Annotated in this window: 76 protein-coding genes and 4 pseudogenes (1 of these 80 running past the window's edge); 35 read left to right on the top strand and 45 right to left on the bottom strand. The window is 73.0% G+C overall.

What is annotated here, in order from left to right; all coding sequences use genetic code 11:
• Positions 1–164: 164 nt before the first annotated feature.
• Positions 165–500 carry a hypothetical protein gene (locus IO29_RS39940; protein WP_234316409.1) on the bottom strand — a complete coding sequence of 112 codons (336 nt, stop codon included), beginning with the start codon at positions 498–500 and terminating at the stop codon, positions 165–167.
• Positions 501–512: 12 nt separating this feature from the next.
• On the opposite strand from IO29_RS39940, the gene IO29_RS34830 reads away from it, so the two are divergent.
• Positions 513–7802, top strand: a complete 7290-nt coding sequence (locus IO29_RS34830) for a hypothetical protein (RefSeq protein WP_234316408.1) — start codon at positions 513–515, stop codon at positions 7800–7802.
• Positions 7803–7854: 52 nt separating this feature from the next.
• A complete protein-coding gene (locus tag IO29_RS34825; protein ID WP_030378558.1) occupies positions 7855–8946 on the top strand; it encodes an RICIN domain-containing protein in 1092 nt (363 codons plus the stop codon).
• Positions 8947–9022: 76 nt separating this feature from the next.
• Here IO29_RS34825 and IO29_RS34820 read toward each other — a convergent pair whose 3' ends face one another.
• From IO29_RS34820 to IO29_RS34805, 4 genes are all read right to left on the bottom strand, one after another.
• A complete protein-coding gene (locus IO29_RS34820) occupies positions 9023–9949 on the bottom strand; it encodes a glycoside hydrolase family 16 protein (RefSeq protein WP_030378557.1) in 927 nt (308 codons plus the stop codon).
• A 75-nt stretch (positions 9950–10024) separates the two neighbouring features.
• Positions 10025–10993 (bottom strand): threo-3-hydroxy-L-aspartate ammonia-lyase, encoded by a 969-nt coding sequence (locus tag IO29_RS34815; RefSeq protein WP_030378556.1) that lies wholly within the window; start codon positions 10991–10993, stop codon positions 10025–10027.
• 59 nt (positions 10994–11052) lie between these two features.
• Complete coding sequence (locus IO29_RS34810; protein ID WP_030378555.1) at positions 11053–12303, bottom strand: alanine racemase; 1251 nt, start codon at positions 12301–12303, stop codon at positions 11053–11055.
• On the bottom strand, positions 12300–12989 hold the full coding sequence (locus IO29_RS34805) for a helix-turn-helix transcriptional regulator (RefSeq protein ID WP_078618139.1): 690 nt from the start codon (positions 12987–12989) through the stop codon (positions 12300–12302). The genes IO29_RS34810 and IO29_RS34805 overlap by 4 nt, the downstream gene beginning before the upstream one ends.
• A gap of 224 nt (positions 12990–13213) precedes the next feature.
• Between IO29_RS34805 and IO29_RS34800 the strand changes: the two genes are divergently transcribed.
• The 3 genes from IO29_RS34800 to IO29_RS34790 all read left to right on the top strand — a co-directional run bounded on the left by IO29_RS34800 (position 13214) and on the right by IO29_RS34790 (position 17706).
• Positions 13214–16483: a LamG-like jellyroll fold domain-containing protein gene (locus tag IO29_RS34800; RefSeq protein ID WP_030378553.1), complete on the top strand. Its 3270-nt coding sequence runs from the start codon at positions 13214–13216 to the stop codon at positions 16481–16483.
• A gap of 168 nt (positions 16484–16651) precedes the next feature.
• Positions 16652–17284 (top strand): carboxymuconolactone decarboxylase family protein, encoded by a 633-nt coding sequence (locus IO29_RS34795; RefSeq protein WP_051707457.1) that lies wholly within the window; start codon positions 16652–16654, stop codon positions 17282–17284.
• Entirely contained in the window at positions 17275–17706 is a 432-nt protein-coding gene (locus IO29_RS34790; protein WP_030378551.1) for a tautomerase family protein, read from the top strand. Before IO29_RS34795 ends, IO29_RS34790 begins: the two co-directional genes overlap by 10 nt.
• A gap of 85 nt (positions 17707–17791) precedes the next feature.
• Here IO29_RS34790 and IO29_RS34785 read toward each other — a convergent pair whose 3' ends face one another.
• From IO29_RS34785 to IO29_RS34755, 7 genes are all read right to left on the bottom strand, one after another.
• Positions 17792–18829 (bottom strand): ABC transporter permease, encoded by a 1038-nt coding sequence (locus IO29_RS34785; protein WP_030378550.1) that lies wholly within the window; start codon positions 18827–18829, stop codon positions 17792–17794.
• A complete protein-coding gene (locus IO29_RS34780; protein WP_030378549.1) occupies positions 18826–19791 on the bottom strand; it encodes an ABC transporter permease in 966 nt (321 codons plus the stop codon). Before IO29_RS34780 ends, IO29_RS34785 begins: the two co-directional genes overlap by 4 nt.
• Positions 19784–21343 (bottom strand): sugar ABC transporter ATP-binding protein, encoded by a 1560-nt coding sequence (locus tag IO29_RS34775; protein ID WP_030378548.1) that lies wholly within the window; start codon positions 21341–21343, stop codon positions 19784–19786. Before IO29_RS34775 ends, IO29_RS34780 begins: the two co-directional genes overlap by 8 nt.
• A gap of 56 nt (positions 21344–21399) precedes the next feature.
• Entirely contained in the window at positions 21400–22494 is a 1095-nt protein-coding gene (locus IO29_RS34770; RefSeq protein ID WP_030378547.1) for an ABC transporter substrate-binding protein, read from the bottom strand.
• Positions 22495–23127: 633 nt separating this feature from the next.
• Complete coding sequence (locus tag IO29_RS34765; RefSeq protein ID WP_030378546.1) at positions 23128–24141, bottom strand: LacI family DNA-binding transcriptional regulator; 1014 nt, start codon at positions 24139–24141, stop codon at positions 23128–23130.
• A gap of 356 nt (positions 24142–24497) precedes the next feature.
• Positions 24498–25487, bottom strand: a complete 990-nt coding sequence (locus IO29_RS34760) for a serine/threonine dehydratase (protein WP_030378545.1) — start codon at positions 25485–25487, stop codon at positions 24498–24500.
• Between the two features lie 169 nt (positions 25488–25656).
• The gene (locus tag IO29_RS34755) at positions 25657–26130 is read right to left on the bottom strand and encodes a rhodanese-like domain-containing protein (protein ID WP_030378544.1); all 474 of its coding nucleotides are present in this window, start codon (positions 26128–26130) and stop codon (positions 25657–25659) included.
• Between the two features lie 93 nt (positions 26131–26223).
• On the opposite strand from IO29_RS34755, the gene IO29_RS34750 reads away from it, so the two are divergent.
• Positions 26224–26691 carry an Lrp/AsnC family transcriptional regulator gene (locus IO29_RS34750; RefSeq protein WP_030378543.1) on the top strand — a complete coding sequence of 156 codons (468 nt, stop codon included), beginning with the start codon at positions 26224–26226 and terminating at the stop codon, positions 26689–26691.
• Here IO29_RS34750 and IO29_RS34745 read toward each other — a convergent pair.
• Positions 26660–27631 carry an alpha/beta fold hydrolase gene (locus IO29_RS34745; RefSeq protein ID WP_051707455.1) on the bottom strand — a complete coding sequence of 324 codons (972 nt, stop codon included), beginning with the start codon at positions 27629–27631 and terminating at the stop codon, positions 26660–26662. The two genes, IO29_RS34750 and IO29_RS34745, sit on opposite strands and share 32 nt — an antisense overlap.
• Positions 27632–27777: 146 nt before the next feature.
• Between IO29_RS34745 and IO29_RS34740 the strand changes: the two genes are divergently transcribed.
• The 3 genes from IO29_RS34740 (at position 27778) to IO29_RS34730 (ending at position 31173) form a co-directional block, all read left to right on the top strand.
• Complete coding sequence (locus IO29_RS34740; RefSeq protein WP_030378541.1) at positions 27778–28368, top strand: TetR/AcrR family transcriptional regulator; 591 nt, start codon at positions 27778–27780, stop codon at positions 28366–28368.
• 238 nt (positions 28369–28606) lie between these two features.
• Complete coding sequence (locus tag IO29_RS34735; RefSeq protein WP_030378540.1) at positions 28607–29353, top strand: ABC transporter ATP-binding protein; 747 nt, start codon at positions 28607–28609, stop codon at positions 29351–29353.
• Positions 29353–31173, top strand: a complete 1821-nt coding sequence (locus tag IO29_RS34730) for an FtsX-like permease family protein (protein ID WP_030378539.1) — start codon at positions 29353–29355, stop codon at positions 31171–31173. The genes IO29_RS34735 and IO29_RS34730 overlap by 1 nt, the downstream gene beginning before the upstream one ends.
• 220 nt (positions 31174–31393) lie before the next feature.
• Here the strand turns inward: IO29_RS34730 and IO29_RS34725 are convergent, their stop codons facing one another.
• Together IO29_RS34725 and IO29_RS34720 are read right to left on the bottom strand one after the other, a co-directional pair.
• A complete protein-coding gene (locus IO29_RS34725; RefSeq protein WP_030378538.1) occupies positions 31394–31855 on the bottom strand; it encodes a cupin domain-containing protein in 462 nt (153 codons plus the stop codon).
• Positions 31843–32823, bottom strand: a complete 981-nt coding sequence (locus tag IO29_RS34720; RefSeq protein WP_030378537.1) for a helix-turn-helix domain-containing protein — start codon at positions 32821–32823, stop codon at positions 31843–31845. The genes IO29_RS34725 and IO29_RS34720 overlap by 13 nt, the downstream gene beginning before the upstream one ends.
• A gap of 80 nt (positions 32824–32903) precedes the next feature.
• On the opposite strand from IO29_RS34720, the gene IO29_RS40505 reads away from it, so the two are divergent.
• The gene (locus IO29_RS40505; protein WP_078618138.1) at positions 32904–33128 is read left to right on the top strand and encodes a transposase family protein; all 225 of its coding nucleotides are present in this window, start codon (positions 32904–32906) and stop codon (positions 33126–33128) included.
• 458 nt (positions 33129–33586) lie between these two features.
• Here the strand turns inward: IO29_RS40505 and IO29_RS34710 are convergent, their stop codons facing one another.
• On the bottom strand, positions 33587–34012 hold the full coding sequence (locus tag IO29_RS34710) for a nuclear transport factor 2 family protein (protein ID WP_030378536.1): 426 nt from the start codon (positions 34010–34012) through the stop codon (positions 33587–33589).
• A gap of 491 nt (positions 34013–34503) precedes the next feature.
• Here IO29_RS34710 and IO29_RS38770 point away from each other — a divergent pair, with 491 nt between their 5' ends.
• The 8 genes and pseudogenes from IO29_RS38770 to IO29_RS34675 all read left to right on the top strand — a co-directional run bounded on the left by IO29_RS38770 (position 34504) and on the right by IO29_RS34675 (position 41273).
• Complete coding sequence (locus tag IO29_RS38770; RefSeq protein ID WP_158709302.1) at positions 34504–34668, top strand: hypothetical protein; 165 nt, start codon at positions 34504–34506, stop codon at positions 34666–34668.
• Positions 34669–34686: 18 nt separating this feature from the next.
• Positions 34687–35847 (top strand): MAB_1171c family putative transporter, encoded by a 1161-nt coding sequence (locus IO29_RS34705; RefSeq protein ID WP_030378535.1) that lies wholly within the window; start codon positions 34687–34689, stop codon positions 35845–35847.
• Positions 35848–35868: 21 nt separating this feature from the next.
• Positions 35869–36744 (top strand): hypothetical protein, encoded by an 876-nt coding sequence (locus tag IO29_RS34700; RefSeq protein ID WP_234307442.1) that lies wholly within the window; start codon positions 35869–35871, stop codon positions 36742–36744.
• Positions 36745–37021: 277 nt separating this feature from the next.
• Positions 37022–37192, top strand: coding sequence for a 50S ribosomal protein L32 (gene rpmF, locus IO29_RS34695; protein ID WP_007387878.1), 171 nt, complete (start codon positions 37022–37024; stop codon positions 37190–37192).
• A 7-nt stretch (positions 37193–37199) separates the two neighbouring features.
• Positions 37200–38389: pseudogene (locus IO29_RS40145) on the top strand (GTP-binding protein).
• 74 nt (positions 38390–38463) lie between these two features.
• Complete coding sequence (locus IO29_RS34685; protein WP_078618142.1) at positions 38464–39321, top strand: class I SAM-dependent methyltransferase; 858 nt, start codon at positions 38464–38466, stop codon at positions 39319–39321.
• A pseudogene (locus IO29_RS34680) lies at positions 39261–39946 on the top strand (cation transporter); the annotation flags it as partial. The gene IO29_RS34685 and the pseudogene IO29_RS34680, both read left to right, overlap by 61 nt.
• 112 nt (positions 39947–40058) lie before the next feature.
• Entirely contained in the window at positions 40059–41273 is a 1215-nt protein-coding gene (locus tag IO29_RS34675; protein ID WP_030378533.1) for an IS110 family RNA-guided transposase, read from the top strand.
• Here IO29_RS34675 and IO29_RS34670 read toward each other — a convergent pair.
• From IO29_RS34670 to IO29_RS34620, 11 genes are all read right to left on the bottom strand, one after another.
• Positions 41270–41692: a hypothetical protein gene (locus tag IO29_RS34670; protein WP_030378532.1), complete on the bottom strand. Its 423-nt coding sequence runs from the start codon at positions 41690–41692 to the stop codon at positions 41270–41272. The genes IO29_RS34675 and IO29_RS34670 overlap by 4 nt on opposite strands.
• Before the next feature lie 298 nt (positions 41693–41990).
• Entirely contained in the window at positions 41991–43397 is a 1407-nt protein-coding gene (locus tag IO29_RS34665) for a salicylate synthase (RefSeq protein WP_030378531.1), read from the bottom strand.
• A 68-nt stretch (positions 43398–43465) separates the two neighbouring features.
• Positions 43466–45214 carry an ABC transporter ATP-binding protein gene (locus tag IO29_RS34660; RefSeq protein ID WP_030378530.1) on the bottom strand — a complete coding sequence of 583 codons (1749 nt, stop codon included), beginning with the start codon at positions 45212–45214 and terminating at the stop codon, positions 43466–43468.
• Positions 45211–47082 (bottom strand): ABC transporter ATP-binding protein, encoded by a 1872-nt coding sequence (locus IO29_RS34655; protein WP_030378529.1) that lies wholly within the window; start codon positions 47080–47082, stop codon positions 45211–45213. Before IO29_RS34655 ends, IO29_RS34660 begins: the two co-directional genes overlap by 4 nt.
• Positions 47079–47807: a class I SAM-dependent methyltransferase gene (locus tag IO29_RS34650; RefSeq protein ID WP_030378528.1), complete on the bottom strand. Its 729-nt coding sequence runs from the start codon at positions 47805–47807 to the stop codon at positions 47079–47081. Before IO29_RS34650 ends, IO29_RS34655 begins: the two co-directional genes overlap by 4 nt.
• 70 nt (positions 47808–47877) lie before the next feature.
• Positions 47878–48747 carry a thioesterase II family protein gene (locus IO29_RS34645; protein ID WP_030378527.1) on the bottom strand — a complete coding sequence of 290 codons (870 nt, stop codon included), beginning with the start codon at positions 48745–48747 and terminating at the stop codon, positions 47878–47880.
• Positions 48744–50015 (bottom strand): cytochrome P450, encoded by a 1272-nt coding sequence (locus tag IO29_RS34640; protein ID WP_030378526.1) that lies wholly within the window; start codon positions 50013–50015, stop codon positions 48744–48746. The genes IO29_RS34645 and IO29_RS34640 overlap by 4 nt, the downstream gene beginning before the upstream one ends.
• Before the next feature lie 7 nt (positions 50016–50022).
• Positions 50023–52071, bottom strand: coding sequence for a Gfo/Idh/MocA family oxidoreductase (locus IO29_RS34635; protein ID WP_030378525.1), 2049 nt, complete (start codon positions 52069–52071; stop codon positions 50023–50025).
• Complete coding sequence (locus IO29_RS34630) at positions 52068–53240, bottom strand: saccharopine dehydrogenase NADP-binding domain-containing protein (RefSeq protein WP_030378524.1); 1173 nt, start codon at positions 53238–53240, stop codon at positions 52068–52070. Before IO29_RS34630 ends, IO29_RS34635 begins: the two co-directional genes overlap by 4 nt.
• On the bottom strand, positions 53237–58792 hold the full coding sequence (locus tag IO29_RS34625) for a non-ribosomal peptide synthetase (protein WP_030378523.1): 5556 nt from the start codon (positions 58790–58792) through the stop codon (positions 53237–53239). Before IO29_RS34625 ends, IO29_RS34630 begins: the two co-directional genes overlap by 4 nt.
• Positions 58789–65514, bottom strand: coding sequence for a non-ribosomal peptide synthetase (locus tag IO29_RS34620; protein ID WP_030378522.1), 6726 nt, complete (start codon positions 65512–65514; stop codon positions 58789–58791). Before IO29_RS34620 ends, IO29_RS34625 begins: the two co-directional genes overlap by 4 nt.
• A gap of 175 nt (positions 65515–65689) precedes the next feature.
• Here IO29_RS34620 and IO29_RS34615 point away from each other — a divergent pair, with 175 nt between their 5' ends.
• Positions 65690–67354, top strand: a complete 1665-nt coding sequence (locus IO29_RS34615; RefSeq protein ID WP_030378521.1) for a (2,3-dihydroxybenzoyl)adenylate synthase — start codon at positions 65690–65692, stop codon at positions 67352–67354.
• Positions 67355–67429: 75 nt separating this feature from the next.
• Here IO29_RS34615 and IO29_RS34610 read toward each other — a convergent pair whose 3' ends face one another.
• The 5 genes from IO29_RS34610 to IO29_RS34590 all read right to left on the bottom strand — a co-directional run bounded on the left by IO29_RS34610 (position 67430) and on the right by IO29_RS34590 (position 72804).
• A complete protein-coding gene (locus tag IO29_RS34610; protein WP_030378520.1) occupies positions 67430–69013 on the bottom strand; it encodes an ABC transporter ATP-binding protein in 1584 nt (527 codons plus the stop codon).
• Positions 69010–69870 carry an ABC transporter permease gene (locus IO29_RS34605; RefSeq protein WP_030378519.1) on the bottom strand — a complete coding sequence of 287 codons (861 nt, stop codon included), beginning with the start codon at positions 69868–69870 and terminating at the stop codon, positions 69010–69012. Before IO29_RS34605 ends, IO29_RS34610 begins: the two co-directional genes overlap by 4 nt.
• The gene (locus IO29_RS34600; protein ID WP_030378518.1) at positions 69867–70817 is read right to left on the bottom strand and encodes an ABC transporter permease; all 951 of its coding nucleotides are present in this window, start codon (positions 70815–70817) and stop codon (positions 69867–69869) included. The genes IO29_RS34605 and IO29_RS34600 overlap by 4 nt, the downstream gene beginning before the upstream one ends.
• Complete coding sequence (locus IO29_RS34595) at positions 70814–72400, bottom strand: ABC transporter substrate-binding protein (protein ID WP_030378517.1); 1587 nt, start codon at positions 72398–72400, stop codon at positions 70814–70816. The genes IO29_RS34600 and IO29_RS34595 overlap by 4 nt, the downstream gene beginning before the upstream one ends.
• Before the next feature lie 182 nt (positions 72401–72582).
• Positions 72583–72804: a ferredoxin gene (locus IO29_RS34590; protein ID WP_030378516.1), complete on the bottom strand. Its 222-nt coding sequence runs from the start codon at positions 72802–72804 to the stop codon at positions 72583–72585.
• Between the two features lie 133 nt (positions 72805–72937).
• Between IO29_RS34590 and IO29_RS34585 the strand changes: the two are divergent.
• Positions 72938–73707 (top strand): annotated as a pseudogene (locus IO29_RS34585) (MFS transporter); the annotation flags it as partial.
• A gap of 692 nt (positions 73708–74399) precedes the next feature.
• Here IO29_RS34585 and IO29_RS34580 read toward each other — a convergent pair.
• Complete coding sequence (locus IO29_RS34580; protein ID WP_030378515.1) at positions 74400–75365, bottom strand: pirin family protein; 966 nt, start codon at positions 75363–75365, stop codon at positions 74400–74402.
• Positions 75366–75466: 101 nt separating this feature from the next.
• On the opposite strand from IO29_RS34580, the gene IO29_RS34575 reads away from it, so the two are divergent.
• Together IO29_RS34575 and IO29_RS34570 are read left to right on the top strand one after the other, a co-directional pair.
• Positions 75467–75820, top strand: coding sequence for a tetratricopeptide repeat protein (locus tag IO29_RS34575; RefSeq protein ID WP_030378514.1), 354 nt, complete (start codon positions 75467–75469; stop codon positions 75818–75820).
• Positions 75821–75932: 112 nt separating this feature from the next.
• A complete protein-coding gene (locus IO29_RS34570) occupies positions 75933–76586 on the top strand; it encodes a peptide deformylase (protein ID WP_030378513.1) in 654 nt (217 codons plus the stop codon).
• A gap of 148 nt (positions 76587–76734) precedes the next feature.
• Here the strand turns inward: IO29_RS34570 and IO29_RS34565 are convergent, their stop codons facing one another.
• Positions 76735–78213 (bottom strand): dihydrolipoyl dehydrogenase family protein, encoded by a 1479-nt coding sequence (locus tag IO29_RS34565; RefSeq protein WP_030378512.1) that lies wholly within the window; start codon positions 78211–78213, stop codon positions 76735–76737.
• A 154-nt stretch (positions 78214–78367) separates the two neighbouring features.
• On the opposite strand from IO29_RS34565, the gene trxA reads away from it, so the two are divergent.
• Positions 78368–78754, top strand: a complete 387-nt coding sequence (trxA, locus tag IO29_RS34560) for a thioredoxin (protein WP_030378511.1) — start codon at positions 78368–78370, stop codon at positions 78752–78754.
• Positions 78755–78945: 191 nt separating this feature from the next.
• On the opposite strand, the gene IO29_RS34555 is transcribed toward trxA, so the two are convergent.
• On the bottom strand, positions 78946–79995 hold the full coding sequence (locus tag IO29_RS34555) for a LacI family DNA-binding transcriptional regulator (RefSeq protein ID WP_030378510.1): 1050 nt from the start codon (positions 79993–79995) through the stop codon (positions 78946–78948).
• A gap of 131 nt (positions 79996–80126) precedes the next feature.
• Here IO29_RS34555 and IO29_RS34550 point away from each other — a divergent pair, with 131 nt between their 5' ends.
• Entirely contained in the window at positions 80127–80579 is a 453-nt protein-coding gene (locus tag IO29_RS34550; RefSeq protein ID WP_030378509.1) for a type II toxin-antitoxin system PemK/MazF family toxin, read from the top strand.
• A 9-nt stretch (positions 80580–80588) separates the two neighbouring features.
• Here IO29_RS34550 and IO29_RS34545 read toward each other — a convergent pair whose 3' ends face one another.
• Entirely contained in the window at positions 80589–81452 is an 864-nt protein-coding gene (locus tag IO29_RS34545; RefSeq protein ID WP_033225024.1) for a TIGR02452 family protein, read from the bottom strand.
• A 284-nt stretch (positions 81453–81736) separates the two neighbouring features.
• Between IO29_RS34545 and egtA the strand changes: the two genes are divergently transcribed.
• The 7 genes from egtA (at position 81737) to IO29_RS34510 (ending at position 88817) form a co-directional block, all read left to right on the top strand.
• A complete protein-coding gene (gene egtA, locus IO29_RS34540; RefSeq protein WP_030378507.1) occupies positions 81737–83020 on the top strand; it encodes an ergothioneine biosynthesis glutamate--cysteine ligase EgtA in 1284 nt (427 codons plus the stop codon).
• Positions 83017–84366 carry an ergothioneine biosynthesis protein EgtB gene (gene egtB, locus IO29_RS34535; RefSeq protein WP_030378506.1) on the top strand — a complete coding sequence of 450 codons (1350 nt, stop codon included), beginning with the start codon at positions 83017–83019 and terminating at the stop codon, positions 84364–84366. Before egtA ends, egtB begins: the two co-directional genes overlap by 4 nt.
• Complete coding sequence (gene egtC, locus IO29_RS34530; protein WP_030378505.1) at positions 84366–85172, top strand: ergothioneine biosynthesis protein EgtC; 807 nt, start codon at positions 84366–84368, stop codon at positions 85170–85172. The genes egtB and egtC overlap by 1 nt, the downstream gene beginning before the upstream one ends.
• Positions 85169–86131, top strand: a complete 963-nt coding sequence (egtD, locus tag IO29_RS34525) for an L-histidine N(alpha)-methyltransferase (RefSeq protein WP_030378504.1) — start codon at positions 85169–85171, stop codon at positions 86129–86131. The genes egtC and egtD overlap by 4 nt, the downstream gene beginning before the upstream one ends.
• A 95-nt stretch (positions 86132–86226) precedes the next feature.
• On the top strand, positions 86227–86439 hold the full coding sequence (locus tag IO29_RS34520) for a dodecin (RefSeq protein ID WP_030378503.1): 213 nt from the start codon (positions 86227–86229) through the stop codon (positions 86437–86439).
• A gap of 93 nt (positions 86440–86532) precedes the next feature.
• Complete coding sequence (locus tag IO29_RS34515; RefSeq protein ID WP_030378502.1) at positions 86533–87231, top strand: response regulator transcription factor; 699 nt, start codon at positions 86533–86535, stop codon at positions 87229–87231.
• Positions 87228–88817 (top strand): sensor histidine kinase, encoded by a 1590-nt coding sequence (locus IO29_RS34510; protein ID WP_234307441.1) that lies wholly within the window; start codon positions 87228–87230, stop codon positions 88815–88817. The genes IO29_RS34515 and IO29_RS34510 overlap by 4 nt, the downstream gene beginning before the upstream one ends.
• On the opposite strand, the gene IO29_RS34505 is transcribed toward IO29_RS34510, so the two are convergent.
• Positions 88795–89034, bottom strand: a complete 240-nt coding sequence (locus IO29_RS34505) for a hypothetical protein (RefSeq protein ID WP_158709301.1) — start codon at positions 89032–89034, stop codon at positions 88795–88797. The two genes, IO29_RS34510 and IO29_RS34505, sit on opposite strands and share 23 nt — an antisense overlap.
• Positions 89035–89374: 340 nt before the next feature.
• Here IO29_RS34505 and IO29_RS34500 point away from each other — a divergent pair, with 340 nt between their 5' ends.
• Positions 89375–90748: a carbohydrate-binding protein gene (locus IO29_RS34500; protein ID WP_030378499.1), complete on the top strand. Its 1374-nt coding sequence runs from the start codon at positions 89375–89377 to the stop codon at positions 90746–90748.
• Positions 90749–90859: 111 nt separating this feature from the next.
• Here IO29_RS34500 and IO29_RS34495 read toward each other — a convergent pair whose 3' ends face one another.
• Positions 90860–91648 carry a helix-turn-helix transcriptional regulator gene (locus IO29_RS34495; protein ID WP_051707451.1) on the bottom strand — a complete coding sequence of 263 codons (789 nt, stop codon included), beginning with the start codon at positions 91646–91648 and terminating at the stop codon, positions 90860–90862.
• Between the two features lie 120 nt (positions 91649–91768).
• On the opposite strand from IO29_RS34495, the gene IO29_RS34490 reads away from it, so the two are divergent.
• On the top strand, positions 91769–92296 hold the full coding sequence (locus IO29_RS34490) for a DUF2231 domain-containing protein (RefSeq protein WP_030378497.1): 528 nt from the start codon (positions 91769–91771) through the stop codon (positions 92294–92296).
• Between the two features lies 1 nt (position 92297).
• On the top strand, positions 92298–92954 hold the full coding sequence (gene folE / locus IO29_RS34485; RefSeq protein ID WP_078618136.1) for a GTP cyclohydrolase I FolE: 657 nt from the start codon (positions 92298–92300) through the stop codon (positions 92952–92954).
• Positions 92955–92964: 10 nt separating this feature from the next.
• Here folE and IO29_RS34480 read toward each other — a convergent pair whose 3' ends face one another.
• The 6 genes from IO29_RS34480 to fusA all read right to left on the bottom strand — a co-directional run bounded on the left by IO29_RS34480 (position 92965) and on the right by fusA (position 99156).
• On the bottom strand, positions 92965–94044 hold the full coding sequence (locus IO29_RS34480; RefSeq protein WP_051707450.1) for a serine hydrolase domain-containing protein: 1080 nt from the start codon (positions 94042–94044) through the stop codon (positions 92965–92967).
• A complete protein-coding gene (locus IO29_RS34475) occupies positions 94041–94961 on the bottom strand; it encodes a DUF6895 family protein (RefSeq protein ID WP_030378494.1) in 921 nt (306 codons plus the stop codon). The genes IO29_RS34480 and IO29_RS34475 overlap by 4 nt, the downstream gene beginning before the upstream one ends.
• Complete coding sequence (locus IO29_RS34470; protein ID WP_030378493.1) at positions 94958–95977, bottom strand: DUF6895 family protein; 1020 nt, start codon at positions 95975–95977, stop codon at positions 94958–94960. Before IO29_RS34470 ends, IO29_RS34475 begins: the two co-directional genes overlap by 4 nt.
• Entirely contained in the window at positions 95974–96663 is a 690-nt protein-coding gene (locus IO29_RS34465) for a hypothetical protein (protein WP_030378492.1), read from the bottom strand. The genes IO29_RS34470 and IO29_RS34465 overlap by 4 nt, the downstream gene beginning before the upstream one ends.
• 12 nt (positions 96664–96675) lie before the next feature.
• The gene (locus IO29_RS34460) at positions 96676–96864 is read right to left on the bottom strand and encodes a hypothetical protein (protein WP_030378491.1); all 189 of its coding nucleotides are present in this window, start codon (positions 96862–96864) and stop codon (positions 96676–96678) included.
• A gap of 135 nt (positions 96865–96999) precedes the next feature.
• On the bottom strand, positions 97000–99156 hold the full coding sequence (gene fusA, locus IO29_RS34455) for an elongation factor G (RefSeq protein ID WP_051707449.1): 2157 nt from the start codon (positions 99154–99156) through the stop codon (positions 97000–97002).
• A 482-nt stretch (positions 99157–99638) separates the two neighbouring features.
• On the opposite strand from fusA, the gene IO29_RS34450 reads away from it, so the two are divergent.
• Positions 99639–100658 carry an MsnO8 family LLM class oxidoreductase gene (locus IO29_RS34450; protein ID WP_030378489.1) on the top strand — a complete coding sequence of 340 codons (1020 nt, stop codon included), beginning with the start codon at positions 99639–99641 and terminating at the stop codon, positions 100656–100658.
• Between the two features lie 114 nt (positions 100659–100772).
• Here IO29_RS34450 and IO29_RS34445 read toward each other — a convergent pair.
• Positions 100773–100876, bottom strand: a pseudogene (locus IO29_RS34445) (lysophospholipid acyltransferase family protein); it runs 693 nt beyond the window's last position.

Genomic DNA, 100876 nt, shown 5'->3' with positions numbered 1-100876 from the left:
CACCTCCGCCCCCACGCACCCCACGCCACCCTCCACACCGAACGCTTCGACCCCCACGCCGACCCCACCGCCAACCCACCCGGACCCGGCAAACTCTCCGGCGCGACCACACTCATCCGCGCCGACGTCCGCCGCATCCAGGTCGGCAACACATGGATCCGCGACTACACCCTCAACCTCCCCACCACCGGACTCACCAAAGAACAACGCGACACCCTCAACACACGCCTCACCCACCTCGCCGACACCCACCTCAACCACGGCCTCGCCCTGCCCACCTCACACGACCAGTTCCACCTCACCGTCACCCTCCACAACGCCCCCCACCACCCCGAAACCATCAACCTCACCCACACCACCGCGCCAACCAACGCCACTTCGACCTCAACCACAGCGACGCCGACCTCCTCCACGAACTCCTCCACTACCTCGGCCTGCCCGACGAACAACGCGACAACGACTTCCTCTTCCGCAACCACCCCCACAGCACCGCCGTCCACACCACCGGCCTCATGGCCACCACCGACAACGACCACCCCTTCCACATCCCCCACCGCTACCTCGAAACCATCGAAAACGTCACCCACGCCACCAACACCCCCCTCCACGACCACACCGGACAGAACACCGACACCCCCGCCCTCAACCCCGACAAAGCCCCCCACCCCGCCACCGAACCCCCCATCTGGCCCACCTCACAGGCACCCGTCGCCGCGCCGTCCTCCACGTACGTGCTCGCGTACGGCGCCCAACTGGACGGCAATGTGGGCCTGGTGTACCTGGAGCCGTTGCCGCCGGCCGTGGTGGAGGGGCTGCACGAGCAGATCCTGGGGGCGCTGGGGCTCGCGGGGGCCGCGGCCGACCATCCGGTGCGGGAGCAGTTGCGGACGGTGGCGAGCGGTGCGGAGCTGGTGCTGAACCTGCCGTATCTGCGCGGGAGTCTGGGGCACCGGATCACGGTGCGGGTGAACGGCAGGGACCGGACCGTCGACGTACGGATGCGGCTGGACAACCCGGTGGCGGCGGCCCGGTACGGGCAGTACGAGGGCGGCGAGCGGGACGTGCGCGTGGAGCGGCGGGGCATCGGCACCCAGGAGTCGGTGGCCTCGGAGGCGTCGGGCACGATCCGTACGCTGCTGCTGCCGTGGACCGGGCTGTTCCCGGTGACCCGGGCGATCCCGGTGCGCGGGGTGGATGCCGCGCTGTCGCTGGCGATGACGCTGAACCAGTTGTCGTCGACGGCGTCGGTGACGACGGTGGTGCAGGCGACGTCGGCGCAGCGCAGCAACGAGCCGTCGGAGCCGTACGACTTCACTGCCCGGTTCGAGGTGCGGACCGACACCCCGAGGCTGGCGCCGCCGGTGACGTGGGGGGCGCCGCAGGCGCACGGGCAGGTGACGTTCTGGTTCCCGCAGCATCTGGCGTTCGACGAGGAGGGGGAGCTGCCGGAGGCGGCCGATCTGGACGACTCTCCGGTGTGGGGCGTGGACACGGTGGCGGAGCCGCACCGGCTGCTCGCGGAGGCGCTCGGTCACTTCGCGGCGGAGCTGGGGTCGCTGGACGAGGACTCGGTGGCGCAGTTCGAGACGTTCCTGTCGGAGCCGCTGCTGGCCGGCACCCTGCCGATGCAGCGGGACCGGGGGGTGTTCTCGCCGGTGCTGCTCGACTCGTCGGGGCGCGCGGTCGGCATGTTCCAGTTGCTGACCCGGACGGTCGTGGGCGAACCGCTGCGGCGGAGCGTGCCGGGGAAGATCAACCTGGAGAGTCATCTGACGCAGGTGGTGAAGCTGGACGCGCAGTCGGCGTTCACCAGCGGGGTGACGCTGTCCGGGAGTGTCGGTCCGGCGCTCACCGGTGACCACGCGGAGGGGCATCCGGACGCGATGCGCCGGATCGGCGGCAACGTGCTGGGGCGGGCGGCGGTCCAGGCGAACGCGCACCAGTCGCTGGCGCAGAGCGGCAGTGCGGCGCTGATGCACGCGGTGCGCAGCAACCGCGGCCATCTGCTGGCGCCGGTGGAGGTCCGGCACACGCTGGTGCTGCATCTGCCGGGCGGCGGGCGGAAGGAGTTCGCGCCGGGCCGCTGGCCGCGGGGGATGCATCTGCGGCTGCTCACCGCCGAGGACGCCCTGGGGCACGTCCCCTCGGCGGAGGAACTGCGGCGGCTGCCCGCGGAGCTGGAGCATCTGAAGTCGATCGGGACGACCGCGACGCCGCTGGGTGTGGAGGGCGCCGATCCGCTGTTCGGTCATGCCGAGGCGTGGCTGCGCCGCGAGGGCTTCCTGCCGCCCGAGACGCACGCGCGCAACCGGGTGCTGCCCGACGAGGCTTTGGTGCAGGCGCAGTTGAACAATCTGCGGCTGTTCGAGCAGGCCCGGTCCGAGGTGGGCACGCGGGCGGCGACGGACGCGATGGTGGACGGCGGGCACTCGCTGTTCCTGGAGCTGCCGACGGCGACCGGGACCCGCCGGGTGCGGCTGGTGCTCAGCGCGGTGCGGGGCACGGGTCCGAGCGTGCACACGCGGGTGCTGCCGGACGTGCAGGGCATGGGCGTGGCGTCGCTGTCGCTCGGGGCCAACGACCACAAGGGGTCCACGGTCGGCGGGTCGTACGGCGCGGGCGGCACGTTCGGGGTGCCGGTGCGCGAGGGCGCGTGGACGGTGGGCGGCAGCGGCGACTGGGTGGGCGGTCACCAGGAGCGGCACGACCACAGCGTGCAACTGTCGGTGGGGCACGACCAGTTGTTCATCGGCAACGGGGCCGGCCAGCGCAGCGAGGTGTTCGAGGTGCCGGCCGAGCTGGCGCTCGACCTGTACGAGGGCCCCGGGGACGATCCGGTGGTGCGGTTCGCGCACCACACGGTGCCCGCGCCGTACGTGCCGCCCGGCGCGCCGCCGGCCGTCCCGGCGGGACCGCCGCCGGACCGGGTGCCGGGCACGGTGCGGCTGTCGGTGCCGACGCACCGTACGCTGCCCGCGTCGGCGCCCGTCCCGGCCGCGCCCGCGCCGCACACCGTGCGGGCGGCCACGGCGGCCGACGAGGACCTGCGGAAGCTGACCGACGACGCCGGCCGCCCGCTGCCGGGCACGGTGCTGCTGCCGGACGACGCGATGGTGGAGGTGTTCGGTGCGTCGGCCGCCCTGGACGACGCCTTCCGCGCGGTCCTCGGCAACACCTACCCGGGCCATCCGGCGCGCGGTCTGCTGGACGACGTCCGGGACGCGGCGGCGGAGTACACCCCGGCGGTGGTGGCCCGGGCCGGGCGGGCCGTGGGCGAGTCGCTGGCCGGTGCGTCGGCCACCGATCCGACCACCGTGGCCGCGCAGTTGCTGACCGCCGCGCGCAGCCCCGTCGTCCTGCCGGCCCGTGCTCACCAGGTGTTCAAGGGCGCCTATGTGGTGGAGGGCCTGGCGCTGCCGGGGCTCGCGGCGGACGAGGTGATCTCCGTGGAGATCCGGGGCGTGCTGCGCAGGCCGCGCGGGGACGGGGCGGTGCCGCAGTACTACGAGACCGGGCTCAACGCCGCCGACGGGGCCGCGCAGCAGCGGGGCACGGTGCGCAGCGGGCAGTTCGCGGGCGGTTTCCAGGCGGTCCACAACACCTCGTCCTCGCGCACCCCGGCGGCCGACCAGGCGGCGGGCAACGACTTCGACGGCGTACTCGCCGCCCGCTCCGACACCCCGGGCCAGGAGCCCGGTGAGGATACGGCGGAGTCCGTGTCCCGGCCGCGGGTCCTCAACCCGTCGGCGCGGACGACCCGCACCGGGCGGCGCGAGAAGTCCCGGGCGCTCGCCTCCTCGACGGCCGTGTACCGCACCGCCACGGAGAGCGGCGACCAGCACCGGATCACGGCCGACGCGACGCTCCTGGTGACGTTCCGGCGGGGCCGCCGCAACGCCGTCGGCAACGCGGTGGGGATGGGCGAGGGCCGTGCGGTGACGGTGGCGGTGGACGTGCCGGACGGGGTGCGGTTCCTCGCGACCCCGGCGCAGATCCGGCGCCATGCGGCCTTCTTCGCGTCGGTGGCGGGGTTGACGGTGCCGCCGCCCGTGGTGGGTTCGGTGCCACTGCCGCGCCGCTACCTGGCGAGCCGTGAGGTGGGGCTCGGCAGCGTGCAGGCGATGAGCGAGTTCACCGACGCCACGCGCACGGTGCAGCGGCCCGATGTGCTGCGCCGGCGGTTGCTCGGTCTGGTGGAGCAGGTGGCCCCGGGCACCACCCGGCCCGGGCACGCCTCGCATCTGCCGGGCGTGGCCGCCCGGATCGCCGACCTCACCTCCACGGCGGGGCTGCGCACCCTGGCCGGGCGCGGTCCCGGCCACAGCCAGCGGTTCCATTACCGGCACGTCGGGTACGGCGGCGCCCGGCTGGTCGAGGTGGTGCTGCGGGCCGAGCCGGACGCCGACGACCACGCGCTGCGGGCGCTGCGCGGGCATCCGTCGGCGTCGGGGGCCGGGATCGAGCAGTTCCTCGCCCACACCCCGTCGTCCGTGACCGACGCCACCGCCCGCAACGTCCGGCACGCGGGCTTCGTGCAGTGGCAGGGGCGGTTCCCGCGGGTCTCCGGCGGCCCCCGCACCGACCGGGCCGGCGCGCTGCTGACCGGCGAGACGGTGCGCGGCAACGCGGCGCGGACGACCCGTGCCGCCGAGAACCGCTACTGGCTGCGCACGGACAACGCCGCCGACTTCGACGGCGTGCCGTACCGGATCGTCGCCGAGGTGCGCTCCACGGCCATGACGGGCCCCCTGGACCTGCCCGGCAGCATGTTCCAGCACGGCATCCTGAGCCTGACCGACGCGGACACGGCGCTCGCCGAGCGGATCGCGCACGTCTTCCGGGGCCGCCCGGCCCGGAGCACCACCGTGTACACCGCCGCCGCGCTGCGTTTCACCGGCAGCGAGACCGGCGAACCCGCCCCCGCGGAGCCGCCGTTGGCGGTCGGCCTGCACACGGCGCGCCCGGCGGGGGTGGGCGGCCGGCGGTTCACGCCCGGCGGCCCCGCGCCGGTGTTCGCCTTCGACGGCGGCACCGAACTCGCCACCGCGCTCACGCAGGTGGCCCCGGAGCTGACGCGGTCCTGGCAGTCGCTGGCCGCCTCGGACTCGGCGGACGCCACCGCCGTGCGGGTCGGCGAGCTGATCCAGGCGGGCACGCTCTCCCTCGACCGGCCGCGCGGGCCGGCCGGCCTGACCACCAGGATGCCGGGCGCGTACCCGTTCCAGGGCCCGCCCGGCACCCCGCCCCGGCTCACCGTGGAGCTGTTCCGGCCGCGCCCGGTCACCGACACCGGGGACGTCACGCTGGACCGGCTGCGGCTGCCCACGGTGAGCGCGGGCTCCTCCTCGTACGCGGGGCTGACCGGCGGTCTGGCGTTGCAGGGCGGCTTCGCGGCCACCGACGACAACCGGCACGTGGTCGGGTTCACGCTGCCGCTGCTGGCCCGTCAGCCGCAGGCCCCGGGCGCGGGCGCCGCCGTCAGCGGGACCCGGCGCAACTGGCTCAAGCAGGGCATCACCGCCGCCGCCGAGGGCAGCCGCGGCAGCCGCAGCCACGAGGTCCTCGTCGACGCGCTGATCACCGTGCACGGCCCGGACGGCGACCGGTACGTGACCGGCACCGTGCGGATGCGGCCCCGGGAGCGCGACGTGCTCGGGTTCGGGGTCACCGCCGGGCGCACCGACCCCGGCGTGTTCGACGGCGCCTCGCTGGTCCGCGAGGCCGCCGACGCACAGGCCCGCGCGGCCGACGGCCGGGACGACGCGCGCGCCGACGAGGTGCTGCGGGACTGGCGGACGGTGCCGCTGCGCGAACTGCCGGGGCTGCTGGCGGAGGGCGTCCGGGCGGGCGCGGGCCGGGACGACACCACCGTGCAGCTGTGGCTGGCCACCGACGGCGGCGCGCAGCAGACGGCGCGCGCCCTGTACGCCGCCTCGGGCCTGGCCGCGCGCCTCGGCCGGCCGGTCGAACTGGCGCTGCGGGACGGGGACGGACTGCGTTTCCGGCGGTTCGACGCGGACGGGGAGCCGGAGGAGGTCCCGGCTCCGGCTGCGGCTCCCGCCGCCGACGCCGACGCGGACGCCGACGGCTGGGCGGGCGTACGGGAGCAGGTGCGCGCCCTGGAGGAGGCCGGCCGTGCGGAGGACGAGGCGCGGGCGCTGGAGGCGGGGCTGCACACCCGGATGCCCGGCCTCGTACGCACCCGCGACGACGCCCTGGCGCCGGTGACCCACGCGGCGGCGGAGCTGGCCGGCGCCCGCACCGCCGCCGACACCGCCCGCGACGCCCGCACCGCCGCCGAGCGGGCGCTCACGGCCGCCGAGCGCGCCGACGGCGAACGGCGGCGCCGGGTCACGGAGTTGACGGCCGACGTGGCCGACAGCGACGCCCGGGTGACGACGGCGGACGGCACCGCGCGGGCGGCGCACGAGGCGGTGACGGCGGCCGAAGCCGCGCTCGACGCGGCGGAACGCGCCCTGCGCGAGGCCGCCGCCGCGGCCTCCTCCGCGCGGGGCGGCAGCTCCCGGCGCAGTACGAGCAGTTCCTCGTCGGGCGGCTCCGTCACCCGGCGTACCGCACGCCGGGACGATGCCCGCACCGCGCTGGCCGCCGCCCGGACGGCGGCCCAGGACGCCGACCGCGCCCTCGACGCCGCCCGGCACGTCGCCGAGGACGCCGCGCGCCGGCTCGGCCTGGCCCGCGACGCGGCCCGCGCCGCCGCCGCCGACCTGGAGCGCGCCCGGCGGCATGCCACGGCCGCACTCGCGGACGACCGGGCGGCCCGGAGCGCGCTCACCGCGGCGACCGGCCGCCACGACGCGGCCGTCGCGGCGCGGGACGCCGCGCAGCGGGCGGTGGACACGCTCCAACACGAGATCGCGGACGCCCTCACCGAGCAGACCCACCAGGCGAACCTCCAGCGGACCGCCCAGCGCACCCTGACGGACCGGGTCGCCCTCCTGGAGACGGACCGGGCGGCGGCCGGCGACGGCACCGTCCCGCTGCCGACCGACTCTTTCGCCTCCACCCCGGCCGCCTGGCCCCACCGCGCCCCCCACCCGGCACCGGCCCGGCTCGCCCCGGGGACGGGGGGCGAGGTGGCGGAGTCGTCGGACTCGGAGGACGAGGCCGAGGACGCCGAAGAAGTCGAGGACGCCGAAGAAGTCGAGGACGCCGAAGAAGTCGAGGACGCCGAGGAGGCAGAGGACGTCGAGGAGGCCGACGAGGACGGTGAGGACAGCGACGACGGTGAGGACAGCGACGACGGTGACGGCGGCGAGGGGGCCGGCCCCGTCGTCCCCCGTGGCGAGCGCCCCGACTCCTTCGTCCGCTCGCTCTCCCAGCTGCTCACCGCGTCCGGCACCGCCCCCGCCTGGACCCGCGCCCGCGACCCGCACGGCGCGCTCCGCGACTGGGCCCGCGCCGACGTGGCCGCGCACGGCGCCCCCGGGGACGCGCCGCTCCCCGGCCCCGGCACCGAGGTGAGCAACGAGCGCCTGGAGAGCATCAACGCCCTCACCGACGCGCTGCGCGCCCAGTCGATACTCCAGGGCACGCTGACCGTCGCGGACGCGGGGCTGGACGAGGCCGCACGCCTCGCCCTGGTGCTGGCCCGCCCCGACTCCCCCGCTTACATCTCCACCCTGGCCGCTCTGGCGGCACGGGAGACCGAACGGCCGGTACGCCTGATCCTCCCCGGAGGCGACGTCCGCGCCTTCGGTCCCGAGGAGGGCGCCCCCCTCACCCTGTATTTCGACGGCGAGAGCTTCTCGACCACTCCCCCCGCCCCGGACGGCGACTGACCGTCCGACGGCACCTCCCCCCACGCACCCGTCCCCGGAAGGAACCCCACCCATGTCCGGCACCAACGACCCCCGGCACCAGGCCGCGACGGGCGAGGCGGCGCCCGCCCCGGCCCCGGACACCACCGCGGAACCCGCCGTCACTGCGGAACCCGCCGCCGCGACGGCCCCCGCACCGACGGAACCGGCTCCGGCTCCGAGCACGCCAACGGGGCCCGAACCGGCGGCTGTCGCACAGGCCGCGACACCCCCGGCGCCGGTCGCCGAGGCAGAGACGGACGCCGCCGGCGCGGCCGCCACCGACACCCCCGGCACCCTCACCGCCGGCACCGACGAGGACGCCGGCGCCCGCCCCTCCGGACGTCCGTCCCGGGGCGTACTCGCCGGCGCGGCGGTCGCCGGGGCGCTGCTGGTCGGCGTGCCGTTCCTGGTGTCCGGGATGCTCGACACGTCGGACTCCAAGGGTTCGCCGTCGGACCGTGCCGCCAACGCCGGTACGGTCCTGGACGATCCGGCGGCGGACGGCGGCGCCTACGGTTCGGCCTCCCCGACCGCGTCCCCGTCACCGTCGGACAGCGAGGACGACGGGAAGACCGGCAGGAAGGACGGCAAGAAGGAGGCGAAGGCCGGCGCGGCGGCCGGTGCCGGTGCCGGCGTGGTCGCGGAGAGCTCCGGGAAGGCGGCCGAGAAGGGCTCCTCCGGCGGGAGTCCGAAGAAGAGGGCGGGCGGTGCCGTCGCCACCGAAACGGTCATCAGCGCCCCCGGCACCACCCTCTACAGCCACGCCTCCCACCGCTGCATCGAGATGGTGGGCCACAGGGGCGCCGACGGTTCACCGCTGGAGATCTGGGACTGCGGCAAGGCCGACTGGCAGAAGTGGGACTTCCGTTCGGACGGCACGATCCGCTCGATGGGCCTGTGCATGGACGTGGCCTGGGGCTCACGGGAGAACGGCGCGGTGATCCAGCTCGCGGTGTGCAGCGGCAACCCGGCCCAGCAGTTCCGTCTCAACTCCAGCAACGACCTGGTCAATCCGCAGGCGGACAAGTGCGTGGACGTCAAGGACCAGGCGACCGGCAACGGCACCCGGCTCCAGCTCTGGGACTGCAACGGCCAGGACAACCAGAAGTGGAGCACCCGCTGAACCGGGCCGGGCCACGCCCGGGGGGCGTCCGGGTCAGGACCGCTCGTGCCCGGGCCCCGCTCGGTGCGGCGTCCGGTCAGGACCGCTCGTAGACCCGTACCCAGTCGACCGTCATCCGGGCCGGCAGCGGCGTGCTCGACGTCACCGGGCCGGGCCAGGTGCCGCCGACGGCCAGGTTGAGCAGCAGGTAGAAGGGGTGGTCGAAGACCCAGGGGTGCTTGCCGTCGTGCCGCGCACGCCGGTCGCTGTGGTACGCCGTGCCGTCGACGGTCCAGGTGATCCGGTCCTTCGTCCACTCGACGCCGTAGGTGTGGAAGCCGTCCGCGTAGCGCTCGCCGTCGGGCAGTTCGTGGCTGCCGCCGAGGCCCTCCTCGGCGTAACCGGGGCCGTGCACGGTCCCGTAGACCAGGCCGGGTTCGCCGCCGACGACCTCCATGGCGTCGATCTCCCCGTTGCCGGGCCAGGACTTCTCCTCGTCGTTGTCGCCCATCATCCAGAACGCCGGCAGGGTCGCCTTGCCCTCGGGTACCCGGATGCGGGCCTCGAACTTCCCGTACGCCTGGGTGAACCTGCCCTTTGTGGTGAGCCTCCCGGACGTGATGTCGCAGCTGCCGTAGGGGCAGTCCGCCATGCCGGGGAGCTGTTCGCGGCGGGCGGTGAGGACGAGGCGGCCCTTTCCGTCGAGGGCGGCGTTGGCGGTGCGGTCGGTGTAGTACTGCCACTCCTCGTTGCCCCACTGGGGCTCGCCGCCGGTGTCGTGGACCCACTTGTGGGGGTCGGGCGGCGTGCCCCGCGCGCCCTTGAACTCGTCCGACCAGGTCAGCTGCCAGCCGTCCCCGTCCTTGCCGCCCGCTCTCGCGCCCCCGTCGCCACCACCGTCGTCGCCCCCACCGCAGGCCGCGCAGGCGGCGAGCAGGGCGAGTACGGCGGCCCAGACGGCCGGCCGGAGGGCCGACGGGCGCGGGCGGAACGGGCGGAACGGAAGGCGGCGCGTGCGGTGCATGACGGAACTCTATGGGGACGCATGTCCGTTCGGTGACCGGACATCCGCCGCGCACACGGGGCCGGCGGTGTCCCGTCAGCCTCCGATCAGCTCGGTGAAGCGCCGTACGTCGATGTTGCCGCCGGAGGCGATGAGGCCGACGCGGCGCGGTGTCCGCTCCAGGCGTCCGGCCAGCAGGGCGGCCAGGGGGGTCGCTCCGCTCGGTTCCAGGACGATCTTCAGGCGTTCGAAGGCGAAGCGCATGGCGTGGACGATCTCCTCGTCGCTGACGAGCGCGATCCCGTCGACCAGTCGCTGGTTGAGGGGGAACGTGAGCGCGCCGGGGGTGGGCAGGGCCTGGCCGTCGGCGATGGTGCGGGGCACCGGGACGGTGACGCGTTCGCCGCGGTCCAGGGAGCGCCTGGTGTCGTCGCCCGCCTCGGGCTCGACACCGAAGACCTCGGTGCCCGGGTGCAGCGCCTTGGCGGCGAGGGCGCTGCCCGCGATGAGCCCGCCGCCGCCGACGGGCACCACGAGGGCGTCCAGCTCCCCTGTCTCCTCCAGGAGTTCGAGGGCGGCGGTGCCCTGTCCGGCGATGACGTGCGGGTGGTCGTAGGGCGGGATGAGGGTGAGTCCCCGGTCGGCGGCGAGGGCCTCGCCGAGCGCGGTGCGGTCCTGGGAGTAGCGGTCGTAGGTGACGACCTCCGCCCCGTACCCCGCGGTGGCCTCCCGCTTGGAGCGCGGGGCGTCCTCGGGCATGAGGATGACGGCGGTGGTGCCGAGCTCCCGGGCGGCCAGCGCGGTGGCCTGGGCGTGGTTGCCGGAGGAGTAGGCGGCGACACCCTTGGCGAGCTGTTCGGCGGAGAGCCGGGCCACCGCGTTGTAGGCGCCGCGGAACTTGAAGGCGCCGACGCGCTGGAAGTTCTCGCACTTGATGAACACCTCGGCGCCGACGAGGGCGTCGAGGGTGCGGGAGGTGAGGACGGGGGTGCGGTGGGCGATGCCGGCGAGGCGCCCGGCGGCGGCGCGCACGTCGTCGAAGGAGACGGGTGAGGGGTCGGTCATGGCGGGCACCTCGCGGGGGTGGGTGGACGGCGGGACGGGAGGGGCGGGGGCGGTGGTCGTCACCAGCCGGTGACGCGCGGCCAGTACGCGACGGCCGCGGGCGCGCCCGGGCCGGGCCTGCTGCTGTCGACGACGTGGTAGCCGTGGTGCTGGGCGGCGGTGGCGCAGGCATGGTTGGGCAGGATCCGCAGCCGGGTGCCGAGCGGCAGGTCGGGCAGGGCGGCGCCGTCGCGGGCGGTGAGCGTGCCGTGCTCCTGGCTGGCGTCGGTCATGACGAGGCCGGGGACGGGGGTGCCGTCGAGGTCGGTGACGAGTCCGTAGCCCTGGTCCTGGGCCTGGCGTGCGGTGCCGCGGTCGCGGGACATGGCCATCCAGCCGCCGTCGGTGAGGATCCGGCCCAGCTCGGGACGGTGGCCGATGACGGTGACGACGACGGACAGGGCGAGGTCGTCGAGCCGGCAGACGCCGAGCCCGGCCATGACCAGGTCGAAGAACACGTAGTTCCCGGCCCGGAGTTCGGTGACACCGGTGAGGTCCTCGGCGGCGTGCGCGGTGGGCGTGGAGCCGACGCTGACGACGGCCACGGGCAGTCCGGCGGCGCGCAGCCGCCCGGCGGCGGTGACGGCGGCGTCGCGTTCCCGCTCCGCCGCCCGGCGCCGCGCTTCGGGGGTGGTGGCGAAGTAGGACTCGCCCGCGTGGGTCAGCACACCGCCCAGGCAGCCGGCCTCGTGCAGTACGCGGCCGATGCCGAGGAGGGCGGGGTCGTCGGCGCGCAGACCGCCCCGGTGGCCGTCGCAGTCGATCTCGATCTGCGCGGGGATCGCGAGCCCGGCCCGGCGGGCGGCGTCGGCGACGGCCTCGGCCTGCGCGCGGCTGTCGAGCAGCACCCGCAGCCGCACTCCGCGCCGCAGCAGGGCGAGGACGCGCGGGAGTTTGTGCGGGGCGATGCCGACGGCGTAGGTGAGGTCGGTGTACCCGCCGTCGGCGAACGCCTCGGCCTCGGCGAGCGTGGAGACGGTGACGGGGCAGGGGGCGCCGTCGCCGTCCCGCAGCAGGGCGGCGACGTCGAGACTCTTGGCCGTCTTGACATGCGGGCGCAGGACGACGCCGAGCCGCTCCGCGCGCCGGGCGAGGCGTTCGACGTTGCGCAGCACCTTGTGCACGTCGACGACGGCGAAGGGGGTGTCGGGTTCGGCGAGGGTGTGGGCGGTGGCGGGGGTGTGTGCGTCAACGGGGACGGGTGCGGAGGTGCGGGCGTGCGCGGGGACGGGTGCGGAGGTGTTCACAGGAGCAATGTCCGGATTCTTCATTTGGTGTAGTTGTAGACGGTCGCCCGGGAGACCCCGAGCAGATCGGCGATGGCCTGCGCGGCGTCCCGGGAGTCGAAGAAGCCGTCCCGGTGCAGTTGGCGCACCAGTTCCCTCTTGTCCTGGCGGCTCAGCGAGCGCGGGGTGCCGGCGCGTTCCGCGGCGAGCGCCTCGACGGTCTCGCGCAGTTCGCGCGCGTTGCGGTCGCGCAGGCTCTCCAGCGGCCGGTCGCGGTGTTCGGCATCGGTGGCGACGAGGTTGGACAGGGCGAGGGTGACCGGCGAGAGCACGGAGACGTCGAGGTTGAGGCAGAGCGCGGCGATGTACTCCCCGGCGGCGTTCTTGACGCCGATGGAGGTGCTCTTGACCGGGCGGCCGTCGGGGAACCGGTTGGGGTAGTTCTGGATGACGCTCGGGTACTCGGGGTCGGCGATGCGGGCGAGCCCCAGCTCGGTCGCGGAGTCCCCGACCCGGCGCCCGGAGAGGTTGTTCTCGATCACCCGGATCGCGTGGCGCGGGTCGCGCAGATCGTGCAGCACCACCTCGCACAGCCCGGGGAACATCCGCCCCAGCGCGACGGCGATCTTCTCGACCTCCCCGATGACGTGCTCGTCGGGGGCCACGGGTACGCCCTCGTCCAGCACCCCCGGCGCGCCCCCACTGCCGTCCGGGCCCGTGTCCTGGTCCATGTGCCCTTCCCCTCCGACGGATCCTTCACCGCCCCCGACGGTACCCACTACTGGGCATTGAGTCCAGCTCTGGACTATTAATCCAGTGAAGGGCGTCCTCGGGGCCGAGCTGTGCGCGAGGTATGGACAGGCGCCGAAGGGCCGTGTTGTCATTCCGCTGAACTCAATTTCCAACGTTGGAAGATGCGGTTTGCCCCGTTGAACTCCGTTGAGGAAAGGTTTCGATGACAAGAGCACACGCCCGTCCACGCGCCAGAGCGTGGGCGCTGCTGGCAGCGACCGCACTGGTCCTGCCGACGTCCGGCCTGGTGTCCACCGCGTCGGCCGCCGAGGCGCCGGCCGGTGCCTCGGCCCACTCGTCCGGACAGGACGCCGTCGCGGTGCACGGCCTGAAGGGCGAGTACTTCAGCATGTCGGCGCCGGGCGCGCGGGACTTCGCGCACCTCGGCGGCACCCTGCTCGACCCGCAGATCAACTTCTCCGGTCTGACCGACACCTTCAAGGAACTGACCGGGCAGACGGAGAACACCACCGCCCGCTGGACGGGGCAGATCGAGGCGCCGGCCACCGGCGACTACACGTTCTACGCCATCGGCGACAACGGCTTCCGGCTCTTCATCGACGGCAAGGCGGTGATCGACCACTGGGAGGGCGACTGGGACAAGGAGCAGACCAGCGCGGCGGTGCATCTGAAGGCCGGTGAGAAGCACGACTTCCGGCTGGAGATGTTCCAGGACACCGGCGGCGCCAACATGTACCTGCGCTGGTCGACCCCGACCCTGGCCAAGCAGGTGGTGCCGATGTCGGCGTTCACGCCGCCGGCCGACTTCGAGGTCTACCCGGTCGAGCTGACGGTGGGCGAGGACGGCAAGAAGGTGCGCGCCCGGTTCGAGGGCAAGGTCGGTGATCTCTCCGCGCTCAAGGACCACCTCGAGGTCCAGGCGGACACCACCCCCATGCCGATCGGCTCGGTCAAAACCGTGGGCGGCAACTCGCTCCAGATCGACCTCACCGAGCCGATCCAGAAGAACCAGCAGGTCAGGTTCTCCTACGACGGCAAGGCGGCCCTCAGCGTCGGCGGCGAGGCCGTACCGCAGATCATCCGGTACGCGCAGAACGACTCCACCCACCGCCTCACCACCACGTGGGGCGACAAGGTCGACACCAGGCATCCGCTGCCGGAGTACCCGCGCCCGCAGCAGGTGCGCTCGAAGTGGAAGAACCTCAACGGGCCCTGGCAGTTCGCCGGCGCGAAGAAGGACGAGCAGCCGGCCTTCGGCAAGGACCTCGGCGAGAAGATCATCGTGCCGTTCCCGGTGGAGTCGCAGCTCTCCGGTCTGGAGCGGCACGAGGACCACATGTTCTACCGCAAGCTCGTCGACGTGCCCAAGAGCTGGAAGGTCGGCAAGTCCGGCAAGGGCGACCGGCTGAAGCTGAACTTCGGGGCCGTGGACTACCGGGCGACCGTCTGGGTCAACGGCAGGAAGGTCGCCGAACACACCGGCGGCTACACGGCGTTCACCGCCGACATCACCGACGCGCTCAAGGCCAGGGGCCCGCAGGAGATCGTGGTCGGGGTCACCGACACCGGCGGCGCCGACCAGCCGATGGGCAAGCAGTCCACCAACCCCGGCGGCATCTTCTACACCCAGTCGTCCGGCATCTGGCAGACGGTGTGGATGGAGCCCGTCGCCCCGGCCTCGATCGACGACGTGGTCACCACGCCCGACATCGACACCGGCACCCTCGCGGTGACGGCGAAGTCCGACGACGCCTCCAGCAGGGCGCGCGTGGAGGCCGTCGCCCGCGACAAGCACGGCAAGGTCGTCGGCCGGGTCAGCGGTCCGGCCAACAAGAAGCTGACGCTGCCCGTGGCGAAGCAGCATCTGTGGAGCCCGGACGACCCCTATCTGTACGACCTCGACGTCAAGCTCGTCGACGGCAGGTCGACGGACCGGATCTCCGGCTACTTCGGGATGCGCGAGATAGCCGTCAAGAAGGTCGGCGGCTACCAGAAGCTGGTGCTCAACAACAAGCCGATCTTCTCGCTCGCCACCCTGGACCAGGGCTTCTGGCCCGACGGTCTGTACACGGCGCCGAGCGACGAGGCCCTCGCCTTCGACCTGAAGGCGCACAAGAAGCTGGGCTTCAACGCCGTCCGCAAGCACATCAAGGTGGAGCCGGCCCGCTGGTTCTACCACGCGGACAAGCTGGGTCTGCTGGTGTGGCAGGACTTCGTCTCCGGGAACATCACCGATGAGACCGGTCAGAAGGCCTTCGTCGACCAGGGCATGGAGGCGATGCGCCAGCACCACGACTCGCCGGCCGTCATCGGCAACATCGTCTTCAACGAGGGCTGGGGCGAGTGGAACCGCGAGGAGACCGGGCGGATCGCCGAGGCCGTCAAGGCCGCCGACCCCTCGCGCGTCGTCAACACCCACAGCGGCGTCAACTGCTGCAACTCCAAGGGTGACTCGGGCACCGGCGACATCATCGACCACCACGACTACAACAACACCGACCCGGCCTTCCCGGACGAGAAGCGGGCGGCCATGGACGGTGAGCACGGCGGCTTCACCCTGCGCACCCCCGGGCACATGTGGCCGGGCGCCCCGACCGTGATCTACAGCGGCGTGGCGGACAAGGAGGCGCTGACCGACAAGTACGTCGAGAACACCGAGAAGTTCTACCTCGACCAGGCGGGCGCCGAGCTGTCGGGATCGGTCTACACGCAGATCACCGACCTGGAGAACGAGCTCAACGGCCTTTACACGTACGACCGCCGCGAGCTGAAGGTCGACGCGGACCGGGTCCGTGAGATCAACCGCAAGGTGATCGCCGCGGGTGCCGCCGCCGGTGACCGCAAGGCGCTGAAGGGCGGCGGCAGCTGGTCGCTCGACGAGGGTTCCGGCACCACCGCCGCGGACTCGGGGCCGAACAAGAACCCCCTGACGCTCTCCGAGGGCACCTCCTGGACGCCCGGTGTCAGCGGCAACGCCCTGAAGTTCGACGGCAAGAGCCAGTACGCCGAGACCAAGGCGCCGGTGCTCGACACCACCGGGAGCTACTCAATCTCCGCGTGGGTCAGGCTCGACGCGCTCCCGGGCAACTACGCCACCGCCGTCAGCCAGGACGGCAAGCGCCAGGCGAGCCCGTTCTACCTCCAGTACGGCCAGGGCGCCTTCGCCTTCAGCATGCCCGGCGAGAAGCGGGCCCGGCTGGCGACCACGCCGGAGCTCGGCCGCTGGTACCACCTCGTCGGCGTCCGTGACGCCGCGACCGACGAGATCACCCTCTACGTCGACGGAAAGCGGGCGGCGACCTCGGCCTCCGGTCCGAACTACGTCGGCTCCGGCCCCCTCGCGGTGGGCCGCGCCAAGTGGAACGGCGAGAACACCGACTTCTGGAACGGCGCGGTCGACGAGGTCCACGCGTACGACAAGGCGCTCACCGCGGAGGAGGTGAGCACCCTCTACGCGGCGCGGAAGCCGTAAGCCCGTACGACACACGGCGGTCCCGGTGAGCGTGGCTCACCGGGACCGCCGTGCGTGTGCGCGGGGTCCCGAGCCGGCCCCACGGCCGAACCGGCATGAGCGTTCGGCATACCCCGCATGCCGAACATTCGCTGGTGGAATGCCCTCCGCCTTCCTAGCGTGGAGGTCATGCACGAGCACCCCACCGACGGAAGTCGCGGACCGGGCGGCCGGTTGCCCCTCCTCGCCCCCGACGCCCTCGACGAATCCCAGCGCGCACTGCACGACCGTCTGCGTGCCACGCGGGCGCGCGCCGCGGAGGAGGCGGGCTACACGGACGCCCTGCCCGACGGGCGGTTCATCGGCCCGTTCAACGCCCTGCTGCACTCTCCGGGCATCGCCCGGCCCCTGCTGGAGTGGGCCCAGGCGCTCACCCGGGCCGGCATTCCGGCGGACGTGCGGGAGGTGGTCGTCCTCACCGTGGCCGCTCACTGGCGGGCCGACTACGCGCTGTACGCCCACACCGCGGCCGCCGGGAAGGCCGGCCTGCCCGGCCCGGCCGTCGCGGCCCTGCTCCACGGCGGGACTCCGCGCGGGCTGCGCCCCGATGCCGCTCTCGCCCACCGTCTGACCACCGCGCTGGTCCGCGACCACCGGGTGCCGGACGACCTCTACGACGAGGCGGTGGCGGCGTTCGGCACGCACACGCTCATCGCCCTGGTCGGTCTCGTCGGCCAGTACCTCACCACCTCGGCCCTGCTGGCCTGCTTCCAGGTACCGGCACCCACCGAAGAGAAGGAAGACACCACCTCATGCCTCTGATCAACGTCTATCTGCGCCAGGGGACCACCCCCGAGCACCGCCGGAACGTGTCCCTGGGCCTGCACAAGGCGATGGTCGACGTGCTGAAGATCCCCCAGGACGACCAGTTCCACGTCTTCCACGAGGTCTCGCCCGACAACTTCCACATGCAGCCGGTCGTGTTCGGTCTGCGCCGCGGCGAACGCACCATGCTCATCCAGCTGTCCTTCAACCACCGCACCGCCGAGCAGAAGGCCGAACTGTTCCGGGCGATCGTCGACAACCTCCGGCTGTTCGCCGACGTCCCCGAGGAGGATCTCCTGATGACGATCAACGAGACGGCCCGGGAGAACTGGTGGGCCGCCGGCCGCGTCGTCGACCCCACCACCGGCTACGACGCGCGCATGAACGGCGTCCTCACCGGCGACGGGGCCGCGAGCTGAGCCCGGCCCCTCCCGAAGGCGGACGCACACGGCAGCCGGTCGCGATGACCGGCTGCCGTGTGCGTCCGTGTGGGAAGGTGGGTCTCTACACCAGTTGTCGTCTGCGGCCCAGCCACGTCTGGGCGATGACGACGACCGCCAGGAACGCGCCGCTGACGACCTGCTGGTAGGAGGAGTCCAGCGAGCCGATCTGGTTGATGACGTTCTGGATCACCTTCAGCAGCAGCACACCGACGAGCGAGCCGCTGACGAAGCCGAGGCCGCCGGTGAGCAGGGTGCCGCCGATGACGACGGCGGAGATGGCCTCCAGCTCCATGCCGTTGCCGAGGATGGTGACGCCGGAGGCGAGCCAGGCCGCGTTGAGCGCGCCGGCCAGTCCGGCCAGGAGTCCGGACAGGGTGTAGACGAGGATCTTGGTGCGGGCCACCGGGGCGCCCATGAGGGCCGCGGCGTCCTCGTTGCCGCCGACCGCGTACACATGCTGTCCGAAGCGGGTGCGGCGCAGCACGACGGCGCCCGCGACGAACAGCGCCAGCGTGATCCACACCGGGTTGCCGAGGCCGAGGGTGCTGCCCTGGCCGAGTTCGGCGAGGAAGGAACCCTTGCCGATCAGATAGGTGTTGGCGCCCTCGTCGGTGAGGGAGAGCATGAGTCCGCGCGCGCCCAGCATGGCGGCGAGGGTGACGATGAAGGGCGCGAGCCGGGAGCGGGCGACGAGCAGTCCGTTGACGACGCCGATCAGTCCGCAGACCGCGAGCGGCAGCAGCAGCGCCACCAGCGTGCCGTGCCGTGAGCCCCAGGCCGCCAGCACCCCGCCGAGCGCGAACAGGGAGCCGACGGAGAGGTCGATGCCGCCGGTGATGATGACGAAGGTCATGCCGAGCGCGACGATCGCGAGGAACGCCGAACTGGTCGCCATGTTGGAGAGGTTGTCGCCGGTGGCGAACGAGTCGAAGCTGAACGAGGCGATGAGTGAGACGAGCACCAGCACCGCGAGGGCGCCGTGCTGCTGGACCAGGGCGCTGAGCCGCTCCGCGCGCGAGGAGCCGACCGGCTCGGTCTCGTCCGCGGCGGTGTCGCTCGCGGTCGTCACCGCTGTGGTGTCCGTCTTGGTGACGGTCATCGCTTCCCCCGTCCCCGTGCGGCGTAGACCGCGCACACGATCACTATGGCCTGGGCGATCTGCGTCCAGGAGGGCGGCAGATCGTGCTTGATGAGGGTGGCGGTGAGCAGCTGGATGAGGACGGCGCCGGCCACCGTGCCGCCGATGCTGATACGGCCGCCCGTCAGCGGGGTGCCGCCGACGACGACGGCGGTGATGGCGGACAGCTCCATGAGGTTGCCGAGCGAGGTCGGGTCGCTGGCCTGGAGCCGGGCGGTGGCGAGCACACCGGCCACGGCGGCGAGCAGCGCGCACACGACGTAGACGATCACGAGGACGCGGCGCACCGGGAGACCGGCGAGCTGGGCCGCGGGGCGGCTGTCGCCGATGGCCAGGAGCTGGCGTCCGAAGGTGGTGCGCCGGACGACGAAGGCGAGCAGCACGGCCAGCGCGGCGGCGATCAGGATGAGGTACGGGATGCCCACGAGGTCGCCGGAGCCGAGGGAGGCGAGCGCGGGATTGTGCAGGTCCTCCAGCTGGGGCAGCATCACGAGCGCGATGCCGCGGCCGCCGACCATCAACGCCAGCGTGGCGACGATGGGCTGCACTCCGACGAAGGCGACCAGTGCCCCGTTGGCGAGACCGGCGACGGCGGCGAACAGGGCCACCGCCAGCAGGGCGGGCAGCAGTCCGTAGCCGAGGTAGAGGGCCATGACGGAGGCCGCGAGGGCCATCACGGCACCGACCGAGAGGTCGACTCCCTCGGTGCCGATGACCAGCGCCATGCCGAGCGCGACGATGATGACCGGCGCGACCTGGACGGCCTGGGTGCGGAAGTTCTCGGTGGACAGGAAGTGCGGGGTGATGACGATGTTGACGATCAGGAGCAGCGCGACGCCGGCGTAGACGCCGTAGACCTGTAGCCATTGCAGGACGCGGGTCTTGTCGAACGGGGCGGCGGTGCGCACGGCGGCTTCAGCCATCGGTGGCGGCCTCCTTCACCGCGGTCCGCGCGGGGATGTCCCCGGCGATGGTCCGCATCAGCTTGTCCTCGGTGACGTCCTCGCCGGTCAGTTCGCCGACGACCGCACCGTCCTTCAGTACGACCACGCGGTCGGACCCTTCGATCAGTTCCTCCAGGTCGGAGGAGATGAGCAGGACGCCCAGGCCGTCCTCGGCCAGTTCGTCCACGAGTTTCTGCACCTCGGCCTTGGCGCCGACGTCGATGCCTCGGGTGGGTTCGTCCAGGAGCAGCACCTTGGGGTTCATGGCCAGCCACCGGGCGAGCAGCACCTTCTGCTGGTTGCCGCCGGAGAGTTCGCCGACCTTCTGGTGCGGCGAGGAGGCCTTGATGCGCAGCCGTTCGATGAAGGTGTCGACGATGGCGTCGACGCGGGCCTCGGAGACCATGCCGAAGCGGGAGAGGCGGGGCAGGGCGGCGAGCGCGATGTTCTCGCGGACCGAGAGGCCCGGCACGATGCCCTCGCTCTTGCGGTCCTCGGGCAGCAGGCTGATGCCGGCGCGGATGGCGCCGGGGGTGGAGCCGCCGCGCAGCGAGGTGCCGGCGACCACGACCTTGCCCGAACGGACGGGCAGTGCGCCGGAGATGGCCTTCGCGGTCTCGGTGCGTCCCGAGCCGAGCAGTCCGCCGAGTCCGACGACCTCGCCGGGCCGGATGCTGACCGAGACGCCGTGCAGTTTGTGCGGCACGGTGAGGTCGGTCGCCTCCAGGACGGGCCGGGCGTCGGCGGCGTGGTGGTCGCCGGTGAACTTGGTCAGCCCCTCCGAGCGGACCTCGCCCAGCTCGCGGCCGAGCATGGTGGAGACCAGGTCGAGGCGGCTGAGTTCGGCCAGCCGGCCGTGGTGGACCCGGCGTCCGTCGCGGAGCACGGTGACCGTCTCGCACACGGCGTACAGCTCGTCGAGGCGGTGGCTGACGTAGACGACGGCGATGCCCGCGTCGCGCAGGCGCCGGATGACGGAGAAGAGGGTCTCGACCTCGCGGGGTTCGAGGGACGAGGTCGGCTCGTCCATGATGACGACGCGCGCGTCGGTGGCCACCGCGCGGGCGAGGGCCACCATCTGCTGGGCGCCGACGCCGAGGGTGCGCAGTGGCTGGCGCACGTCCACGCGGACGCCGTAGGTCCGCAGGGTCTCCTCGGCCTCCCGGTTCATGCGCGCGAAGTCCAGCAGCCCGAGCCGGGTGCGCGGTTCGCGCCCGAGGAAGAGGTTGCGGGCCACGCTCAGCAGCGGGATGAGGTTGACCTCTTGGTAGATGGTGGAGATGCCGGCCTTCTGGGCCTCCAGCGGGGTGGCGAAGGAGACCTGTCGGCCCTGGAACTCGACGGTGCCGGCGTCCGGCCGGTACACGCCGGTGAGCACCTTGATGAGCGTGGACTTGCCGGCGCCGTTCTCTCCGATGAGGGCGTGCACCTCACCGGGGTGCAGGACGAGGTCCACACCGTCCAGGGCCCGGACTCCGGGGAAGGTCTTGCTGAGTCCGCGGATGGCGAGGACCTCGGCGGGTGGTGCCACCTGTGCCTCCAGGTAGTGCGGGTGGTGCGGGGACAGTACGGGCGGGCGGGAGGGGATCAGAAGGCCTTGCCGGCGTCCTGCTTGGCGTTGTCGGAGGTGTAGGCGCCGTCCTGGATGATGATGTCCTGGGCGACCTCCTTGCCCTGGGTGAAGGTGTCCAGGGTCTGGAAGGCCAGGGGGCCGAACCGGGGGTTGGACTCGACGACGCCGCTGATCCAGCCGTCGACGATGGCGTTGACGGCGTTGCGGGTGCCGTCCACCGTGACGATCTTGACGGCGCCGGCCTTCTTGCCGGCGCCCTTGAGGCCGGCCACGGCGCCGAGGCCCATCTCGTCGTTCTCGGCGTAGATGCCCTTGATGCCGGGCTTGGACTGGATGAGCTGCTCGGTGACCTGCTGGCCCTTCTCGCGGGAGAAGTCACCGGTCTGCTCGAAGACGACCTTCAGGTCGGGGGCCTTCTCGGCGATCCGCTCCTTGAAGCCCTTGGTGCGCTCGGTGGTGACGTTGTTCCCGGCCGACCCGAGCAGGATGGCGACCTCGCCCTTGCCGCCCGTCGCCTCGATCATCTGGTCGGCGGCGCGCCTGCCCTGCTCCACGAAGTCCGAGGCGATGAAGGAGACGTAGTCCTTGCAGGGCGTCGCGTTTATCTTGCGGTCGATCGTGACGATCGGGACCTTCTTGGCGGCGGCGGCCTGGAGCACCGGCTCCCAGCCGTCGGAGTTGAGGGGGGCGATGACGAGGAGGTCGGCGCCCTTGGCGAGCAGGTCCTGGACGTCGCTGATCTGCTTGGAGAACTGCGACTGGGCGTTGGCGGTCAGCAGCTTGACGCCGCGCTTCTTGGCCTCGTCCTTGATGGACTGCGTCTCCGCGATGCGGAAGGGGTTGGCTTCCTTCTCGGACTGGGAGAAGCCGACGGTGGCGTTCTTCAGGTCGATCTTCTTCGCGCCGTAGGCGTCGATGGTGCAGGTCTTGCTGCCGGCCTTCGGCGTGGCGACCTTCTGCTGCGTGTCGGCGGCGGCCGAGGACTTCTGCGTGTCCGACCCGTCGTCCTCCGACTTGGTACAGGCACTCGCTGTCAGGGCCACCGCTGCGGCCAGGGCCACGACCACGGGACGGGCGAGGAGGTGAGGACGGTGAATGGTGCGCTGCATGGTGACCCCGATCCGGGCGACGCTGAAAAGGGAACGGGGGAGCCGAAAGCAAGCGCCAACAGCGCGTCTCCCCCACGCCGGACCCTGTCAGGTCCGCCGCAATGAGGTTTTTACATCGTTGGAAGGGGGTTGTAAACCCCTCGCGCACGGTGCGGATACGGCGCGTGAAGCCCGCCCCGGGGCGGCGCGAAGCCGGGGGTGCACCCCGGGCGGGGTTCGCCCCGGGCGGTGCGCGCTCCACGTGGAGGGGGCGCCGCGGGCGGGGCCCCACGCGAGGGGCGGTCCGCGCGAGCAGGCGCTCCGCGCGGGGGGTTCGCCCCGGGCGAGGGCACTCCACGCGGGGCGGGGCGCCTACGGGGCTGCCTCGAAGTGCGGATGCGCGAGTGCGGCTCGCTCATGGCTGAGCGCGCAGTTCCCCGCGCCCCTCACGGGGCGCGCCACTGCTCGTTCGTCCCGTCCCTCACTCCCCCGACACAGTCCAGGCGCACCCCCCAGGGGCGCGGGGAACTGCGCGACAAGCCACAACCCACCCGCACACGCCCAACCCGCAAACCGGGGCAACCCGGTGGGCGCACCGCACGTCGGTGGGCGCGCGACCGGGACGGGGCGCAAAGACGCGCCCCCGGGGCGCGCTCAGCCCCGCGCCCCCCTCCCCAACGTGCTCTCCCTCTCCACCAGCCGATAATCCGCCGACACCCGCAACGGCGGACGCGTGTCGCCGCCCAGCCGGGCGAGGACCGACTCGACCGCGAGCCGGCCGATCGCCTCCTTGTCCGGAGACACCGACGTGAGGGTCACCGCTCCGAACCGCCCCTCGATCACGTCGTCGAACCCGACGACCGCGACGTCCTCGGGCACCCGCAGCCCCCGCTCGTGCAGCACCCGCATCGCCCCGATGGCCATCGGGTCGTTGTACGCGAACACGGCATCCGGCCGGCGCCCCGTCTCCAGGATGCGGGCCATGGCGGCCGCCCCGTCCGCGTGGCCCCAGCCGTCCGTCGCGGCGACCAGCCCGTCGTCGGCGGGCAGCCCGGCCGTCTCCAGCTCCTCGCGCCAGCCGCGCACCCGGAGCTGCGCGGGCTCGCTGCGCCCGCTCCGCGCCCCGATGAACGCCACGTTCCGGCGCCCGAGGGAGACCAGGTGCCGGACCGCGTCCCGCGCGGCGGCGACGTTGTCGATGGCGATGTGGTCGTAGGGCAGGTCGTAGTCCCGCTCACCGAGCAGGACCAGCGGCACGTTCTCCCGGTCGCGCAGGTCCTCCGCCTCCAGCTCGATGGGGCTGAGGATCAGCCCGTCGATGACACGCGCCCGGAACCCCTGGCTGACCAGGATCTCCTGCTCACGACGGCCACCGGTGTGGTCGAGCAGCACGATGTAGTCGTGCTCGGCGGCCGTGTCGACGACCGCCGCGGCCAGCTCGGCGAAGTAGGGGTTGCCCAGCTCCGGCAGGGCGAGCGCGATGACACCCGTACGCCCCTTGCGCAGATGCCGGGCGGCCAGGTTCGGCCGGTAGCCGAGTGTGTCGATGGACCTCTGGACGCGCTCGCGCATGGCCGGGGTGACGTGCTGGTAGTTGTTCACCACGTTGGACACGGTTTTGATGGAGACCCCCGCGTGCGCGGCGACGTCCTTGAGGCTGACCCGCACGTCCATCCCTTTCTGAGCCGCCCGAACGGGCTGACGGGGCGGCACCCGGCGCAGTCACCGCCGGCCCTGTTCCGCCCACACCCCTGATTTTACAACGTTATACATTCGTTTTCGTTCCGCTACAAGGTGACGGGCGGGCCCTCCCGTTCACGTTCCGCCGAGCCGCGCCCCGACGCGGCACGGCGTGGAAGCCGCCCACGCGCGCACGGGGCCGGGCCGGTACATCGCGGGCCCGTCGCGTGCGCCCGGCCCGCGCAACGTCCCCCTCCCCGGATACGGCCGTGCCCACCGGCGACGGGCGGACGTACCGGCCGGCCCCGACCCGCCACGCGGGGATGCCGGGACGGCCCGAAGGCTCAGCCGCGGCCGGGCCGCCGGACCAGATCCCCCGGATCGGTATTGGCCCCGCACAGCACGACGGCGATCCGCTCGCCGTCGACGAGCGGGCGACCGGTGTCCGGCGAGCCGAGGACCGCGGCGAAGGCCGCGCCGGCGGCGTGCTCGACCGCCAGCCGGTGGTGGTCCCACAGTTCCTGGCGGGCCCGGACGATCTCGTCGTCCGGCACGAGCACGGAGCGTACGCCGTCCTCCTGTGCGGCGTGCAGGGCCATGGCGGAGGCCCGGCGGGCGCCGAGGGAATCGGCGGCGACGGAGTCCACGGCGACGTCCACGGGGTGCCCCGCCTCGACGGCGGCGTCCAGCGCACGGCAGTTCCGCGGTTCGACCGGAACCGTACGGATCCCGTGGTGCCGGGCGGCGGTCGCGACACCGGCGAACAGCCCTCCCCCGCCGACGGCGACCACCACGGTGTCCAGGCCGGGGATCCGGGCGCGGAGCTCCTCCAGCAGGGTGCCCGCCCCGGCGGCGATCAGCGGGTGGTCGTAGGCGTGCGAGGTGAGCGCACCGGTGGCGGCGGCGAACTCCGCGCACGCCGCCAGCGCCTCCGCGTACTCACTGCCGACGAGGCGTACGTCGGCCCCGTACGAGCGGAGCTTGGCCACCTTCACCGCGGGGGCGGTGGCCGGCAGGAACACCGTGGCCGGCACGCCCTGCTGCCGGGCCGCCCACGCACACGCCAGCCCCGCGTTGCCGCCGGAGGCGATGGTCACACCGATGTCCGGGAGGGTGCCGGCGTCGCGGTGGGCCTGGAGGAAGTTCTGCGCGCCCCGGGCCTTGAAACTGCCCGTGTACTGCATGAACTCCAGTGCGAGATGGACCTGTTGACCCTGCGGCATGCGCTCGCCCCCGGCCACCGGAGGACCCGGCGGCGCGACGCTCACGGGACGGACGCGCCCCGCGATCCGGTGGGTCGCGGCCTCGATGTCACCGTAGGCGAGTGAGTGCACGTCATCGCTCCGATCGGACAGGAGGACGACCCCGTCATGGCCGTCCGGCAGCGACGACGGTAACCGCCGGCGAGCGGGCCGGCGTCACAAGGCCGGCCGATGAGCGGGCCGTCGCCACAAGGGCCGGCCGACGGGCACGCCGACGCCGCGGAGATCCGTCAGAAGGACCCTAACAAGCGCAGCCGGGCGAGCCCGTAGGAGCGGTCAGCGGATCCGCCGGGTGGTGCTCGATGCCGGCCGACGACTCGACGGGGAAGCCCTCGCGGGTCCAGTACTCGATGCCGCCGATCATCTCCTTGACCCGGTAACCGAGTTGGGCGAGGGCGAGGGCCGCGCGGGTGGCGCCGTCGCAGCCGGGCCCCCAGCAGTAGGTGATGACCGGCACCCGCGGGTCGAGCACATGCGCGGCCCGGGCGGGAATGTCGGCGGTGGGCAGGTGGACCGCGCCCGGCACATGTCCCTGCTCCCACCCGGCGCTCCCGCGCGAGTCGACCAGGACGAAGCCCGGGTCGCCGGAGTCGAGCGAGGCACGGACGTCGGAGACGTCCGCCTGGAAGGTGAGACGGGCGGCGAAGAACGCGGCGGCCTCGGCGGGGGCCGCGGACGGTACGTGCGGCGCGGGACGCGCGACGGTGTGAGTCATGGGAAAAACCCTATGAAGCACAGCCGCCCCCGGGAACGGACGCTCAACGGCCGTATCTGGCTTCCACCGGGGAAACCGTGGTACTTCTCCCTCATGACCGCCGATTCCCTGGACGAGACCGACATGCGCATCCTGGAGGCCCTCCAGCGGGACGGCCGGGCCAGTTACGCCGAGCTGGCCCGGACGGTGTCCATGTCGGCCAGTGTCGTCACCGAACGGGTGCGGCGGCTGGAGGAGAGCGGGGTGATCCGCGGCTACTCGGCCGTGGTGGACCCGGAACGGCTGGGCCTCGGCATCATGGCGTTCGTCCGTCTCCGCTACCCCACGGGCAACTACAAACCGTTCCAGGACCTGGTCGCGACCACCCCCGAGATCATGGAAGCCCACCATGTCACCGGTGAGGACTGCTTCGTCCTCAAGGTCCTCGCGCGCTCGATGCGCCACCTGGAGACGACGACGGGCCGCATCGCCGGCCTCGGCTCCGTCACCACGAGCATCGTCTACTCCAGCCCCCTCCCGGACCGCGCGCTCACGTCCCTGGCCGCGAGTCCCGGGGCCTGAGCACCGCGGACGCCTCTTCGGTGACGAAGCCGGTCAGCGCGGCGGCGACGGCGCCGGGCTGCTCGTCGGGAAGGAAGTGTCCCGCCTCCGGCACGACGCACCCGGTGACATGCTCGGCCCACGGCCCGAGGGAGGCCGCCATGTCGGGGATGGATCCGTGACTGCCGGAGATCCCCAGCACCGGGACGGTCAGGCGCTGTTGTGCCAGCGCTTCGTGGTTCTTCCGCGCCGACTCGGCGGCGTCCCGGTAGTAGGCCAGACACGCACGGAGCCCGCCGCCGGCGGCCACGGAGGCGGCGTAGTGCTCGATGTCGGCGTCGCCGAAGGTGACGTCGGACAGAGCCTTGGTCTTCAGGAACCAGCCGACGTACTCGCGTTCGCGGCCGGTGAGCAGTGTCTCGGGCAACCCGGGCACGAGGTGGAAGGCGAAGTGCCAGGTCTTGTACGCCCGTTCGGGATCGGTCGGGACGGACTCGGGGAGGGTGATGCCCGGGATGCCGGCGTCGAGCAGTGCCAGGCCACGCAGTCGGCCCGGGTACTTCAGGGCGAGGGAGAAGGCGACCCACGCGCCGATGTCGTGGGCGGCCAGCCAGTACGCCGGAACGCCGAGCGCCTCGACCGCGGCGTGCACATGCGCGGCGACCGTGTGCGTGTCGTAGCTGATGTCCGGGCGCTCGGAGTGGCCCTGGCCGGGCAGGTCGATCGCGATGACACGGAAGCGGTCGGCCAGGTGGGGCATCACCGCACGCCATGCCCACCACGTCTGCGGAAACCCGGCGAGCAGCACGACCGCCGGGCCGTCCGCCCGGCCGCCCTCGACCGCGTGCAGCCGGACGCCACCCGTGTCGACCCAACGGTGACCGAACCCGGCCAGGTCGGGCAACGGCAGCTCACCGACCGGATCGCCGGAGACAGGGGGGACGCTCGCGGGACAGCTCATGGTTCTCCTCCACTCTTCTTCCACCGGCGCACGAGGGTGCCGCCCGGTGTGCCCTCACCTTACCCCATCTTGAACCATTCAGTTCAAGATGGAAGAATGGCTGCCACCGGGAGGCGAAGGACAAGGAAAGAGGAAGGCGGGGCCGAGTGGCAGGCAGGAAGCAGTTCGACGTCGACACGGCGCTCGACGCCGCGATGATCCAGTTCTGGCGGTCCGGCTACGCGGACACGTCGGTGGACGACCTGTCCAAGGCGACCGGGCTGAACCGCAGCTCCATCTACTCCTCGCTCGGCGACAAGGACACGCTGTTCCTGCGCTGCCTGGAGCGCTACACCACGCGCTACGGAGACAAGTACGACGCCGCGTTGTCCCGCGCCGCCGGCCAACCCCTGGCAGCCGCCCGGGCGTTCTTCGACGTCACCCTGGAACGCATCGCGGACCCCGGTCTGCCCGACGGATGTCTGGTGGCCCAGACCGTCATGGCGACCCCGGCACTGAGCGCGAAGGTCGCGTCCCGCGCACGCGAGGCGATCGGCTTCCAGCACACCCGACTACGCGCCGCCCTGAAGGCCGGCCGACTCCACGACGAGGCGGCCGACTCCCACGCCACCCACCTCGCAGCCGTGAACCAGTCCCTCGCCCTCATGAGCCGCGCCGGCACCACCACGGACCAACTGCGCACCATCGTCGACGTGACCCTCGACGCACTGGCCCGGACTCTCGCCGCGCGCGACTGACACCTGTCCGGCACAGCCGAGTTCACCGTCCGCACGCACACGTCGGGGCCGACGTGTGCGTGCGGACCGCTGTCAGGCAGCCTTCCGCCCGCGGCCCGCGCGATCCGGCTCGTGAACCCTCCTGCCCGAGCCCGTCCCCCGTGCGAGCTACGGGACATTGTCCACCGCGGGGTGACGTGCGGGAGCGGTCTTGTCCGTAGTTTCTCCACTACCGACGAGAGATGAGCGAACACACACGATGACCCTCCTTCAGAAGCACACGGACACGGCCGTCTCGCTCCGTGGCGTGGTCCGGGAGTACGGCGGCAAGCAGGCACGCGTCCGCGCCCTCGACGGAGTCGACATCGGCTTCGCGCGCGGTACGTGGACCGCCGTGATGGGACCGTCCGGATCCGGCAAGTCCACCCTCCTGCACTGCGCGGCCGGCCTCGAGCGCCCCACCGACGGGCAGGTCCTCCTCGGCGAGCGCGATCTCGCCACCGCTTCCGAACAGGAGCTCACCCAGCTGCGGCGCGGGGAGATCGGCTTCGTGTTCCAGAGCTTCAACCTGGTCGGCTCCCTCACCGCCGAGCAGAACGTCGCCCTGCCGCTGCGGCTGGCCGGCCGCAAGGTGTCCGTCAAGGACGTCCGTGCCGTCCTCACCGACGTCGGGCTCGGCGAACGGCTTCGCCATCGGCCCCGGGAACTCTCCGGGGGTCAGCAGCAACGCGTCGCGCTCGCGCGCGCCATGATCACGCACCCCGCGGTCCTGTTCGCGGACGAACCGACCGGCGCGCTCGACTCCCGGTCCGCACGGGTCGTGCTCGCGCTCCTGCGCTCGATGGTCGATGTCTCGGAGCAGACGATCGTCATGGTCACCCACGACCCGGCCGCCGCGGCCGCCGCCGACTCCGTCGTCTTCCTCTGCGACGGGCGCATCGTCGACCGTGTTGTCCGTCCCTCGGTACGCGAGGTCGCCGACCGGCTCGCCGCACTGGAGGTCTGATGCTCACCCTGTCCTTCGCCACCTTCCGGGAACGCTGGCGCCTGTTCGTCGGCGCCGTCATCACCGTCGCACTCGGCGTCGCGATCGTGCAGTCGTCGCTGCTGATCGTCGCCTCCGCCGGAAAGTACGGGGAGGCGATCGCGATCCTCGGGATGTCGCTGGGGGTGTCGTCGTTCCTCGCGGTCTTCATCGTCAGCTCGACGTTCGCCTTCACCATCGCCCAGCGCCGCCGCGACCTCGCGCTGCTGCGCCTCGTCGGCGGCAGCCGCGGCCAGATCCGGCGGCTGCTGCTGTCCGAGGCGCTCCTGCTCGGCGTCGTCGGCACCGTGCTCGGGATACCGGCCGGAGCGGTCGTGATGAGCGCGCAGACGTCGCTGCTCACGAACCTCGGTTTCCTGCCCGGTTCGTTCAGCGCCGCCTGGCACGGCTGGGTCCTGTGGGTCTCCGCGGGAATCGGCATCGGCGTCGCGCAGGCCGGGGTGCTCGCCGCGTCGCGCCGGGCCTCTCGCGTGCGCCCGCTGGAGGCGCTGCGGGAGACCGGCGCCGCCGCGAAGGTGATGACCGGCTCCCGCTGGTTCCTCGGCATCTCGCTGCTCGTCGTGGGGGTCGTCCTCATGTCGGTCGCGACGGCCGTCGACAGCCCCAACGGGGCCATCCCGCTGGCGGTCAACTCCACGGTCGCCCTCGCGCTCGCCCTCAGCGCACTCAGCCCGGTCGTCGTGCCGCTGGTCGGACGGCTCACCGCCGGCCTCGCCGGCCGTACCCCGCTCGGCTCGCTCGCGCGGGCCAATCTGCGCGACGGCGTCCGCCGCAGCGCGTCCACCGCCGCACCGCTGCTCGTCCTGGTGGCGCTCGCGATCGGGCTGGCCGGCACGTTCGACACGCTCTCCGCGGGCGCACGGCGCCAACTGGCCGACGACCTGCACGCCGACCTCGTCGCCACCGGACCGGTCGCGCCCGGCACACCGGGTGTCGCGGCCGTGTCGAACGAGTACTCCCTGTCCGTCGAGGCCACCACCGTCACGCACTACGGAGGCGACACCGACACCGAGACCGACGAGGTGGAGGCGCTCGCCGTCGACCCGGCCGCATACCAGCGGGTGCACCGGCTGCCTCTGGTCGCGGGCTCGTACGCCGACCTGCACGGCGCCACGGTCGCGGCGGCGGGCGGAACACTCGGCTCGACCGTGGGCATCCGGGCGGGCGGGAAGACGCTCACCGTGCGCGTGGTGGCCGTGCTCCCGCCGAAACTCAACGGGGGCCCGGAATACCTGCTGCCGCACGACCTGGTCCCGTCGTCCGCGCTCGGCCGCGCGCAGTCCCTCGTGCGGCTCCGGCCGGACGCCGATCGGGCCACCGTCGCGTCCACCCTGCCGCAGCCGGTCTCGACCGTCGACGCGTACATCGCGCGGAGCGACCACGCACAGGACACCCTCAACGCCGGAGTCATGAAGGCGATCATGGGCCTGAGCTCGCTCTACGCCGTCATCGCCCTGGTCAACGCGGTCGTCATCGCCGCCGGGGAACGCCGCCGCGAGTTCGCCGTGGCACGGCTCACGGGCTTCAGCCGCGGGCAGGTCGTCGGCAGCGCGTTGCTCGAAGCGGCCGTCGTCGCCGTCACCGGCATACTGCTGGGCTGGCTGGCGGCACTGGCCTCACTGATCGGTGTCAGCGGGATCTCCGGCACGCTGGTGATGCCGTGGGGCATCACCTGGCTCACCGTCCTGGGCGGGTTCCTCGTCGTCGGCGCGGCGAGCGTGTGGACCAGCCTCACCGCCACCCGCCCCGCGCCGATCTCGCTGGCGGCGGCACACGAATAGCTCGCGGGCGTACGGGCCCGTCGCCCACGGCGCTCACGGCGTCGGCACCCGCCGCGGTTGCCGTCCCCGGGCGAACACGCCCCGGGACGGCAGGAGTCCGGCCTCCATCCGGCCGGTCAACCCCACCGGAGCCGGCGGCAGCGTCATCGGGGCGGGCAGAAGCGGCGGGCGTACTTGCCCGCGCCCGGCCGGCCGCCGTAGCGGTCGTGTCGAAGGCGCTTCACGAGGCGTACTCGTCCGAGATCTCGGTGGCGTAGTTCTTCCAGAGGGGTTGCATGGTCTCGGCGTTGACCGGCTGTCCGGAATCGATCATGGCCTTGAAGTCGCGGAAGTACTGCACATACAGGTCGGGCGTGAAGGTGTTCAGCATGACCGCGTTCTCGTCGCCGACGTTGGCGAACGTGTGCGGCGCCCCGGTCGGCACGATGACCCAGGTGCCCGGCCCGGCGTCGTACTGGTCCTCGCCGACGGTGAACCGGAAGGTTCCGGCCAGCACGTAGAAGCCCTCGTCATGCTGGGCGTGGCGATGCTGCAACGGGCTCGGGGTGCCCGGCGGAATGGTGACCTCGGCGAACCCCAACCGGTGGTCGGTGTGCTCGCCGTTCTCCAGGATGCGGATCTGCTGTGCCCCGCTGCCGAGGATCTCGCCCTCACCGGGGCGGACGATGTTTACCTTCGCCACGACTTCTCCTCTTGTTCTCGCGTGCCTTGGTCACCACCATCCTTTCCCGGGCCGGTCGTGCGCGTCCTGGTCGTCTGTGCACGGTTGCTGGTCACCAGTGCACGGGCGTTGTAGCCGTACGTCGCCTTGAAGAGCTTGCTGAAATGGGTGGGATCGGAGAATCCCCACCGGGCGGCCACGGCGGTCACCGTACGTCCGCCTCCGGTCAGCTCGGCTCGGCAGCGCTCCAGGCGGCGACGGCGGATCAGGGCCGCGACGGTGAGCGGCTGGTCCTCGAACAGCTTGTGCAGCCGGCGTACCGAGATGTGATGGGCGGCGGCGATACCGGGCGGGCAGAGACCGGGATCGGCCAGCCGCGCCTCGATGTAGCCGGTGATGCGGTCCCGCAGCCACTCGTCCGGGGCCGGTTGCTCGTCGCCGAGCCGGGCCTCCAAAGCCACCGCGATCAGCTCGACGACGGCCGCCGCCGACCGCAGCGCCTCCGCCTCACGGAACCCGGTCGCCGACCGCGCCGACTCCCGGGCCAACGCGGAGACGAGAGCGCCCGGGCCGTGGCTGCCGTCGATGCGTACGCCGACGAGCCGGTCGATCTGCGCGGGCCGGATCCGAAGCTCCCGGCGCGGAACCAGGATGGTGACGTGCGCCGCGGCGGTGCTCTCGAACCGGAGCGTACGTGTGGGATCGAGCAGCACCAGGTCGGCCGGCCCGAGTTCGGCGTCGCCGCGCCCCTGCTCGATCCGCGTCCGGCCCCAGGTCATCACCTTGACCGCCAGGTTCTCACCGTCGCAGGCGTCGCGCTCCCGCCCGATGCAGGCGCTCTCTGGCGTGTCGAGGGAGACCAGCCGCAGCGGCCCGAGGTCGCGGGTGGCGATCCGGCCCCGGAAGCCGGCCCCGGCCAGCTTGTTGACCAGCGGCGGAAACCCACTGGCGGCCAGCTCGTCCTGGAACGTCTCAAGGTCGCCGATCACCGCTCAACGATAACGGCGACACCTCTGCTCGGGCACAGGGTTCGGTGGGTGTCGAGTCCGTATGGGCACCGAGCGAGTCCATGCCTGTGTACCCGTCTTCCCGCATGCCGTCATGTCTTCGGCAGCTGGGGGACGCCTCCGGCCCAGCCTCGCTGGAGACGGCCACTGACCTGCGGAGTTATCTGGGCGCGGTGCCTGACCCGCGGGCTCGTCGCGGCATCCGTCACCCGTGGACGGCTCCGCTCACCGCGGCGGCCGCCGCTGTTCTGGCCGGGGCCGCCTCGATCACGGCGATCGGCGAGTGAGTCGTCGACGCGCCGCAGAGTGTCCCTGGCCCTGCTCGGTTTCCGGCCCGATCCGCTGACCGGCCGGATCCGCCCGCCCCATGCCACGACAATCCGTCTCGTCCTGGCCGCCGTGGACGGCGGCGCCCTCGACCGCGCCCTCGGCGACTTCCTTCAGGGACGCAAGGCCCCGGCCCCGGGACGCAAGGTCATCGCCGTCGACGGCAAGACACTCCGCGGCTCCCGCGCCACCAGACGCGAACTGAGTGCCCGACAGGACTCCCTCGCAGGACAGTCGGACTTGGTCGATCTCCTGTCCTGCTGGGAGCCCTGTGGCCCCGTCCCGCGATCACCCGGCGCCGCACTGGATCGTGGCGGGCCGCCCGTGCATCCCAGGGTCCTGCTCACGATGAACAGTCGCCGTCACGCGCTCCGCCTGCACTCATGCACGGAGTAACCGGTATTGCCGGCAGGGCGTACTATTTGGCCGGCTGATGGCTCTCCAGCATGCGGGCCCTGACGACTTGGAGATCGATTCCCTCGCACCTGCCGATGTATTCGACGTACCGGCTGATGCGGCCGTCGCGGAATGTCAGGACGATGCAGTTCTCCAACTCCACCCGCTCGCCGACCGGTGCCATACCCGGACCGCCCCTGCTGATGGCGTGCCACAGCATCTCGATGACGACCGCATCGCCAGAGGCAGTGATCCGTCGGACTTCGATGATGCGGTCATCGACCAGACGTGCCGAGTTCGAGCCCGTCTGTTCCCAGGCTGCTCCCTGAGCGATGTTGATGTAGGGAATCAGGACTTCGCCGTCCGCGGTCATTAATGCGGCCTGCTGCTCGAAGTCGTGCGCGTTGTATGCGGCGATCCACTTCTGCGCGAGCTCTACGTTGTCCACTTTTTTACTCCTTTGTGGAAATTGCCTTTGGTCTCATCGATGTGGCTGTCGTGCGGGTCGAGTCCTCGCACCCGGGCGCGATGCTTCAACGCGCCGTGCGTCCAGGCCTGTTCGCCACGCACCGTGCGGAACGTCCCGTGGAGCGCTGGTGTGTTCTGTCTCTTCTCGGTCGGGGCAGGCGTGCCGAGCGGGGCGGCCAGGTGTCGAGGTCGTTGCACATCGGATCATAGAGGTTTCTTATCTGAGAAGACAATATCACTTACGGGGTCGGTCTGTGGCGGTGTGTCATTGCCGTCGACTGCGGGCGGCTCGCCAGGGTCGGCGGATTTCGTCCTGCGGAGTGCATAGCCGTCCGGGTTGCCGGCCGGTGACGGGTCGGCTGTGCTGACGGGCGAAGCGGAGCCTCCTTCTTATGTGAGACATATTTCTCACATAAGAGAGGCTCCCAGCTCCGGACCCCCTTCCCGGAAGCGCGCCGGGCCCTGACGGCGGTGACAGCGATCCTGGGACGAACCGGCTACGGCACCGAGGACGAGCGGGACGCCGAACTTCTCGCCGGCCTCATCGCCCACCGCGCCGGGCTCCTCGACAACACCACCAAGCCCATGCCCAGCGGAGTGCTGCAGCGCCTGGATGACGCGCTGAGCGACTCCTGATCTCGACGAGACGGATGCATGACTGCCTTCCTCATCCCTGTCCTGTTATGGTCGGTCGCCGCCTGGCGTACGCCCGCCGCCTGGCGCGACCCGCGAAAACGACCGCTGTGGGCGGCATTCGCAGCTCTGGCCCTGGCCATGACGCTGCGCACCGACGAAGTAGCGCGGAATTTCGACGCATCCGCGCACGTCAACAATCTGACGACGCTCATCAAACACACCTGCGGCCTCATCGCGGCGCACGCGGTCCTCGCCTTGGTGCACGCCGTGGCGCCGGAGTCGGCTCGCGGACGCTCGCTTCGTATCAACGGAGTTGTGCCGACGGTGTGCGCAGTGGCCATGACCGGCTCGTTCGCCGCAGCGCCCCGCCCCGAGGAAGTCGCCGACCCACTCACCGAGTACGCCGGGTCATGGCAGATCACCGCCTACGGCATCGTGTTCCTGCTGTACCTCACCATGGCCCTCGTAAGCGGCTGTCGCCTCTGCTGGAAGTGGGGACGCCAACCCGGGAGCGGCCGGACCGGACTCGGTCTCAAAATCGTCTGCGCGGGTCTGCTCCTCGGAATCGTCTACGCGGTCCATCGAGCGGCGGCCCTGCTCCTACGAGCGGCCGACGCGGATCCGCTCAGCCCCCACGCTGACGAGACGTTGAGCAACCTCTTCCTGTACGGGTCCCTCGTTCTCCTGGTCATCGGAACCTCGTTGCCTGCCTCGCGCCGGCTGCACGGCTGGATCACCGCCCACTACGACCTCCTCCTGCTCTACCCGCTGTGGCACGACCTCACCGAGGCGGCACCGGCTGTGCGACTGCATGCCCCGCACAGCCGTCTCGCCGAGGCCCTCGACCCGCGGCGAACCCGGGACCGCCTGTACCGGCGCACGATCGAAATCCGCGATGCCGCAATGGTGTTGAGCGACCACGCCTCCGCCGACGTGCGCGCGGAAGCCGAGCGCCACGTCGCCGCCCACGGGCTGGTGGGCGCGCAGGCGACCGTGACAGCGGAGGCCTGCTGGCTACGGCGGGCCCAGATCGCCCGGCTGCGCGGCGAGCCCCCAGAGGGAACCCATCTGCCTCCGGCGAGCGGCGGCCGTGACCTGACCAGCGAGATCCAGGCACTGACCCAACTCGCCCGCGCCTACCACTCCGAGCCCGCCACCACATTCGCGACCCACCCGTAAGACTCGCTTCTGGGAGACACCGTGAGTTCCCCGCGCACCGCACGCCTGGTCACCGACACCCTCGCCCCCGCCAACCTCGTCATGACCATCCTCCTGATCATCGGATGGCACAGCACCAGCAGCCTGGCCGGACTCGGCTGGGGCGTCCTGGCAGCCCTGTTCTGCGGCGGCATACCCTTCGCCGTCATCCTGGCCGGCGTCAGGGCCGGCTGGTGGACCGACAAACACGTCAAGGTACGCAGTCAACGACCGGCCGTCTTCCTGGCCACCGCCCTGTCCGTCGTCGTCGCCATCGTGCTCCTCGTCCTCTGCGACGCACCGCGTGAGGTCTTCGCCCTCGTCGTCGCCATGCTTTTCGGCCTCCTGTCCGTCATGCTCGTCAACCACTGGTGGAAGATCAGCGTCCACACCGCGGTCGCCAGCGGCGTCGCCACCATCCTGGCCCTCAGCTACGGCCCGGAACTTCTGCTCCTGTACGCCGCGGTCGCCGTCATCGGCTGGTCCCGCGTGGCCCTACGGGACCACACGGTCGCCCAGACGATCGTGGGGGCAGCTGTTGGGGGGGGTGGTTGCGGCGGTTGTCTTCACGTTGCTGCGGTAGGTGCAGCGTCCTGCTCCGGAGTGGCTTGCGCCGGTAGGAAGGACACCCGCAGCATCGTCGACTTGCCCGCCGGGACGGAACACCCCCACCGGGGCGACGGTGTTCCGTCCCGGCGGGCAAGACGCCAGCACTGGGCCGAGGAGGTCGGCGACCTGCGGAGGATCCCCGCGCCAGCGGATAGGACCGCGGAGCGGTCGACGATTCTTCGTTGGACTACGGAACACCCCCGCGTCGGCGGGGAGGACGCGCCCAGGGAGTCAACGACGTTCTGTGTCATCGGAAAGATGTCGGCCTGAGCGAGGCCCGCAAAGGGCCAGGTCAGGCGCTATTTCCGGCCTCGCGGTCCCGCGCATCCCCGCCCGGAGCGTCAAACGAGCGTCACGGTGCGAGCGGCTGGCGCACCCCTCTTCCGACCCGTCCGGCGGTCCGCGCCGACCGGGACAGAGGCGCGGGGTCACCGCGGGAGGCCGCCGAGAGAGAGCGACGCGAAGGGGGTGCGACGACACCAATCATAATGACATCCATTTTCATGTATCGTCTGCCTCGCTCACCGATCGCACCCCGGAGGTCCTCATGGCCGTACCCAAACGCAAGATGTCGCGCAGCAACACCCGGCACCGTCGCGCGCAGTGGAAAGCCACGACGCCGCAGCTGGTGACCGTCACGGTGGACGGCGTGCCGTACCTCGTTCCGCAGCGGCTGGCCAAGGCGTACGAGCGCGGTCTCCTCCGTCCGGAAGGCTGAACCCGCCATGGCCCGCGACCCCTCGCCGCTCCTTCCCGTCACCGTCCTGTCGGGGTTCCTCGGCGCCGGCAAGACCACCCTGCTCAACCACGTTCTCACCAACCGCGAGGGCTTGCGCGTCGCCGTTATCGTCAATGACATGAGCGAGGTCAACATCGACGCCGCCCTGGTGCGCGGCGGCGAGGCCGCGCTGTCCCGCACCGAGGAACGGCTGGTCGAGATGACCAACGGGTGCATCTGCTGCACCCTGCGCGACGACCTGCTCGAAGAGGTGGACCGGTTGGCGCGCGCGGGGCGTTTCGACTACCTCCTCATCGAGTCCTCCGGCATCTCCGAGCCCATGCCGGTGGCGCCACCTTCGCCTTCGCCTGCGACGACGGCGCCACCCTCGGCGATCTGGCCCGCCTGGACACCATGGTCACGGTCGTGGACGCCGCCAACTTCCTGCCGGAACTGGCCGGCGGCGACGAACTGGCCGAACGGGGCCTGGACCAGTACGAGGACGACGAACGCACGGTCAGCGACCTGCTGATGGACCAGATCGAATTCGCCGACGTCATCGTCCTCAACAAGCTCGACCTCGTCGACACCGCGTCCGCCGACCGGCTCCGGGCCACACTCGCCCGGCTCAACCCCGCCGCCCGCGTCGTACCGGCCGTACGGGGCCGCATACCGGTCGGCGAGGTAGTGGGCACCGCCCGCTTCGACCTGGAACGCGCGCAGCAGGCCCCGGGGTGGGTCAGGGAACTCAACGGCGACCACGTCCCCGAGACGGAGGAGTACGGCATCTCGTCTACCGTCTTCCGCTCCGGAAAGCCCTTCCACCCCGGGCGGTTGTGGACGTTCGTGACGGAGGCACTGGACAGCGGAGCCTATGGGCAGGTCCTCCGGTCGAAGGGCTTCTTCACCCTCGCCAGCCGACCCCTTGTGACGGGACTGTGGTCGCAGGCCGGTTCGGTGGCCCGCTTCGAGCCCTCCTCCGCACGTGACGCCGACAGCCCCTACGCCCAGGAACTCGTCTTCATCGGAACCCAGTTGGACGCGGAGCCGCTGCGAGCGGCCCTGACCGACTGCCTCATCCGGGCGGGCGAAGCAGCCCCGCCCGTTTCCGACCCCTTCCCGGCCTGGGACACCTACGGCTTCGACGAGAGCTGCGCGCACGAGCACGACCCCCTCACCACCGTGCCGGGGCGCTGAAACTCCGGGCCGGACGGTGGTCGCAGCCACGGCACCGTCCGGCCCGGTACACACCTGTGTCAGAGAGGCCGCTCATGGACGACAGGAAGAAGCCGCGCCTGGGGACGGTGCAGGAGACCCTCCTCATACCGCTGTATGCCCACGCCGTGGAGAACCGCAAGGAACACGCGCTACTGAGGGACCCACTGGCCGAAGAGATCGTCGCCTCGATCGATTACGACTTCGGACGCTTCGACGATCTGCCGAGCTTCACCGGTGCGTTACTGCGCACCCGTCTGTTCGACCGATGGGTGGACGACTTCCTGTCCGCGCACCCCGACGCCACCGTGGTCGAGATCGGTACCGGGCTTAACACCCGCCACGAACGCGTCGACAACGGCCGCGCCCGTTGGTACGAACTCGACCTGCCCGACGTGAACGACCTGCGCCGGAACTTCTTCACGGACAGCCCCCGACGGACGATGATCGCGGCCTCGGTGACGGACCGGGCGTGGGCCGCGGAGGTGGCCTCGCACGCCACCGGGCCGTACCTGTTCGTCGCGGAGGCCGTACTGCCCTACCTCCACGAACCCGACGTGCGCGGGGTCATCGACCTCCTCGCCGACCACTTCCCGGGCGCCCTGCTGGCCCTGGACACCGCCGGCCCCGGCTTCTTCGACACTCAGGAACAGCATGACGCCCTGAGCAAGGTCGAGGCCCGTATGCGCTGGTACTGCCCTGGCCCGGCCCAATTGGCCAACTGGCGGCCGGGGGCACGTGTGCTGGCATCACACACCCTCACCAGCCTGCCCGAGGATCTGGTGGCCCAGTTGCCTACCACATCGCCTCCGTCGACGAGGTCGGCGGCGACTTCTACGATCTGTTCCCCCTCAACGTCATCGAGGCGATCGTCGCGATCACCGCCGGGACGATCGCCTCCTCCACGGCCCTGATCGGCTTCGGCCTCGACTCAGTGATCGAGGTGTCCTCCGCCGCCCCCGTCGCCTGGCAGTTCTCCGCCCCCGACCACACGGTCCGCGAGTCCCGCGAGCAGCGCACCCTGCGCATCATCGCCGTCTCCTTCTTCGCGCTCGCCGCCTACGCCACCTTCGACGCCGTCCGCGCCCTGAGCGGCACTGGAGAAGCCGAACGCTCCGTCCTCGGTATCGTCATCGCCGCCCTGTCCCTGGCGGTCATGCCGTTCCTGCCGCCCAGCGCGCAGCGGGACGCGAACTGGGCTCCGCCTCCGCCGTCGCGGGCTCCCAGCAGACCCTGCTGTGCACCTACCTGTCCGCGGTGCTCGTGGTGGGCCTGGTCCTCAACGCCACCCTCGACTGGTCCTGGGCCGACCCGATTGCCGCCCCCGCCATCGCCGGCATCGCCGTCAAGGAGGGCCGCGACGCCGGGCAGGGCAAGGGCTGCTGCGCACCCACCACCGCGGCCACCCCCCTCCCGTTACCGTCTTCGTGGCTCCGCAATGGGGCCTCCGGCCTTCGGGTCCGGCATGACTTCCCCCTCCTGTTGTTGATGATCCGGGGGGTGGTGTCACCGGGTCCGGAGGCATCGACGGACCGCTGATGAGGGGCTTGAGCACCGGCTTCACCCAGGCCGGAAGAGCTCTCCGTAACGTGGATGTGGCAGCTCGGTGCCGAGGCAAGGCCGGACGAAAGCGTGATGGAGGGGCCTGCACGTGATCGACACCGGCGACATCGACGTCTTCCTCGGCCTGGACGTCGGCAAGAGCGAACACCACGCCACCGCCGTCACCCCGGCCAGCAAGAAGGCCTTCGACAAGCGCCTGCCCAACACCGAGCCCAAGCTCCGCGAGCTCTTCACGAAGCTCCAGGCCAAGCACGGAACGGTGCTGGTCGTGGTCGACCAGCCAGCCTCGATCGGCGCGCTGCCGCCGGCGGTCGCCCGGGACATGGGCTGCCCGGTCGCCTACCTGCCCGGACTGACAATGCGGCGGATTGCCGACCTCTACCCGGGCGAGGCGAAGACGGACGCGAGGGACGCGTTCATCATCGCGGATGCGGCCCGCGCGATGCCCCACACGCTGCGGGCGATCGACGGCGAGGACGAGACGATCGCCGAGCTGGAGATGATCGTGGGGTTCGACGACGATCTGGCCGGCGAGGCGACCAGGGTCGCGAACCGCCTGCACGGCCTGCTGACTCAGATCCATCCGTCTCTGGAACGGGTGCTGGGGCCACGGTTGCAGCACCCTGCTGTCCTCACGCTGCTGGAGCGGTTCGGGTCACCGGCACAGATACGCAAGGCGGGCCGAAGGCGGCTGGTCACGCTGCTGCGGCCGAAGGCGCCGCGGATGGCCGAACGTCTGGTCGAGGACATCTTCACCGCGCTGGACGAACAGACCGTGGTGGTGCCCGGCACCGACGCGGCCGCTCTGATCGTCCCGAGCCTCGCCGGATCCCTGGCCGCCATCCTTGACCAGCGCAAACTCCTGGCCGGGCGGATCGAGGAACTCCTGGAGGCCCACCCTCTTTCGAAGGTCCTGACGTCGATGCCGGGCATCGGCGTCAGGACCGGCGCACGAATCCTGATCGAGGTCGGCGACGGCAGCACCTTCCCTACCGCCGGCCACCTCGCCGCCTACGCCGGCCTCGCCCCCGCGACCCGCAGTTCAGGGTCGTCGATCCGCGGAGAACAGCCCTCCCGGAGAGGAAACAAGCAGCTCAAACGGGCCTTCTTCCTCTCTGCGTTCGCCGCCCTGGGAGACCTGGCATCGCGGGCCTACTACGACAAAAAGATCGCCCAAGGGAAGCACCACACGCAGGCTCTGCTCTGCCTCGCCCGACGCCGGGCCGACGTCCTCTTCGCGATGCTCCGCGACGGAACCTTCTACGAACCGCAGCCGGTCCGGGCCGTCGCTCCGCAGACCTAGACCATGGTCAGGAGGTGGTCCGTGGGGCCGTAGTCGATCTTCCAGTCGGCATAGACCCCTGAGGCGCCGTCCTTCTGGCACCGCAGCCCAACGGTCACCCAGCGGACCAATCCGTCGTCGGCGAGGGAGAACGCGACCGCGGTTTCAAACTCCTCGCTCCCGCACGGGCAGCAGGCCTCGCCGGGATCCGCGTCCTCCCAGAACTCCTCGCTATCCGCGATGAACGCGCGGCCGCCGCAACCAACGCACACCCGCTCGGCTCCACCCTCGACATCGTCAACGAGCACGAAGAAGACGCGCCCGCCACACCCGCCACAGACGGAAGGAACGATCTTCACCCGACGGCCGTCGCCTGCGTTCCGCAGAAACACCGCGAGGTCCGCAGAGACACCCTCGCCAACCTGATCATCAGCATGCACAGCCACATCGTTCCAGACACCCGAACCAGCACCCATCCACCTTGACCAAAGAGATAGGGGCACCCCCCCACCAAGGCCGACGACGGATGCGGCGACTGCCCGCCCGGCTGCGGCTGCTGCGGCCAGCGTCCACCGTGCGCCGATAACCGTCAGCAGCGGTCCTCGGCCGCGGAGTCCACGCAGGTGCGACGGTCTCGCGCCCGCTCCGGCAGGAGCGGCAGGAGACGGCGCGGATCGGTCGGCGACTGCGCGGCCGAAGCCGCACCGGGCCGAGGTGGACGCAGTCGCACCACACCCGTCAGTCCGTGGTGAACCGCAGGTGCGGGGCGACGCTGCGCAGTTTCTCGCAGGTCTCCTCGATCTCCCGGTCCGGGCTGGACTGCGCGGTGACTCCCGCGCCCGCGCGCAGCCAGCTCTCCTCGCCGTCACCGATGAGGGTGCGAAGGACGAGGGCCGCGTCCAGGGCTCCGGCGGTGCTGCCCCGGAAGACCGCGCCGCCGTACAGGCCCCTGGGTCCGTCCTCGTGGCGGGCCAGGGCGTGGAGGGCGTCGCGCTTGGAGACACCGGTGGCGGTGATCGCGGGGAAGAGGGAGGCGAAGGCGTCCCACGGCCCGGCGTTCTCGCCGAGTCGGCCCGTCACCCGTGACGCCAGGTGCTGCACCGAACCCCGCGGCCGGACCGCCATGAACTCCTCGACCACGACCGAGCCGGGCCGGCACACCGCGGCCATCTCCTCCCAGGCCAGGCGTACGGACACGGCGTGCTCGTGTATCTCCTTGGGGTCGCTGAGCAGTTCCGCGCGCCGACGGTCGTTCTCCGCCGGGTCGGGGCCGTGCGCGCGGGTGCCGGCGAGGGGCTGGGTGCTGACCCGGCCGTTCTCCGCGACCTCCAAAACGGTTTCCGGGCTGAACCCGGCCGCCCGGTAGCCGCCGAGGTCCAGCAGGTAGGAGCGGGCCGGGGTGTTGGACCGGCGACCCGCGAGATAGGTCGCGGCGAAGTCGACGGCCGGCGCGGCGGGCAGTGGCACCTTCCGGGAGACCACGGCCTTCTCCAGGAGCCCGGCGCGGATGTCCTCGATCGTGCGGGCGACCGCGCCGCCGTAGGCGGCGGTGCCCGCGGCGATGACGCGTTCGGCTGCCTCCGCCGTCGTTGTGTCCGGCGTCGGTTGCCGGGGGGTCCGTTCGGCCAGCAGGTCCGCGGCCTTGCGCAGCCATGCCTCGTCCACCGCTCGCACCACGGTCTCCGCCTCGGTGAAGGTCACCTCGACGGCCGGGACGAGGGCGTGCAGCAGCGGGCGGTCCCCGGCGGCTTCGGCGTCGGCGTGCAGGAGGTGGGCGAGTTCGAAGGCCGCCCAGCCGTAGAAGTGACGTCCCCCGTCGGACGCCCCGTGTGTCGTGGACAGGGCGCTGAGCGCGGCGGCGAACGCGGTCACCGGCCGGCCCTCGGTGCGGGAGGTCCAGGTCCGCCCGGCGGCCCGTGCGGTGACGGTGTCCGTGTACGCGGTGAGGCTGACGGCGGAACCCGCCGCGAAGTGCCAGACGCCGCCTTCCGCCTCGTACACCACGTACTGGTCGGACAGGCGTGCCTGCGCGAGACGGGTGGCGGTGGCCGCGGGGGCGGGGGTGGGTTCCAGGGTGCTCGCACGCGCGAGAGGCGTCACGGAGCGCGCCCATGAGTCCCAGGTGTTCCGGGGGCCGGTGCTCATCCTGTCGTGTCCTTCCTCTGCCGCCGGGTCCGCCGGATCCGGGTGAATCGGTGCCTCCGGGTGTGGCGTCATGACCGTGCTCCCTCCAGCCGCCAGCCGTGGGCGCGGGCCCGGCGCTGCCAGAAGGAGGCGTAGGTGCCGCCCGCCGTGACCAGGTCCTCGTGCGTGCCGCGCTCGGTGATCCGGCCGTCCTCCAGGACCAGGATCTGGTCGGCGTGCACGACGGTGCTGAGCCGGTGTGCGATGACCAGCAGCGTCTTGCGTTCGGCGAGGGTGCGCACGGCCTCGGCGAACAGCGCCTCGTTCTCCTGGTCGAGCGCTGCGGTGGCCTCGTCGAGGACGAGGATCGGCGCGTCCTTCAGCAGGGCGCGGGCGATGGACACGCGCTGGCGCTGCCCGCCGGACAGGCGTGCGCCGCCCTCGCCCACCTTGGTGTCCCAGCCGTCGGGCAGTTCCCCGATCACCCGGTCCAGGCCGGACAGGGCGGCGGCCTCGGCCAGTTCGGCGGGGCCGGCGTCCGGGGCGGCGATCCTGACGTTCTCCTCGATCGTGCCGTCGAAGAGGTAGACGTCCTGGAAGACGAGCGAGACGTGGGCGGCCAGGTCGTCGGCAGTGATGTCGCGGACGTCGACGCCACCAATACGGACGGTGCCCTCCGTGGTGTCCCGGAAGCGTGCGATCAGCGAGGCGACCGTGGTCTTGCCGGCGCCGGAGGACCCCACCAGCGCCGTCATGCCGCGCTCGGGCAGGCGGAAGGTCACGTCGTCGAGGACGGCACGCCCGCCGGTCTCACCGCCGTCGTAGCGGAAGGTCACACCGGTGAACTCCACGCTCGCGTCACGGGGAGACCGCGGCTCGGCGGGCTGGGGGAAGTGCGGCTCGTCGAGGACCGCGCCGAGTCGTTCCAGGGTGTTGCGGGCGATGCGCAGGCCGGCCCCGGCCTCGGCGGCGGACGACACGCTGTCGATCAGGCGGACCAGGAGCACCAGGAGCGCCAGCAGCGTGGGCACGGTGAGCGACCCGTCGAGCTGCCAGGACACGCCGAGGGCCAGCAGCAGGGCGAAGACGAGCCGGGTGGCGAAGGTGAAGGAGACCAGGCCGGGCAGGCCGCGCGCGATGAGGCGACGGTCGGCGCGCGACTCCGCCACCAGGGCGTCATCCAGGGCGCCGTAGCCCTCCGCGGTCCGGCCGAAAGCCCGCAGGACCGGCTGGTTGCGGGTGTACTCCAGCACCCGGTCGGCCGACTCGCCGATCGCGGCGTCACGGCCGAGGTCGAGGCGGCGCATCAGTGACGTGCTCCCCTGCTGGACGGCGTACAGCACGGGTGCGCAGACCAGGAGCACCAGGGCGGTGCGGACGTCGAAGAAGAAGGTGGCCACGATCAGGGTCACCGGGGTCAGCACGGAGTTGATGAACGGGCGCAGCAGGTGTGCCGGTGTGCTCATCACCTGGATGACGTTCTGCCCGGCGAGTCGGCTGAACTCGGCGGTGCGGCCGGCGGTGAACCAGCCCAGCGGCAGGCGCAGCGCCTGGTCGGCCAGCCGGCGGTGCAGCACCCGGGAGAGCTGGGAGCCGACCGTGAACCCGCCGCTGAGGGCGGCGCCCTGGAGTACGGCGTAGGCGGCCACGCAGCCGGCGAACGCCGCCAGCCACGGCCATACGTCGGCAGGGTCGGACCCGAGCAGGGCTTTGAGGACGGGTACCAGGAGGGCGAAGGCGACGCCCTGGAGTACGGCCGCCCCGGACTGGAGGAGCAGCAGCCGGTTCAGGGGCCGGAAGCCCTCCGGTCCCAGTACGCGGTAGAGCTGACGGATCATCGTGCGCTTCCCTCTCGGATGTCGGCCTCCGCGCGGACGGCCCGCTGGTGTGGAACCTCGTCGGTCTCGTCGGGGCCCGCGGTGCGCTGGGCCTCCCACAGCGCGGCGTAGCGGCCACCGCCGGCCAGCAGGTCGTCGTGGCGGCCCTGTTCGGTGACGCGTCCGTCCTCCAGCACCACGATGCGGTCGGCGGAGCGGATGGTCGCCAGCCGGTGGGCGATGACGAGCAGGGTGCGGCTGGCCGCGAGCGCGGACAGGCCGTCCTGGATCAGGGCCTCGGAGTGCGGGTCGGCGTAGGCGGTGGCCTCGTCGAGCACGAGGACGGGGGCGTCGGCGAGCAACGCCCTGGCGATGGACAGCCGTTGCGCCTCTCCGCCGGAGAGGGTGACGGCCGTGCCGAGTTCGGTGGCGTAGCCGTCGGGCAGTTCCGTGATGCGGTCGTGGATGCGGGCGGCGCGGGCGCACCGTTCGACATCCTCGTCGGTGGCCTCGGGGCGGCCCAGCCGGATGTTGTCGGCGACGCTCGCCCGCAGCAGCCGTACGTCCTGGAGGACGAAGCCCACCCGTCGGTACAGCTCGGTGGCGGGGATGTCCCGCAGGTCGGCGCCGCCGAGGGTCACCGTACCGGCCGTGACATCGTGGAAGCGGGGCAGCAAGGAGGCCAGGGTGGACTTGCCCGAGCCGGAGGGGCCGACGAGTGCGGTGACGGTGCCGGGGGCGAGGTCGAGGTCGACGCCGCTGAGGACGTCGGTGGTGCCGTCGTAGGAGAAGGACACGCCGCGCAGACGTACGTGGTGGCCGTCGGGGAGGGCGGGTGTCGTGGGCTCGGGGAGGGTGGGGGCGTCCAGGAGTTGGGTGACGCGTACGGCGGCGGCCTGGCCGGCCCGGATCTGCTGGATGCGGGGGCCGACCACGCCCATGGGGGCGGCGACCGCGGGGCCGAGCAGGAGGAAGGGGACGAGTTCGGCGCCGGTCGTCCAGCCCTGGGTGACGAACACCGCGCCGGGTGCGGCCAGGAGCAGGAGGACCACGGCCGGGGTGACCACCAGGATTGCGGCGGTGGAGGTGGCGAGGGTGGACCGGACCCAGCTGGAGAAGAAGTCGGCGAAGCCCTCGGTGGCGCGGACGAAGCGCTCGTGGGCCTTGCGGCCGCGCCCGAAGCTCTTGAAGACGGCGATGCCGGAGGCGAACTCCACGGCGGCGGCGGAGATTCGGCCCACCGCGGCGCCGAACTCGGCCATCTGCGCCGCCGCGCCCGCCATGGCCCGGCTGAACAGGAACACGCCCAGCAGCAGGGGCACCACGCTGATCAGGGCGAGCCGCCAGTCGACGGTGAACAGGTAGACCAGGACGAGCACCGGGGCGGTGAGCACGGAGACGATGTCGAGGAGGGTGTGGGCGAACAGGGTGTGCAGTGCGCTCACGTCGTCCTGCACGGCCTGTTTGACCTCACCGGTGCCCCGGTGGGTGAGCCGGCCGAGCGGCAGCCGTCCGATGTGCCGGGCGAGGCGGCGGCGGAGGGTGAGCTGGAGGTCGTTGTCGGCGAGGTGGGCGAGGGCTCCGGCCGCGGTGCCGCAGACCAGGGCGACGAAGCCCGCCGAGCAGGCCAGGGCCACCAGCGGCCAGAGGGCGTCGCCGTCGGCCGGAGACCCTGCGGTGAGGCGCTCGGCGATGCGGGAGACCGCGATGAACGGGACCACTCCGGCGAGGGCGGCGACGGCCTGGAGGCCGACGGCGAGGGTCAGACGGCCACGGACGGGTTCGGCGAGCCTGCGCAGCGGGGGCGGCGGGGTCGCGGAGGCGCCCGCGCCGGAGGTGGCGTCCTCGGCTGCCGGGGCCGGGCCGGGCTCGGGCGGTTGTGACTTCACTTGACGAGTACTCCGATTTCGGGGATGGGCCTGCCGCCCGCCTCGGTGATGCGGCGGCTGGTCATGCCGGCCTCGCGGGCCAGCCGGGCGACGTCGAAGGTGTGCCATTCGTAGCTGTCGGCGACCTCGCGGACGGTGCGGCCGTCGCGCAGGACCTTCCAGGTGGTGGTGAAGCGCATGCCGTCGCCCTCGGTGGGTTCGCCGCCGATCCACCACTCGTAGGTCTGGCTGCCGATGGTCTCCCTGAGGGACATCACCGGGGGGATGACGCGGGGTGAGGAGACTCCCATCAGTTCGACGACGATGGGCGCCCCGTCGGGCAGGCGGTCCGCGAGCCGCTTCCACAGCGTCACGCGTTCGGGGACGGTGAGATGGCCGGCGACGCCGAAGATGACGACCGCGGAAAGGCGTTCGGGCAGGACGAGGTCCTGGGCCGACCCGTCGACGACGGTCACGCGGCGGCGCAGGTCCGGGTCGCGGGCGACCCGGGAGGTGAGCATGGCGCGCATCGTGGCCGACGGCTCGGCCGCCAGGATCTCCGCGTCCGGCAGCGCGGCGGCGATGACCTCGGTGACGCGGCCGGTACCGGCTCCGATCTCCAGGACGGGTCCGTGGGACACGTCCAGCCTGGTCAGGACGCCGGTGAGCGGGGGGCCGCTACTGGCGGTGTGCCGGGTGGCGACCAGTTCGTAGAACTCGGCCGAGGTCGAGTAGTAGTCGATCACGTTGGTCTCCGGGCGTGGATGGCCGGGTGGGTGTGAGTGGCCTGGTGTGCGGGTGCGGCGGTGCGGCGGCTCACGGGGTGCTCGGCCAGGTGTGGGCGCCGCCCGTGGTCAGGGAGGGGTCCAGCCTGCGCAGGACGGTGGCGACGACCTCGCGGCGGCGCGGGGTGAGATAGAAGTGGTCGCCGGGGAAGATGCGTACCTCGGTGCGGGCGGTGGTGAGGTCCGCCCAGCCGCCCGCCCGTTCACGGGCGCGTTCCGATCCGAGTTCCGGGTCCGTGCTGCCGGTCAGGACGTGCAGGGGGCAGGACAGCGGTGGCCGCTCCGGCGGGCGGTAGGTCTCGATGATCCGGTAGTCGTGGCGCACGGCCGTGAGGATCAGGGAGCGCAGTCCGGGATCGTCGAGGACCTCCCGGCTGGTGCCGCCCAGCCGGGCCAGTTCGGCGCCCAGGGTGTCGTCGTCCTGGCGGTGCAGTTGCCCGGTGACGGCGGTGCCGGGGGCGGCCCGGCCGGAGGCGAACAGGCGCCGCGGTCCGGGGATGTGGCGCCGTTGCAGCTCGTGGGCGAGTTCCCAGGCCACGGCGGAGCCCATGCTGTGCCCGAAGAGGGCGTACGGCCGGTCGAGCAGCGGCGCGACGGCGTCCGCCACCGCACCCACCAGTTCGGCCATGTCGGCCGCCTCGGGGTCCTCGAAGCGGTCCTCGCGGCCCGGGTACTGGATGGCGAGGAGTTCGACCTCGGGGGGTGTCAGGGCGGCCCAGGGCCGGTAGAAGCCCGCGCTACCGCCCGCGTGCGGCAGGCAGACCAGGGTGTACCGGGGTGCGGAGGCGCCGCTCCACCGCCGGATCCACGGGCTGTCGGCGCGCGCGGCGCGTGCCGAGGGCCGTGCCGGGGGCTGCGCCGGGTGCCGGAGGGGCGTGTTGGGCGCGGAGGGCGCGGTCACCAGGTGACCTTCAGTTCTTCGAGGCCGAAGGTGGCCGAGTCGTGCTTGACGGCGACGTCGTCCCGGTCTCCCGCGAGGCGGAGGGTGGGCACGCGGCGGATCAGGGTCTCCAGGGCGACCTCCAGTTCCAGCCGGGCCAGGTGCTGCCCGACGCACTGGTGGACGCCGTAGCCGAAGGCGACGTGGTGGTTGTCGGTGCGGTGGAAGTCGACCCGCTCCGGGTCGTCGAACTGCTCGGGGTCGTGGTTGGCGCCGGCCAGAAGGGCGATGACGCCGTCGTCGGCGGGGATCGTCCGGCCGGACAGGTCGATGTCCTCGGCGGCCACCCGCAGCGGGATGGAGTCGGCGACGGACAGGACGCGCAGGAGTTCGTCGACGGCGGCGGGCAGCAGGGAGGGGTCGCTGCGCAGTTCCTCCATCAGCTCCGGCCGGTCCAGGAGGAGCAGGGTACTCAGGGCGATCATGCTGGTGGTGGTCTCGCGGCCGGCGTTGATGGTGATGCCGAGCGTGGACAGCAACTGGTCCATGGTCACGTGGCCGGGGACGAGCTGCTCGGTGACGAGCTTGGAGATCAGGTCGTCGCGGGGTTCCTCGCGCCGCTTGCCGACCAGTTCGGCGAGCAGTCCGAAGAGGCCGCCGAGGGCTTCGGAGACCTGTTCGGCGGTGCTGGTGCGGGAGCCGGAGACGCGGGTGACGTCCCGGAAGAACTCCAGGTTCTCGCGGGGGATGCCGAGCAGTTCGCAGATCACCGAGGTGGAGACCGCGTTGGCGTACACGGAGACGAAGTCCACGGGTCCGCCGCCGGCGAGCATGCCGTCCAGGATCTCGTCGACGCGGGCCTGCACTGCGGGCCGCATCGCCCGCACCTGGCGCACGGTGAACACCGGCAGGAGCATCCGCCGGTACTTGGTGTGTTCGGGGGCGTCGGTGCGGATGAAGGGGCGGAACCTCGCCCCGGCCTCCTGTTCGCCCTCGCCGAGAGCCGGGAAGCCCGGACGGCGGATGTCGGCGCTGACCCGGGGGTCGGAGAGCAGTTCGCGTACGTCGTCGTAGCGGGTGACCACCCACGCCTCCTTCTTCGTCGGCAGGGTCACGCGGGCGACGGGGTCGTGGGTGCGCAGCGCGTCGTACTCCGCGGGCGCGGCGAAGGGGCAGCCGCGTTGCATGGGGAAGTCCCGGGGCGGGGCTGCGGGGTCCGACCCGGCGTCCGTGCCGGGCCGGTCGGAGGTGGAGGTCGTCTCGGGGGCGAAGGTCTCGGTGGGTCTCATGGTGGTCCTAGGCGTCGGTGGAGGAGGAGACGAGCGGGGTGTCGGTGCGCGGGCGGTCCGGGGAGGCCGGGCCGGCGGGGGTGTCCGGGGCGTCGGGTGCGGTCCGCGCGTGCGGGAGGTGCGCTCCGGCGGCCTCGTCGGTCGGATCTGGGGTCCGGGTGAGGACGGCCAGCGGGGGTGCCCCGGGACGGGTGGGCAGGGTGCGCGCGGTCATGCCCGACTCGGCGATCACGTCCTTCAGTCCGAAGGGCTCCCAGCGGTACGAGTCGCGCACCTCGCGTTCCGCCTGCGGGGCTCCGTCCCGGTAGACCCGCCATGTGGAGTGCAGGCGCATCACGCCGTCCTCCGCCTCGTCGGGTGCGCCGCCGAACGACCACTCGTAGCGGTGGCGTCCGGCGGTGGCGGTGGCGAGCCGGGTCTCGGGAAGGGTCGTCGGTTCCTCGAACTGCATGAGCTCGACGATCACGAGGCCGCCGGGCGCCAGCCGCCGGGTCACCCGCCGCCACAGCCTGGCCCTCCCCTCGGCGTCGAGGTGGCCCAGGACTCCGCAGAGCAGCACCACGCTGATCCGGTCGGGCAGGTCGAGGTCCGGCGCGGCGTCCGCGGTGACGGTCACCCGGGGCCGCAGGTCCTCGTCGCTGAACACCCGGCTGGTGAGTACGGCGCGCATGCCGACGGACGGTTCGCAGGCGATGATCTCCGCGTCCGGCCGTGCCCGGGCGACGGCCTCGGTCAGCAGACCGGTGCCGGCGCCGATGTCCACCACGGGGCCGGTGCCCAGGTCTGCGTCGGCGAGGAGAGCGGCGACGGCCGGGGCGCTCGCGGTCGCGGTGTGCTCGGCGGCTACCAGGTCGAAGAACTCGGCGGACGGGGAGTACGCGGCGGTGTCCGCTGGGCGGACCGGTGGCCTTTCCACGGGGACGGCCGGCGGGGTGGGTTCGGGGCGGGAGGTACTGGTGTCGTAGGGAAACCGTTCCGGCGCGGGGAAGACGTCGCTCACCGAGAGGGGCCGGGGTGTGGCCGGCCGGACGATCTCGGGGGGTCCGAGCCGGGCCGCGAGGTCGCTCCAGATGCGGCACACGGCCAGGTCGTACTGTCCCGCGCGCAGGACGTCGCCGCCCTGCGTGATCGCGTCGCGCAGCCCGTCGAGCGTGCTGCCGATCGCTTCCGGCCACAGGTCGGAGAAGACGGTTCGGAAGGACCCGGTGCTGCCGACCACGGCCGTGCTTCCGAGCCCCAGGCGGCCGGTGCCCGGACCGTCCAGGACGAAGCGGCGGTCGGCGTCCCGCCCGATGTGCAGGCGGGGGCTCCACAGCACGGGACCGTGGGTGTCGGCGAGGGTGAGCACTCCGCCTTCGGTGCCGAGGGAGATCCGGTGCCAGTGCAGGGCGTGGTTGTCACGGTCGGACGGGTCGAGCTGGTGGTGCACCCGCAGGGTGAGGGGTGCGCCGGCGAAGACTCCGTGCAGGGAGCGGAAGGGCTGCGGCCCGATCTCGGCAGGCAGCGGCGCCGGGTCCGCGAAACGCCAGGGACGCAGGGTGCCCATGGCCTGCCCGAGGATGTCCACCAGGGGGTGCATCAGGTGGACCGGGGTGGCGGCGTCCAGGAACAGAGGGCGTTGGCGGGCGACGAGCCGCCGGGCCGCTTCGACGAAGGAGCGGACCGGAGCCACGTGCGGGTAGTGGGTGTTGAGCCGGTACTGGACGCCGCGGCTGCGGGCGTGCTTGAGGTTGCCGGTCAACTCGGTCAGGTGGACGGGGTGTTCCTGGAGGACGTGGATGCCCCGGTCCATCAGCGCCCGCGCCAGGTCGGTGCCCTGGCCGCCCGAGATGGACGAACTCACCGCCACGCAGGCGGCGTCGATGTCGGCGGGGAGGTCGTCGACATCGGTGTAGTAGGGGACGCCCAGGCTCTCGGTGTACGTCCGGGAGGCCGCCGACCCCCTGCTGAGGATGCCCGCCAGGGTGTACCCGGGGCGCCGGCGCACCGCCTCGGCGTAGAAGCGGCCGAAGTTGGTGCCGCAGACCAGGACACGCAGGGGTGTCGCGGTGCTCACAGGACACCCTCCTCGACCTGCTCGACCTGCTCGACCTGCTCGGCCTCGGCGGCCGTTCCGGTGAGGTGGAGGTCGGCGACGCCGTGGGAGCGCAGGTGCCCCACCACGGTGTCCGGGTCCAGCACGTCACACGCGAAGTGCACGCCCGCACCCACCCGGCCGCGCAGCACCGCGTCCGCCGCGAGCGCGCCCACGGCGGCGGTGAGCCGGTAGCTGCTGGCCGCGCGCAGGGTCAGCCCAGCGGTGTCGGGCGTGCCCGACGCGGTGCCGGAGAGCGCGAAGTCCATGACGTAGTAGGGCCTGCGTCCGGCCAGGTCGAGGTCGGCTGCGAGCATCAGCCGCTCGGCCAGCGCGTCCGGGTCGTCCCCGGCCGCCAGACGGCCCGGCAGGAGGTTCAGCAGCGCGCGTACGGCAGGGCCGGGGTGGACGTTGTACCAGTCGAGCCGGTCGAGGCCGAGGGCGGTGGCGAGGCGTTCGCTCTCACCGCTGAGATAGGGCTGTACGGCGACCCGGCCGGGGAACGCCTCGTGCGCGGCGTCCTCGTCGGTGCGCAGGGCGCGCGAGACGCGCCGGCCGCCGCGGACGGCGGCGAGGGCCTCCCCGTAGGCCGCGCCGTCCGCGCCTCCCGAGCTGAGGGACAGCATCAGGTCGTGGGCGACCGTCGGCGAACAGGTCTCCAGGCCGCCGCAGTAGGCGGTCAGCGCCGTGGCACCGTCCAGGCCGCCGCGCGTCGCGAGCCAGCGGGGCAGGAGGCTGGACAGGCCGGGCAGGGCGCCCGCGGACAGGACGACCGCGCGGGCGTCGCGGACCGGGTCGCTGCCCTTGTCGAGGTCCTCGGCGGCGGGGTCGTCCCCGGCCACGTCGACGCAGTGCGCGCCGGCGTCGAGTGCCGCGAAGGCCACGGTGGCCCGCAGCCGGTAGGTGGGTCCGACGCAGTTGAGGACGAGGTCGCAGCCCTCGGTGAAGGTGCGCAGGCCGTCCGGTGCGGTGGCGTCGGCCCAGACGGTCTCGTCGTGGCCGGCGGGGTCCTCATCGGCGACCGCGCACAGGGCGGACGCGGTCCGGCCGCCCAGGCGGAGGCCGGTGTGGCCGAGGGCGCGCAGTTCGCGTACGGCGGCCCGGCCGACCGCGCCGGAGGCGCCCAGCACTCCGATCACAGGCTTGTTCATCGGGTGATCGCCCCCTGGGTCAGCTCGGCGAGGGTCTTGAGGATGCCGGGCGCGTGCTCGACGGAGAGGCAGCTGTAGTGGTCGCCGCCGATGTCGACGATGTCCAGGTCGCCCAGAGTGAGTTCCTCCCAGTAGGTGGTGACGGCGTCCTTGCTGCCGGGGAAGGGGTAGGCGCCGTCGTGGCGCAGGAAGGTGATGTCACCGGCGTAGGGCTCGGCGTCGTAGCGGGTGATGGCGAAGACGCTCTGCCGGAAGGCGAGGAAGAGCCGTGTCATGTGGTCGGGTTCGTAGGTGCCGGCCGAGGCGGGCACCGCCTCGCACATCCGGGCGATGCGGGTGGCGCGGGGGATGTCGGCCAGTTCGCGGAAGCGTCCGGCGACGTCCGCGAACTCCTCGGGCAGCGCGGCGAGTCCGCCGTCGGGCAGGACACCGGGGCTGGCGGCCAGGACCGCGTCGGCCGCGGCGGCCACCCGGTACTGGTCGTCCGGGAAGCCGAGGTCGGCGGGGTCGATGCCCATCATGACGGCGAAGGAGTACTCGGCGAGCAGTTCGTCGTCCAGCCGGAAGCGGGGGCTGTGGCTGCTGATGACGGTGAGGCTCTCCACCTCCGCCCCCGACTCGGCCAGGTTGCGGGCCACCTCGGTGGCGATCAGGCCGCCCAGGCAGTAGCCGACGACGTGGAAGCGGCTGCGGCCGTCGGCCGTGAGGGCGCGGGCGTAGTCGGCCGCCATCTGCTCGATGAGTCCCTGCGGCGGTGCGGCGAGGAAGCCGCTCAGGTCGGGGACCTCCACGCCCACGACTTCGGCGAGGCCGGGTGAGCGGCGCCGGATCTCGGTGATCAGTGCCCGGTAGGGCATGATCGTCGCGGTGCCGGCGTGCACGAGCACGGTCGTGGGTTCGTCGTCGGACCGGGCGCCGTGCAGATGGATCACGGGGTCCGTGCGGACCGCGTCGGCGGCGGGCGCGTCCTCGGGGCCGGCCAGGGAGCGCAGGAACGCGGCGAGACCGGCGACCGTCGGGCGGCGCAGCATGTGGCGCAGTACGACCTCCCACTCCAGGTCGGCGGCCTGCGGCACGCGTTCGCGGAGCCGGCCCACCATGCGGGCGACGAGGAGCGAGTCGCCGCCGAGGTCGAAGAAGTCGTCGTTGCGGGTGACGCCGTCGACGGCGAGGAGTTCGGACCAGAGGTCGGCGAGACTGTGCTCCAGGTCGTCCTTGGGCTTCTCGTCCACGACGACCGGGGCGCTCTCGCGGGGCAGCCAGGTCCGCAGGCGGGCGCGGTCGGTCTTGCCGTTGGCCGTGCGGGGCAGGGCGTCGACGACCTGCCACACGGAGGGGAGCATGTACTCCGGGATCCGGGTCGCCGCCGTGCGGGCCAGTTCACCCGCCGGGACGTGGTGCCGGTCGTCCTTGACGGTGGCGAGGAAGAGCTCCTGGCCGGTCAGGGCCAGCGCGTCCTGGGCGGCGGGCAGCGACGTGACCTCGGACGCGGCGTGCGCGTCCAGGAGTTCGCGCCACTGGGTGTGGGTGAGGAAGGACTGGCCGGTGTGCTCGCGCACGTCGGTCCAGGTCCGGCCCGCGACCTCCAGGAACTCCATGGAGATCAGCAGCGGCAGGTTCTCGTCGCGGGTGTTCTCCACGAACACGAGCTGTCCGCCGGGGACGAGCAGTTCCCGCAGGCGGCCCACGGCCGCGTCCGCGTCGGCGGCGGCGTGCAGGGTGTTGGCGCAGATCACCACGTCGAAGGTGTTGGGCAGCAGGTGCTGGGCGCGCGGGTCCTCGTCGACGTCGAAGCGCTGGTAGCGGACCCATGCGTGGTCGGCGAAGCGCTCGCGGGCCTCGTTCAGGAAGAACGCGGAGGGGTCCGTGAACAGGTAGTCGACGCCGTACTCGGCGAGGACGGGCACCAGTTCGCCGGTGGTGCCGCCGACGCCGCCGCCCACCTCCAGGACACGCAGCCGCTCCTCGCCGGTGTGGCCCGCGGCGATCTCGCGCAGCGCGGCGACCAGCGCGCGGTTGAGGTGCCGGATGGCGAGGTTGTCGCGGTAGGCGGCGTCGGCGGCCTCGGTCGCCGCACCGGGGAAGAGCAGTTCCCGGATGCCCGTGTCGCCGCAGACCAGCCCGGGCAGCCGCTCGGCGCAGGTGCGCATGACGGTGAGCAGTTCGGTGCTCCAGCCGATCTCGTGCTCCAGCTCCGCGGTCCGCTGCCAGCAGTGCTCCGCGTCGGGCGCGGAGACGGGGACGAGCCCGGTGTAGGTATCGTCGGACTCCTGGTGGGTGAGCCGGTCGCGTGCCGCCAGCGCACGCAGCCAGCGCCGCACGATGTGCCGGTGGCGGGGGGTGGCACGGAGCGCCGTGCCCACCTCCTCCGCGGTGCGCGACGCGCCGTCGGCGAACACCCCGGAGGCGTCCAGGACGCGGGTCATCTCCGCGAGGGCCACCTCGTCGAGGGCGGCCAGGAATGCGGTCAGCCGCGCGGCGTCGACGGCCGCGGAGGCTTCCCGTACGGCGTCGGCGGCAGCGGCGCGCGCCTGGGCCCGGGGCGTCGGCGTACCGGCGCTGCCGGCGTCCGCGTCGGGCGTGCCGTCCTTGCGGGCCGTCTCCACGAACGCGGCCAGGCGCCGGCCGCCGGCCGCCGAGTCGTCCACGATGACGGCGCCCGCCGCGACCTCCGGGTGGGCCTGTACGGCGGCTTCCACCTCGGCGAGTTCGACCCGGTAGCCGCGGATCTTGATCTGGGCGTCCTCCCGGCCCAGGAACTCGATGGTGCCGTCGGGAAGGTACCGCCCCAGGTCACCGGTGCGGTAGAGCCGCTGTCCGGTGGCGGGGTCGGAGAGGAACCGCTCCGCCGTGCGGCTCTCGTCGCCGAAGTAGCCCAGGGCTACACCGGCGCCGCCGATGAACAGCTCCCCCGGCACCCATTCGGGCCGTGCCCGCAGGTGCCGGTCGAGTACGGCGAAGGTCTGGTTGGTCAGGGGCCTGCCGTAAGGGATGCTCGGGCGGTCCGTGTCCACGGCGTCGACGGCGTGGGCGATGGACCAGATGGAGCCTTCGGTGGCGCCGCCGAGGGAGACGACCTCGAGGCCGGGGAGCAGCTCACGGGCCTGGTCCGGCAGGGCGACGGGTATCCAGTCGCCGGATATCAGCGCGAGTCGGAGTGTGGCGTCGTCGGTCGGAGGCTCGGAGCGCAGCCAGTCGCACAGCATGTGGAGCTGGCCGGGGACCGAGTTCCACACGGTGACTCGGAAGTCCCGGACGAGTTCGGCCCAGTGGGAGGGGTCGCCGCGCCGGTCGGCGGCGGGCAGGACGAGACAGGCGCCCACGGCGAGCGGCCCGAACAGGTCGTACACGGACAGGTCGAAGCCGAGTCCCGCGATGCCGAGAACACGGTCGCGCTCGGAGACGCCGAAGCGACGGTTGACGTCCTCGACGGTGTTGAGGGCGGCTCGGTGACTGATCATCACGCCCTTGGGTGTTCCGGTCGAGCCCGAGGTGTAGATGATGTACGCGAGATCGTCCGGGTCGCGCGGGGTTGCGCTCGCGGCGGGCGCCGCCTGCGAAATCTGGGGCAGGAGGTCGACGGCGACCGCCGTGACGCCTTCCGGGAGGTCATCGATCTCGGCGAGCCAGGACTGGGTGAGGACCGTGCGGACACCCGCGTCCGCGATGATCGTGTCCCGGCGGGCCGGCGGCTGGGCCGTGTCCACGGGGAGGTAGGCGCCGCCGGCCATCAGCGTGCCGAAGACCGCGACGACCTGCTCCCAGCCCTTGTCCGCCCAGATGGCCACGGGCTCACCGGCCCGCAGTCCCGACGCCGTCAGTGCTTCGGCGACGGCGGTGGCACGGGCGATGAGCTGCTGGTAGGTGAGGGTCAGTTCCGGGGTGCGGACGGCGATCGCCTCGGGTGTGATCCGGGCCTGGGCGAGGACCGGTTCGTGGAGCAGGGAGTCCGGCAGTGGTCCCGCGGTCGCGTTGACGGCGTTCCGCCGCACGGCCTGGTCCTCGGGCAGCGTGATGCCGGCCGGGGCGTCCCAGGCGGCGTCGCCTGCCGCGCCCTCGGCCGACAGGGTCCGCACGAGGCCCGTGTACGCCTCGAACATCGCGTCGGCGACACCGTGGGCGAGGGCGCCCTCGCGGATGTCCCAGGACAGGCTCAGCGTGTCGCCGCGGTGCATGACCTGGCAGTCGAGCCAGACCTGCGGTGTCCGGGTCACGGCGTACGTCACCTCGGGGGGTACGCCCTCGGAGGTGGCGTCGGATCCCAGGGCGCTGGTGAAGACCACCGGCATCAGCACCGGCGCGCCGGCCCGGCGGGACAGCTCGGCGAGTACCTCCGAGCCCGTGAACAGGGGGTGCGCGAGGTCTTCCAGGAGCTGCTCCCCGAGGAGCCGCGTCCGTTCGGCGAAGGCGGCCGGGGCGTCCAGGTCCACGGCGAGCAGTTCGAGCGAGGTGAAGTCGCCCACGAGGCGGCCGATGTCCTCGTGCAGGTCGGGCCGGTCCACCGTCGGCACGTTGAGCGTGAACCGGCCGGCGCGCGACCAGCGGCCTACCGTCTCGGCGTACGCGGTGAGCAGCGCCGTGGACAGGGTGAGCCCTCGGCGCGCGGCCCGCTCGGTGAGGCGGTCCCGTTCGGCCGCGGTCAGCAGGACCTCCAGCCGGCGGAAGGTCCCCGACTCGTGCGGGTCGGCGGCGTGAGCTTTCTCCCGCGGGTCGCTGACGCCCGCCTCCCAGGTTTCGGCGAGGGGCAGTTCGGGCGCCGGCGGCAGGGTGTCGAGCCGCTCGGTCCAGTAGGCGCGGTCGCGGGTGTACGCGTCGGTCTCGGTGAGGACGCGGCGGGCCAGGACGTAGTCGCGGAAGGTGATCCGCGGTGCCTCGGTGAGGGGCTCGCCGCCGTGGCGGCGCTGGAACTCGGCGAGCAGGATGCGCAGGCTGGCGTGGTCGACGACCAGCATGTCGAAGGCGAGGTGGAGCACGGCCCGCTCGGCGGTCCGGCTCACGTGGACCCCGAAGAGCGGCCACCGGTCGGTGGGCGTCTCGCGGGCGGACAGTCTCGCCCGGGTGCGCTCCACCTCCACCTCGGCTTCGGCCGGCGGGAGGCCGGTCAGGTCGTCGGCGTCGATACCGAGATCGGGTACGTCGGCCAGGATCTTCTGGTAGCCGTCGTGATGGATGACGGCGCGGAGCATGTCGTGCCGCTGAACCAGTTCACGCCACACGGTGGTGACGTGGTCCACGTCGAGGTCGGGGTATTCCAGTTCGACGTAGGCGTGGCAGCCGACACCTCCGTAGGCGTAGGCGTCGGTGCGGCCGATGAGGTAGGCGGCCTGGATGTCCGTCAGCGGGAACGGCTCGTGGCGGCTGTCCGGGTCGGCCCGCAGCTGCGGCTCCCCCGCCTCCAGGTGACGCAGGATGGCTTCCTTGTGGGTGCGCAGTTCGGCCCGGTGGGTGTCGGTGAGCCGGCCCTGGGGGGCGCGGAAACGCAGTTGTCCGTCGTGGGCCCACAGCACCACGCCGTCGTCGGCGTAACGGGCCAGCAGTTCAGCGATGTTCACAGCTCTCCGGTCTCGTAGGCGGTCCCGTGGGCCGCGAGCGTTCGAGTGATGTCCGCGGCCAGCGCGGCGACGGTCGGTGCGGCGAAGAAGCGCCGGACGGGCACGGCGGCCCCGAGACGGCGCTCGATCGCGGTGAGCAGGCGCAGGGCGGTGAGGCTGTCGCCGCCCGCGGTGAAGAAGTTGGCGGTGCGGTCCGGTGCCCAGTTCGGCAGGTACTCGCTCCAGAGGCCGGCCACGGCCGTCTCGGTCTCTCCGACCGGCGGTTCGGCCTCGGTCGGCGCGATGTCGGGTTCCGCCATCGCCGCGAGGGCGCCCCGGTCCACCTTGCCGTTCGCGGTGAGCGGCAGGGCGGGCAGCAGCTGAATGCGGGAGGGGATCGCGTAGACGGGCACTCGCTCGGCCAGCAGGGCGAAGAGGCTTTCCGTGAGGTCCGCGTCCCGCACGGTCGTCTCCGCCTCCACGGGCCCGCCGGGCTCGGCAAGCGACGTCGGCTCGTTCGGTACGGCGAAGGCGGCCAGGCGCTTGGCGGTGCGCTCCCCCACGGCCACGACGGTGGCGCGGGCCACACCAGGGTGGGACTCCAGCGCGGCCTCGATCTCGCCGGCCTCGATGCGGTGGCCGGCGATCTTCAGCTGGCTGTCGAGGCGGCCGAGGAACTCGATCAGCCCGTCTCCCCGGAACCGGCCCAGGTCACCGGTCCGGTACCAGCGCCGCCCGTCCTGTTCGACGAACTTCTCGGCGGTGCGGGCCGGGTCGGCGAGGTATCCGACGGCCAGTCCCCCGCCGCCGATCCACAGTTCGCCGGGCGTCCAGTCGGGGCAGTCCCGCCCGCTCCGGTCGACCACGCGATAGTGCTGCCCGGTCAGCGGGCGGCCGTAGGGGATGGAGACCCACCGGGGGTCCGGTTCCTCGACGGTGAGCGTGTTGGACCAGATGGCCGCCTCGGTCGCGCCGCCCATGGCGACGAAGGCGCAGCTCCGTGCGGTGCGTTCGCGTAGCCGGCCGGGCAGGTCGAGCCCGATCCAGTCGCCGGAGACCAGTGCCGTCCGCAGCCCCGCGAGGCGGGCGCGCTCCGGCACCTCCGGCGTCTCCTGCTCGTCGGCGTCGAGGAGCAGGTCCAGCAGGGCCGGCACGGTGTTCCAGACGGTCACTCCGAACCGGTCGAGCAGGCTCGGCCAGCGGGCCGGTTCACGGCGCTGCTCCTCCGTGGGCAGCAGGAGGGAACCACCGGCTCCGAGCAGCCCGAAGACGTCGTACACGGAGAGGTCGAAGTCCAGCGCGGACAGGGCGAACACGCGGTCGTCCGCGCCGATGCCATGCCGGGTGTTGACGTCCGCGATCGTGTTCCAGGCGGCCGCGTGAGTGATCTGGACGCCCTTGGGCTCGCCGGTGGATCCGCTCGTGAAGATGACGTAGGCGAGTGCTTCGGGAAGCACCTTCCAAGGGGCGGGCAGCGGCTCGTGGTCCCGTGTGTCCGTGACCGACAGGGCGCGGGGAGCCGTCCTTCCCCGGGCGGGCCAGTCGCCCACCACGGCGCGGAACCCGGCAGTGGCGTGTACCCGCTCCAGCCGTGCGACGGGCTGTTCGAGGCTCAGCGGTACGTAGGCGGCACCGGCCGCGAGGACGCCGAGGACCGCGGCGATCTGCTCCGGCCCCTTGGGCACGGTGACGGCGACGAGTTCACCCGGGACGACGCCCGCGTCACCGAGTGCGGCGGCCGTGCGCAGCGCCTGCTCGGCGAGGGTTCCGTAGGTCACCTCCTCCCCGGCCGTCGTGACGAGGGCGACGCGGTCGCAAGTGGCCTCAGCGTGGGCGAAGAACGCCTCGTGCAGCGGACGCGGGACCACCGGTTCCAGGGCTGCCTCCAGCGCGGCGGCGGCCCGCCGTTCGTAGTGGGACGCGGGCAGCAGGTCGGGCAGCGGCGCGTCCCAGTCGCCGGCGACGGCGTACCGCAGCAGCCTTCCGTAGGCGTCGAACATCGCGTCCAGCACGCCCGGGGGGAAGAGTTCCTCGACGGCGTCCCAAGTGACGACCAGGTTCCCGGACTCCTCGGTGACCTGGTTGTCCAGGCACACCTGGGGGGACTGCGAGATGCCCCAGACCTTGGCGGGCAGACCCGTGCCCGAGCCGGCCAGGGTCGCGTCGCCGACGCCGACGGCACTGGTGAACACCACGGGTGCGGCCGCGTCCACGGTGCCCGTACGTCGGCCGAACTCGCGCAGCAGCCAGTCGATCGGGACGTTCAGGTGGTCCAGGTCCTCCGCCTGGCGGCGTTGCAGTGCTCCGGCCGCCGCCAGCCAGGACGCGCCGTCGCGTCGGTACCCGGCCAGGGAGAGGGAGGTGAAGTCGCCCAGGACGCGGTGGATGTGGGGGTGGACGTCACGGCGGTTGAACAGGGTGAGCGTGACGGTCAGCGCGTCGGCGCCGCTCCAGGCAGCCAAGACCTCCGCGTACAGGGCCAGCAGGACGGTGGACGGCGTGAGTCCGTGCCGGGCCGCGTCCCGCTTGACGGTCTGCCAGTCGTCTGCGGGCAGGCTCAGCCGGCGCCGGGTGAAGACGGGCGCGTCGAGGGTCGCGGGGTCCCGGTCGAGGGGCAGTGGGGGCGGGGGCGGCAGTTCGGACAGCCGCGTCCGCCAGTGGGCGCGGGCCCGCTCGGCCGAGTCAGAGTCGGCGGGCAGCCCGGTCAGGTAGTCGCGGAAGGAGACGTCGACGGGCCGGAGTTCGTGCTCGGGATCGGCGTAGAGCGCGTTGAGTTCGGCGTAGAGCGTGGTGATGGAGAGGGCGTCGAGGACCAGGTAGTCCAGTCCGACGCCGATACGGGTGCGCGTGTCGCCGCCGTCCTGGTAGCGCACCGCCTCTACCGCGAAGAGGGGCCACCGGGCGGGGTCGCGCACCTGCTGGGACAGGCGGGCACGCAGGCCGGCCAGCGCGGGGGCGGCATCGTGGTCGGCCGGGACGTCCGCCACCGGTATGCGCAGGGGCGGTACGTCGGGCAGGACGCGCTGGTGTCCGTCCGCCACGACCGCGCGGAGCATGCCGTGCCGTCGGACGAGGGTGTTCCAGGCGCGTTCCAGCCGGTCCAGGTCGACGTCCGTGCCGTCGAACTCCGTGTAGTGCCAGGTACCGACGCCGCCGAGGGTGAAGCGGGGGTCGCGGCCCGTGTGGTAGGCGGCCTGGACGTCCGTGAGCGGGAAGGGCTCGTGGGCGTTGGCCGGGTCGGTGGCCAGGACGGGGGCGGGTTCCGTCTCGGTGCCCTTCACTGCCTCGGGGCGCAGCGTCTCGCAGAAGTGCTGGAGCACCGGGCGGGCGAAGAGGTCGGCGACGCGGGCGCGGGGGAATCCGGCGGCACGCAGTCGACCGATCATCCGGGTCGCGACGAGGGAGTCGCCGCCGAGGAGGAAGAAGCTGCTCTCCCGGCCCACTTCGGCCACGTCCAGCAGGTCGGCCCACTCGGCCGCCACGGCGGTCTCCACCGGGCCGACCGGTGCGGAGGTCCGGGGGCCGTCGTCGCCGGCCGCCTCGGTCAGTATCCGGCGGACGGCGGCCCGGTCCAGTTTGCCGTTGGCGTTCAGCGGAAGGTCGCGCAGAACGACGAGGCGCTCGGGGACCATGTAGGCCGGAAGCCGCTGTCCCGCCCGAAGCCGCACCTGGTCCGGATCCGGTGCGCCCCCGGGCGCGGAGACGGCTGCGGCGAGGTGCCGTGCGGGGGTGTCCAGGACGCAGGCGACCGCGTGCAGCACGGCGGGGTCGTCCTCCAGGGCGGACTCGACCTCGCCGAGTTCGATGCGGTGGCCGCCGATCTTCACCTGGTGGTCGGCGCGGCCCAGGAACTCCAGTACGCCGTCGGGCCGGTAGCGGGCGAGGTCGCCGCTGCGGTACCAGCGTTCGCCGTCGTACTCGACGAAGCGCTCGGCGGTGCGCTCGGGGTCGGCCCGGTACCCGTTGGCCACGCCGGGTCCGCCGATCCACAGCTCGCCGGGGACGAGGTCGGGGCAGTCGCGCCCCCGTCCGTCCACGACCCGGGCCCGCATGTTGCGCAGCGGAACGCCGTAGGGCACGGACCTCCAGGCGGGGTCGGTCTCCTCGACCTCGAACACCGTGGAGTGGACGGCCGCCTCCGTCATGCCGCCGAGGGCCACGAAGCGGCAGCCGGGTACGAGGGCACGCAGCCTGCGGGGCTGGTCGAGGCCGACCCAGTCACCGCCGAGCAGCACCATGCGCAGGGAGTCGCCGAGTCCGTCGTTCTCCCCGGCGGCCATCAGCAGGTCCAGCAGGGCGGGCACGCACTGCACCAGCGTCACACCGTGCTCGCGCACCAAGCGGGCCCAGTGGTGGGCGTCGCGGCGCTGGTCCTGGCCGATCGTGACGACCTGTCCGCCGAGCGACAACGGGGTGAAGATGTCCCAGGCGGCGAGGTCGAAGTCGAGCGCGGAGATCGCCAGGGTGCGGTCGGCGGGGCCGAGGCCGAGCTGCTCCTCCATCGCCTCGACCGTGTTGACGACGGCGCGGTGCGACACCTCGACGCCCTTGGGCAGCCCCGTGGAGCCGGAGGTGAACAGCACGTAGGCGGGCAGGGCGGGATCCGGCTGGACCACGGGGGCGGGCTCCAGCGTCCCGGCGTCCTCCAGTAGGAGCACCGGGGCCGTGGAAACCCCCTCGCAGAGCGGCGCGTGCTCCCGGTCGGTGAGCACGGCGACGGCGCCGGCCACGGAGTGAATGCGTTCGCGGCGTACGGCGGGCTGCTCGACGCCGACAGGGGCGTACGCGGCACCGGCCGCCAGGATGCCGAGGACGGCGGCGATCTGGTCGGCGCCCTTGGGCAGGGTCAGCGCGACGGTGTCGCCCTCCTGTACGCCGTGCTCGCGCAGCAGCGCGGTGATCCTGCGGGCTGTATCGGCGAGTTCGCCGTAGGCGAGGGTGTCGCCGCTGGTTCGGACGACGGCGACGCGGCCCGGCTCGGTCTCGGCGAGCCGGAAGAACCGGGTGTGCAGGGCGCGGTCCGGCGGTGGCGTGGGCGGCAGGGCCGCCACCGCGCGTCGCGGCAGGACGTCGGGGGCGAGGAGGCCGTCCACCGGCCGGGACCAGGTTTCGGGGTCGGTGGTCAGGCGGGTGATGAGGCGGCGGTAGGCGTCGAACGCCGCGTCCGGAACCCCGGCCTCCAGCACGCCGTCACGGACGTCCCAGTTGAGGAGGAGGCCGCCGTCGAGTTCGGTGACCTGGGCATCCAGGTAGACCTGGGGACCTTGGGAGATGATCCAGGAGGGGCGGCCGAAGGACTCCTGGACATCCTGTTCGAAGATCTCGCCCAGTCCGATGGCGCTGGTGTAGACGACCGGGGCCAGCACGGGGGCTCCCTCGGCGCGGGCGAGGTCGCGCAGCACCTCCACCCCGCCGTACGCGCCGTGCGAGATCCCCTCCTGGAGGCGTTCCTGAAGTTTGCGGGCCTGGCGGGAGAACGGCAGGGCCGCGCCGAGATCCGCGTCGAGCAGGACCGAGCTGCTGAAGTCGCCGACCAGGCCGGCGACGTCCTCGGTGATCATCTCCCGGTCGAAGAGCGGGAGGTTGAGCAGGAAGCGCCGACTGTCGCTCCAGGCGGCGACGACTTCGGCGAACACGGTGGCGAGGGCGGCGGCGGGGGTGATGCCGTGCCGTCGTGCGGCGCTGATCAGGGCGGCCTTGTCGGCGGGTCCCAGCCAGTGGTGCAGGCGGCGTGAGTGGGTGAGCGTGGTGTCGTCGGCGTCGACCGGGGTCAGCGGGTCGACGGTCGTCGGCAGGCGCGGGGCGCGGGGCAGCTGGGGCAGGCGTTCGCGCCACCAGGCCGCGTGCTGCTCGCGTTCCGCCTTGCGCCGGGCGTCGTGTTCCGCGAGGTATTGCCGGTAGTCGAGGGCGAGTTCGCGAGGCTGGTCGTCGGGACAGTCGTAGAGGCGGCGCAGGTCTGACAGGAGGACCCTGAGGCTCAGCGCGTCGCCGGCCATCATGTCGAGGTCGATCTGCAGCCGGGTCCGCCCCTCGGGGAGCAGGCACAGGGCCGCGCGGAAGACGTCGCCGGAGGTGATGTCGGGGCGTGCGTGGGTGTTGCGCTCGCGCAGCAGCTCCAGTTCGGTCTCGGCGTCGCCCGGATCGCGGTGGCGCAGGTCGTGGACGGTGAGGGGGTCTCCCGGTGGGCCGTAGTGCTGCCGCCCGTCCTCGTCGAAGACGGCCCTCAGCATGCCGTGACGGCGCACCAGGGCGCGCAGGGCGGTGCCGAGCCGGTCGGGGTCGACGTCGTGGCCGTCGAGCTCGACGTAGAAGTGGGCGGCGACGCCGCCGAGGGGCTGGCCGTCCTGGCGCCCGATCCAGTAGGCGTGCTGCATCGTCGCCGGCGGGAAGGGTTCCGTGTCGGCGCCGGGCGCTTGCACGGAGGAGAGCGGTCCGGCCGTGGCCGGATGTGCGGTGCCGGTCCCTGCGGCACTCTCTCGTGCGAGCAGGTCCGTCCAGGCGCCGAGGGTCGGCGTGCGGGTGAGGTCCTGGAAGGTGACCGTGCTGCCCGCGCGACGCCAGGTGCCGATCAGGGACATCAACGCGAGTGAGTCGAGGCCGAGTTCGAAGAGGTCGCGATCGTCGTCCAGCTCGTGCGGCGCCAGCTCCAGCGCGCGGGCCACCGCTTCCCGCACCGCGCCGGATGCGTGAAGGGCCCCCTCGCCTGCCGCTGTTCGTGCCTGGACGACTGCTTCATCGCTCACTGCGGGGACCTTCCGGTCGGAGGGGCGGGTGGGGTGCTGTGCCGAGGCCGGGCTTCGGGGAGGGGGCCGCAAACATCCTAGATAGAAATGATTATCATTTCTATGCTTCACATCGTAGTCACATGAAGGGCCTCGACGCCAGAGCCCGAGGCCCGCAAACGAGAGGCAGAGCCCCATGACGGAGACCGAACAGACCTGGTCCGAGGCGGAATCGGCGCGCTACCGGGCCGCCGGCCACTGGCAGGGAGTGACGTTCGGCGCCCGGCTGCGCCAGTCGGCGGTCACCCACGGCGAGCGCGTCGCCCTGGTGGACGGGGACCGCCGGTGGACCTACGCGGACCTGGACGCCGAGGCGGACCGCGTGGCCCGCGGACTGCGGAGTCACGGTGTCGGGCGGGGCGACCGCGTCGTGGTCCAGCTCCCCAACCGGGCCGAGTTCGTCCTCGTCTGGTTCGGCCTGCAGCGGCTCGGCGCCGTCCCGGTGCACGCCATGCCCGGCCACCGGCGGCGCGAGATCGGTCACCTGGTACGCGTGTCGGGTGCGGTGGCCTGTGTGGTGCCCGACCGGCACGCCAGGTTCGACCACGTGGAGCTGATGCGCTCGGTGCGGTCGGAGCACGGGCCGGGCCGTTCGCCGCGGCTTGTCGTCGTGGTCGGCGATCCCGGGCCGGAGAGCGGCTTCGTCTCCTTCGAGTCGCTGCGGACGGCGTCTTCCCCGACGCCTGCCGGCTCCTCTTCGGGCTCCGTCCAGGGACCGCGTACCGATGACGGCGGAGCGGACCCGGCCGACGTCGCCCTCCTGCTGCTCTCCGGCGGCACCACGGGCCTTCCCAAGCTCATCCCGCGCACCCACGACGACTACGCGTACAACGCCCGCGCCTGCGCCGAGGTCTGCGCCCTCGACGAGCGCACCGTCTACCTCGCGGTGCTGCCGATCGGGTTCAACTTCACCTTCGCCTGCCCCGGCGTGCTCGGCACCCTGATGGCCGGCGGAACGGTCGTCGTCGCCCCGGACCCCAGCCCGCAGACGGCGTTCGCGCTCGTCGAACGGGAGGGCGTGACCCTCACCTCCCTCACTCCACCGCTCGTCACCCACTGGATCGACGAGGCGGCCTCCGGCGCCTGGGACCTGGGCAGCCTCACCGTGGTGCAGGTCGGCGGGGCGCGGCTGCCGGAGGAGCACGCCCGCAAACTCGGACCGGCGCTCGGGGTGAATGTGCAGCAGGTCTTCGGGATGGCGGAAGGGCTGATCAACCTCACGCGTCTCGACGACTCCGAGGACCTCGTCTGCGCCACCCAGGGCCAGCCCGTCTCGCCGGACGACGAGATCCTGGTGGTGGACGCCGACGGCAGGCCCGTGCCGGACGGTTCGCCGGGGGAACTGCTCACCCGCGGCCCGTACACGCTGCGTGGCTACTACCGCGCCGAGGACCACAACCGCACGGCGTTCACCCCGGACGGCTACTACCGGACCGGCGACGTCGTACGGCGGCTGCCGACCGGGCACCTCGTGGTGGTGGGCCGGATCAAGGACCAGATCAACCGCGGCGGTGAGAAGATCGCCTCGGTCGAGGTGGAGGAGCAGTTGCTCACCCATCCGGCGATCACGGCGGCGGCGCTGGTGGGTGTGCCGGACGAGCGCCGGGGTGAGCGGACCGTGGCCTTCGTGGTCTGCGCGGGTCAGGCCCCGGGCGCGCGGGAGGTGGCCGCCCATCTGAGGGAGCGCGGGCTCGCCGAGTACAAGACGCCGGACGAGGTGGTCCAGGTCGTCGACCTCCCGCTCACCGCCGTGGGAAAGGTCGACAAGGCCACTCTCGCGCAGGAACTGTCGCGGAAGTGACGCTGGGCGTGCAGGGGCACCCGTCGCCAGGGCGGGTGCCCCGCCTGCCCACCGTAAGGAGCACCGCACCCGCGCCTACTCGAGCGCGGTGAGGACCCGACCGTCCTCACGGGCGAGCAGGTTCCGGGTGGCGGGATGCTCCGGGTTCACCAGTACGCGGCCGGCCCGGCCGGCTTCCACCACCCGGCCCGCGTGCAGCACGACGACCTGGTCCGCGCGGGCTGCGGCGGCCGCGAGGTCGTGCGTCACCATGACGACGGTCAGACCGGACGTCAGCCGCAGGGACTCCAGCACGTCGAGAACCCGGCCGGCGGTCTCCGGGTCGAGAGCCGAGGTGATCTCGTCACAGACGAGGACACTTGGTTCGGCGGCCAGCGTCCGGGCGAGCGCGACGCGTTGCCGCTGTCCCCCGGACAGCTCCCCCGGGTGACGACCCAGTACGTCCGTGTCCAGCCCGACCAGCCCCAGCAACCGCATCGCCTCGTCGGACGCGGCCCGCACCGGCAGCCCCCCGACTCCCCTGAGCGGACGGGTGAGCGCGACGCCCACGGACTCGCGCGGGTTGAGGGCACCGCGGGCGTCCTGCGCGACAAGTTGCACCGGAGCCCCGCGCCCCCTGCGCGCGCCCGCGTCCGCGCCCGACCACTCGACAGTCCCCGACGCCTTCGGGTGCAGCCCGGCGAGACAGCGGGCGAGGGTGGTCTTGCCCGAACCCGACGTCCCGACGACCGCGGTGCAGGAGCCCGCCGGGACGGTGAGGGAGACGTCGTGCAGCACGGGGACGCGCCCGTGGACGGCGTGCAGTCGCCGCACGGAGAGAGCGCCGGCGACGGTGGGTTCGGCGGCGGTGACGCGGGCGGCCTCGCGGTGGCCCCCGCCGCCCTGGGCAGCCCGGGAACGCGGAGGCGACGGTGCCACCGGTGTTCCTCGCCCGGTGATCCGCCCCGCTTCGAGGCGGACCACGTCGTCGGCCACCGACCCGAGCCACGCCGGATCGTGGCTGACGAGCAGTGCGGCGCGGTCCCCCTGGCACAGGACCTCGGCCAGCAGGGCGCGCATCCCGTCGGCCAGAACCGGGTCGAGGCCACTGGTGGGTTCGTCGAGGACCAGCAGCCTGGGCCGGCCCGCCAGCGCCAGTGCGAGAGCCACCCGCTGTGCCTGCCCTCCCGACACCTGCCCGGGCAGCCGTCCGAGGAACTCCCGGTCGGCCGGCAGCTTGACGGACAGCAGAAGTTCACCGACCCGCGCACGTACGGCGTCTCTGTCCTTCACCGGCGAGCGCAGCCGTACCGCCTCGGCGATCTGGCCGCCGATGCGCAACGCGGGATTCAGCGCGGAGGCCGGGTCCTGGCCGAGGAAGGACACCACCCGGCCACGCAGCCGGCGGGCGTCCGAGCGGTCGAAGGGATCGAGACCGGCGACCCGGACCGTCCCGGCGCGGACCTCCAGGCCCGGACGCACATGCCCGAGCAGGCCGTGCGCCAGACTGCTCTTGCCCGATCCGGACCGGCCGACGACTCCGAGCACCCGCCCGGCCGGCAGCGAGAGGGAGGCGTCGCGCAGGACGGGCGGTCCTCCCGCCACCGGGCCCAGGGTCAGCCCGCTGATTTCGGCCAGTGTCTCGGCGGCCCGCGGCAGGGGCGTCGCGCGGCCGGTCATCCGGCACCCCGCCCCACCGCGTCCGCCAGCCGCCCGGCCAACAGACCGGCACAGATCGACAGCAGCACCAGCATCAGCGCCGGAGTCAGGAACGGCGCGGCGGCCAGCGTCGCGCCCGGCACGTTCTCACTCACCATGCGCCCCCAGTCGGGAGCGGCCCCGCCCGGTCCGAGGCCGAGGAATCCCGCGGTGGCGGCGAGGTGCAGGGACGCGACCAGACGCAGCGCCGTGTCCGTGAGAGCCGGTCCGGCGATGTTGGGCAGCACGTCGTGGCGGAGGACGGCCCACCGGGTGTCGCCGCGGGCCAGCGCGGCCTCGACGTATCCGCTGGAGAGCACCGTGTCGGCGGCGGCTCGCAGCACGCGCGTGGAGAACGGGACGGTGGCCAGAGCGACCGAGGCCACCAGGGCGGTGTGACTGCCGGGGAAACCGGCGGCGAGGACGAGGACGACCAGCAGGCCGGGGAGCACGGCCAAGGCGTCCACGCAGCGGAGCAGCAGGTCGCCCAGCCGGCGCGAGGCCAGGGCCGACAGGACGCCGGCGGTGATGCCGACCGCTCCGGCGGCAACCGTGCCGGCCAGGGCGGTGAGCACGATCGTGCGGCCGCCGGCGAGCACCCGGCTCGCCACGTCCCGGCCCAGCACGTCGGTGCCGAGCAGGAACCGGCCGTCGGGCTGCTGGAAGGGGGCGGCGAGCTGCGCGGTGGGGCTGTGCGGGGCGACCAGCGGGCCCGCCAGCGCGACCAGGAGGACGAGCAGGGTGCCCGCGCCGGTGATCAGCGGCGGCCTGGGGCGTTGGGGCGTGCCCGGCCCACGGGTACGTGTCCGTCTCGCCCACGGCGTGAGGACCGTCGTCATCGTCGCTGTCCTTCCCGTGCGCCGAGCAGCCGCGCGCAGATGTCCCCCGTCAGCAGCACCAGGAGCATCACCCCGGCGAGTGCGGTGGCGATGCCCTGCACCATGGGTATGTCCCGGGCCGCGACGGCCAGTTGCAGCTCCCGGCCGATGCCCGGATAGTCGAAGACGTTCTCCACCACCACAGCCGACCCCACCAGCGCCCCCGTGGTGAGGGTGAGTGCCTGGACGGCGGGCGCCGCGGCGTTGGGCAGGATGTGCCGGACGGCGAGCCTCACTCCGCGCACTCCGTTGAGTCGTGCGGCCTCGCAGTACGGGGTGGCCGCGGCGTCGGCGACGGAGGCCCTCAGCAACCTGGTGGCCACCGCGAGACCGACCGCGCTGAGTGTCAGCACGGGCAGGATCAGCGCGTGCGGCACGTCGAGCGGTGTGCCGCCCAGCGGGACGACGGAAACCCGCGGCAGGATCTCCAGCCACACGGCCAGTACGGCGACGAGCAGGGCGGCCACGACGAACTCCGGTACGGCCGCCAGGGTCTGGGCGGCCGTCGAGACGATCCGGTCGCCGGCGCCGCCCCGCAGGCCGGTCCACAGGCCCAGCAGTGTGGCGAGCGGCGCGGTGACCGCGAGGGTGAGTCCGGCGAGGAGCAGGCTGTTCGGCAGACGGGTCGCCAGGACCTCGGTGACCGGCCGGTCGCCCACGAAGCCGCGGCCCAGGTCCCCGCGGACCGCGCCCGCCACCCAGTCGGCGTACCGCGCGGCGGCAGGGCGGTCAAGGCCGAGTTCGGCCCGGACGTCGGCGCGCTGCGCCTCGGAGGCGTCCACGCCCGCCACCGCGCTCACGGCGTCCCCGGGGAGGACCGTCGTGGCCGCGAAGATCACGGCCGACAGCAGGACGAGCAGCACGGCCGCCCCCGCGAGGCGGCGGCCGGCGAAGGCGGCCAGGCTCACGCGAGCGACGCCTGGGAGAAGCCGGGGAACTGCTCGAAGAGGTCGTCGCGGATCCCGGTGACGCCCTTGGCCTGGGCGTTCAGGTTCGGTTTGAAGACCGGCAGCACCTGGTTGCCGTCCTCCCAGCGCGTGCGCTGCGCCTGGGTGCCCAGCTTCTTCGCCTCGGCCCGGTCGCTCTCGGCGCGGGCCTTGGCGACGAGCCTGTCGGTGGCGGACTCCTTCCAGCCGAACGCCGACGGGGATCCCCCCGCCGTGCTCATCTGGTAGGTCGACAGGGCGGGGATGGGCATCTGGTACGACCCGGCCAACGACAGCGCCGCGTACGCCGGGAAGTCCGCGTAGAGCTGTCCCGCGGGCAGCTCCCGGACCGACGCCCGCACCCCGATCTTCTTGAGGTCCTCGACGAAGAGGGTGGCCATCTCCACCATGCCCGGCGTCTCCGGGCCGGTCGTCAGCGTCACCTTCATGCCGTCGGCCCCGGTCTCCTTGAGCAGCGCGCGTGCCCGCTCCGGGTCGTGGGCGCGCTGGGGCAGTCCCTCGGCGTAGTCGGGGAAGCCCAGGGAGGGGAGGTCGTTGCCGACCTGGGCGTTGCCGTAGAACACGGTCTTCACCATGGCCTGCCGGTCGACGGCGAGCTTGAACGCCTGCCGCACCCGGGGGTCGTCGAAGGGCTTGGCGCTCATGTTCATCTGGAACGACAGGCCGACGAGGTAGGGGCTCTCGGTGGGGACGAGTTCGACCTTCCCGTTGTCGCCGAGCGTGCGCGCCGTGACGGGGGACAGGTCGTGGGCGAAGTCGATCTCACCGCCGGTGAGCGCACCGGCCCTGGCGGTCGAGTCCGCGATCGACCGCAGCTCCAGGCCGTCCAGGCGCGGCACGTTCCCGTAGTGGTCGTCGTAGCGCTCGAACGCCGATCCCTGGCCGGCGCTGAAATCGGTCAGCCGGAAGGGCCCGCAGCTGGGCATGCCCTTGCGGAAGGTCTTGGTGCCGTCCTTGACGACGAGGAAGTTGCCCTGACAGAGGATCACGCGTCCGTCGGCGATGGGCCTCAGCGTGGGCAGTACGACCTTCAGATCGCCCTCGGCCCGGGCTCGCGCGAGGTCGAAGTTGGCGGCGGCGAGCCGGTACACGGGCAGTTTGCTCCGGGCCGCGAGACCGCTGAGCGAGTGCAGGACGTCGGCGGCGGTCAGCGTGGAACCGTCGGTGAAGCGGACGCCGGGCCGTACGTGGAGGGTGTACGCCGACAGGTCGTCGGAGATGTCGATGCCCTTGAGAACGCCGTAACGCACCCCGTCGGGACCCTTGGGGTCCAGGTTGCCGAGGGTGCCGTGCCAGGCGCGGGCACGCACCAGGTCCAGTGCGGAGGGGCCGTTGAAGAAATCGAGCGACTCGGCGGCACCGCCTCCGACGAAGGCGGCCCGGAGTGTGCCGCCCGAGCGGGACGAGGAACCGTCCCCGGCCTTCGCGTCGGTGCCGGCCTCGTCGGTGGAGCACGCCGCCAGCAGGCCGGGGCCCACCGCCAGGGCCCCTGCTGCCGCCGCACCTCGGCGGAGGAAGGCACGACGGTCGATCTGTCTGGACATGCTTCTCCTTGACGTTCTGCTGAGCTGATGACGATCGCTGAGTGATCCGGGAGCCGTGGGCCGGCTCGACGGCGGTGCGGGTGAGGACGGCGCGGGAGCGGACGTCCGGGAGCCGGGGGCGCGCTCAGCGAGGGTTCCGCGGTTTCGACCGCATCCGGCCCTCGCGGCGCGGGGCCCACAGGTCACCGCAGGGTGAGAGCACCCGACGGGCAGGCCCACACCGCTTCACGCACGGCGTCGGCAACGGACGCGGAAGGCTCGTCGTCCAGGACGAGTACGAGTCCTTCCTCCTCGTCCTGGTCGAACACCGTCGGCGCGGCGAGCACGCACTGCCCCGCACCCACACACCGGTCGCGCTCCACGCCGATCTTCCCGGCTCCGGACGCCTGTCGTGCCAAGGTCATGAGGGCCCCTCCCCTGTCGCCCACGCGGGGCGCCTGTGTGACAGTCCGACATTAGTCGGTAATGACTTCCATATTCAATAACTTCCCACGCCCCACCCTCGCACTGCGCCCGCCGACCCCCGACATCCTTTGACTGGACCGCTCGGTGCTGCTGATGGCAACGGCCGCCGCGGTGGCGGGAGCCGGGCAGGGCGCCTGCGGCCCGCCTACCAGGCCCTGACCGCCGAAGTGGTCGACGCCGACGGCAGGCAGCAGGCCAACGCCGCCATGACGCTGTCGGTCCGGGTCACGACACTGGTGGGCCCCTCCCTGGCCACACTGCTTGCCGTCTTCCTCGACATAGGAGCGCTGCTGGTCGGCATCGGGCTGCTCTGGCTCGTCGCCGCATGCGTCCCGGGGGGCGGCAAGCCCCCGGTGGCCGGAGCGGACCGGTCGGAGTCCTCGGTCAGGGCAGGGACGTCCTTCGTGGCGGAGTTCACGGAGGGCGTGCGCGAGGCGCGCAGGCACCCGTGGTTCCTCGCCGGTCTGGGCGCGCTGACGGCCGTCATAGCCACCGGCTACTCGGCGACCGGTGTGGCACTCCCTCTGGTCAGCAGGGACGAGTACCGCACCGAGGCGGTCTTCGCGGGCGCGATGACCGCGTACATGGCCGGCGCGCTCGCCGGCGCCCTGCTCATCGCCCGCTGGCGTCCCCGCTCCCCCGGCTGGTCCGCGCTCGCCGGGCTCGCCGCCTACGGACTCGCACCGCTGAGCCTCGTCGTTCCGGTGCACCCGGTCGTCGTGATGGCCGCCTACACCGTCGCGGGCGTCGGCATCGAGTTGTTCAACGTGCCCTGGTCCAGCGCCGCCCCACGCGAGGTGGCTCCCGACAGGCTCGCCCGGGTCTCCTCCCTGGACGTCCTCCCCGCCGACGCGGGGGTGTTCCGTGGCCTGGTTCATCGTGGAACCGGCCTCGTAAGTCTTCCCCGCCGACAGGGCCTTGCTCCCTCCGCCGGCTGACACCCGAGTCGAGCCGAACGTCGTTGAGGGCCAGGGTGTGGGGTGCTTCAAGTAACCAGCGTAAGGCGATGACCTCCGCCTCGAAGGTCGTCCGCTGCACGCTGCAGACGCCACCCGGCTTCCCTCCTCCAACTCCCATCACGCTTGAGATCTCGTCTCCGACGAAACCGAGTACACGCACCTACCGCATGGTTGGCCCCGCCGTCGGTTACCCGGAGGTGTGGTCAGATCGGTGTTGTGGGGACTAGACAAAGCGTGGTTGAGGGTCAGCATCAGTCCGTCGAAACACGGGCTTCCCGCCATGGCCGCAAAAGTTCGATGACCAGAGGCCGCCGGCATCGACCTTGGGAGACCACGGCCAGGGGGCGCTCACGGACCATTGAGCAGGGCACAGGGCGATCTGACGAGCCGTCAGCAAAGTCAGCATTGGGTCAGCATCAGTCTGGGCAGAGGTGGTCACAGTCGGCGGAACTTGCACTTCCGGGGCCGGCCCTGGAGCGGCTCGGGGGTGGTTTACTCGTGCGGATTTTGCGGGCCGGGCAGGGGTGTCGCATCCCCGCCCGGCCGTGTTGCACAGTGGGGCTCGTGAACCGCCGTCAGCGTGTCCTACCTCGGGGTTTGAGGGGGACGGGCGGCAGCTCCGGGGCCGCGAGCGGGGTGCCGTCGTAGCCCTTCACTTCCCCGAAGCGGGAGCCGGTCATCCAGTCCAACCGGGCCTGGGTGATATCTTGTTGGGATCTGCCGATGAAGTTCCACCACATCACCAGCTCCTCCTCGAACGGTTCGCCGCCCAGGAGCATCAGGCTGGTGTCGGACTCGGCGCGCAGGGGGAGGTCGTGGCGGCCGCAGCCCAGGTAGAGCATCGAGCCGGGGAGCAGCGGGACGCCGTCGACGTGGGCCTCGCCGGACATGGACAGGACCGCGTACTCGAAGTCCGGCTCCAGCGGCAGGCGTACGTCGGCGCCGTGGGTCAGGGTCAGGTCGGCGCCGACGATCGGGGTGTACGTCGTGCCCGGGGAGTGGGTGCCGTCGACCTCGCCCAGGATCAGGGTGGCCTTCAGGCCCGGCGCGGTGACCTCGGGGAGGTCCGCGTGGTACTCGAAGTGCGGGTCGGTGTGGCGGTGGGAGTCGGGGAGGGCGACCCACAGCTGGGCGCCGTGCAGGAGGCGGGCGTGCGAGCGGGGGCTCTCCTCGGAGTGGCTGATGGCCCTGCCCGAGGTCATCAGGCCCAGCTCGCGGGGGCGGACGGTCTGGAGGCTGCCCGTGGAGTCGCGGTGCAGCACCTCGCCCTCGTGCAGCCAGCTCACCGTCTGGAGACCCATGTGCGGGTGCGGCGGGACCTGCATGCCGGGCTCGTCGGCGATGTCGTCGGGGCCGTAGTGGTCGACGAAGCACCACGCACCGATCATGCGACGGCCCAGGTTGGGCAGCAGCCGGCGCACCTCGGTGGACTCGCCGAGCCGCATGCGGCGGGGGCTGAGGAGTTCGCGTACCGGTTCGGCCACCACGAACCCGCGGCCGCCGCAGAGTGCGGGCGCCGCCTCGCGGTCGAGATTGCTCATGGCGCACAACCTAACGCCCGGCGGGGTCCCGTGCGCACCCGCGGCCGGCTGGAATGTTCGTTCCGGTGCCGGTGTTGTGGGGGCCGTCGAAGGAGGACGGTGTGGAGCAGACGTACTACGACCACGGAACGGCCGCGGAGCGCTGGGAGCGGGCGCGGATGTTCTTCGACGCGCGGGACTACGCCGGTGCGGCGCGGGTCCTCGGCGGGCTCGTCGAGGAGGTGCCCGAGCAGACCGGGCCCCGGCTGCTGCTGGCCCGTGCCTACTACCACTCGGCGCAGCTGCGCCGGGCCGAGGCGGAGCTGCGGGTGCTCGTGGAGCGGGACCCCGTGGAGCGGTACGCCCGGCTGCTGCTCGGCCGCACCCTCGAGCGGCAGGGCCGCCGCGAGGAGGCGGAGCCCCATCTGCGGCTCGCTTCCGCCATGGCCGGTGACTTCGCCTTCGCCGAGCTGTAAGCCGAGCCGCAAGGGGTGAGGGGGGCCGGGGGTACGGGGGTGGTGCGGAGGGGCGCGTGCGGCAATGTGTGCGTGCGCCGGCGTACGTTGTCGGGCCTGTCATGCTGGTCCGATGGCTTCAGACACTGACACCCCCGGCCGCCGGATCGCCGACCTTGTCGAGGAACTCCTTTCCGTCGAGGGGCCGTTGCCGATCGTCGCCGCCGGTGATCCCGTACTGCGGCGGGGCGCGGAACCGTACGACGGACAGCTCGGTCCGGCTCTACTGGATCGTTTCCTCGCCGCCCTGCGCGCGACGATGCACGCGGCGCCCGGCGTCGGGCTCGCGGCGCCGCAGGTCGGGGTACCGCTGCGGATCGCCGTGATCGAGGATCCGGCGCCGGTGCCGGAGGAGGTGCGGGTGGCGCGGGGGCGGGTGCCGCAGCCGTACCGGGTGCTGGTCAACCCGGCGTACGAGGCCGTCGGGGACGAGCGGGCCGCGTTCTTCGAGGGCTGTCTGAGCGTGCCGGGCTGGCAGGCGGTGGTGGCGCGGCACGCCCGCGTACGGCTGCGGGGGCTGGACGCGGGCGGGGTCGTGCTGGACGAGGAGTTCGCCGGGTGGCCGGCCCGCATCGTGCAGCACGAGACGGACCATCTGGACGGGACGCTGTATCTGGACCGGGCGGAGTCGCGGTCCTTGTCGACGAACGAGGCGGTGGCGCGGTGGTGGGCGCAGCCGACGCCTGAGCGGGCGGCGGGCGTGCTCGGGTTCGGTCTCCCCGGCTGACGCGGCCGGGGAGACCGTACGTTCCTGGGCGCGCCCCCGCGCCCTGCGAAGCGGGGGCCGCGCCTCTGAACCCCGGGCGGGGTTCGACCGCGGGTGTGTCGTGGCCGGCCGCGCAGTTCCCCGCGCGCCCCTGACGAACCCCGTCCGTTCAGCCTCGGTATGCCTCCAGCAGGCGGAGCCACACCTCGCTGAGCGTGGGGAAGGACGGCACCGCGTGCCACAGGCGGCTGATCGGGACCTCGCCGGCGATGGCGATCGTCGCTGAGTGGATCAGTTCGCCGACGCCGGGACCGACGAACGTCACTCCGCGCAGGATCTCCGCCTCCAGGTCGACGACCATGCGGGCCCGTCCGCGGTAGCCGTCGGCGTACAGTCCCGCCCCGGCGACGGAGGCGAAGTCGACGTCGACCGCGCGGACCCGGTGGCCCGCCTGTTCCGCCTCCGCGAGCGAGAGGCCGACGGCCGCCGCCTCCGGGTCGGTGAAGACGACCTGCGGCACGGCCACGTGGTCGGCGGTGGCCGCGTGGGCGCCCCACGCCGCCGACTCCTCCTCCGCGTCCCCCGCCGCCCGCGCCGCGATCGCCGCCCCGGCGATCCGCGCCTGGTACTTGCCCTGGTGGGTGAGGAGCGCCCGGTGGTTGACGTCACCCACCGCGTACAGCCACTCGCTGCCCTCGACCCGCATGCTGTCGTCGACGCTCAGCCAGGAGCCGGGCTCGAGACCGACCGTCTCCAGGCCGATCGCGTCCGTCTTCGGCGCGCGCCCGGTGGCGAAGAGGATCTCGTCCGCCTCGATCCGCTCACCGGTGTCGGTGACGGCCACGACCGTGCCCTTGCCCCGGTTCGCCGGCGTGCCCGGCGCGCCGGCGGCCGCTTCCGGCGCCTGCTCGCGGGTCACCGACGTGACCGACACCCCGGTCCGCAGGTCGACGCCCGCCTCCGTCAGCCCCTCGGCGATGAGCTCCCCGGCGAACGGCTCCATCCTCGGCAGCAGCCCCTTGCCGCGCACCAGCATGGTGACCCGCGCGCCCAGGCTCTGCCAGGCCGTGGCCATCTCGACGGCGACGACACCGCCGCCGACCACGATCAGCCGGCCCGGCGCCCGCCCGCTGGTCGCCTCCCTGCTGGTCCAGGGCCGTACGTCCGCGAGTCCGGGCAGGTCCGGGAGCGCGGCGCGGGTGCCGGTGCACACGGCGACCGCGTGCCGGGCCGTGAGCACCGTGCGGGCGCCGTCGCGCCCCTCCACCTCGACCGTACGGGGCGCGGTGAGGCGCCCGAACCCCCGGTGGAGGTCGACACCGACGCCGTTCAGCCAGCCGACCTGGCCGTCGTCCTTCCAGTCGGACGCCATGTAGTCGCGGTGTCGCAGGACGGCGTCCGTGTCGAGGGGGCCCTGTACGGCCTGGGTGAGCCCGGGCACGCGGCGCGCGTCGGCGCGGGCGATCACCGGGCGGAGGAGGGCCTTGCTGGGGATGCACGCCCAGTACGAGCACTCGCCGCCGACCAGCTCGTTCTCCACGACCGCGGTGGACAGGCCGGCCGCGCGGGTGCGGTCGGCGACGTTCTCCCCCACGGGCCCGGCCCCGAGCACCACGACGTCGTACGCGATGGTTTCCGTTTCCGTCATGGGCACAGTCTGGTGGGTGGTGTGCGCGGAGGCCACACGGGTACGCGCGCGGGGATGCCCGGGGAACAGCCGCCGGGCGCGCAGGGGAATAGCCGGCACGCCCGCGCCGTTGGCGTCGACGGCTCACCCGACACCAGGAAGAGGGATACCCGCCATGAGCAACAGCACCGTGGAGCTGACCAAGGACAACTTCGACCAGACGGTCACGGACAACGACTTCGTCCTGATCGACTTCTGGGCGTCCTGGTGCGGGCCGTGCCGGCAGTTCGCCCCGGTGTACGAGAAGGCGGCGGAGGAAAACCCCGATCTGGTGTTCGGGAAGGTGGACACGGAGGCGCAGCCGGAGCTTGCGCAGGCGTTCGGGATTCAGTCGATTCCCACGCTGATGATCGTGCGGGACCGGGTCGCGGTCTTCGCGCAGCCGGGGGCGCTGCCGGAGGCAGCGTTGACGGATGTCATTGGGCAGGCGCGGAAGCTGGACATGGACGAGGTGCGGAAGGCTGTGGCCGAGCAGCAGGCGCAGGGGGGTGCGGGCGAGTAGTTCTTCGCCCCCGCCGCCCCTGCCCGTCCCATCCGGAACCTGGGGGCTCCGCCCCCAGGGCCTCCCGGGGGGAGGAGCGCGGGAGAGCTCGGGTGGGTGGGGTTCGTGGGCGGGTGCGGGTGCGTCGTGGCTGGTCGCGCAGTTCCCCGCGCCCCTTGCGGGGGGCGCGAGTGCGCGCCCCCTACGGTGCCCTAGCTCGATTCCCTCGGTATCACGTGTGCGCCCAGCACCTGTCTCACCTCTGGTGGGGCGGTGGTGTTCTGGACTGCCTGGTCGACCAGTTGGGCCAGGGTGCGGCCGGAGGGGAGGGCCAGGTGGACGGTGGTGAGGCGGGGGCGGAGGAGGCGGCCGAGCATGAGGTCGTCGGCGCCGACGACCGCCGTGTCGTCCGGGACGACGACACCGTTGTCCTGGAGCGCCCGCATCAGCAGCATCGCGTACTCGTCGTTGTACGCGAACACCGAGTCGAGGTTCAACTCCCGCCAGCGTGAGGTGAGTTCGGCGGCGGAGTCCTCGTCGTACGCCAGCGGCAGCACCGTGACGGTGGCGTCGCTCTTGCCCTCCACCGCCTGCCGTACGCCGGCGAGCCGGGGGCCGGAGAACGGCTCCAGGCCGGGCTCCTTCGGCATCACCACGCCGATGCGGCGTCGGCCGCGGCCGTACAGGTGGAGGCCGGCGCTGCGGCCGACCTCCGCGTGGTTCATGAGGAGCGCGTGCGCCCCCTCGATGCGCTCGGCGCCCATCGTCACCACCGCGCGGGCGCCGGAGCGTTTCAGTACGGCGACGCCCTCGGGGCCGAGCCCGCCGCCGGGCAGCAGTACCGCCACCGGACGCAGTTCGGCCCAGGCGCGCGCGGCCTCGTCGCCCCGCAGGCCGACCTGGCCGTACTGGACCACGGTGTAGTCCAGGCGGCCGAGCGCCCATTGCAGTTCGTTGATGAACTGGCTGTACAGCGGGCCGGCCGGGACCTCGGGGGCGGGCATGAGCACCATGCGGCTGTGGCCGGCGCGCAGGCTGCGGGCGGCGGCGTGCGGGACGTACCCCAGTTCCTCGGCGGCCTCGCGGACGCGCCGGCGGGTGGGTTCGCTGATCCGTACGGCACTGGTGTTGTTCAGGACGTAGGAGACGGTGGCCCGGGACACTCCCGCCAGGCGCGCCACATCCGCGCTCGTCGGCACGGAACGCGGGGCGGGCGGCGGGACGGTGGACCGGTCGGGTATGTGCACCATGACGTACGTCATTTTTCCAGAAGGCCGCGAACAAACGGGGAGCGGGTGAACTTCCCGCGCACGCACGGGCGTTCGCGCTGGTGGACGCGCGTTCGAACGAGGGCGCACGGTGTGTCGGCCGCCGGGGAGGTTACCGTGTGCCCGTGACTGCCTTCGCCGATCAGGACGTTCCCGTACCCGGCCGTTACGGCCCCTCCGCCACCACCGAGGCCGATCCGCGCCGGGTGGGCCCGGTACGGACCGAGTACTCCCCCGCGCACGACGGCGACCCGGACCCCGGGGAGATCGTGTGGACGTGGGTGCCCTTCGAGGAGAACGACGGGCGCGGGAAGGACCGCCCCGTCCTCGTCGTCGCGCGTGAGCCGGGCGGGACGCTGCTCGCGGTGCAGCTCTCCAGCAAGCGGCACGACGGGGACCGGGAATGGGTGGCGATCGGGAGCGGGCCGTGGGACCGCTCGGGGCGGGACTCGTGGGTCGACGTGGACCGGGTGCTGCGGCTGCACGAGGACGGCATGCGGCGCGAGGCGTGCGCGCTGGACCGGATGCGGTTCAACTCCGTGGTGCACCGGCTGCGGGAGCGCTACGGCTGGCGCTGAGCGCCCCCTTCACCGGTTCCCGGCCCCGGCCCCGGCGGCGACGTCGGCGAACGTACGCTCGAACGCCCCGCGTACCGTCGCCCCCTTCGTACGGTCCAGTACCGCGTACACGACCCGGTCGAAGCGGCCCGCGAACCGGTCACCGTCCACCAGGAGGCCCCGGAACGCGGCGGCCACCTGGGACGGGTCGTTGCGGAACACCCCGCAGCCCCACGCGCCGAGGACCAGCCGCCGGTGGCCGTGCAGGGCGGCGACCTCCAGGACCCGTTCGGCCCGTACCGCGAGGGCGCGCGGCAGCTCGGCGGCGCGCTCCGGCGCACGGCTCAGCAGTACGCCCGCGTTGGGCGCCGCGGCGGTGAGGAACGCGACCCGGTAGGGCTCGTCGAGCAGCCGGCCGTCGTCGTCGCGGAAGACGGGGACCCCGGGGGCGTGGACGACCCGGTCGGTGTAGAGCGGGTCGCGGTGCTCCCGGTGGTGGTCGTAGAACGCGCGGACCTCCCGTACGCAGGCGTACAGCGCCGAGGAGCGGCACAGCGCCTCCTCCTGGGCCTGGGCCCCGTTGAGGAAGCCGCCGCCCGGGTTGCGGGCGCTCGCGAAGTTCAGTACGGCGACCGAGCCGTCGGCGGCCCGCACCAGCCGCCGCGCGGCCTCCAGGCTGCTCTCCCCGGTGACCTCCACGGCCATGGGCGCCCGCCCGGCCTCCGCGCCCCTTTCCGGGAGCCGTACCGGCTGCGGCCCGTACATCCGCGTCCCCGCCCGCGCGGCCCCGACCGCCGCGGCCAGCGGTACCTCGTGGCCGCCGGGGGCCCGGTAGGCGCCCCGGTCCACGATCTCCTGGGTCTCCCGCGCGAGGCCGCGCAGCCGCGCGCTCACGGCGTCACCCCCGTGCACGCCGTGAGCGCGCCGTGCGCGCCCCCTGTTCGTACGTCCCCTCGCCGTACGCCCCCTCCGGCGCACCTCCCCGTCGTGCTCATGCGCACATCGTGGGTGATGCTGGTCCCGAGCGGCAACGGAGTTTCTCCGTGCGCCGGTCCCTTGTGCACCGATTCGCCCCCTTGTGCGAACGGCGCCGAGAGGTTTGGGTGGGAGGAGCGTTGTCGGCCCGGCCCATCCGGTACCGGACCGGCGGCATGGTGGAATCTCAGGAGGATCCCGACATGTCCGATGCGGTGAGCGACTGTAGTGACGGTGCGGAGGACCGCACCGCGCTCACCGAGGCGGACGTGGAGGCGCTGGTCCGAGGCATCTGCTTCAAGACCGGCCCGCCCCGTCGTCTCGGTGTCGAACTGGAATGGCTCGTCCACGAGCCGCTGCGACCGCGGCTTCCCGTACCACCCGAACGTCTCGACGCGGCCTATGCCGCGCTGCGGACCGTGCCCCTGCGTTCGGCGCTCACCGTCGAACCCGGCGGCCAGCTGGAGCTGAGTTCCGCTCCCGCCGCCTCCCTGATGGAGTGCGTACGGTCCGTCTCCGCCGATCTCGACACGGTCCGCGCCGTCCTGCGCGCGGACGGCCTCGGTCTGTACGGCTGCGGTCACGACCCATGGAATTCCCCCGTCCGCTACCTCCGGCAGCCGCGCTACGACGCCATGGAGGCCTGTCTGGACCGCACCGGTCCGGAGGGCCGGGCCATGATGTGCTCCTCCGCCTCCGTCCAGGTGTGTCTGGACGCCGGGTACGAGGAGCCGGGCCCGCTCGGCCACGGCAGACGCTGGTGGCTGGCGCACACCCTGGGCGCGGTGCTGGTCGCCGCGTTCGCGCACTCCCCCGTGGCCCGCGGCCGTCCCACGGGCTGGCGTTCGACCCGGCAGTACCTGTGGACATCGATGGACCCGGGGCGCAGCGGCGCCCCGCTCTCCGGCCGCGATCCCCGGGGCGCCTGGGCCGCACGGGTGCTGGACGCGCCCGTGATGTGCGTGCGGCGGGACGACGGTCCCTGGCACGTGCCCGAGGGGCTGACCTTCCGGGAGTGGACCCGGTCGGCCGACGGCCCGACCCGGGCCGATCTGGAGTACCACCTCACCACGCTGTTCCCGCCGGTGCGGCCGCGCGGTCATCTGGAGCTGCGGATGATCGACGCCCAGCCCGGCGAGGACGGCTGGATCGTGCCGCTGGCGGTGACGACCGCCCTGTTCGACGACCCGGAGGCCGCCGAGACCGCGTACCGCACGGTCAAGCCCCTCGCGGAGCGGGCGGACGGGCGCACGGCCCCGCGCAATCCGCTGTGGACGACGGCCGCCCGTGAGGGCCTCGCCGATCCGGAGCTGCGCGAGGCCGCCGCCGTCTGCTTCGCCGCCGCCGCCGAGGCGCTGCCCCGGCTCGGCGCCGACGACGCCGTACGGGCGGCCGTCGCCGACTTCACCGACCGTTACGTGGCCCGGGGCCGCTGCCCCGCCGACGATCTGCTCGCGCACCACCACGGGAAGGAACCGTGCACATGACCGAGTCCACCTCCCCGGCACCCCCCGCGGACACCGACCCCGAGGCGCTGCGGAACCGCGCGCTGGACGCGCTGACCACCGCGCGCGAGCGCACCGCGCTGCTCACCGAGTGCGTCGAGGAACCCGATCTGCTCGCCCAGCACTCGCCGCTGATGTCCCCGCTGGTGTGGGACCTGGCGCACATCGGCAACCAGGAGGAGCTCTGGCTGCTGCGCGCGGTGGCCGGGCGCGAGGCGATGCGGCCGGAGATCGACGGGCTGTACGACGCGTTCGAGCACCCGCGCGCCGAACGGCCCTCGCTGCCGCTGCTGCCGCCCGAGGAGGCCCGCCGCTACGCCGCCGAGGTACGCGGCCGGGCGCTGGACGTGCTGGAGTCCACCGCCTTCCGGGGCGGCCGGGCGCTGACCGAGGCGGGCTTCGCCTTCGGCATGATCGCCCAGCACGAGCAGCAGCACGACGAGACCATGCTCATCACCCATCAGCTGCGCCGGGGCCCGCAGGCGCTCACCGCCCCGGATCCGGCGCCCGTGCCGCCGTACGACGGTCCGGCCGAGGTCCTGGTCCCCGGCGGCCCGTTCACCATGGGTACGTCCACCGAGCCCTGGTCGCTGGACAACGAACGGCCCGCGCACCGGCGCGAGGTGGCCGCCTTCCACATCGACACCGTGCCCGTCACCAACGCCGCCTACCAGCGGTTCATGGCGGCCGGCGGTTACGACGACGAGCGCTGGTGGCACCCGGCGGGCTGGGCGCACCTGCGCGCCCACTCCATCGGGGCGCCGCAGTTCTGGCGCCGCGAGGGCGGGCAGTGGCTGCGGCGGCGGTTCGGCGTCACCGAGGTCGTCCCGCCCGACGAGCCGGTGCTGCACGTGAGCTGGTACGAGGCGGACGCCTACGCCCGCTGGGCCGGGCGGCGGCTGCCGACCGAGGCCGAGTGGGAGAAGGCCGCCCGCTTCGACCCGGCCACCGGCCGCTCCCGGCGCTACCCGTGGGGCGACGCCGACCCCGGTCCGGCGCACGCCAACCTCGGCCAGCGCCATCTGCGCCCGGCCCCGGCCGGCAGCTACCCGGAGGGCGAATCACCTCTGGGTGTAAGGCAGTTGATCGGCGATGTCTGGGAGTGGACGTCGAGCGACTTCGCCCCGTACCCGGGCTTCCGCGCGTTCCCGTACAAGGAGTACTCGGAGGTGTTCTTCGGCCCCGAGTACAAGGTGCTGCGCGGCGGTTCGTTCGCCGTGGACCAGGTGGCCTGCCGGGGCACCTTCCGCAACTGGGACTATCCGATCCGCCGGCAGATCTTCTCCGGCTTCCGCACCGCGCGGGACGCCGGGCCGGAGGCCCGCTGATGTGCCGGCACGTGGCGTACCTCGGTCCGCCGGAGCCGCTGGGCGCGCTGCTCGTGGCGCCGCCGCACGCGCTGTACCGGCAGTCGTGGGCGCCCCGCCGGCAGCGGTACGGGACGGTCAACGCCGACGGCTTCGGCGTCGGCTGGTACGCCGACGGCGACCCGGTGCCCGCCCGGTACCGGCAGGCCGGGCCGATCTGGGCCGATCTGTCGTTCGCGGACCTGGCGCGTGTGGTGCGCGCGGGCGCGGTGCTCGCCGCGGTCCGGGACGCCACGCTGTCGGGTGCGGACGCGGAGGCCGCGGCGGCGCCGTTCGCCGGTGACCGCTGGCTGTTCAGCCACAACGGCGCCGTCACCGGCTGGCCCGGCTCCCTCGCGGCGCTCGCGCGCACGCTGCCGGCCGAGGAGGTGCTGGCCCTGGCGGCGCGCAACGACTCCGCGCTGGTCTGGGCGCTCGCGCTGAACCGGCTGCGCGGCGGCGACGAGCCCGGCCAGGCGCTGGCCGACACGGTCCTCGACGTCGCCGCGGCCGCCCCCGGCTCCCGGCTCAACCTGCTGCTCACCGACGGCGACACGATCGCCGCCACCGCCTGGGGCGACACGCTCTGGTACCTGACCGAACCCGGCCGGCGCACGGTCGTCGCCTCCGAGCCCTACGACGACGACCCGCGCTGGCGCGAGGTCCCCGACCGCACCCTGCTCGCCGCGAGCCGCACCGAGGTCCTGCTCACGCCCCTCAAGGAGCCCGAGCCCGACCGTCCGGTGCCGCCCGCACCCACCGCACCGCCGAAGGAGCCCCGCACGTGAGCCCGTTCCTTCTCACCCGCACCCTCCCCGAGGGCGCCACCGACACCGCGCTCCGCACCGACGTGCGGCGCGGCCTCACCAGTACCCCCAAGTGGCTGCCGCCGAAGTGGTTCTACGACGCCCACGGCAGCGAACTGTTCGAGAAGATCACCGAACTGCCCGAGTACTACCCCACGCGCGCCGAGCGGGAGATCCTCATGGCCCGCTCGGGCGAGATCGCCGCGGCGTCCGGGGCGCGCACCCTCGTCGAACTGGGCTCCGGCTCCTCGGAGAAGACCCGACACCTGCTGGACGCCCTGACCGAGCTGCGCACCTACGTGCCCGTCGACGTCAGCGACAGCGCCCTGCGCCGGGCGGGCCGGGCGCTGACCGAGGAGTACCCGGGGCTCGACGTGCACGCGCTGCTCGCCGACTTCACCACCTCCCTCGCCCTGCCGGACACCCCGGGGCCCCGGCTCGTGGCGTTCCTCGGCGGCACCATCGGCAATCTGGTGCCCGAGGAGCGGGCCGCGTTCCTCGCCTCCGTACGGGCGCTGCTGTCCCCCGGGGACGCGCTGCTGCTCGGCACGGACCTCGTCAAGGACGCATCGGTGCTCGTCGCGGCGTACGACGACGCGGCGGGGGTGACGGCCGCGTTCAACAAGAACGTGCTGAACGTCGTCGACCGCGAACTGGGCGGCGACTTCGATCCCGACGCGTTCGACCACGTCGCCCTCTGGGACGCCGGGCGCGAGTGGATCGAGATGCGGCTGCGGTCGCGCACCGCCCAGACCGTGAAGATCCGCGCGCTCGGACTGGCCGTCGACTTCGCCGCGGGCGAGGAACTCCGTACGGAGGTCTCGGCGAAGTTCCGCGAGGACGGGGTACGCGGGGAGTTGGCCGCGGCCGGGCTGGAGCTCGGCCACTGGTGGACGGACCGCGGCGGGAGGTTCGCGCTCTCGCTCAGCACGGTCCGCTGACCGGTGGGGCGGCGCCGCCTCGCGGGGCGGCGCCGTCTGCGGCACGGTGGAGTGACGTGTGCGTGTGTGCGTCACCGTGGAGAGGAGCGATTCGTATGTCCGACAACGTGTACCGGGTGACCGAGATCGTCGGCAGTTCGACGGAGGGGATCGACGACGCGATCCGCAAGGGGGTCTCGCGGGCGTCCCAGACACTGCGCAACCTGGACTGGTTCGAGGTGACGCAGGTGCGGGGCCACATCGAGAACGGGGAGATCGAGCACTACCAGGTGGGCCTGAAGGTGGGGTTCAGGCTCGACGAGGAGTAGGGGGCTCCGGGGGGAGGGGGTGCGCGGGTGCGGGCGACCGGGCGGTAAGACACCCCACCCCCACGCCCGTTCCGCGTAGCGCAGAATGGAGGCGTGAACCCCGTTCGGCTGCTCGTCGTGGACGACGATCCCCCCATCGCCGATCTCGTGGCCACCGTCGCCCGGTACGAGGGCTGGGAGGCGGTCACGGCGTACTCCGGTGAGGAGGCGCTCAGACGTGCCGCCGCGTTCCGGCCGGACATCGTCGTGCTCGATCTGATGCTCCCCGGCGTCGACGGCTTCGGCGTGCTCGACCGGCTGCGCGACGCCGGCATGTCCGTCCCCGTCGTGTTCCTCACCGCCCGCGACGGCGTCGCCGACCGCGTCGCCGGGCTCACCCGGGGCGGGGACGACTACCTCGTCAAACCGTTCGCCGTGGAGGAGCTGATGGCCCGGCTCCGCACGGTGCTGCGCCGCAGCGCCGGGCCCGGCGGCGCGCGCGCCGTGCTGCGGGTCGCGGACCTGACGATGGACGAGGAGACCCGCGAGGTCCGCCGCGGCGACCATCTGCTCGCGCTCACCCCGACCGAGTACGACGTGCTGCGCTGTCTGCTGCGCAAGTCCCCCGCCGTGCTGACCAAGGCGCAGATCCTGGACGACGTCTGGAGTTACGGCTTCGGCGGCCGGTCCAACGTGGTCGAGCTGGTCGTCAGCCGGCTGCGCCGCAAGCTGGAGGCGACCGACGGCGGCGAGGTGCCGCTGATCCACACCGTGCGCGGGGTCGGCTACGTGGCCCGGCGGGCCGCCGAGTGAGAGGCCGGCCGCGCCGGCCGCACCGCGGGCTGCCGGGGACGCCCCGGCGGCTCCGTCTCGGCACCCGGCTCGCGCTGGGCGTGGGCGCGCTGTCCCTGGTGGTGTTCGCGGTGGTCGGCACCGCGTTGACGATGTACATGCGGCAGTACCAGGAGCGCCAGCTCGCCGAGCAGATGAAGCTGGTGCAGGTCGTGCAGACCAAGGACGCCAAGACGCACGGCACGGTGGAGCGGCGGCCGTACTACGGCTGGTACACCGCCGTGTACGAGGTGAAGGACGGCCACGCCGTGCTGCGCCGCCCCGCCGACGTGCCCGCCGACACCGGCGCCCTCGCGGCCGTCGCCGAGGCGCAGCCGGCCTCGGGCTCCGAGCATCTGACCCGCACCGCCCGGATCCCCGGCGAGGGCACGTATCTGCTGCGGGCCTGCCCGGTGGAGCACGGGGTGGTGCTGGTCAGCGCGGCGCCGCTGGCGGACGTGCAGGCGACCACGCGGCGGCTGATCACGGTGCAGGTGGTGACGTTCGCGGCGGCGCTGGTCGCGCTGGTGGTGGCCGGGCGCGCGGTGCTGCGGCGCGGACTGAAGCCGCTGAGCGACCTGGCGGCCACCGCGCACGACATCACCTCGCACGACCTGACCGACTCCGGGCGGCTGCCGGTGCGCGCCGACGGCCGCAGCGGGGCCCCGGAGATCGAGGAGCTGCGCTCGGCGTTCAACACCATGCTGGAGCACATCGACGACTCGCTCGTGGTCCGCGCGGAGGCCGAGCGGCGGCTGCGGCGGTTCGTCGCGGACGCCTCGCACGAACTGCGCACCCCGCTGATGTCGGTGCGCGGCTACGCGGACCTGTTCCAGTACGCGGCCGCCCACTCCCCCGAGGAACGGGACAGGCATCTGGCCCGGCTGCGCGCGGAGGCCGCCCGGATGGGCGTGCTCCTGGACGATCTGCTGCTGCTCGCCCGGCTGGACGCGGCGGAGGTGGAGGCGCCGCTGCGGGTGGAGGAGACCGATCTGGTGGAGCTGGTGCGGCGGGCGGCGGACGCGTTCCGCGCGAGCCACCCGGACCGTCCGCTGACCGTGACGGCCGGACCGGACGAGCTGCGGACGCGGCTCGACCCCGCGCGGATCCGGCAGGTGGTGGACAACCTGCTGACCAACGCGGCGGTGCACACCCCGCCGGGTACGGAGGTGTCGGTCGGGGTGACGGTGGAGGCACCGCACCCGGCGGAGGTGCCGGTACCGGCGCCCCGCCGGGCACCGCGACCGGCGCCCGCGCGGACACCGGCCGCCACGCCCGGCGGGCACGGCGGCACAGGCGTCGCCACCGGTCCCGGTACCACGCCCGCCGGCCCCCGCACCGCCGTCGTCCACGTCACCGACGCCGGCCCCGGGATACCGGCCGCCGACCGGGGGCGGATCTTCGACCGGTTCTACCGTGTCGATGCGGCCCGCAGCCGCGACCGCGGCGGCAGCGGGCTGGGGCTCGCGGTCGTCCGGTCCCTGGTCGAGGCGCACGGCGGCACCGTCGACGTGACGGGCGGTCCCGGCGCGACCACGTTCACGCTCAGGATTCCGTTGACCGGCTAGACCCGACCCGGGCCACCTCCTCCGGCAGCATCGTCGGGGCCTCCCGCAGCACCGTCTCCGCCACGGGGTAGGCCACCTCGGTCACCCGCCCGGTCGCCGACCCCGTGGCGAGACCGCCGTCGGCGTGCGCGGTGCCGACGGGGAGGAGCATCAGTCCGCCTCCCATGGCCAGGACGACCGCCCGACGCATCCCCGTACGGGCTTCACCAACCGTCACCTTCGACTCCTTCCGCCTGCCGGGGCGCTCGCCCCGGGCGGGCCCACGCTGGCAGGGCGACCGCGCGACACGCGAACGAAAACCCCGCTCGTCCCACGGACGGAGGAGCAGGGAGCCGTCCCGCTGACGAACTGACGGACCGGCCGTCCTCCGCACGGGGGGACGCACGCGGACATTCATCACACAGCGGACCCCGCCCGGCCCTGGCGCACTCTCCCCCGCCCCGCGCCCCCGGAACGGGTCAATCCCGGCATCTTTTGCCGCGTTCGCGGCAATGTCTACGGCTTCGAGAGGTTCCGTGAGGTTCCCCGTTCCGTCGAAGCTGAGGGAGTACCACCTGATGGCCCGTAGACACGTCGGCGCAGGCTGTGCCGTCCTGACCGTGCTCGGTTCGCTCGTGCTGGCGAACCCGTCCCAGGCGACGGCCACCGCCTCGTCCGTGCCGCCCGCCGACGGCCCCTCGGCGGCCCGGACACTCGGCGCCGACCGGCCCTCGGCCGAGGTCCTGCACGCGCTCCGGCGCGACCTGGGGCTGACCGCGGCCCAGGCCAGACAGCGGCTGACGAACGAGGCGGAGGCCGGCACCCGGGCCGGCCGGCTGCACAACGCGCTCGGCACCCGCTTCGCCGGTGCCTGGGTGCACGGGAAGACGTCGGCCGGACTGACCGTCGCCACCACCAACAAGGCGGACGTCGCCGCCATCGAGGCGGGCGGCGCCGACGCCAAGGTCGTCAAGGTGGCGCTGGCCGACCTGCGGACCGTCAAGACGAAGCTGGACAGGGCCGCCGCCGCCACGAAGGGCCGGCGGACCCCGGTGCGGTACGTCGACATCCGCAACAACCGGGTGACCGTGCAGGCCACCAGCAAGGCCGCGGCGGACGCGTTGGTGAAGGCCGCCCGGGTGGACCGTACGCGGGTGGCGGTGAAGGTGTCCAAGGACCAGCCGCGCGCGCTGTACGACATCACCGGCGGCGACGCGTACTACATCAACGACGAGGCGCGCTGCTCCGTCGGGTTCTCCGTCACCAAGGGCGAGCAGCAGGGCTTCGTCTCCGCCGGGCACTGCGGCGGCAAGGGCGACACGACCACCGGGTACAACCAGGTGGCCCAGGGCACCTTCCAGGACTCGGTGTTCCCCGGCCACGACTACTCCTGGGTCGCCGCCAACGACGACTGGACGGCCACCCCGCACGTCAAGGGCGAGGGCGGCGCGGACGTGACGGTGTCCGGCTCGGTGGAGGCGCTGGTGGGCGCCTCGGTCTGCCGCTCGGGCTCCACCACGGGCTGGCACTGCGGCACCATCGAGGAGCACGACACGAGCGTGACCTACCCGGAGGGCACGGTCGACGGGGTGACGCGGACGACGGTGTGCGCCGAGCCCGGCGACTCCGGCGGCCCGTACCTCTCCGGCAGCCAGGCGCAGGGTGTCACCTCCGGCGGCTCCGGTGACTGCACCAGCGGCGGGACGACGTACTACCAGCCGGTCAACCCGGCGCTGAGCGCCTTCGGTCTGACGCTCACCACGGACACGGCCACCACCGAGACGCCGGGCACCACGCCGGAGCCGGAGTCCGGCACCTGGGCGGCGGGCGCGGTGTACGACGTGGGCGCGAAGGTGACGTACGGCGGCGTCACCTATGTGTGCCTCCAGCCGCACCAGGCGCAGGGCGCGTGGCAGCCGGCCACGACGCCGGCGCTGTGGCAGAAGGTCTGACTCCGCGCGGCGCGACGGCGTCGCGCACCACCGGACGGGGCCCGCGGCGCGGGCCCCGTCCGCGTGCCGGTGGGCCCACCGCACGCCCGGCGGCGGCCGGCCCCGGTGGCGTCAGCCGTCTCCGGCCGTCCGGCCCTCGGGAGCCGTCCCGCCTTCGGGAGCCGTCCGGTCCTCGTCCTCGGTGTCGCCCGGGGTGAGTCGCACACAGCACTCCCCGGGTTCGGGGGCCAGGACGGCCCGCACCCCGTTGACCTCCAGCCCGCTCAGACAGCCGGAGAGGAAGGCCTGGTTCATGCCGCACACCAGGTCGGGCGCCTTGCTCGCCAGCGGGTGGAAGGGGCAGTTGCGCAGCCGGAGCCGGGTGGGGGTCTCCCGGACGGGTTCGTAGCCGTACTCGTCCAGCAGGCGCTCGCACGCGGTCAGTCCGCGCTCGGGGCCCAGCCGCCCCGGGCGCGTCTCCTCCCGCGCGTCGCGGCCCAGGCGCCGGCCGCGTCGTTCCGCGCTGCGCACGGCCGCCTGCGCGGCGTTCTCGTCGGCGCCCTCGGTCAGGACGGCGTCCAGGAGGAGGTCCGCCAGGAGTTCGTGGCGCCGGTCGGGGATGTTCACGGTGATCTGCGCGTCGGTGGGCTCGTACACCTTGGGCCGCCTGCCGACCTTGCGGATGCCGCCCGGTGCCTCGTAGCGGGCCCGCAGGAGACCGGCGTCGACGAGCTTGTCGAGGTGGAAGGCGGCGAGCTTGCTGGATATCCCGGCGCTCGCGGCGGCCTCGTCGCGGGTGACGGCGTGGCCGGCGCGGCGGATGAAGAGGAACATGCGCCGCCGTGAGTCCTCGCTCAGCACGCTGACGGAGTCGATGGCGCGGTCGGCCGCGCCGGCCGGTGAGGAGGATTCGTAAGCCACACGCCCACAGTAACTCCCACGCACGTAGGCACAAGTGTTCCCGCGGGTCCTCCATCTGGGGACCTTGACGCGCCCCAGCAATTAAACCAACAATGATTGGTGAAACTACTGGAGGTCGTCATGTCCGATCAGTCTCCCCCGCAGGCGAAGCGTCCGGTCAGCGCCCCGCTCGCCGGCCCGTACGGCCACCCGTTCCACCCGATCCTGGTGACCGTGCCGATCGGTGCCTGGGTGACCGGCCTGGTGTTCGACATCGCCTCGCACCTCGTCGACCGGCCGGGCTTCCTGACCCAGTCCTCGGAGTGGCTGATCGCCATCGGCGTGATCGGCGCGCTGCTCGCGGCCGTGGTCGGGTTCCTCGACCTGTTCGCGATCCCGACGGCCACCCCGGCCTTCCGCACCGCCCTGCTCCACATGACGCTGAACCTGCTGGTGACCGCCGCCTACGTCGTCAACTTCCTGTGGCGGCACGCCGACTACACCAGCGGGGGGAGCGTGGGCGTCGGCCAGCTGGTGCTGTCCGCGATCAGCGTGGCGGCGCTGGGTGTCTCGGGGTTCCTGGGCGGCAAGCTGGCCTACCGCTACGGCGTCCGCGTCGCCGACGAGAACACCCAGGCCGAGGGGTACACCACCGGAACGGGCGGCTGACATGACCGAGCGCCCCGAACGTGCCACCGCCCGCATACCTGCGCGCGACGAGGAGGAGACCCGGCCGGCCCGGCCCGCCCTCCGGGTCGTGGACGAGCCCCGGGCGATCGACCTGGCGGCGGCGGAGACCGCGGCCGGGCAGTTCCTGGCCGCCCTCGGCGTCTCCACCGCCTCCGAGAGCCTGCGCGGCACACCGGGCCGGATGGCGCGCGCCTACGCCGAGCTGTTCAGCCCGCGCGCCTTCGACCTGACCACCTTTCCCAACGACGAGCACTACGACGAACTGGTCCTGGCCCGCCGCATCCCCGTACGGTCCGTCTGCGAGCACCATCTGCTGCCGTTCGTCGGGATCGCCCACGTCGGCTACCTGCCCGGCTCGCGGATCCTCGGCCTGTCCAAGCTGGCCCGGGTCGTCGAGCACTTCGCCTGCCGCCCGCAGGTCCAGGAACGCCTGACCAAACAGGTCGCCGACTGGCTGGAGACCCAGCTGGAGCCCAAGGGCGTCGGGGTGGTGATCGAGGCCGAACACTCCTGCATGACCCTGCGCGGCGTGCGCGCCACCGGCAGCAGCACCATGACCTCCACCCTGCTCGGCCTGCTGCGCTCCGACGCCCGCTCCCGCGCCGAGTTCCTCGCCCTGACCGGCGCGGCCCCCTGACCCGGCGCGGTCACCCTCGGGCTGTGTCGGGGGCGGACCCCCGGGCGCCGTCGGCGAGCAGCGCGTACGCGGTCGGTACGAACGGGTCGCGGGCGCGGAACCGGCGGGTGCAGACGGCCGCCAGGGCCGTGCCCGTGTCGGGCCGGAAGCCGAGGAAGGTCTGCTGGCCGAGGGTGGCGCCGGAGTGGAAGTACATCGGCCCGTGGTCGGTGGGGTGCCGGAACCAGGTGAGCGTGTGCTCGTGCCGGTGCCCGAGGCCGCGCCGCAGCACCGGGCGGCGCACCGCCCGCAGTGCCCCGGCCAGGGGGGAGCCGGGCGGGGGGTCGAGGTGGGCCTCCAGGAGGGTGAGCAGATCGCCGGGGGTGGCCCGGACGGCTCCCGCGGCACGGAAGCCGCCGGCGTCGAGCGCGGGCACGGGGGTGCCGTCCGGGCGGTGGCCGACGGCGTCCGTGTCCGGTCCGGTCGCCGTGAGGGCGGTGCCGGTCAGGGCGAGCGGGCGCAGCACCTCCTCGGTGAGGAGGGTGTCCCACGGGGTCTGGAGGGCGGCGGCGAGAGCGTGGCCGAGGACGGCGACGCCGAAGTTGGAGTAGCGCCAGCGGGTGCCGGGGCGGTGCCGGGGGCGGTGGCGCACGAAGGCGGCGACGACGCGTTCGGCGGAGTAGCGGGCGTAGGGGTTGGTGCGCCAGGCGGGCAGCGCGCGGGGGTAGAAGTCGGCGGGCAGCCGGGGCAGTCCGGCGGTGTGGGTGATCAGGTGGGTGAGGGTGACGGGGGCCGGGCCGACGGGGCGGCGGGGGTCCAGGCAGCGGGCGGCGGGTTCGCCGCCGGACAGCCGGCCGGTCGCGGTGAGGTGGGCCAGGAGCAGCCCGGCGTAGACCTTGGAGGCGGAGCCGGTCTCGTACCGCAGCAGGGCGCGGGGTACGGGCGGCGGGGTGCCGGTGCCGCCGTGGTGGACCGTGCGGTGGCCGTGCCGGGAGAGGGCGAGGACGACGTCGGGGGCGTCGACGGCGGTCACGGCGTCGTCGAGACGGCGGCGCAGGGTGTCCTCGTCGTCGAAGGGCGCCGGGCGCCGGGGGTGGGCGGGGGCGCTCATGCCGTGGCACCCGCGAGCCGTGACAGGGATCGTGAGGTGGCGAGCACGGAGGCGAAGGCGGCGACCAGGGTGGGGTGGTAGACGATGTCGAAGACGTCCTCGGGGTCGCCCTCGGGCATGGTGCGCAGGGCGGGCATGGCGCCGTCCGGCTGCTGGGCGGCGGCGAAGCCCGCCCAGGCCCGTTCGTCGAGGGTGGGCCGGGGCAGGCAGGCGTCGACGACCAGCAACTCGCCGAGCAGGTCCCAGCGTTGGAGGTCCAGCCAGTCGTCGAGCCAGGCCGGGAGCCAGGTGGCGAGATAGTCGGCGAGGCGGGGCGGCAGCCCGTCGGGGCGCTCGCCCCAGTCGGTGAGGTGGAAGACGGTGTGCGTGACGTCGTAGGCGATGTGCCCCTCGACGGTCCACGGTTCGGGGGTGCGGCCCAGCCAGGTGCGGCCGGCGACCTCGGCCTCCGGCGGGCGCGGCGGCAGCCCGAACCGGCGCTGGAACGCGGAGAGTCCGAGCCGGCGGGTGGGGGTCATCGCGAACGCCTCGGTGCTCAGCAGGTCGTGGTTGAGCCGGGCGATCGACTCCATCTCCGGGTGACGGTGACCGAGTTCGCGGAAGGGCAGGTACACCTCGAAGGGGATGGGCGAGATCGGCTCGACGCGCTGTCCGCGCACCAGCATCCGGCCGCCGTCCAGGGTGTGCCGCCAGGCGTGGTCGAGGAGCTGGCGGGCGAGCTTGGCCTGGCGGGAGCCGGCCACGCCCTCGCGGAACAGCACGGCGCAGATCAGGGCGAGTTCGCCGACCGGCTTGAACCGCTCCAGGAAGCCGGTCTCCGGGTCGACGTCGGGTTCGAGCCGGAAGCCGTCGCGGTGGGCGTGCAGCCACTCGATGGCGCGGACCCCGACGTCGTGCACGAGGCGGGTGCTGGTCATCGCGGCGTGCTCCTCGGGTTCGCGGGTGCCGTCGGTACGGGGATGTCCCCGTCGCCGGGGCGGGTGGTGGTCAGAGCGGGGGTGTCCTCGTCGCCGAGGCGGGCGACGGTGAGGGCGGCGGCGAAGGCGGCCATGAGGGTGGAGTGGTAACAGCCGCGGAAGCCGGACGGGGCGGGGGCGCCGACGGTGCCGCCGGTCTCGGGCAGTGCTCCGTCGGCGTGCTGGGCTGCCGCGAGGCGTGTCCAGGTGTCGTGCAGCAGCGCGCGGTCGGGGGCCGTCGGCAGGCTCGCGGCGACCGCCGTCAACTCGCAGGCGAGATCCCACTGCCGGCCTTCGAGGCAGGTGTCGAGCCAGGGCGGGAGCCAGTGGCCGAGGTAGCCGGCGAGGTCGGGCGGTACGCCGTCGGGGGCGCGGCCCCAGTCGGTGAGGTGGAAGACGACGTGGGTGAGCGTGTATCCGGCGGCGCGCTCGAAGGTCCACGGTTCGGGCAGCGCGCCGAGCCAGGTGCGGCGCAGGGCGGGTGCGACGGGTCCGTGGCGCGTCAGGCCGCCGCGGCGCTCGGAGTTGAGGATGCCGAGCCGCCGGTTGGGGTCCTGTTCGGTGGCCCGCCAGCCGCGGGTGCCGGCGACGGTGGCGGCGGCACGCTCGTAGCCGGGCTCGCGCAGCCCGGCCGAGGCGAAGGCGGCGTAGACCTCCAGCGGGTAGGTGGCGAAGGGTTCGAGCCGCTGGAGGGCGGTGAACAGGCGGCCGTTGCCGGTCTGCCGCCAGGCGAAGTCGAGCAGGTCGGCGGCGGTGCGGTGGCGGGGGTCGGCCGGACCGGTGCGGTCGCGGACGAGGCCGCAGGCCTGGGCGAGTTCGCCGAGGGGTTTCCAGCTGGTGTTGACGTCGCCGTCCGCGGAGAGGGCCCCCGCGTCGAGCGCGAACCCCTCTCGGTGGGCGGACACCCACTCCAGGGCGGCCGCCCCGACGCGGCCGGCCGGGCTCTCCCGGACCACCGGCGGTGTCGTACGTGTCATGCCGCCGCCCTCGTGCGCAGCAGCCGGGCCGCCTCCAGGTGGAGCGTCACGCGCGGGTCCTCCCCGGCCATCTGGGCGACGAACCGCAGTCCGGGCTCCAGGCCCAGGGTGTCGGGGACCCCGTCGAGCAGGGTGAGCCACCGTCCGGCACCGGCCGCCTGCGGCCAGTCGCGGCGGCGCACCGCGCGGACGAAACCGCGGGCGACGTCCACCGGGCGGCCCCGGGCGACCCGGGCCACCGGGCAGTCGGCGCCGGGCACCGCGAGCGGGGCCAGGACGGCGAGTTGGTGGGTGAGGGACTGCCAGGGGGCGGCGTGCAGGCCGTCGGTGCCGGGTTCCGCGGCGGGCTCGGGCAGTTCCGGCAGTCCGGGGTCGAACCGGTGCAGGGTGCGGGCCATCGCGCGGTGGCTCCACACCGAGGCGGCCCCGGCGCCCGGGGGCGGCGGATACGCCTTGAGTGCGTCGCGGAAGGTAGCGAGGTCCTCGGGTGCGGGCGGCGTCCCGAGCAGCACGCTCGGCAGCAGCGCGTCGGCACCCAGGACGCGGACGGCGGCGAGGGCGGCCTCGCCCTGCCCGGTGCGCAGATACGGCCGCGCGGGGCCTCCGCTCCGGAGAGCGGAGACCACGGCGGTCGTGAGGTCGCGCACCGCGCCCCGCAAGGGCGTCGAGGTGGCGGATTCCTCCATCGGCTGCCTCCGTCAGCCCTTCTTCGGCCGCGGCGTCGGCGGCGAGAGCAGCAGACTGGTCGACCCGCCGGACAGGGCGAGCGCCGCGCACTCACGGCTGTCCCGGTAGTACCCGTCGGCCTCGGCCGGTGCGAGTGCGGCCTCGACCTCGGTGCCGCGCACCTCGGTCGTGTCGTCGGTCAGATACTCGGTGGAAGCCATACCACCATCCCCTTGCGTGAGACAGAGATTCGGCGTTCGCCATTCGGTCATATCGGGTCGAACGCTGTCAGTAGGGTTTCGTGAATCACCTCATTTACACATCAAAGCGGCAAAAGGATCGGAGAGACGGCGGCCTCAGCGCGTGCCCGGTGCCGACGCCGCCGTCGACACCGCCGTCGACACCGCCGCCGGTGCCGGGGCGTAGCCGAGCGGCCGGGTGCTGAACGTGCCGCGCCCCCGGGTGCGGCCGCGCAGCGCCGTGGCGTAGCCGAACAGCTCGGCGAGCGGCACGGTGGCGGTCACCACGGCGGTGCCCGCGCCCCCGGCCGGCCCCGCGGTCATGGCCGAGTGCGACACCCGGCCGCGCCGGGCGGCCAGGTCGCCCAGCACCCCGCCCACGGCCTCCTCCGGCACGGTGACCGTCACCTCGGCGACCGGTTCGAGGAGCAGCACCGCCCCCGCGTCCCGCGCCCGCCGGAGCGCCTCGCGCAGCGCGAAGCGGCCGGCCGTACGGAAGGCCATCTCCGAGGAGTCCTTCGGGTGGGTCGCCCCGTCCGTCAGCGTCACGCGCACACCGGTCACCGGGTGACCGCCGAGCGGGCCCTCGGCGAGGGCGTCCCGGCACCCGGCCTCCACCGCGCGCACATACTCCTGCGGCACGCGCCCGCCGACGACCGCCGAACCGAACGCGAAGCCCGCCGGACCGTCACCGGTCTCCGCCAGCGGGGCCACGTCGAGGACGACATGGGCGAACTGGCCCGCCCCGCCGTCCTGTTTGACATGCCGGTACACCAGCCCGGACACCGGCCGGACGAGGGTCTCCCGGTACGCCACCCGCGGCCGGCCCACGGTCACCTCCAGGCCGTGGTCGCGGCGGACCTTCTCCACCGCGACCTCCAGATGCAGTTCCCCCATGCCGGACAGCAGTGTCTGCCCGGTCTCGGGGTCGCTCCGCAGGACCAGGGAGGGGTCCTCCTCCGCCGAGCGGGCCAGGGCGGAGGCCAGCCGGCCGGTGTCGGTGCGTCGGCGGGCCTCCACGGCCACGGAGACGACGGGCTCGGTGGTGCCCGGCGGTTCCAGGAGCAGCGGGGCGTCGGGCGCGCACAGCGTCGTGCCCGGACGGGCCGACTTCAGCCCGGTGACGGCGACGATGTCCCCGGCCACGGCACGGTCGAGGGGCGCGTGCCGGTCCGCGTGCACGCGCAGGATGCGCGCGATCCGCTCGGTGCGCCCGGTGGTGGCGTCCCACACGGTTCCTCCCCTCTCCATGGTTCCCGCGTACACGCGCAGGAAGGTCAGCCGGCCGGTGGCACCGGCGCTCACCTTGAACACCAGGGCGGCGAACGGCGCTTCGGGGTCGGCGGGCCGCTCCCGCTCGGCCCCGTCGTGCGTGCCGCGCACCGGCGGTACGTCGGCCGGCGAGGGCAGGTAGGCGGTGACGGCGTCGAGCAGCGGTTCGATCCCCCGGTTGCGGTAGGCCGAGCCGCACAGCACCACCACGCCGTCCCCGCTCCGGGTCAGGTCGCGCAGCGCGGCGGTCAGGGTGGCGTCGCTCAGCCGGGAGAGGTCGCAGAACTCCTCCAGCGCGGCCGGATGGAGCCCGGCGACCGTCTCCTCGAGGAGCCGGCGGCGCCGCTCCGCCTCCGCCCGCAGCTCCCGCGGCACGGACCCCGGTTCGGCGCTGTCCCGGCCGTCCGCCCAGACGAACGCCCGCATCCGGACCAGGTCGACGACGCCGGTGAAGCCGTCCTCCACGCCGATCGGCAGCTGCACGACGAGCGGCGCCGGGTGCAGTCGCTCCCGGATGGACGCCACGGCGCGGTCGAGGTCGGCGCCCGCGCGGTCGAGCTTGTTGACGAAGGCGAGGCGCGGGACGCCGTACCGGTCGGCCTGGCGCCACACCGACTCGCTCTGCGGTTCGACACCGGCGACGGCGTCGAACACGGCGACGGCTCCGTCGAGCACCCGCAGGGAGCGGGTGACCTCGTCGGCGAAGTCGACGTGGCCGGGCGTGTCGATGAGGTTGATCCGGTGACCGTCCCAGGCGCAGCTGACGGCCGCGGCGAAGATGGTGATGCCGCGATCGCGCTCCTGCGGGTCGAAGTCGGTGACGGTGGTGCCGTCGTGCACCTCGCCGCGCTTGTGCGTGGTGCCGGTGGCGTACAGGATCCGCTCGGTCAGCGTGGTCTTGCCCGCGTCGACATGGGCGAGGATGCCGAGGTTGCGGACGGCGGCGAGAGGGCCGCGGGGAGCGGGCGGGCGGGTGGTCTGACGGTTCGGGAGGCTTCGCACGGCCTGGCCCTTCGGGAACGATCCGGTCGGTTGACGGAGGGCGCGATTCCCGGGACGGCAGCGCGTGACACGGCACCGGCCGCGGGTGTGATCGAGGGGGCCGGGGCGTGTTCAGACGTGCGTCACGGGTGTCCGGAGCCGGCCGCGCGGCGGGCACCGGAGCGGCGGGGACACGAGGATCACCTCGTACCGCGCCCGGGGAGCGAGAACAGCGGTGCGGTCACGCACGGCCGGGCTCCCCTCGTTCGTCGACGCATCGCCGAGTGCGGTGCGACGTGATGTGTCCGGAGTGTAGGGAGCCCGGCGGGGCGGGTGCACCGCATTTTTCCGCCGGGCGGGGTGCGGGGGCCGAGGATCCGGCGCGGGGGCCCGGGGATCGGGTGCGGGGACCCGGAAACGGGCCCGGGGCGCGGGAATCAAGGGGCCGCTGTCGTGTTGAACCCTGTGTGAGCAGCTCGGTTTTGGCAGGTACCAGGTTCTCCGTGCTCGACCGGTCGCGGATCCGGGAGGGGCACGACGCGGGCGAGGCGCTGCGCGACACGGTGGAGCTGGCGCGGGAGGCGGAGCGGCTCGGCTTCCACCGCTTCTGGGTCGCCGAGCACCACGGCGTGCCCGGAGTCGCGGGCTCCGCGCCGACCGTGCTGGCGGCGGCCGTCGCCGCGGCGACCCGGACGATCCGGGTCGGCACCGGCGGGGTGATGCTGCCCAACCACCGGCCGCTGGTGGTGGCCGAGCAGTTCGGGGTGCTGGAGTCACTGTTCCCCGGGCGGATCGACATGGGTCTCGGCCGGTCGGTCGGCTTCACGGACGGGGTGCGGCGGGCGCTGGGCGTGGGCCGGGACGACGCCGACGACTTCGCCGGGCAGCTGGCGGAGCTGCTCGGCTGGTTCCGCGGCACCTCCCCCACGGGGGTGCACGCGCGTCCCTCGGAGGGGCTGACGGTGCCGCCGTTCGTCCTCGCCATGGGCGAGGGGGCGGAGATCGCGGCGCGGGCGGGGCTGCCGATGGTCATCGGCGATCTGCGTGGCCGGGAGCGGATGCTGCGGGGTGTCGAGCGGTACCGGGCGTCGTTCCGCCCCTCGGGGTGGGCCGAGCAACCGTACGTGGTGATCTCGGGGACGGTCGCGGTGGCGGGTACGGCCGAGGAGGCACGGCGGCTGCTGATACCGGAGGCGTGGTCGATGGCGTACGCCCGGACGCACGGGACGTTTCCGCCGTTGCCGACGGTGGAGGCGGTGCAGGGGCGGGTCATGACGGGGAAGGAGCGGGAGCTGTACGAGGCGGGGCTGCGAGGGCATGTCGCCGGGACGGCGGAGGAGGTCGTGGAGGAGCTGGCGGAGGTGGTGGAGGAGACGGGCGCGGACGAGGTCCTGGTGACGACGAGCACGCACGGGCGTGCGGCGTTGACGGACTCCTACGCCCGCCTGGCCCGGGCGGCACGTTTGTCCGCCCCCGCCGCCCCTTCCCTTCCCCGCCCGGGGGCAGGCCCCCGGACCCCCTAAAAGATCGCGCAGTTCCCCGCGCCCCTGATCAGGGCGCGGGGCTGCGTCACCATGCGGCTCCGCACCTTGAGGACGGGAAGGGCAGGGGCGGCGGGGGCGAGGAGAAGACCGCCGTCAGCCCAGCGCGCGCTGCGCCGCCCCCGCCAGCGACCCCCGGTCGTCCGCCGAGCCTCCCGTCAGCACCCCCCGCACCCCCACCTCCGCGACCAGCCCTCGCG

Source organism: Streptomyces sp. NRRL F-6676, assembly GCF_000725625.1.
GTDB lineage: Bacteria > Actinomycetota > Actinomycetes > Streptomycetales > Streptomycetaceae > Streptomyces.
Note: the sequence above shows the minus strand (reverse complement) of the source record. Positions and strands in the feature narration are given on the sequence as shown.

Coding starts and splice junctions, on each gene's coding strand:
- IO29_RS34470 (WP_030378493.1), bottom strand. CDS start 95,977: ATGACACGTACGACACCGCCGGTGGTCCGGGAGAGCCCGGCCGGCCGC.
- IO29_RS34480 (WP_051707450.1), bottom strand. CDS start 94,044: ATGAGCGCCCCCGCCCACCCCCGGCGCCCGGCGCCCTTCGACGACGAG.
- IO29_RS34755 (WP_030378544.1), bottom strand. CDS start 26,130: ATGACTCACACCGTCGCGCGTCCCGCGCCGCACGTACCGTCCGCGGCC.
- IO29_RS34805 (WP_078618139.1), bottom strand. CDS start 12,989: ATGGACCAGGACACGGGCCCGGACGGCAGTGGGGGCGCGCCGGGGGTG.
- IO29_RS34590 (WP_030378516.1), bottom strand. CDS start 72,804: ATGACCTTGGCACGACAGGCGTCCGGAGCCGGGAAGATCGGCGTGGAG.
- IO29_RS34640 (WP_030378526.1), bottom strand. CDS start 50,015: ATGAGACCCACCGAGACCTTCGCCCCCGAGACGACCTCCACCTCCGAC.
- IO29_RS34465 (WP_030378492.1), bottom strand. CDS start 96,663: ATGGAGGAATCCGCCACCTCGACGCCCTTGCGGGGCGCGGTGCGCGAC.
- IO29_RS34610 (WP_030378520.1), bottom strand. CDS start 69,013: ATGACCGGCCGCGCGACGCCCCTGCCGCGGGCCGCCGAGACACTGGCC.
- IO29_RS34555 (WP_030378510.1), bottom strand. CDS start 79,995: ATGACGTACGTCATGGTGCACATACCCGACCGGTCCACCGTCCCGCCG.
- IO29_RS34630 (WP_030378524.1), bottom strand. CDS start 53,240: ATGAACAAGCCTGTGATCGGAGTGCTGGGCGCCTCCGGCGCGGTCGGC.
- folE (WP_078618136.1), top strand. CDS start 92,298: ATGACCGAGCGCCCCGAACGTGCCACCGCCCGCATACCTGCGCGCGAC.
- IO29_RS34750 (WP_030378543.1), top strand. CDS start 26,224: ATGACCGCCGATTCCCTGGACGAGACCGACATGCGCATCCTGGAGGCC.
- IO29_RS34665 (WP_030378531.1), bottom strand. CDS start 43,397: ATGAGCACCGGCCCCCGGAACACCTGGGACTCATGGGCGCGCTCCGTG.
- IO29_RS34520 (WP_030378503.1), top strand. CDS start 86,227: ATGTCCGACAACGTGTACCGGGTGACCGAGATCGTCGGCAGTTCGACG.
- IO29_RS34745 (WP_051707455.1), bottom strand. CDS start 27,631: ATGAGCTGTCCCGCGAGCGTCCCCCCTGTCTCCGGCGATCCGGTCGGT.
- IO29_RS34810 (WP_030378555.1), bottom strand. CDS start 12,303: ATGAAGAATCCGGACATTGCTCCTGTGAACACCTCCGCACCCGTCCCC.
- IO29_RS34660 (WP_030378530.1), bottom strand. CDS start 45,214: ATGATCCGTCAGCTCTACCGCGTACTGGGACCGGAGGGCTTCCGGCCC.
- IO29_RS34730 (WP_030378539.1), top strand. CDS start 29,353: ATGCTCACCCTGTCCTTCGCCACCTTCCGGGAACGCTGGCGCCTGTTC.
- IO29_RS34815 (WP_030378556.1), bottom strand. CDS start 10,993: ATGACCGACCCCTCACCCGTCTCCTTCGACGACGTGCGCGCCGCCGCC.
- IO29_RS34475 (WP_030378494.1), bottom strand. CDS start 94,961: ATGACCAGCACCCGCCTCGTGCACGACGTCGGGGTCCGCGCCATCGAG.
- IO29_RS34830 (WP_234316408.1), top strand. CDS start 513: ATGGCCACCACCGACAACGACCACCCCTTCCACATCCCCCACCGCTAC.
- IO29_RS34500 (WP_030378499.1), top strand. CDS start 89,375: ATGGCCCGTAGACACGTCGGCGCAGGCTGTGCCGTCCTGACCGTGCTC.
- IO29_RS34790 (WP_030378551.1), top strand. CDS start 17,275: ATGCCTCTGATCAACGTCTATCTGCGCCAGGGGACCACCCCCGAGCAC.
- IO29_RS34595 (WP_030378517.1), bottom strand. CDS start 72,400: ATGTCCAGACAGATCGACCGTCGTGCCTTCCTCCGCCGAGGTGCGGCG.
- IO29_RS34800 (WP_030378553.1), top strand. CDS start 13,214: ATGACAAGAGCACACGCCCGTCCACGCGCCAGAGCGTGGGCGCTGCTG.
- IO29_RS34705 (WP_030378535.1), top strand. CDS start 34,687: ATGACTGCCTTCCTCATCCCTGTCCTGTTATGGTCGGTCGCCGCCTGG.
- IO29_RS34605 (WP_030378519.1), bottom strand. CDS start 69,870: ATGACGACGGTCCTCACGCCGTGGGCGAGACGGACACGTACCCGTGGG.
- IO29_RS34685 (WP_078618142.1), top strand. CDS start 38,464: ATGGACGACAGGAAGAAGCCGCGCCTGGGGACGGTGCAGGAGACCCTC.
- egtA (WP_030378507.1), top strand. CDS start 81,737: ATGTCCGATGCGGTGAGCGACTGTAGTGACGGTGCGGAGGACCGCACC.
- IO29_RS34820 (WP_030378557.1), bottom strand. CDS start 9,949: ATGCACCGCACGCGCCGCCTTCCGTTCCGCCCGTTCCGCCCGCGCCCG.
- IO29_RS34570 (WP_030378513.1), top strand. CDS start 75,933: ATGGCTTCAGACACTGACACCCCCGGCCGCCGGATCGCCGACCTTGTC.
- IO29_RS34735 (WP_030378540.1), top strand. CDS start 28,607: ATGACCCTCCTTCAGAAGCACACGGACACGGCCGTCTCGCTCCGTGGC.
- IO29_RS34825 (WP_030378558.1), top strand. CDS start 7,855: ATGTCCGGCACCAACGACCCCCGGCACCAGGCCGCGACGGGCGAGGCG.
- IO29_RS34580 (WP_030378515.1), bottom strand. CDS start 75,365: ATGAGCAATCTCGACCGCGAGGCGGCGCCCGCACTCTGCGGCGGCCGC.
- egtB (WP_030378506.1), top strand. CDS start 83,017: ATGACCGAGTCCACCTCCCCGGCACCCCCCGCGGACACCGACCCCGAG.
- IO29_RS34460 (WP_030378491.1), bottom strand. CDS start 96,864: ATGGCTTCCACCGAGTATCTGACCGACGACACGACCGAGGTGCGCGGC.
- trxA (WP_030378511.1), top strand. CDS start 78,368: ATGAGCAACAGCACCGTGGAGCTGACCAAGGACAACTTCGACCAGACG.
- IO29_RS34770 (WP_030378547.1), bottom strand. CDS start 22,494: ATGCAGCGCACCATTCACCGTCCTCACCTCCTCGCCCGTCCCGTGGTC.
- IO29_RS34780 (WP_030378549.1), bottom strand. CDS start 19,791: ATGGCTGAAGCCGCCGTGCGCACCGCCGCCCCGTTCGACAAGACCCGC.
- egtC (WP_030378505.1), top strand. CDS start 84,366: ATGTGCCGGCACGTGGCGTACCTCGGTCCGCCGGAGCCGCTGGGCGCG.
- IO29_RS34795 (WP_051707457.1), top strand. CDS start 16,652: ATGCACGAGCACCCCACCGACGGAAGTCGCGGACCGGGCGGCCGGTTG.
- IO29_RS40505 (WP_078618138.1), top strand. CDS start 32,904: ATGCCTGTGTACCCGTCTTCCCGCATGCCGTCATGTCTTCGGCAGCTG.
- rpmF (WP_007387878.1), top strand. CDS start 37,022: ATGGCCGTACCCAAACGCAAGATGTCGCGCAGCAACACCCGGCACCGT.
- IO29_RS34490 (WP_030378497.1), top strand. CDS start 91,769: ATGTCCGATCAGTCTCCCCCGCAGGCGAAGCGTCCGGTCAGCGCCCCG.
- IO29_RS34565 (WP_030378512.1), bottom strand. CDS start 78,213: ATGACGGAAACGGAAACCATCGCGTACGACGTCGTGGTGCTCGGGGCC.
- IO29_RS34615 (WP_030378521.1), top strand. CDS start 65,690: ATGACGGAGACCGAACAGACCTGGTCCGAGGCGGAATCGGCGCGCTAC.
- IO29_RS34785 (WP_030378550.1), bottom strand. CDS start 18,829: ATGACCGTCACCAAGACGGACACCACAGCGGTGACGACCGCGAGCGAC.